Origin of the sequence: Oricola sp., assembly GCF_022763245.1 — a bacterium.
Classification (GTDB): Bacteria; Pseudomonadota; Alphaproteobacteria; order Rhizobiales; family Rhizobiaceae; genus Oricola.
Window position 1 is genome coordinate 221,729 of sequence record NZ_JALEGV010000012.1, and the last position, 112,829, is coordinate 334,557.

113 protein-coding genes, 1 tRNA gene and 1 pseudogene (2 of these 115 running past the window's edge) are annotated in these 112,829 nt (G+C 64.9%); 46 read left to right on the forward strand and 69 right to left on the reverse strand.

The genetic code is table 11. From position 1 onward, the window contains the following. Positions 1-376, forward strand: partial view of a flagellar export protein FliJ gene (locus MRY80_RS05305; RefSeq protein WP_293288762.1) — the 3' portion only. It extends 11 nt beyond the left edge of the window; only the last 376 of its 387 coding nucleotides appear in the window; its start codon lies off the left edge, out of view; the stop codon is at positions 374-376. A gap of 77 nt (positions 377-453) precedes the next feature. After that, positions 454-897 (forward strand): paraquat-inducible protein A, encoded by a 444-nt coding sequence (locus tag MRY80_RS05310; RefSeq protein ID WP_293288764.1) that lies wholly within the window; start codon positions 454-456, stop codon positions 895-897. A 176-nt stretch (positions 898-1,073) separates the two neighbouring features. Here the strand turns inward: MRY80_RS05310 and MRY80_RS05315 are convergent, their stop codons facing one another. Next, positions 1,074-1,349, reverse strand: coding sequence for a DUF1153 domain-containing protein (locus MRY80_RS05315; RefSeq protein ID WP_293288766.1), 276 nt, complete (start codon positions 1,347-1,349; stop codon positions 1,074-1,076). A gap of 184 nt (positions 1,350-1,533) precedes the next feature. Between MRY80_RS05315 and mnmA the strand changes: the two genes are divergently transcribed. Further along, positions 1,534-2,727 (forward strand): tRNA 2-thiouridine(34) synthase MnmA, encoded by a 1,194-nt coding sequence (gene mnmA, locus MRY80_RS05320; RefSeq protein ID WP_293288768.1) that lies wholly within the window; start codon positions 1,534-1,536, stop codon positions 2,725-2,727. Between the two features lie 6 nt (positions 2,728-2,733). Here the strand turns inward: mnmA and MRY80_RS05325 are convergent, their stop codons facing one another. Together MRY80_RS05325 and MRY80_RS05330 are read right to left on the reverse strand one after the other, a co-directional pair. Then, entirely contained in the window at positions 2,734-3,879 is a 1,146-nt protein-coding gene (locus tag MRY80_RS05325) for a DegT/DnrJ/EryC1/StrS aminotransferase family protein (protein ID WP_293288770.1), read from the reverse strand. Between the two features lie 152 nt (positions 3,880-4,031). Continuing rightward, positions 4,032-5,087, reverse strand: a complete 1,056-nt coding sequence (locus tag MRY80_RS05330) for a Gfo/Idh/MocA family oxidoreductase (RefSeq protein WP_346433383.1) — start codon at positions 5,085-5,087, stop codon at positions 4,032-4,034. Positions 5,088-5,134: 47 nt separating this feature from the next. Here MRY80_RS05330 and MRY80_RS05335 point away from each other — a divergent pair. From MRY80_RS05335 to MRY80_RS05410, 16 genes are all read left to right on the forward strand, one after another. Next, positions 5,135-5,211 (forward strand) — tRNA-Met (locus MRY80_RS05335). Positions 5,212-5,420: 209 nt separating this feature from the next. Next, positions 5,421-6,605: a multidrug effflux MFS transporter gene (locus MRY80_RS05340; protein ID WP_293288771.1), complete on the forward strand. Its 1,185-nt coding sequence runs from the start codon at positions 5,421-5,423 to the stop codon at positions 6,603-6,605. An 82-nt stretch (positions 6,606-6,687) separates the two neighbouring features. Then, positions 6,688-7,551, forward strand: coding sequence for a sugar phosphate isomerase/epimerase (locus tag MRY80_RS05345; protein ID WP_293288773.1), 864 nt, complete (start codon positions 6,688-6,690; stop codon positions 7,549-7,551). Positions 7,552-7,666: 115 nt separating this feature from the next. Then, positions 7,667-8,545, forward strand: coding sequence for a branched-chain amino acid ABC transporter permease (locus tag MRY80_RS05350; protein WP_293288775.1), 879 nt, complete (start codon positions 7,667-7,669; stop codon positions 8,543-8,545). A 41-nt stretch (positions 8,546-8,586) separates the two neighbouring features. Then, the gene (locus MRY80_RS05355; protein WP_293288777.1) at positions 8,587-10,350 is read left to right on the forward strand and encodes an ATP-binding cassette domain-containing protein; all 1,764 of its coding nucleotides are present in this window, start codon (positions 8,587-8,589) and stop codon (positions 10,348-10,350) included. A 1-nt stretch (position 10,351) separates the two neighbouring features. Beyond that, the gene (locus tag MRY80_RS05360) at positions 10,352-11,053 is read left to right on the forward strand and encodes an ABC transporter ATP-binding protein (RefSeq protein WP_293289621.1); all 702 of its coding nucleotides are present in this window, start codon (positions 10,352-10,354) and stop codon (positions 11,051-11,053) included. After that, the gene (locus MRY80_RS05365; protein ID WP_293288779.1) at positions 11,050-11,601 is read left to right on the forward strand and encodes a thioesterase family protein; all 552 of its coding nucleotides are present in this window, start codon (positions 11,050-11,052) and stop codon (positions 11,599-11,601) included. The genes MRY80_RS05360 and MRY80_RS05365 overlap by 4 nt, the downstream gene beginning before the upstream one ends. Next, positions 11,598-13,205 (forward strand): GMC family oxidoreductase N-terminal domain-containing protein, encoded by a 1,608-nt coding sequence (locus MRY80_RS05370; RefSeq protein ID WP_293288781.1) that lies wholly within the window; start codon positions 11,598-11,600, stop codon positions 13,203-13,205. The genes MRY80_RS05365 and MRY80_RS05370 overlap by 4 nt, the downstream gene beginning before the upstream one ends. Positions 13,206-13,230: 25 nt before the next feature. After that, on the forward strand, positions 13,231-14,184 hold the full coding sequence (locus MRY80_RS05375; protein ID WP_293288783.1) for an aldo/keto reductase: 954 nt from the start codon (positions 13,231-13,233) through the stop codon (positions 14,182-14,184). A gap of 112 nt (positions 14,185-14,296) precedes the next feature. Next, on the forward strand, positions 14,297-15,193 hold the full coding sequence (locus MRY80_RS05380) for an enoyl-CoA hydratase (RefSeq protein WP_293288785.1): 897 nt from the start codon (positions 14,297-14,299) through the stop codon (positions 15,191-15,193). A gap of 40 nt (positions 15,194-15,233) precedes the next feature. Beyond that, a complete protein-coding gene (locus MRY80_RS05385; protein WP_293288787.1) occupies positions 15,234-16,397 on the forward strand; it encodes an acyl-CoA dehydrogenase family protein in 1,164 nt (387 codons plus the stop codon). 5 nt (positions 16,398-16,402) lie between these two features. Beyond that, entirely contained in the window at positions 16,403-17,458 is a 1,056-nt protein-coding gene (locus MRY80_RS05390) for an acyl-CoA dehydrogenase family protein (protein WP_293288789.1), read from the forward strand. Beyond that, on the forward strand, positions 17,451-18,602 hold the full coding sequence (locus MRY80_RS05395) for an acetyl-CoA C-acetyltransferase (protein ID WP_293288791.1): 1,152 nt from the start codon (positions 17,451-17,453) through the stop codon (positions 18,600-18,602). The genes MRY80_RS05390 and MRY80_RS05395 overlap by 8 nt, the downstream gene beginning before the upstream one ends. Before the next feature lies 1 nt (position 18,603). Then, the gene (locus tag MRY80_RS05400; protein ID WP_293288793.1) at positions 18,604-19,206 is read left to right on the forward strand and encodes a phenylacetic acid degradation protein PaaY; all 603 of its coding nucleotides are present in this window, start codon (positions 18,604-18,606) and stop codon (positions 19,204-19,206) included. Between the two features lie 12 nt (positions 19,207-19,218). Next, positions 19,219-20,124 carry an SDR family oxidoreductase gene (locus tag MRY80_RS05405; protein WP_293288795.1) on the forward strand — a complete coding sequence of 302 codons (906 nt, stop codon included), beginning with the start codon at positions 19,219-19,221 and terminating at the stop codon, positions 20,122-20,124. Between the two features lie 19 nt (positions 20,125-20,143). After that, complete coding sequence (locus MRY80_RS05410) at positions 20,144-21,235, forward strand: alkene reductase (RefSeq protein ID WP_293288797.1); 1,092 nt, start codon at positions 20,144-20,146, stop codon at positions 21,233-21,235. A 91-nt stretch (positions 21,236-21,326) separates the two neighbouring features. On the opposite strand, the gene MRY80_RS05415 is transcribed toward MRY80_RS05410, so the two are convergent. Continuing rightward, positions 21,327-22,913, reverse strand: a complete 1,587-nt coding sequence (locus tag MRY80_RS05415; protein WP_293288799.1) for a FadD3 family acyl-CoA ligase — start codon at positions 22,911-22,913, stop codon at positions 21,327-21,329. A 192-nt stretch (positions 22,914-23,105) separates the two neighbouring features. On the opposite strand from MRY80_RS05415, the gene MRY80_RS05420 reads away from it, so the two are divergent. The 3 genes from MRY80_RS05420 to MRY80_RS05430 all read left to right on the forward strand — a co-directional run bounded on the left by MRY80_RS05420 (position 23,106) and on the right by MRY80_RS05430 (position 26,691). Beyond that, entirely contained in the window at positions 23,106-23,906 is an 801-nt protein-coding gene (locus MRY80_RS05420) for an SDR family oxidoreductase (protein ID WP_293288801.1), read from the forward strand. Between the two features lie 211 nt (positions 23,907-24,117). Next, positions 24,118-25,329 (forward strand): ABC transporter substrate-binding protein, encoded by a 1,212-nt coding sequence (locus MRY80_RS05425; protein WP_293288803.1) that lies wholly within the window; start codon positions 24,118-24,120, stop codon positions 25,327-25,329. 318 nt (positions 25,330-25,647) lie between these two features. Beyond that, on the forward strand, positions 25,648-26,691 hold the full coding sequence (locus tag MRY80_RS05430) for a helix-turn-helix transcriptional regulator (protein WP_293288805.1): 1,044 nt from the start codon (positions 25,648-25,650) through the stop codon (positions 26,689-26,691). A gap of 93 nt (positions 26,692-26,784) precedes the next feature. Here MRY80_RS05430 and MRY80_RS05435 read toward each other — a convergent pair whose 3' ends face one another. The 10 genes from MRY80_RS05435 to MRY80_RS05480 form a co-directional block, all read right to left on the reverse strand. Continuing rightward, positions 26,785-27,414, reverse strand: a complete 630-nt coding sequence (locus MRY80_RS05435) for a nuclear transport factor 2 family protein (protein WP_293288807.1) — start codon at positions 27,412-27,414, stop codon at positions 26,785-26,787. A 19-nt stretch (positions 27,415-27,433) separates the two neighbouring features. Beyond that, entirely contained in the window at positions 27,434-27,892 is a 459-nt protein-coding gene (locus MRY80_RS05440) for a MaoC family dehydratase (RefSeq protein ID WP_293288809.1), read from the reverse strand. A 3-nt stretch (positions 27,893-27,895) separates the two neighbouring features. After that, positions 27,896-28,693: an SDR family oxidoreductase gene (locus tag MRY80_RS05445; protein WP_293288811.1), complete on the reverse strand. Its 798-nt coding sequence runs from the start codon at positions 28,691-28,693 to the stop codon at positions 27,896-27,898. Between the two features lie 2 nt (positions 28,694-28,695). Then, complete coding sequence (locus MRY80_RS05450) at positions 28,696-29,472, reverse strand: enoyl-CoA hydratase family protein (protein WP_293288813.1); 777 nt, start codon at positions 29,470-29,472, stop codon at positions 28,696-28,698. A 14-nt stretch (positions 29,473-29,486) separates the two neighbouring features. Further along, entirely contained in the window at positions 29,487-30,560 is a 1,074-nt protein-coding gene (locus MRY80_RS05455) for a nitronate monooxygenase (protein WP_293288815.1), read from the reverse strand. 92 nt (positions 30,561-30,652) lie between these two features. After that, a complete protein-coding gene (locus MRY80_RS05460) occupies positions 30,653-31,417 on the reverse strand; it encodes an SDR family oxidoreductase (protein WP_293288817.1) in 765 nt (254 codons plus the stop codon). Between the two features lie 30 nt (positions 31,418-31,447). Next, positions 31,448-31,984 (reverse strand): nuclear transport factor 2 family protein, encoded by a 537-nt coding sequence (locus MRY80_RS05465; protein ID WP_293288819.1) that lies wholly within the window; start codon positions 31,982-31,984, stop codon positions 31,448-31,450. Between the two features lie 7 nt (positions 31,985-31,991). Next, positions 31,992-33,176, reverse strand: coding sequence for an acyl-CoA dehydrogenase family protein (locus MRY80_RS05470; protein ID WP_293288821.1), 1,185 nt, complete (start codon positions 33,174-33,176; stop codon positions 31,992-31,994). Continuing rightward, positions 33,173-34,312 (reverse strand): acyl-CoA dehydrogenase family protein, encoded by a 1,140-nt coding sequence (locus MRY80_RS05475; RefSeq protein WP_293288823.1) that lies wholly within the window; start codon positions 34,310-34,312, stop codon positions 33,173-33,175. Before MRY80_RS05475 ends, MRY80_RS05470 begins: the two co-directional genes overlap by 4 nt. A 115-nt stretch (positions 34,313-34,427) precedes the next feature. Then, positions 34,428-34,841: a nuclear transport factor 2 family protein gene (locus MRY80_RS05480; protein WP_293288824.1), complete on the reverse strand. Its 414-nt coding sequence runs from the start codon at positions 34,839-34,841 to the stop codon at positions 34,428-34,430. Between the two features lie 133 nt (positions 34,842-34,974). Here MRY80_RS05480 and MRY80_RS05485 point away from each other — a divergent pair, with 133 nt between their 5' ends. From MRY80_RS05485 to MRY80_RS05520, 8 genes are all read left to right on the forward strand, one after another. Next, positions 34,975-35,496: a nuclear transport factor 2 family protein gene (locus tag MRY80_RS05485; protein WP_293288826.1), complete on the forward strand. Its 522-nt coding sequence runs from the start codon at positions 34,975-34,977 to the stop codon at positions 35,494-35,496. Beyond that, on the forward strand, positions 35,483-36,358 hold the full coding sequence (locus tag MRY80_RS05490) for an SDR family oxidoreductase (RefSeq protein WP_293288827.1): 876 nt from the start codon (positions 35,483-35,485) through the stop codon (positions 36,356-36,358). The genes MRY80_RS05485 and MRY80_RS05490 overlap by 14 nt, the downstream gene beginning before the upstream one ends. 130 nt (positions 36,359-36,488) lie before the next feature. Beyond that, entirely contained in the window at positions 36,489-37,253 is a 765-nt protein-coding gene (locus MRY80_RS05495) for a TetR/AcrR family transcriptional regulator (RefSeq protein ID WP_293288829.1), read from the forward strand. Between the two features lie 192 nt (positions 37,254-37,445). Further along, entirely contained in the window at positions 37,446-38,396 is a 951-nt protein-coding gene (locus tag MRY80_RS05500) for a LysR family transcriptional regulator (protein WP_293288831.1), read from the forward strand. Positions 38,397-38,520: 124 nt separating this feature from the next. Next, on the forward strand, positions 38,521-39,837 hold the full coding sequence (locus MRY80_RS05505; protein ID WP_293288833.1) for a Coenzyme F420 hydrogenase/dehydrogenase, beta subunit C-terminal domain: 1,317 nt from the start codon (positions 38,521-38,523) through the stop codon (positions 39,835-39,837). Continuing rightward, positions 39,827-41,047, forward strand: a complete 1,221-nt coding sequence (locus MRY80_RS05510) for a PLP-dependent aminotransferase family protein (protein ID WP_293288835.1) — start codon at positions 39,827-39,829, stop codon at positions 41,045-41,047. Before MRY80_RS05505 ends, MRY80_RS05510 begins: the two co-directional genes overlap by 11 nt. Further along, on the forward strand, positions 41,044-41,895 hold the full coding sequence (locus MRY80_RS05515; protein WP_293288837.1) for an SMP-30/gluconolactonase/LRE family protein: 852 nt from the start codon (positions 41,044-41,046) through the stop codon (positions 41,893-41,895). Before MRY80_RS05510 ends, MRY80_RS05515 begins: the two co-directional genes overlap by 4 nt. Next, a complete protein-coding gene (locus MRY80_RS05520; protein WP_293288839.1) occupies positions 41,892-42,287 on the forward strand; it encodes a RidA family protein in 396 nt (131 codons plus the stop codon). Before MRY80_RS05515 ends, MRY80_RS05520 begins: the two co-directional genes overlap by 4 nt. A 14-nt stretch (positions 42,288-42,301) precedes the next feature. Here MRY80_RS05520 and MRY80_RS05525 read toward each other — a convergent pair whose 3' ends face one another. The 6 genes from MRY80_RS05525 to MRY80_RS05550 all read right to left on the reverse strand — a co-directional run bounded on the left by MRY80_RS05525 (position 42,302) and on the right by MRY80_RS05550 (position 47,267). Continuing rightward, entirely contained in the window at positions 42,302-42,898 is a 597-nt protein-coding gene (locus MRY80_RS05525) for a VOC family protein (protein WP_293288841.1), read from the reverse strand. Between the two features lie 11 nt (positions 42,899-42,909). Further along, complete coding sequence (locus MRY80_RS05530) at positions 42,910-44,115, reverse strand: acetyl-CoA C-acyltransferase (RefSeq protein WP_293288843.1); 1,206 nt, start codon at positions 44,113-44,115, stop codon at positions 42,910-42,912. A 117-nt stretch (positions 44,116-44,232) separates the two neighbouring features. Beyond that, positions 44,233-44,991: an SDR family oxidoreductase gene (locus MRY80_RS05535; RefSeq protein ID WP_293288845.1), complete on the reverse strand. Its 759-nt coding sequence runs from the start codon at positions 44,989-44,991 to the stop codon at positions 44,233-44,235. 10 nt (positions 44,992-45,001) lie between these two features. Then, positions 45,002-45,877, reverse strand: a complete 876-nt coding sequence (locus tag MRY80_RS05540) for an SDR family NAD(P)-dependent oxidoreductase (protein ID WP_293288847.1) — start codon at positions 45,875-45,877, stop codon at positions 45,002-45,004. After that, positions 45,874-46,350 (reverse strand): nuclear transport factor 2 family protein, encoded by a 477-nt coding sequence (locus MRY80_RS05545; protein ID WP_293288849.1) that lies wholly within the window; start codon positions 46,348-46,350, stop codon positions 45,874-45,876. Before MRY80_RS05545 ends, MRY80_RS05540 begins: the two co-directional genes overlap by 4 nt. After that, positions 46,347-47,267, reverse strand: coding sequence for an NAD(P)-dependent oxidoreductase (locus MRY80_RS05550; RefSeq protein WP_293288851.1), 921 nt, complete (start codon positions 47,265-47,267; stop codon positions 46,347-46,349). The genes MRY80_RS05545 and MRY80_RS05550 overlap by 4 nt, the downstream gene beginning before the upstream one ends. A gap of 166 nt (positions 47,268-47,433) precedes the next feature. On the opposite strand from MRY80_RS05550, the gene MRY80_RS05555 reads away from it, so the two are divergent. Beyond that, a complete protein-coding gene (locus MRY80_RS05555; RefSeq protein WP_293288853.1) occupies positions 47,434-48,204 on the forward strand; it encodes an SDR family NAD(P)-dependent oxidoreductase in 771 nt (256 codons plus the stop codon). Positions 48,205-48,245: 41 nt separating this feature from the next. After that, positions 48,246-49,784, forward strand: a complete 1,539-nt coding sequence (locus MRY80_RS05560) for an AMP-binding protein (RefSeq protein ID WP_293288855.1) — start codon at positions 48,246-48,248, stop codon at positions 49,782-49,784. Between the two features lie 53 nt (positions 49,785-49,837). Here MRY80_RS05560 and MRY80_RS05565 read toward each other — a convergent pair whose 3' ends face one another. The 8 genes and pseudogenes from MRY80_RS05565 to MRY80_RS05595 all read right to left on the reverse strand — a co-directional run bounded on the left by MRY80_RS05565 (position 49,838) and on the right by MRY80_RS05595 (position 56,422). Continuing rightward, a complete protein-coding gene (locus MRY80_RS05565) occupies positions 49,838-50,638 on the reverse strand; it encodes an SDR family NAD(P)-dependent oxidoreductase (RefSeq protein WP_293288857.1) in 801 nt (266 codons plus the stop codon). After that, positions 50,631-51,389 (reverse strand): SDR family NAD(P)-dependent oxidoreductase, encoded by a 759-nt coding sequence (locus MRY80_RS05570; RefSeq protein ID WP_293288859.1) that lies wholly within the window; start codon positions 51,387-51,389, stop codon positions 50,631-50,633. Before MRY80_RS05570 ends, MRY80_RS05565 begins: the two co-directional genes overlap by 8 nt. Continuing rightward, positions 51,386-52,312, reverse strand: a complete 927-nt coding sequence (locus MRY80_RS27275; protein WP_346433387.1) for a branched-chain amino acid ABC transporter permease — start codon at positions 52,310-52,312, stop codon at positions 51,386-51,388. Before MRY80_RS27275 ends, MRY80_RS05570 begins: the two co-directional genes overlap by 4 nt. Before the next feature lie 111 nt (positions 52,313-52,423). Next, positions 52,424-53,332: pseudogene (locus MRY80_RS27280) on the reverse strand (branched-chain amino acid ABC transporter permease); the annotation flags it as partial. 2 nt (positions 53,333-53,334) lie between these two features. Then, positions 53,335-54,057, reverse strand: a complete 723-nt coding sequence (locus tag MRY80_RS05580; protein WP_293288863.1) for an ABC transporter ATP-binding protein — start codon at positions 54,055-54,057, stop codon at positions 53,335-53,337. Beyond that, the gene (locus MRY80_RS05585) at positions 54,050-54,820 is read right to left on the reverse strand and encodes an ABC transporter ATP-binding protein (RefSeq protein WP_293288865.1); all 771 of its coding nucleotides are present in this window, start codon (positions 54,818-54,820) and stop codon (positions 54,050-54,052) included. The genes MRY80_RS05580 and MRY80_RS05585 overlap by 8 nt, the downstream gene beginning before the upstream one ends. Then, positions 54,817-55,125: a DUF1330 domain-containing protein gene (locus MRY80_RS05590; RefSeq protein WP_293288867.1), complete on the reverse strand. Its 309-nt coding sequence runs from the start codon at positions 55,123-55,125 to the stop codon at positions 54,817-54,819. Before MRY80_RS05590 ends, MRY80_RS05585 begins: the two co-directional genes overlap by 4 nt. Before the next feature lie 103 nt (positions 55,126-55,228). Next, positions 55,229-56,422, reverse strand: a complete 1,194-nt coding sequence (locus MRY80_RS05595) for an ABC transporter substrate-binding protein (protein WP_293288869.1) — start codon at positions 56,420-56,422, stop codon at positions 55,229-55,231. Positions 56,423-56,705: 283 nt separating this feature from the next. Here MRY80_RS05595 and MRY80_RS05600 point away from each other — a divergent pair, with 283 nt between their 5' ends. From MRY80_RS05600 to MRY80_RS05640, 9 genes are all read left to right on the forward strand, one after another. Then, positions 56,706-57,686, forward strand: a complete 981-nt coding sequence (locus MRY80_RS05600; protein ID WP_293288870.1) for an NADPH:quinone oxidoreductase family protein — start codon at positions 56,706-56,708, stop codon at positions 57,684-57,686. Positions 57,687-57,725: 39 nt separating this feature from the next. After that, complete coding sequence (locus tag MRY80_RS05605) at positions 57,726-59,810, forward strand: 3-hydroxyacyl-CoA dehydrogenase NAD-binding domain-containing protein (RefSeq protein ID WP_293288872.1); 2,085 nt, start codon at positions 57,726-57,728, stop codon at positions 59,808-59,810. A 41-nt stretch (positions 59,811-59,851) separates the two neighbouring features. After that, entirely contained in the window at positions 59,852-60,730 is an 879-nt protein-coding gene (locus tag MRY80_RS05610) for a CoA-transferase (RefSeq protein WP_293288874.1), read from the forward strand. Positions 60,731-60,740: 10 nt separating this feature from the next. Next, on the forward strand, positions 60,741-61,544 hold the full coding sequence (locus MRY80_RS05615) for a ketoacid CoA transferase (RefSeq protein ID WP_293288876.1): 804 nt from the start codon (positions 60,741-60,743) through the stop codon (positions 61,542-61,544). Between the two features lie 41 nt (positions 61,545-61,585). Further along, positions 61,586-62,794, forward strand: coding sequence for an acyl-CoA dehydrogenase family protein (locus MRY80_RS05620; protein ID WP_293288878.1), 1,209 nt, complete (start codon positions 61,586-61,588; stop codon positions 62,792-62,794). A gap of 3 nt (positions 62,795-62,797) precedes the next feature. Next, positions 62,798-63,868 (forward strand): phosphotransferase family protein, encoded by a 1,071-nt coding sequence (locus MRY80_RS05625; protein WP_293288880.1) that lies wholly within the window; start codon positions 62,798-62,800, stop codon positions 63,866-63,868. 18 nt (positions 63,869-63,886) lie between these two features. After that, the gene (locus MRY80_RS05630) at positions 63,887-64,663 is read left to right on the forward strand and encodes an SDR family oxidoreductase (protein WP_293288882.1); all 777 of its coding nucleotides are present in this window, start codon (positions 63,887-63,889) and stop codon (positions 64,661-64,663) included. Continuing rightward, the gene (locus MRY80_RS05635; RefSeq protein ID WP_293288884.1) at positions 64,644-66,263 is read left to right on the forward strand and encodes a GMC family oxidoreductase N-terminal domain-containing protein; all 1,620 of its coding nucleotides are present in this window, start codon (positions 64,644-64,646) and stop codon (positions 66,261-66,263) included. The genes MRY80_RS05630 and MRY80_RS05635 overlap by 20 nt, the downstream gene beginning before the upstream one ends. Before the next feature lie 241 nt (positions 66,264-66,504). Next, the gene (locus tag MRY80_RS05640) at positions 66,505-67,134 is read left to right on the forward strand and encodes a glutathione S-transferase N-terminal domain-containing protein (protein WP_293288886.1); all 630 of its coding nucleotides are present in this window, start codon (positions 66,505-66,507) and stop codon (positions 67,132-67,134) included. Between the two features lie 169 nt (positions 67,135-67,303). Here the strand turns inward: MRY80_RS05640 and MRY80_RS05645 are convergent, their stop codons facing one another. From MRY80_RS05645 to MRY80_RS05655, 3 genes are read right to left on the reverse strand one after another with little or no spacing between them, the layout of a single operon-like run. Further along, positions 67,304-68,077 carry an ABC transporter ATP-binding protein gene (locus MRY80_RS05645; protein WP_293288888.1) on the reverse strand — a complete coding sequence of 258 codons (774 nt, stop codon included), beginning with the start codon at positions 68,075-68,077 and terminating at the stop codon, positions 67,304-67,306. 35 nt (positions 68,078-68,112) lie between these two features. Further along, positions 68,113-68,919 carry an ABC transporter permease subunit gene (locus MRY80_RS05650; protein WP_293288889.1) on the reverse strand — a complete coding sequence of 269 codons (807 nt, stop codon included), beginning with the start codon at positions 68,917-68,919 and terminating at the stop codon, positions 68,113-68,115. Continuing rightward, positions 68,916-69,899, reverse strand: a complete 984-nt coding sequence (locus tag MRY80_RS05655) for an ABC transporter substrate-binding protein (RefSeq protein WP_293288890.1) — start codon at positions 69,897-69,899, stop codon at positions 68,916-68,918. Before MRY80_RS05655 ends, MRY80_RS05650 begins: the two co-directional genes overlap by 4 nt. Positions 69,900-70,043: 144 nt before the next feature. Here MRY80_RS05655 and MRY80_RS05660 point away from each other — a divergent pair, with 144 nt between their 5' ends. Beyond that, positions 70,044-70,919 (forward strand): sulfite exporter TauE/SafE family protein, encoded by an 876-nt coding sequence (locus tag MRY80_RS05660; protein WP_293288891.1) that lies wholly within the window; start codon positions 70,044-70,046, stop codon positions 70,917-70,919. On the opposite strand, the gene MRY80_RS05665 is transcribed toward MRY80_RS05660, so the two are convergent. Next, positions 70,916-71,707 carry a TSUP family transporter gene (locus MRY80_RS05665; protein WP_293288893.1) on the reverse strand — a complete coding sequence of 264 codons (792 nt, stop codon included), beginning with the start codon at positions 71,705-71,707 and terminating at the stop codon, positions 70,916-70,918. The two genes, MRY80_RS05660 and MRY80_RS05665, sit on opposite strands and share 4 nt — an antisense overlap. 10 nt (positions 71,708-71,717) lie before the next feature. Continuing rightward, on the reverse strand, positions 71,718-73,145 hold the full coding sequence (locus MRY80_RS05670) for an aldehyde dehydrogenase family protein (RefSeq protein WP_293288895.1): 1,428 nt from the start codon (positions 73,143-73,145) through the stop codon (positions 71,718-71,720). Positions 73,146-73,277: 132 nt separating this feature from the next. On the opposite strand from MRY80_RS05670, the gene MRY80_RS05675 reads away from it, so the two are divergent. Genes MRY80_RS05675 through MRY80_RS05685 form a run of 3 tightly spaced genes read left to right on the forward strand, consistent with a single transcriptional unit; the run spans position 73,278 to position 76,183 of the window. Continuing rightward, positions 73,278-74,987 (forward strand): thiamine pyrophosphate-dependent enzyme, encoded by a 1,710-nt coding sequence (locus MRY80_RS05675; RefSeq protein WP_293288897.1) that lies wholly within the window; start codon positions 73,278-73,280, stop codon positions 74,985-74,987. Between the two features lie 25 nt (positions 74,988-75,012). Next, on the forward strand, positions 75,013-75,705 hold the full coding sequence (locus MRY80_RS05680; RefSeq protein ID WP_293288899.1) for a GntR family transcriptional regulator: 693 nt from the start codon (positions 75,013-75,015) through the stop codon (positions 75,703-75,705). Further along, positions 75,698-76,183: a TIGR02444 family protein gene (locus MRY80_RS05685; protein WP_293288901.1), complete on the forward strand. Its 486-nt coding sequence runs from the start codon at positions 75,698-75,700 to the stop codon at positions 76,181-76,183. The genes MRY80_RS05680 and MRY80_RS05685 overlap by 8 nt, the downstream gene beginning before the upstream one ends. Positions 76,184-76,189: 6 nt before the next feature. Here MRY80_RS05685 and MRY80_RS05690 read toward each other — a convergent pair whose 3' ends face one another. From MRY80_RS05690 to MRY80_RS05765, 16 genes are all read right to left on the reverse strand, one after another. Beyond that, complete coding sequence (locus tag MRY80_RS05690; protein WP_293289623.1) at positions 76,190-77,935, reverse strand: thiamine pyrophosphate-requiring protein; 1,746 nt, start codon at positions 77,933-77,935, stop codon at positions 76,190-76,192. 5 nt (positions 77,936-77,940) lie between these two features. Then, positions 77,941-79,461, reverse strand: a complete 1,521-nt coding sequence (locus MRY80_RS05695) for a tripartite tricarboxylate transporter permease (protein ID WP_293288903.1) — start codon at positions 79,459-79,461, stop codon at positions 77,941-77,943. Next, on the reverse strand, positions 79,452-79,892 hold the full coding sequence (locus MRY80_RS05700; protein ID WP_293288905.1) for a tripartite tricarboxylate transporter TctB family protein: 441 nt from the start codon (positions 79,890-79,892) through the stop codon (positions 79,452-79,454). The genes MRY80_RS05695 and MRY80_RS05700 overlap by 10 nt, the downstream gene beginning before the upstream one ends. Positions 79,893-80,005: 113 nt before the next feature. Further along, positions 80,006-80,980: a tripartite tricarboxylate transporter substrate binding protein gene (locus MRY80_RS05705; RefSeq protein ID WP_293288907.1), complete on the reverse strand. Its 975-nt coding sequence runs from the start codon at positions 80,978-80,980 to the stop codon at positions 80,006-80,008. A 113-nt stretch (positions 80,981-81,093) separates the two neighbouring features. Then, the gene (locus MRY80_RS05710) at positions 81,094-82,344 is read right to left on the reverse strand and encodes an amidohydrolase family protein (protein WP_293288909.1); all 1,251 of its coding nucleotides are present in this window, start codon (positions 82,342-82,344) and stop codon (positions 81,094-81,096) included. After that, entirely contained in the window at positions 82,341-82,706 is a 366-nt protein-coding gene (locus MRY80_RS05715) for a hypothetical protein (RefSeq protein WP_293288911.1), read from the reverse strand. The genes MRY80_RS05710 and MRY80_RS05715 overlap by 4 nt, the downstream gene beginning before the upstream one ends. Beyond that, positions 82,681-83,046 carry a Rieske (2Fe-2S) protein gene (locus tag MRY80_RS05720; RefSeq protein ID WP_293288913.1) on the reverse strand — a complete coding sequence of 122 codons (366 nt, stop codon included), beginning with the start codon at positions 83,044-83,046 and terminating at the stop codon, positions 82,681-82,683. The genes MRY80_RS05715 and MRY80_RS05720 overlap by 26 nt, the downstream gene beginning before the upstream one ends. Before the next feature lie 35 nt (positions 83,047-83,081). After that, positions 83,082-84,734: a UbiD family decarboxylase gene (locus MRY80_RS05725; protein ID WP_293288915.1), complete on the reverse strand. Its 1,653-nt coding sequence runs from the start codon at positions 84,732-84,734 to the stop codon at positions 83,082-83,084. After that, positions 84,731-85,321 carry a UbiX family flavin prenyltransferase gene (locus tag MRY80_RS05730; RefSeq protein ID WP_293288917.1) on the reverse strand — a complete coding sequence of 197 codons (591 nt, stop codon included), beginning with the start codon at positions 85,319-85,321 and terminating at the stop codon, positions 84,731-84,733. The genes MRY80_RS05725 and MRY80_RS05730 overlap by 4 nt, the downstream gene beginning before the upstream one ends. Continuing rightward, on the reverse strand, positions 85,314-86,114 hold the full coding sequence (locus tag MRY80_RS05735) for an alpha/beta fold hydrolase (protein WP_293288919.1): 801 nt from the start codon (positions 86,112-86,114) through the stop codon (positions 85,314-85,316). The genes MRY80_RS05730 and MRY80_RS05735 overlap by 8 nt, the downstream gene beginning before the upstream one ends. A 35-nt stretch (positions 86,115-86,149) precedes the next feature. Continuing rightward, positions 86,150-86,611 carry a carbon monoxide dehydrogenase subunit G gene (locus MRY80_RS05740; protein ID WP_293288921.1) on the reverse strand — a complete coding sequence of 154 codons (462 nt, stop codon included), beginning with the start codon at positions 86,609-86,611 and terminating at the stop codon, positions 86,150-86,152. Then, positions 86,611-87,594, reverse strand: a complete 984-nt coding sequence (locus MRY80_RS05745; protein ID WP_293288923.1) for an amidohydrolase family protein — start codon at positions 87,592-87,594, stop codon at positions 86,611-86,613. Before MRY80_RS05745 ends, MRY80_RS05740 begins: the two co-directional genes overlap by 1 nt. Continuing rightward, positions 87,591-89,987, reverse strand: coding sequence for a xanthine dehydrogenase family protein molybdopterin-binding subunit (locus MRY80_RS05750; protein ID WP_293288925.1), 2,397 nt, complete (start codon positions 89,985-89,987; stop codon positions 87,591-87,593). The genes MRY80_RS05745 and MRY80_RS05750 overlap by 4 nt, the downstream gene beginning before the upstream one ends. Continuing rightward, the gene (locus tag MRY80_RS05755; RefSeq protein ID WP_293288927.1) at positions 89,984-90,481 is read right to left on the reverse strand and encodes a (2Fe-2S)-binding protein; all 498 of its coding nucleotides are present in this window, start codon (positions 90,479-90,481) and stop codon (positions 89,984-89,986) included. The genes MRY80_RS05750 and MRY80_RS05755 overlap by 4 nt, the downstream gene beginning before the upstream one ends. After that, positions 90,478-91,350, reverse strand: a complete 873-nt coding sequence (locus MRY80_RS05760) for an FAD binding domain-containing protein (protein WP_293288929.1) — start codon at positions 91,348-91,350, stop codon at positions 90,478-90,480. The genes MRY80_RS05755 and MRY80_RS05760 overlap by 4 nt, the downstream gene beginning before the upstream one ends. A 31-nt stretch (positions 91,351-91,381) precedes the next feature. After that, positions 91,382-91,702: an NIPSNAP family protein gene (locus tag MRY80_RS05765; RefSeq protein ID WP_293288931.1), complete on the reverse strand. Its 321-nt coding sequence runs from the start codon at positions 91,700-91,702 to the stop codon at positions 91,382-91,384. 242 nt (positions 91,703-91,944) lie between these two features. Between MRY80_RS05765 and MRY80_RS05770 the strand changes: the two genes are divergently transcribed. Beyond that, entirely contained in the window at positions 91,945-93,315 is a 1,371-nt protein-coding gene (locus MRY80_RS05770; protein WP_293288933.1) for a PLP-dependent aminotransferase family protein, read from the forward strand. A 29-nt stretch (positions 93,316-93,344) separates the two neighbouring features. On the opposite strand, the gene MRY80_RS05775 is transcribed toward MRY80_RS05770, so the two are convergent. The 20 genes from MRY80_RS05775 to MRY80_RS05870 all read right to left on the reverse strand — a co-directional run. After that, positions 93,345-94,748 carry a sulfatase gene (locus MRY80_RS05775; protein ID WP_293288935.1) on the reverse strand — a complete coding sequence of 468 codons (1,404 nt, stop codon included), beginning with the start codon at positions 94,746-94,748 and terminating at the stop codon, positions 93,345-93,347. Between the two features lie 8 nt (positions 94,749-94,756). Next, positions 94,757-95,683 (reverse strand): carbohydrate kinase family protein, encoded by a 927-nt coding sequence (locus MRY80_RS05780; RefSeq protein WP_293288937.1) that lies wholly within the window; start codon positions 95,681-95,683, stop codon positions 94,757-94,759. Beyond that, positions 95,680-96,693: an SIS domain-containing protein gene (locus MRY80_RS05785; RefSeq protein WP_293288939.1), complete on the reverse strand. Its 1,014-nt coding sequence runs from the start codon at positions 96,691-96,693 to the stop codon at positions 95,680-95,682. The genes MRY80_RS05780 and MRY80_RS05785 overlap by 4 nt, the downstream gene beginning before the upstream one ends. Positions 96,694-96,721: 28 nt before the next feature. Further along, positions 96,722-97,729 carry an ABC transporter ATP-binding protein gene (locus MRY80_RS05790; protein WP_293288941.1) on the reverse strand — a complete coding sequence of 336 codons (1,008 nt, stop codon included), beginning with the start codon at positions 97,727-97,729 and terminating at the stop codon, positions 96,722-96,724. 4 nt (positions 97,730-97,733) lie between these two features. Continuing rightward, positions 97,734-98,561 (reverse strand): carbohydrate ABC transporter permease, encoded by an 828-nt coding sequence (locus tag MRY80_RS05795; protein ID WP_293289625.1) that lies wholly within the window; start codon positions 98,559-98,561, stop codon positions 97,734-97,736. Between the two features lie 8 nt (positions 98,562-98,569). Further along, positions 98,570-99,514 carry a sugar ABC transporter permease gene (locus tag MRY80_RS05800; protein WP_293288943.1) on the reverse strand — a complete coding sequence of 315 codons (945 nt, stop codon included), beginning with the start codon at positions 99,512-99,514 and terminating at the stop codon, positions 98,570-98,572. Between the two features lie 58 nt (positions 99,515-99,572). Beyond that, positions 99,573-100,838 carry an ABC transporter substrate-binding protein gene (locus MRY80_RS05805; protein WP_293288945.1) on the reverse strand — a complete coding sequence of 422 codons (1,266 nt, stop codon included), beginning with the start codon at positions 100,836-100,838 and terminating at the stop codon, positions 99,573-99,575. Between the two features lie 77 nt (positions 100,839-100,915). Further along, positions 100,916-102,475 (reverse strand): hypothetical protein, encoded by a 1,560-nt coding sequence (locus MRY80_RS05810; protein ID WP_293288947.1) that lies wholly within the window; start codon positions 102,473-102,475, stop codon positions 100,916-100,918. Then, entirely contained in the window at positions 102,475-103,737 is a 1,263-nt protein-coding gene (locus MRY80_RS05815; protein WP_293288949.1) for a Gfo/Idh/MocA family oxidoreductase, read from the reverse strand. The genes MRY80_RS05810 and MRY80_RS05815 overlap by 1 nt, the downstream gene beginning before the upstream one ends. A gap of 85 nt (positions 103,738-103,822) precedes the next feature. Continuing rightward, positions 103,823-104,908 carry a GntR family transcriptional regulator gene (locus MRY80_RS05820; protein WP_293288951.1) on the reverse strand — a complete coding sequence of 362 codons (1,086 nt, stop codon included), beginning with the start codon at positions 104,906-104,908 and terminating at the stop codon, positions 103,823-103,825. 83 nt (positions 104,909-104,991) lie between these two features. Beyond that, positions 104,992-106,032 (reverse strand): MBL fold metallo-hydrolase, encoded by a 1,041-nt coding sequence (locus MRY80_RS05825; protein WP_293288953.1) that lies wholly within the window; start codon positions 106,030-106,032, stop codon positions 104,992-104,994. 157 nt (positions 106,033-106,189) lie between these two features. Then, a complete protein-coding gene (locus MRY80_RS05830) occupies positions 106,190-106,498 on the reverse strand; it encodes a cupin domain-containing protein (protein ID WP_293288955.1) in 309 nt (102 codons plus the stop codon). Positions 106,499-106,505: 7 nt separating this feature from the next. After that, positions 106,506-107,096: a biotin transporter BioY gene (locus MRY80_RS05835; RefSeq protein WP_293288957.1), complete on the reverse strand. Its 591-nt coding sequence runs from the start codon at positions 107,094-107,096 to the stop codon at positions 106,506-106,508. Between the two features lie 20 nt (positions 107,097-107,116). Continuing rightward, positions 107,117-108,091, reverse strand: coding sequence for a biotin-dependent carboxyltransferase family protein (locus MRY80_RS05840; protein WP_293288959.1), 975 nt, complete (start codon positions 108,089-108,091; stop codon positions 107,117-107,119). Then, positions 108,081-108,956 (reverse strand): carboxyltransferase domain-containing protein, encoded by an 876-nt coding sequence (locus tag MRY80_RS05845; RefSeq protein WP_293288961.1) that lies wholly within the window; start codon positions 108,954-108,956, stop codon positions 108,081-108,083. The genes MRY80_RS05840 and MRY80_RS05845 overlap by 11 nt, the downstream gene beginning before the upstream one ends. Further along, the gene (locus MRY80_RS05850) at positions 108,953-110,347 is read right to left on the reverse strand and encodes an acetyl-CoA carboxylase biotin carboxylase subunit (RefSeq protein WP_293288963.1); all 1,395 of its coding nucleotides are present in this window, start codon (positions 110,345-110,347) and stop codon (positions 108,953-108,955) included. The genes MRY80_RS05845 and MRY80_RS05850 overlap by 4 nt, the downstream gene beginning before the upstream one ends. 8 nt (positions 110,348-110,355) lie before the next feature. Continuing rightward, the gene (locus MRY80_RS05855; protein ID WP_293288965.1) at positions 110,356-110,595 is read right to left on the reverse strand and encodes an acetyl-CoA carboxylase; all 240 of its coding nucleotides are present in this window, start codon (positions 110,593-110,595) and stop codon (positions 110,356-110,358) included. 31 nt (positions 110,596-110,626) lie between these two features. Next, positions 110,627-111,355, reverse strand: coding sequence for a 5-oxoprolinase subunit PxpA (gene pxpA / locus MRY80_RS05860; protein WP_293288967.1), 729 nt, complete (start codon positions 111,353-111,355; stop codon positions 110,627-110,629). A 12-nt stretch (positions 111,356-111,367) separates the two neighbouring features. Beyond that, entirely contained in the window at positions 111,368-112,393 is a 1,026-nt protein-coding gene (locus MRY80_RS05865; protein ID WP_293288969.1) for an ABC transporter permease, read from the reverse strand. Beyond that, on the reverse strand, positions 112,393-112,829 hold the final stretch of the coding sequence (locus MRY80_RS05870; RefSeq protein ID WP_293288971.1) for a sugar ABC transporter ATP-binding protein. 1,114 nt of this gene lie beyond the right edge of the window; the window shows 437 of its 1,551 coding nt (coding positions 1,115-1,551); its start codon lies beyond the right edge, outside the window — the gene reads right to left on this strand; its stop codon occupies positions 112,393-112,395. The genes MRY80_RS05865 and MRY80_RS05870 overlap by 1 nt, the downstream gene beginning before the upstream one ends.

Genomic DNA, 112,829 nt, shown 5'->3' on the forward strand with positions numbered 1-112,829 from the left:
GAACAACATGATCCGACTTCGACAGTTCAAAGTTGCCGAAAAACACCGGCAGGTCATGCAACTCGAGACGATGATCGGCGAGTTTGAGCGCATGGCCAACGAGCTCGACGCGCAAATCATCGCAGAAGAGAAAAAGTCCGGCATCAGCGACCAGAATCACTTCGCCTACCCGACTTTCGCCAAGGCCGCGCGCACGCGTCGCGACAATCTGGCGACCTCGATCCGCGACCTGAAACAGCAAAAGGACTCGGCGGAAGCCGAACTGCTGGAGGCCGAGAACGAATTGCAGAAGGCCGAACGCATGGAAGTGCGCGAGGCGCGCATCGGCGAAGACGGGGCCGATGCCGAAAACCAGCCCAAAATGATGATCGGATAACGCCCGGCGCGGGATTGCCCGCGCCCGCCGGCGTTCCGGTCTTGCTTTTGTAACGGCAATCTTCCTAGGTGCGCGCCATGCGCATCCTGATTGCCGTACTGATTGCGATATCCGCCTTTTCGCTCGCCCTGGGCATCACTCAACCGCTCCTGCGGTTCGAGCACCTTGTCTTCTTCTCAAGAACACCGTCGCTGATCGAGATGGTCGGCCAGTTATGGACATCCGGCGACGCCCTGCTGGCAGGTGTGGTGGCCCTCTTCTCCATCGTCTTTCCTGCCGGCAAGATCCTGGCCGCCCAGGTCGTGATGACAGGCACCGACGGCAACCCGCGCATGCGCGCGCGCATGCACCGGCTTCTCGGCCTTGTCTCGAAATGGTCCATGATGGACGTTTTGGTGGTGGCGCTGGTGATCGTCGCCGCCAAGACCTCGGGCCTCGCAGACGCCTTCACTCAGCCCGGTCTCTGGTTCTACGCCACGTCGGTCGTCACGGCGGCTGTCGCCACAGCGCTGATCAGGTAAACGCGGGCAGCAACACCCTCACCTTCAAGGGGGCACGTCGCCAGAGCGGCACCGACCCTGCCCTTCATTCATCAAGGCAAGTCGGATCCTGAAGGCGAAACGCGATCGCTCCTCAGACCCCGCCAGTCGGCAAGGTCTGTTGGGCCGGCTGACGCCGGAGGAACGGGCGCGGCCCGTCAGTGGCGATATTGCTGGATTCGCGTGGTACGCAGGCCGGCGAGACCATGCTGATCGATCGAAGCCTGCCAGGAGAGGTATTCTTCAACCGTCAGCGTGTAACGCTGACAGGCTTCTTCAAGGCTGAGAAGTCCGCCGCGTACGGCGGCAACAACTTCAGCCTTTCGGCGAATGACCCAGCGCCGCGTGGAAGCGGGTGGCAGGTCATTGATCGTGAGAGGGCTACCATCGGGCCCGATCACATATTTGACGCGTGGTCGAATCTGGTCGGTCATTGCACTCACTACACACTCAAGGACCTTCAACATCGCCACATTACGGCCACAGCTTTAAAAAACACCTAAAGAGATGGTAGGCATTTGGTAATAACCGGACCCTCCCCACCTTGGGGGACTGCGCGTCAGACCTGCCGCTGGAAGAATGCGGCCTTCACCGCTATATGCAGCGCGAAACCGTGAAATGAATGCCATGAACTCGCTCGATATCGACAAGAAGCCGGAAGACACGCGCGTGGTAGTTGCCATGTCGGGAGGCGTGGATTCGTCTGTCGTCGCCGGCCTGCTGCATGCCGAGGGCTATGAGGTGATCGGCATCACGCTGCAGCTCTACGACCATGGCGAGGCCGTGCGGAAGACAGGCTCGTGCTGCGCCGGCCAGGATATCGACGATGCGCGCCGGGTCTGCGAAACGCTCGGCATCCCGCATTACGTGCTCGACTATGAGAGCCGTTTCCGCGAGGCAGTGATCGACAATTTCGCCGATTCCTACCTTGCCGGCGAAACGCCGATCCCTTGTGTGGCCTGCAACCAGACGGTCAAGTTCGCCGACCTCCTGAAGACTGCGCGCGATCTAGACGCCGACGTGCTGGCGACCGGTCACTACATCCATTCGCGCCAAGTCGGCCCACACCGCGCCCTTTTCCGACCGGTCGATGCCGATCGCGACCAGAGCTACTTCCTGTTCGCGACGACGCAGGAGCAGGTCGATTTCCTGCGCTTTCCGCTCGGCGAAATGACCAAGGACGAAACCCGCCGGCGCGCTGTCGAGATGGGCCTTGCAGTGGCCGACAAGCCCGACAGCCAGGACATCTGTTTCGTGCCCAACGGCAACTATGCCGACGTCATCACCAGGCTGCGCCCGAACGCGGCGCTCGCCGGCGACATCGTGCATGTCGATGGCCGCGTGCTGGGACGGCATGAGGGTATCCTGCGCTACACGGTCGGCCAGCGCAAAGGCCTCGGCGTGGCAACCGGCGAACCGCTCTATGTCGTGAAGCTTGATGCGCGGATGCGTCGTGTCATTGTCGGTCCGCGCGAGGCGCTGGAGACCCGCATCGTGCATCTGCGTGACGTGAACTGGCTGGGCGAGACGCCGCTTGGTGCCATCCCGGCAGAGGGGACTGACGTGCTCGCACGGGTCCGCTCCACCCGCCCCCCGGCCCCGGCGCGTCTCTACCACGAAGATGGGCAGGTCAGCGTCCGGCTCGTCGGAGGCGAGACCGGCGTGGCGCCCGGACAGGCCTGCGTGCTCTATGACGGTGAAGGCGCTGGCGCGCGCGTGCTCGGCGGCGGCTTCATCGACCGCACCGAAAAGTCGCCTGAGGCCGAGCGCATGCTCGAAGCACTGGATACCGTGCTCGCCGAAGCCGGCTGAGGCCGATCACTCAGCTGCGGCACGTCGCTCCGGGCTGTTCATCACGAAATCGCGAATCTCGCCGATGACGCGATCCTGATCGTCGTCCGACAGGTAGGCGTGCATCGGAAGGCACAGGATGGATCCCGGCTTCGAATCGGTGACCGGCAAACCGCCAGGCGCGACCGGGTAATGCTCATAGGCGACCTGCCGGTGCAACGGCTTGACGTAGTAGACGACCGACGGGATGCCCTGCGACTTCAGATGCGCCTGCAACTGGTCGCGCTCCGGGAGTTCGATCGCATATTGCGCCCAGGCCGACCGCGCGCCGGCGGGGTTCGCGGCCGCGACGATCACGTCGCCCAGCCCCTCGTGATAACGCGCCGCGACGCGCTGGCGCGCTTCCATCTCATCCTCGAGGATTGCCAGCTTCTCGATGAGGATTGCGGCCTGGATCGTGTCGAGCCGGGACGTCAGCCCGATGCGCACATTGTCGTACTGGCTGGACCCCTTGCCGTGAAATGCGACCGACCGCATCACGTCGGCAAGCTCGTCGTCATCTGTCATCACAGCGCCGCCATCCCCGTAGCAGCCGAGGGGCTTGGCAGGATAGAAACTCGTCGAGGCGACTTCGCCGAAGCTGCCGCAGCGCCTGTTGTCCGACTCGCCGCCGATCGATTGCGCCGCATCGGAAATCACCAGCAGACCGTGCTGCGCGGCGACCCGATTGATCGACGCATAATCGGCAGCAAGGCCGAACAAATCGACCGGAATGACCGCCTTCGCCTGCAACCGTCCTTCGGCCTCGATCATCGCGATCGCCGCCTTCAGCGACTGTGCATCCATATTGTAGGTTACGGGGTCGATATCGACGAAGACCGGCTCGGCGCCCAGCAGAGCGACGACCTCGGCCGTCGCGGCAAAGGTGAAGCTCGGCACGAAGACCGCGTCACCCGGGCCGATGCCCTTGGCCATCAGGGGAATTTGCAACGCATCGGTACCGCTGGCGCAACCGATCACGTGCTTCACGCCGACATAATCCGCCAACTGACGCTCGAATTCGCCGACCTGCGGGCCCAGGATATAGGCGCCGCTGGAGACAACATCTTCGATCGCTTTCTGGATACGGCCTTCGATACGAGCGCGCTGTGCGCCGAGATCAATGAATTGCATCAATTCCCCACTTCGGCGCCGCTGCTCATGTCATGCGAACGACGCACCTCTTGCCCCTTTCGCCGCTTATCGCGGATTCGGGGCAACCGTAAAGGCCGCGGATCATCAATACCTCGGACCGTTTGTAACGACCGGTGAACAAGCCCCGCCCGTCAGGCGCCGGCCTGTTCAAGCACCCGCAGGACGGCCACGCCCTGCCGGCCGTCGGTCAATGGCGTTTCACCGCTTTCGATGCACGCAATGAAATGCGCCAGCTCGTCGGTGAGCGCCATGTTGGGCGTCAAGTCTGCGTATTCCGGCTCGCTCAAGGAGAAATCCCAATTCGTCCCGTTCGGATCGATCGTGTGGCGGAACAGAGCGAGCTTGCGCGGCCAGTCGGCCAGGTCGTCCCAGACCGCCATGCCTTTCGATCCGATCACCGTGAAGCGGCGTTCCCGATAGGGGCTGTGGCGCGACACATGCACATGCGCCCCCAGCCCGCCGGCAAAATCGAGATGCACATGCGCAAGGTCAGTCGTGCCGATCGACACCCCACGGCGCTCGCCGCGCACGCGTTCGGGTTCGCCCCTGGCGAGCGTTAGAATCAGCGAGAGATCGTGCGGGGCCAGGTCCCAGAGCGCGTCGAAGCGGGCATGGAACTTGCCGAAGCCGAGACGATGGCTCTGCACGTAACGAATGTCACCGAGCTCACCGGCCGCGATCCGCTCCGCAAGCGTCACGAACGCGTTGTGATAGCGAAGGATGTGGCCGGTCATCAGGATACGGCCGACCGTCGCGGCCTCTTCGACCACATTCGCGCCGTCGGTCGAAGACAGCGACAGCGGCTTCTCGACGAAGACATGCTTGCCGTCCGCAATGGCGCGAAGCGCGAACTCGGCATGAAGATGAGCCGGCAGCGCCAGTACGACCGCATCTACGTCAGCATCGGCAAAGACCGCATCGGGTGCAACGGCCTTGGCGCCGAACGGCTGGGCCAACGTTTCCGCACGTTCGAGATTGACGTCGGCGACGGCATGCAACGCGCCCATCTCGCCCAGCGTGCGCACATGGTTGGCGCCCCAATAACCGCAGCCGATCACTGCGAGTCTCGGGCCTTTTGTGTCGTTCATGATCCTGTCCGGCGGGAAAGAGGTTTGCGTGCGCGCGTTTAATCGTTTTTGACGGCTCGAAACAAGACGCCATTCGCCGCATCCCCGCTTGACAGGCAAAACATCGACACCTTATATCCGCCCGGCTTGCGCGGCCTTGCCGCCGTGGCGGAGTAGCTCAGTCGGTTAGAGCAGCGGAATCATAATCCGCGTGTCGGGGGTTCAAGTCCCTCCTCCGCTACCATCTACCCCAAAAACTCCATTCTCCACGACAGTCTATTCAAGAATCCGCCAGACGTGCGCGTAGGGCGTGTACGTCAGTGCCGGCGATATTCTGCAGTCGCCACCTCTGCAGGCCCCCTAGTCGCAACGGACGATGCTCGACACACGGCATTCATCGAAAGCTCGCGTCGACAGGGAGCAACTGAGTGGCGAACGGTGAACCGTCGGATCATGAATGAGCGACGGGTGGCGCTGCTTGGCGGCATGCTGGCGAGCATCGGTCCCCTGGCGCTTGCACTTTACACGCCGGCCATGCCGATGATCGCCGAGGCCTTCGACGCGAACGAGGCCACAGTCAAGGGAACGCTTTCGATCTATTTCGCGGGATATGCCGGCGCGCAATTACTGGGCGGCCCGTTGTCGGACCGGTTCGGCCGAAAGCCCGTCGCCCAGGCTTTTCTGCTGATTTTCATCGCCGGCTCGATCGGCACGTTGCTGGCGTCCACGATCGATATCCTGATCTGGTCCCGTCTGCTGCAGGGGATCGGCGCCGCCTCCGGAATGGTCATCGCGCGGGCGATCGTGCGCGACCTCTTCACCGGAGACAGCTCGGCCCGTGTGTTGAACATCACCAGTATCGTGCTCGGAGCGGGGCCGATGGTCGCGCCCGCCATCGGCGGCGGCTCGATCGTGCTGGCCGGCTGGCAGGCCCCTTTCGTGCTGATGTTCCTGTTGGGGATCGCCTCGATGGTGATCGTTCACTTCAAGCTTCTGGAGACCCGACCGGAAGGCCTCGACGAAGCGGGCCTGTCGATGATCGTGAAGGATTACGGGGCCATCCTGCGCCACCGCGAATTCCTGTGGTCGGCCCTGACCGTCTCGGGAGCGGTCGCGACCTTCTATGCGCAGTCCACGGTTCTGTCCTTCATCATCATGGGCCAGCTCGGCTACGATGCCGCGCAATTCGGACTGTTCATGCTGTTCGTGTCCGGCGGGTATTTCCTGGGCGCCATCCTGGTGCGCGTGCTCATTCCACGCTTCGGCGCTTTTCGCCTGGTGCCGTTCGGCCTGTCTCTGCTGGTCGCCAGCGCTCTCTGCATGGCGGTGCTTCTGACGACCACATCGCCGCGGCTGTCCAGCGTGCTTGTGCCGGTGACGACGATGATCTTCGCGAATGCCTTCGTCCTGCCGGGCATGTACACGGCCTGTCTCTCGCCCTTCGCCAAGCAGGCCGGCGCAGCCGCGGCGATGAGCGGCTTCATGACGATGGGCCTCGGCCTGCTCGCCTCGCTCTTCATCAGCCTTGTCGCCGATCCGTCCCTGGGTCTCGCTGCCGTCGATGTCGCGATGGTGAGCCTTGCCGCCGGATGCTACCTCCTGTGGCGCCGTTCCTCCCCGGATGGCAGGACGGCATGACGACCGGCGTCCATCGGCCCTCCGACAACACCGGAAACGCCCGCTCTCACACTACGGCGAGCAACCGAAAGGGACCAAGACCATGACGATCCATCGGGACCTTATCTGCAGCTCCCATACGATCAGCGGCGTGATGCCGGGTGGGCCGGTCCCGGCACGGCACGGGTTCGAGGAGCGTGTCGCGGCCTGCGCGGCGGCCGGTTACACCGGAATGTGCCTGCATTTCAGGGACTATCGCGCCCTGAAGGAGGCCGGCCACAAGGACGAGGATCTGCGCGAGGTGCTCCAGCGTCATGGCATGCGACATGTCTCGCTCGAATTCCTGGTCGACTGGTTTCTCGACGGGACGGACTCCGAACAGGCCCGCGCCGACGAAGCTACCCTGCACGCCGCGGCGCGGGCCTATGGCGCGGACAGCTTCAACATCGGCTCCGACTTCCAGGGACGCGGCATTCCCCGCGCCGTCATGAAGGAACGCCTCGCCGGGCTCTGCCGGCGAGCGGGCAACGCCGGCTTGAAGGTCGCCCTGGAAATCGTGCCGTGGAGCGACGTGCCAGACGTTGAAACTGCCCTCGACATGATCGACGGCATCGACAATGCCGGCCTCGTCGTCGATTCCTGGCACATCTTTCGCGGCGGCGTGCCGCTGAGCGAGGTGGAGCGAATTCCGGGCGACCGTATCTTCTGCGTTCAGGTCAACGACGCCGAGGAGACTGTGCATGGAGCCCTGTCGGAAGACACGACACGCCGCAAACCCTGCGGCGAAGGGGTCTTCGACCTCGACGCCTTTCTCGACAGTCTCAACCGGGCCGGCGCGGACGTGCCCGTCAGTGTCGAGATCATTTCCCCGCAATTCGCCGCCCTCGACGTGGAGAGCGCGGCGCGCGGTTCGATTGCCGGCGCACGCCGTCTGGTCGAGCGGCACGCGGCGCGGACGTCATCGTAGTCCGTTCAGCCGATGCATTGCGGTTGAAGATCGCGAAGCTGTCGTGACAATCTGAAGCCCGCCTCGACAAACGGCAGGCGGAAGCCCGAAACAGGCCGAGACATCCGGAGGAGGCATGCTCAGCGAAATCATCATCATCGTCGTGCGCGGGATCGCCATTGGGTCGATTTTCGCGATGATCGCGATGAGTTTCAACATCGTGCATGGAGCCACGGGCATTCTCAACTTCGCCCAGGGAAACATGCTCGTGCTCGGCGGCTATGCCGCGTTCTTCCTGGCCAACAATGTCGGCATCGGCTGGTGGCTTGCCATGCTCGTCGTGACGGGCGTCCTCGTCGCGGTCGTGCTCGCCTTCCAGGGGTGGATCACGCTGTTGCCGCTGAGATCCTCGGTGGAACAGGATTCATGGATCATCTCCACCGTGGCGGTCTCGGTGATCGTCGGGGCGATCCTGCTGATCACGCAGGGGCCTTTCGCCTATTCCGTCCAGGCGGTCGTGCCCCCGTTCCGCATCCTCGGTGTCCGAACGCCGGGCGCATACGGACTGGCGATCGTGTGCATGCTGTTCTGGTTCTTCGCGATGCGGATATTCCTGCGCAAGAGCTTCCTCGGCCTGGCGATCAGCGCCCTGTCGCAGGACTTTGACGCTGCCCGCGCGGCGGGACTTCCGGTGCGCAGGCTTCAACTCGTCGCATTCGCGATCTCCGGCCTGATGATCGGCACCGCCGGGTTCCTCGTCGCACCGGTGATCTCGGTCAGTTCCGACGCGGGTCTCCGCTATGTGCTGAACGGCTTCGTCGCGGCCGTCGTCGGCGGGATCGGCAGCAATCTCGGGACGCTGATCGGCGGGCCACTCGTCGGCGTGATCACCATGCTGACCGCCTACCGCATCGGCGGGGCCTATCAGGATCTCGCTTCCCTGGCCGTCCTGGTCGCAATCCTGATGGTCCGGCCGCAAGGCCTGTTCGGCCGCACTTCGGCGAGGCGCGTGTAACCGTGGCAACGTCAGAAACGATAACGGCGTCGGGAGCAGCCATGAACGCCTCAGCCAAAACGAAACCGCGGTTCAGTTCGGACCTTCCCCAGGTCTGGATCGGCATCGCGCTCATCGCGATCACTGGCTTCGGGCCGTCGATCATGGGCAACGCCTACTGGGTCCACACGTTCCAGTTGGTCAACATCTACATCGCGGTGGCGATCTTCCAGAACTTCCTGTTCGTGGATGCCGGCCAGAAATCCTTCGGACAGGGCGTCATCCTCGGACTGGGCGCCTATGTCGCCGCGATCTTCTTCGGCCTGCACGAATATTCCTTCGCGGTCGCCGGCCTGATCGGTCTGTTCGCCGCGTTCCTCGGCGGATTGCTGTTCGCCCTGCCCGCGCTTCGCGTGCAGTATTTCCATCTGGGCTTCGTCACCCTCTCGGCGGCGATCGTGTTCCCGCAGCTGCTGATGTCGATGGACAAGTGGACCAACGGCATCAACGGCATCTCGGTGTCCATCCCCTGGATTCACGAGGAGCCGATCGCCGGGATCTCGCTGCTTTCGTTTCTCGTCGCGCTCTATCCGATGCTCGCACTGGGCATCCACTATGCGATCCGCCGCTCCAGGCTGGGTCGCCAGTTGCGCATCGCGGCGGTCAGCCCGGAAGCCGCCCGGACACTGGGCATCCGCCCCGGCGTCATGCGCTTCCTGGCCTTCATCATCGCCGCCATCGGCACGGGCGTCGCCGGTCTCCTGTACCTGCCGACCGTCTCTTTCGTCAGTCCGCAGGGCTTCAACGTCGAACTGTCCTTCGTGTTCTTCTTCGCGGTCGTCGTCGGCGGACGCGGACAGATGCTCGGCCCGATCGTCGGCATGTGGATCGTCTTCATCCTGCCGAACATCCTGCTGGCGCAGTTTGTGGAATACCGCCTGCTGATCTACGGCATCCTGACCCTGGTCACCGTCATGCTGTTTCCCGACGGCATCGTCGGCACGATCGAGCGCTGGCGCGTCACGCGCGGCGTCACCGGCCGTGGTGAACAGGGCTTCCGCTTGGATTCCTTCATCGACGGCCTTGAGGGCGAGGACGAGCACAAGCCGACCGACAAGATCGCCGTGGAGGTGCGTGGCGGCACCAAGCGGTTCGGCGCGGTCGTCGCCGTCAACAATGTCGATCTGTCCGTGCGCCAGGGCGAAGTTCACGGTCTCATCGGGGCGAACGGCTCCGGCAAGACCAGCTTACTGAACGTCCTGTCCGGCCTGTCGCGCCTCAACGCGGGATCCTTCCTGATCGACGGCAAGGACGCCACGCGCATGTCCGCCGACCGCATCGCCAATATGGGCCTCGGCCGGACCTTCCAGACCCCCAGGATCTTTCGGGAATTCTCGCTGTGGGAAAACCTGAAGATCGGCATGGATGCCGCGGAGGGCGAACCCGGCCGAGACATCGTCAAACTCGCGAATGCGCTCGAAGCGGAGTTCAGCCAGGACAGCGCCGAGTTGCTGTCGCATGGCCAGCGCCGCCTCGCCGAGGTCATGCGGGCGATGCTGAAGGAGGCGAAGATCATCCTGTTCGACGAACCCGCCGCGGGTCTCTCGCAAAGCGAACGGGAACACTTCGCCAAGCTCGTCCATTTCCTGTCGCGCAAGATGGGCAAGACGATCATCCTGGTCGAGCATGATCTCGACCTCGTCTGGAACGTCGCCGACCGCATTACGGTCATGGAACAGGGCAGCGTCGTGGCCTCAGGCGAGCCCGAAGAGATGGCGAAGGATCCCGCTGTGCAGCACATGTTTGTTGGAGGTCGCCTTGCTTGACGTGAAGAACCTTTACGCCGGCTATGGCATCGTGCCGGTGATCGAGGACGTGTCGCTGTCCGTTCAATCCGGAGAGATTCTCCTCGTCGGCGGCGAGAACGGCGCCGGCAAATCGACCCTGATGCGGGCGATCGCGGGGTTCAACAAACCCGACAAGGGCGAGATCGTCCTTGACGGAAAGCCCCTGCAGGGCATGGCGCCGGAGGCGATCGCGAAGGCCGGTCTGCGTCTCGTCCTGGACGGCCATCGCGTGTTCCCGGAGCTCAGTGTCTACGACAATCTGCGCATGGGCGCGGCCGCCCGCCCGGGTGAGCGCGCAGGTTTCGCCAAGGCCGTGGACGAGATCTACGAGGTCTTTCCGATCCTGAAGGAAAAGCACCGGGCCTACGCGCGCGACCTGTCCGGCGGACAGCAGCAGATGCTGGCGCTCGGCCAGGCGTTCGTCGCTCAGCCCAAGGTTCTCCTGTGCGACGAGCCGTCGATGGGGCTGGCTCAGGCCCTGCTCCCGCCGATCCTGGCATTCCTTCGCCGATGGGCGGAAAGCGGAACCGCCGTCATCATCGTGGAGCAGCACCTCAAGGTGACCGCACCCTATGCCGACCGTGCGATGATCATCGAGCGCGGCACCGTCAAGTTCTCCTGTGCGGCGAACGAACTTGACGAAAAGCTCAAGGCCGACGAGGTCAACGAGGCTTTCGCGTGACGTCATCCCCTGATGACCAGAAGCCGACGCGCGATCCCGGCCCCACCGAACGGCCGGTCGAAGCTCGCGGCTACACGGTCACCTACAGGGGAACCGTCGCTGCCGACTGGATCGACGCCAACGAGCACATGAACGTCTCCTGGTACGATTCGCTCTTCGATATCGCCGAAATGCGCTTCTTCGACGAGTTCGGCATCGATGACGCCTACATCCACCGCACAGGGCTCAGCTTCTTCCGGCTCGAACGCTTCGTTCTCTACGAGCGCGAATTGCTTCTCGGCGACGCGGTCGAGGCGCGCAGCCGGGTCCTCTGGTCGGATTTTCGGCGGGTCCATCATTTCCATGAATTGTGGAATGTCGAGAAGGGCTACCGGGCCGCGCTGGTCGATGCGATCTCGATCCATGTTGATCTGGGCAAGCGCAAGTCCGCACGGATCGAGATGCCCGAGATCAGACAACCGCTCGCAACCCTCTTGGCGGAACACACGGCCCGGCCCTTCCCCGAAGGCGTTCTGGCGCGCGAAGCCGGACGACGATTGCAGCCATGAAAACACTCGAATTCGACTATGTCGTCGTCGGAGCCGGCGCCGCCGGATGCGTGGTCGCCGCACGGCTCGCCGAGGATCGCGCGGTGGCCGTTGGCGTGATCGAGGCCGGAGGCTCGGACAGCGCGCTCATCATGCGGATACCGGCCGCCAATGTCGCGACCGGAACGGATCCGCGCTACAACTGGGCATACGAGAGCGAGCCGGTACCGGCGCTTGGAGACCGGCGCCTCTACTGGGCGCAAGGACGGGTTGTCGGCGGATCCGGCTCGATCAACGGCATGATGTATATGCGCGGTCACCGCAGCGACTACGATCGCTGGGCCGCGAACGGCTGCACCGGCTGGAGCTATGACGACGTGCTCCCCTATTTCCGCAAAGCGGAGACCAACGAGCGCGGCGCCAGCGACCTGCATGGCGGCGACGGCCCGCTGCAGGTCAGCGCCGGGAGGGCGACTGCCCCGGTCTGCGACATGTTTCTCGAAGCCGCCCGGGACACAGGCTTCGCGCTGACCGACGACCTCAACAATGACATTCCCGAGGCCTTCGGCCATGTCGACATGACGATCGGCAACGGCCAGCGGTCCAGCACGTCGGCGGCCTATCTCCGCCCGGCGCTCAAACGCGGCAATGTCACTGTGCTCACGCAAGCGCTCGCGACACGCATCCTCATCGAAAACGGGGCAGCCGCCGGCATCGAATTCATCCACGAAGGCGAACGGCGGCGCGCAATGGCAGCACGCAGCGTCGTTTTGTGCGGCGGCGCGGTCAATTCGCCCCAGCTTCTCATGCTGTCGGGCATCGGTGATGCGGGGCAGTTGCGCGCCTTCGACATTCCCGTCGAAGCCGACCGGCCCGAAGTCGGCCGCAATCTGCAGAACCATCCGATGTACAAGCTGATGTACACCGTCACCGAGCCCGTCAGCGCCTACAGCCATGTGAGACCCGCGGGCGCGCTCTCGGCGGGCCTGCAGTATGCGTTGGGCCGCAAGGGCGTGCTCAGCCGGGGCTTGTTTCCGACCTCGGGCTTCTTCCACGCCGATCAGGGCGACGGCGAAACCGAGATCCAGGTCTGCATGGCGCCCGCGCCGGTTGTCCGCCGCAAGCCGGGCGTCCTCGGCATCTTGCCCGCGGAACACGGCTTCACCTTGCTTCTCAACCACGGCTCGCCCTTCAGCCGCGGGACGGTCCGGCTGAAATCGGCCGATCCCGCCACGCATGCGGCGATTACGCCCAATTACTTCTCCGATCCTCGCGACATCGACATCCTTGCACGCGGCGCGCGGCGCGTTCACGAGATCGTCCAGGCCGGGCCGTTGAAGCGCATATTGGGACGCGAACTGTCACCGGAGCGACCGACCAGCACCCAGGCCGAGATCGAGGACGACATTCGCCGAACCGCGGTGACCCACTACCACCCGGTCGGCACCTGCCGGATGGGATCGGACGATGCCTCAGTCGTCGATACGCAATTGCGCGTGCGCGGCGTTGAAAATCTGCGCGTCGCCGACGCCTCCGTGATGCCCGTTCTGGTGAATGGAAACACTTACGCGGCAACCATCATGGTCGCCGAAAAAGCCGCCGACCTGATCCGGGCCGGCCACTAGACCGAAAACCCAAGGGAGAAACTACATGGAAACGCGCTTTCTCGGCCATTCGGGCCTCGAAGTCTCCGTGGTCGGCCTCGGCTGCAACAATTTCGGCGGGATGATCCAGAGCCTCGATCTGGAAGGCTCGCGCAAGGTCATCCATGCCGCGCTCGATGCCGGGATCACCCTGCTCGACACCTCCGACTCCTACGGTGCCGACGGCGGCTCGGAAAAGACGATCGGCGAAGTGCTCGGCGACAGGCGCAAGGACATCGTGCTCGCCACGAAATTCGCCTCGCCGCTCAATCGCGAAAAGAGCAATCGCTACAACGGGTCGCGCGGCTATGTGATGAAGGCCGTTGAAGACAGCCTGCGGCGCCTGAAGACCGACTATATCGATCTCTACCAATACCACTTCCCCGATCCGGACACGCCGATCGAGGAAACCATGCGCGCCCTCGACGATCTCGTCCACCAGGGCAAGGTCCGCTACCTCGGATGCTCCAACCTGCCCGCCTGGCAACTCGTGGACGCGAACTGGACCGCGCGGCATCTCGGGCTTGAGGCGCTTCAATCGACGCAGACGGAATACAACCTCCTCGCCCGCGGCGCGGAGCAGGACCTCTTCCGCGGCATGCAGGCGGCGAAGATGACGCTTCTGCCGTATTTCCCGCTCGCCAGCGGCCTGCTCACCGGGAAATACCGCAAGGGTCAGCCGCTGCCTGCCGACACGCGGATGAGCATGGCCTACTTCAAGGGCGGAATGACGGACGAGAAGCTCGACGTCGTCGAGAAGCTGATCGCCTTCTCCGAGTCGCGCGGCCACACGATCCTCGAACTCGCCTTCTCCTGGCTCCTCGCCCAGCCTGTCGTCTCGAGCGTGATCGCCGGCGCGACAAAGCCGGAGCAGGTCACCGCCAATGCCAGGGCGGCGGACTGGAAACTGACCGCCGAAGAACGCGCCGAGATCGACACGATCCTGTCGGCGACGGCGTGACCGGGGCGTATCACCCGGCTTTGGCAGGTGGCCGTCGCGACCGTTAGTCTCTTTGGACGATTGCCGGTCCGGACCCCCGCCGTAAAATGCTGCAGCTGCGAAAGGGCATGGAATGAGCGACCTCGTCGAACCGCGCAAGGCGGACATCACCTACGAAACGGATGAACCCGTCCTCTACGAGGCGGACGGGGCGATCGCGTGGATCACGCTCAATCGGCCCTCCTACAATAACGCGCAGAATTCGCAGATGACCTACGCCCTCGACGACGCCTTCAAGAGGGCGGTCGATGACGACGCAATCAAGGTGATCGTCCTGAAAGGCGCGGGCAAGCATTTCTCGGCCGGCCACGACATTGGTTCGCCCGGCCGCGACGTCGACAAGAGCTTCGACCGCCGGCTGCTGTGGGCCGACCACACCAACAAGCCTGCAGCCGAATTCCTCTACACGCGCGAGCACGAAGTCTATCTCGGCATGTGCCGGCGCTGGCGCGACGCGCCGAAGCCGACCATCGCGCTGGTGCAGGGCGCCTGCGTCGCCGGCGGTCTCATGCTCGCATGGGTGTGCGACTTCATCATCGCAACCGAGGACGCCTTCTTCCAGGATCCGGTCATCCGGATGGGCATTCCGGGTGTCGAATATTTCGCGCACGCCTTCGAACTGCCCCCGCGCGTCGCCAAGGAATTCCTCCTCCTGGGCGAGCGCATGCCGGCCGAGCGCGCGCATCATTTCGGCATGGTCAACAAGGTCGTAGCCCGCGACGAACTGGATCAGGCCGGCCGCGACATGGCCGACAAGCTGGCGGGTTTCCCGCGGCTGGGCCTTTGGCTCGGGAAGCAGGCGATCAATCATGTCGAGGAGCTACGCGGCAAACGCACGGCGATGGACGCGCATTACCACATGCATCACTTCGCCCATGCCCAGAACGACCTGACCACGGGCGACCGCCTGGGCGGACAGGACGCAAAGAGCATGGCGTCCGCCAACAAGAAGCAGGCCGGCTCGTCCTGACGGCCGCGCGCCGAGTTTCAATTGAACGGGATCCATACGCGTGGACTTGCAATACACCGACGAACAGAACCGCTTTCGCCAGGAGGTGCGCTCCTGGATGGAAGCGCATGTCCCCGCCGCCCCCCTTCCCTCCTTCGACCTCACCCGAGAAGGCTTCGAGGCGCACAGGGCGTGGGAACGGGCCTTGAACGAAGGCCGGTGGGGCATGGTGACCTGGCCGGAGAGCTATGGCGGCCGCGGCCTCGATCTTATCCAGTGGCTGATCTTCGAGGAGGAATACTACCGGGCCGGCGCGCCGCTGCGCGTCAACCAGAACGGCATCTTCCTGCTCGGGCCCACCCTGATGGAATACGGCACCGAGGAGCAGAAGGCCCGCTTCCTGACCGCGATGGCGTCCGGCGACGAGATCTGGGCACAGGCCTGGTCCGAACCGCAGGCCGGCAGCGACCTCGCGGCCGTCAAGTCGACGGCGACCCTCGACGGTGACGAATATGTGCTCAAGGGGCACAAGATCTGGTCGTCGCGCGCCGTTTTCGCCGACTGGGCCTTCGGCCTCTTCCGCACGGATCCGGAATCGCAGCGCCACAAGGGCTTGTCGCTGATCTTCTTCCCGCTCGACGCGCCGGGCGTTCGCGTGCAGCCGATCCCCCAGATAGACGGCGAGACCGGTTTTGCCGAGATTTTCCTGGAAGACGTTCGCGTGCCGACCTTCAATCGGCTCGGCGATCCGGGTGACGGCTGGCGCATTTGCATGGCGACGGCGGGCTTCGAGCGTGGATTGATGCTCCGGTCGCCGGCCCGGTTCCAGGTCGCGGCCCGCAAGCTCGTCGAACTCTACCGCGCCCATGAAGACGAGGTGGAACCGACGGTGAAGGCGACGGTGATGCGCAGCTGGATGGATGCCGAGGCCTATGCGCTATCCATCTACAACACCGCGTCGCGCCTCGTCGCGGGCGGGCAGATCGGGGCCGAAGCGAGCACCAACAAGATATTCTGGTCGGAGATGGACATCGCCATGCACAAGGCGGCGCTGTCGATCCTGGGCGCACGCGCGGAATTGCTGCGCTCGGCTCCGGCAGCCGGCGATGTCGGCAAGTGGCTCGACGGCTACTTCTTCTCGCTGGCCGGGCCGATCTATGCCGGATCCAATGAAATCCAGCGCAACATCATCGCCGAGCGGATGCTCGGCCTGCCGCGAGCGTAAGACCAATGGACTTCCGATTCACCGACGAACAGGACATGACGGCGAGCGTCGTCCGCGACCTCCTTTCGGACCTGTGCCAGTCGGCCGATCTTAGACGCCTCATGGCGTCGGAAGAGGCGCGGGACGAAAACCGATGGTCCAAGATCGTCGAGATGGGGCTCGCAGGCGCGCTCGTCGAAGAAACCGCCGGAGGCTTCGGGCTGAAAGCCGCGGATTTCGTCCTGGCGGTGGAAGCCTGCGGTTACGCCTGCCTGCCCGAGCCGCTGGTCGAAAATGCCGGCGTCTCGCTGCCGCTGCTCGCCGAAGCCGCTCCCGACAATGAATTGCTCGCACAGGCCCTCGCCGGCGAGATCACGGTCGCCACGGGACATCCCTCCAATCTCTTCGTGTGCGATGCGGACACGGCCGGCGCGCTCGTCATCGGTAATGACGACGGCCTGTTCCTCGTCGAGCGGCAAAAGGCCGAACTCGCGCGGCAGCCGAGCGTCGATCCCTTCCGCCGCCTGTTTGCCGTCGATTTCTCGCCCGCTGACGCGACGCGCCTCGCCGATCCGGCGCATGCCGCGTCGATGCTCGACGCGGCGCTGGACCGCGGAGCCCTGTTCGCGGCCGCGCAGTTGGTCGGCATTGCGCAACGATGCGTCGATCTTGCCGTCGCCTACGCCAAGGACCGTCACCAGTTCGGCAAACCGATCGGTTCCTACCAGGCCGTGAAGCACCAGCTCGCCACGGCGCAGGTCAAGATCGAGTTCGCCAAACCCATCCTCTACGCCGCCGCGGCCAGCCTGCCGGAGGCGGACATGTACTCCCGGGCCCGCATTTCACACGCGAAGCTGGTCGCAGCCGAGGCTGCGGACCTTTCCGCCCGCACGGCCATCCAGGTTCATGGCGCAATGGGCTATTCCTGGGAAGTCGACGTCCATTTCTTCCTGAAACGCGCCATCGCGCTCGAGACCTGGTGGGGCGCCCCGGCCTTCCACCGCGAGCGCGTCGCGTGCCGGGTGCTGGGCGGCGAGCTCGGCCCGGAGCACACATTCGCAAAGGAGGCGCGCGATGCCTGAAGCCTATATCATTGACGCCATACGCACGCCCGTCGGCCGCAAGAAGGGCTCGCTTGCCGAGATGCATTCGGCCGATCTCGGCGCCGTTCCGATCAAGGCGCTGATGGAGCGGACCGGCGTCGATCCGGGCGCGGTCGATGACGTCGTGTATGGCTGCACCGAGACGATCGGCAGCCAGGCGGGCGACATCGCCCGAACCTGCTGGCTTGTCGCCGGCCTTCCCCAACATGTTCCGGGCGTCACGGTGGATCGCCAGTGCGGCTCCTCGCAACAGGCCGTGCATTTCGCCGCGCAGGGCGTCATGAGCGGGGTCCAGAACCTCGTCGTCGCCGGCGGCGTCCAGAACATGAACGCCATTCCGATCTCCGCGGCGATGATCGTCGGCCAGCAATTCGGATTCCCGACGCCCTTCTCCACCTCGCCCGGCTGGCTCGCCCGGTACGGCGACCAGGAAGTCAGCCAGTTCCGTTCGGCGGAAATGATCGCCGAGAAGTGGGATTGCTCGCGCGAAGAGATGGAACGTTTCGCGTTGGAGAGCCACCGACGCTCGATTTATGCGATCGACTCGGGCCGTTTCGTCCCGGAAATCGTGCCCGTCGGCGCATTGGAGGCCGACGAAACGCCACGCCGGGGCACCACCCTCGAAAAGATGGCCGAACTTCAGCCGCTCACCGAGGGCGGGCGGATCACGGCGGCTGTCTCCAGCCAGACCTGCGACGCCGCGGCCGCGCTGCTCATCGCTTCGGAGCGGGCCGTCAAGGAGCATGGCCTGAAGCCCCGCGCCCGCATCCATTACATGACGGTTCGCGCCGACGATCCGGTCTGGATGCTGACCGCGCCCATTCCGGCGACGAAGCACGCGCTCGAAAAGAGCGGCATGAGCGTCGACGACATCGACCTGTTCGAATGCAACGAGGCCTTTGCCTCGATCCCGATGGCGTGGATGAAGGAAATCGGCATCCCGCACGAAAAGGTCAACGTCAATGGCGGCGGCATCTCGCTCGGACACCCGATCGGCGCAACCGGCGCACGGCTGATGACCACCCTGCTCTACGAGCTGGAACGCAGGGGCGATCGGTACGGCCTGCAGACCATGTGCGAAGGCGGCGGCCAGGCCAACGTGACGATCATCGAAAGGCTGTAACATGCCCGTCTACGCATTCGAAGGCATCGTCCCAGTCGTCCATCCGACGACCTATCTGCATCCGACGGCGGTGCTGATCGGAGACGTCACGATCGGACCGCGCTGCTATATCGGTCCCGGAGCGTCCCTGCGCGGCGATTTCGGGCGCATCACGATCGAGGGCGATTCCAGCATTCAGGACAATTGCACCCTGCACACCGGGGCGGGCTCGGACTGCATCGTGCGCCGCGGCGCGACGGTCGGCCATGGGGTGATCCTGCATGGCTGCATCGTCGGCGTGAACGCGCTCATCGGCATGAACAGCGTCATTCTCGACGGCGCCGAAATCGGTGAAGACAGCCTCGTCGCAGCACTCAGCCTCGTCAAGAACGACGCCATCATGCCCGAGCGCCATCTGGTCGTCGGCAACCCGGCCCGTGCGGTCAAGGAACTGGCGGAGAGCCAGATCGGCTGGCGAAACAATGGCGACGGCGAATATCAGCGATTGGCGGACCGCAGTCTCGCCGATCTGGTGGAATGCGAGCCGATGGCAGAGGCCGAGCCCGGCCGGAAGCGAAACGCCGGACAGGCCCGTGCGGTGCGCCTGTCGGCCAACAGGAACTAGAGGGAAATCATCATGGGCGGACTCTGCCAGGATCGCGTCGTCATCGTAACCGGAGCCGGGCGCGGGCTCGGGCGGGCCTATGCCCTCGGCCTCGCCGCCGAAGGCGCAAAGGTCGTGGTCAACGACCTCGGCGTCGGCACACATGGCGACGCCACCGCCGAGACGCCCGCCCAGCAGGTCGTCGACGAGATCAAGGCCATGGGCGGCGAGGCCGTGGCCAATCTCGACGACGTCGCCGACTACGAGGCCGGCGGCAGGATCGTCCAGACAGCGCTCGACACGTTCGGCGGCCTGCATGGCGTCGTGAACAATGCCGGGTTCGTCCGGGACCGCATGTTCGTGTCCTGCACGCCGGACGAATGGGATGCCGTGCTGCGGGTTCACCTGCGCGGGCATTTCTGCATCAGCCGCCATGCGACCGACTATTGGCGGGCGCGCAGCAAGGCCGGCGAGAAGGTCGATGCCCGCATCATCAACACCTCGTCGGGGGCAGGCTTGCAGGGCAGCGTCGGCCAGAGCGCCTATTCGGCCGCCAAGGCCGGCATCGCCGCCCTGACGCTCGTCCAGTCGGCCGAACTTGGCCGCTACGGGATCACCGCCAACGCGTTGGCGCCGAACGCCCGCACGCGCATGACCGAGACGGCCTTCGCCGAGGCGATGAAACCGAAAGAAGGCGCCTTCGACATCTTCGCGCCCGAAAACACCGCCCCGCTTGTCGCCTGGCTCTGCAGCGAACGCTCGGCGAATGTGACCGGCCAGGTATTCGAATTGCTCGGCGGCATGATCCGGGTCTGCCTCGGATGGACGGACGGCCCCGAATTCGACAAGGGCACCCGCTGGGAAGCCGCCGAGATCGGCGAGAAGATCGGCGAATTGCTGGCCGAACGGCCGTCGCCGAAGCCGGTCTATGGTTCGTAGTCTGCCCGGAGCCTGACTGATGCCACAGACACCCATCGACATGGACCGCCTGTTCGAACCGGTCGAACTCGGCGCCCTGAAGCTGCGCAATCACATCGTCATGTCACCGATGACGCGCAGCCGTGCCGGTTCCGGAGATGCGCCGACGGACCTTCACGCCGAATATTACGGCCAGAGGGCCTCGGCAGGACTCATCGTCACCGAGGGCAGCCAGCCGAGCCCGGCCGGTAAGGGATATTGCCGCATGCCCGGCATCTATTCGCCGGAACAGATGTCCGGCTGGCGCAAGGTCGCAGACGCTGTCCATCGTGAGGGCGGCCTTGTCGTCGCCCAGATCATGCATTGCGGACGCATCGCCTCGCGCCTCAACAAGGACGACGATTCCGAAATCGTCGCACCGTCTGCCGTGCGCGCCAATGCGAAGATTTTCACCGACACCGCCGGCCTGGTCGACATCGACGAACCGCGGGCGCTTTCGACCGAGGAAGTGTCGGACGTTGTCGATGAATACCGCCGGGCCGCGCTCAACGCGCGCGAAGCGGGTTTGGACGGGGTGGAACTGCATGCCTCCAGCGGCTACCTGCCGATGCAGTTCCTGTCATCCAACACGAATCTGCGAACCGACCGCTATGGCGGCGGCGCGGCTAATCGCATCCGCTTTGTCATCGAGGTACTGGAAGCCATGGGCGGCGCCATCGGGTTCGACCGTGTCGGCCTGCGCATCTGCCCCGGCCTCGACTACAACGACATTCACGACGCCGATCCGGCCGAGACCTACGGCCTGCTTCTCGACGAGGCCTCCAGGCTCGGCCTCGCCTATCTGCACCTCGTGCACCGGGCGTTCCCCGATTTCGACAATCTGGATCTTGTGAAGACGCACTGGACGGGAAAGCTCATCCTCAACAATGAACTGACCCCCGAGAGCGCCGCCGCCGCCCTCGCCGCAGGCGACGCGGACGCCGTCTCCTTCGGGCGGGCTTTCATCGGCAATCCGGATCTCGTCGCACGCATTCGCAACGGGATCGAACTAGCCGGATACGACAGGAGCCGGGTCTATACGCCCGGCCCCGAAGGCTACACCGACTATCCGAACGCGCCGACAGGCCAATAAGAATAGCCGTTTTCAGGGATTTGTCGGTCACCGCGGGACATTCGACGGAATGTCCCGACACTCGCCTGCCTGAAACCAGCCGTCAGTCCAATCACGCGGCGCCGGGAACGGCCTCGCGCAACTGGTCCTTGACCACCTTGCCTTGCGGGCTGGTCGGCAGGGCGTCACGGAATTCGACGCTGCGCGGCACCTTGAAATTTGCGATATGCGCGCGCGCCCAGTCGATCAGTTCCTTCTCGGTCGCAGTCGTGCCGGGGCGCAGCACCACGAATGCCTTGCCCACCTCGCCCAGCCGGTCGTCCGGCACGCCGATCACCGCGATCTGGCCCACGGAGGGATGCGCGCTCAGCAGCCGCTCGATCTCCGCCGGATAGCAGTTGAACCCGCCGGTGATGTACATGTCCTTGACGCGGTCCTCGATGCGCAGATTGCCGTCCGCGTCGAAGTAACCGATGTCCCCCGTATGCAGCCATCCGTCCGCATCGATCGTCTTCGCCGTCGCCTCCGGATCGTTGAAATAGCCGCGCATCGTGATGTACCCGCGGATCACAACCTCGCCACGTTCGCCATCGGGAAGCACGTCACCTTCCGTGTCCATGATGCGGACCTCCGTTTCCGGAAATGGCTTGCCGCATGTGTCGGCGATCACCCCCGCATCGTCATCGGCCCGGCACATTGTTCCGTAGCCGCCGCATTCCGTCAGCCCATAACCGTTGACAACACCGGCAAATCCCAGATCGGACCGCATGCGCCGAATAAGCGTCGACGGCACAACGGAGCCGCCGGTGATTCCTAGTCGTAGGCTGTCGGTGTCGAACAACTTGAGCTGCGGATGCTGCAGCATGCCGTGGAAGATCGCCGGGGGGCCGGGGATGACGCTGATCTTGTCGCGCTCGACCCGTTTGAGGATTTCCTCGGGATCGTAGGTCAGATGCGGGATCAGGACGCCGCCGCGCATCAGCGAGACGATCGCGCCGGACCGGTAGCCGAAGGCGTGGAAGAAGGGCGGGATGACGAGGATGCGGTCGCCGCGGCGGATGCCGACCCGCGTCGCCCAGGCGTCGATCGCGCGCAGGCACTGGCGATGCCCGTACATCACGCCCTTGGGGTAACCCGTCGTCCCCGAGGTGAACAGCATGTCGCACAAATCGTCGGGATCGACGGAGGCCTGCCGCGCGTCGAGTTCCGCGTCGGACACGGAAGCGCCGGCCGCCAGGAACGCGTCCCATGCCATCTCGCCGGGCCGCGCCCCGTCGAACACCACGACGGCGCGCAGCGCCTGCCGCGCCTCCGGCCCGAGCATGTCGGGATAATAGCTGCCGAGGAATTCGCCGACGGACAGGATCATCGAGGCGCCGCTGCGCTGGATCAGTTCGGCGACTTCGGTTCCCTTGAAGCGGGTGGAACAGGGAATGAGGACCGCCCCGGCGCTGACAAGACCCAGGGCCGCGGCAAACCATTTCCAGCAGTTCGGGCTCCAGATCATCACCTTGTCGCCCTTCTTGACGCCGTGGGCGATGAAGGACTTGGCGACCTTGCGGCGCATGCCGTCGAGTTCGACGAAACTCATCGAGACGTCGCCGTCCTCGATGGCGACATCGGTCCCGTAGGCCTCGGCCGCGCGCATGCAGAGATCGGGGATTGTGGTGAAGTCCCAGGTGGAGCTGTCAGCGGCCATGTCGTATCCGTACCGTATCCGTCACTGTGGCGGCAAACACCCCGCCGGCAAGGTCCGCGATAGGGGCGACGCCGCCGAAAAACATCGTCCGACCGGACGAGTTGCGGTCCCCCGACCTTTACTAGACAGTCCTGACGCCCCCGCAACGGGTATAGTGCCGCGAGCCTTCGGCGATACGACATGGAGCGAATCTTGAGCACCGACAGCCAATCCTACCTTCCCCCGATGGACGGACGCGTCGCTCTCGTCACCGGCGGGACGAAGGGAATAGGACGTTTCATCGCGCAAGCCTTCCTCGACGCCGGCGCGCAGGTGGCCGTTTGCGCGCGGTCCGAGCCCGAGACGCTGCCGGAGTCCGGCGGACGCAAAGCGTCGTTTCATGCCTGCGACGTGCGCAATGCAGCCTCTTGCAAGGATTTCGTCGATGCGGTCGGCGAAATGCACGGTCGCATCGACGTCCTCGTCAACAATGCCGGCGGCTCGCCCCCGGCCGATGCAGCGACCGTCTCGCCGCGTTTTTCCGAAGCCATCATCGCGCTCAACCTCACCGGGCCGCTGCATCTGTGCCAGTCGGTCCATCGCTGGATGGCCGAACAGCCGGACGGCGGATCGATCATCAACATCGCAAGCGTCGCCGGGCAACGCGCGGCACCGCGCACCGCGGCCTATGGCGCGGCGAAGGCCGGACTGCTGAACCTGACGGAGAGCCTCGCCCAGGAATGGGGACCGAAGATCCGCGTCAACGCGATCGTCGCCGGGCTGATGCAGACCGAGCAGACCGAATTGAGCTACGGCTCGGTCGAGGCGCAGGCGGAACTGTGCGACGCCCTTCCGCTGAAACGGATGGGACGCGGCGAGGACATCGCCGCCGCCGCGCTCTACCTGTCGTCTCCGATGGCGGCCTTCGTCAGCGGCGCCGCGCTCGAAGTCCATGGCGGCGGCGAACCGCCCCTGTTTCTCGACATCATGAAGCGGCATTCGAAGGCGGACTGACGTCACGAACCATGGCGGCGTGCTTTTCGCCCTGATGCCACGCGCACCATGATCGTCGGCTTGGCAGTGGCCCCATCGGAAAGAAATAGGGCCAGGTGAATGCGGACGGGCCGGTGCGTAGTCCGATTGAATGATGTTGCGTGTCCGAAAGCGCCGTCTAATACGTCGCGAATGCCCGGTATGAACGCATTCGTCAAAGTGGAGGAATTTAATGAATTCGAAAACCTTGAGCGGCCGGCTTACGAAGCTGGCGATGGCATCCGTTGCCGCGATGACCCTGACGATGGTCAATGCCTCCGCGGAGGACACCATCAAGATGGGCGGCATCATGTCGATCACCGGCGGTGGCGCATCCATCGGCGTGACGGCGAACGAGGCCTGGAAGATGGCCATCGACGAGATCAACGAGGCTGGCGGCATCCTGGGCAAGAAGGTGGAGTTCGTCCTCGCCGACACGACCACCGATCCGACCCATGGCGTCAGCGAAGCGCGCCGCCTGATCGAGAATGAAGGCATCCAGCTTCTCGTCGGCCCCGCCACCAGCCAGGAGACGATCCCGATCACGGGCGTCACGACCGAAAAGAAGATCATTCAGCTCTCGACGGCCGCGTCCACCCAGCTGACGCCGGAATTCGCGCCCTACCACTTCTCGGACTCCGTCACCGGCGTCAACCAGATGCGCGCGAACATCGACTATGCGCTCGACGTGCTGAAGCTGACCAAGCTCGGCCTGATCTCCGACAATGGCGGAATGTCGAAGGCAGCCGTGTCCGAAATCCTCGACTACATGAAGAGCCGCGGCGTGGAGCCGGTCATCGTGCAGGAATTCCCGTTCCGCACGGAAGACATGACCCCGCAGCTGTTCTCGATGCGCGGCGCCGGCACGGAAGCGATCCTGCTGATCAACTCGATCGGCGACGACTCGCGCAAACTGCTGGAAAACCGCCTCGACATCGGTTGGGAAGTCCCGGTTCTCGCCAACCAGACGATGACCAACTACGCCGTCGGCAACGTCAAGATCCTCGGCGAGGAAGCCTTTGAGGGCGTCTACAGCACGCAGTTCGTCGGCATGACCTATTGCCCGGACGATCCGGTCGGCGAGTCGGCCTTCGCGAAATTCGCCAAGCGTGCGGAAGCCCGCGTGAAGGATCTCGAGCGCATGGGCGGCGCGCCGTCGCTGAACCCCTACTACATCCAGCCGCTGATCCTGGCCGCCGCGGCCAACGCCGCCGGCACAACAGACGGCGACGCCCTGAAGGCCTGGCTGGAAGAGAATGCAGGCGAGATCGTGGTCCAGACCGGCGCTCTTTCCGCCGACGGCACGAACCACTTCCTGCCGGCACCGGAATCCATCGTCGTGGTCGAGAAGCCCTACGAGCTTCGCGAAGACGGCCTGGCGCTTCGGGCCGACTGCGGTTCCTGAGCCCGAACACACAGCACCCGACACTGAAAAGAGCCCCGTCAATTTGGCGGGGCTTTTTGCTGTGCAAAACTAAATTGACGCAGTGCAGAAATTTCGACACATGTGACAAACAATTTGACGGTACGTTGAATTTATGACAGTCTGACAGGACAAGAAAAATAGTCGGGAGGTAGGCATGTTCACGCACTTGCGCTTCGCTGTTTCAGCGCCGCTCGGACACACCGACTAAGCGAACACCGCGGCACGCGCCGCATTCCGGGAAGATTGGTTTGAACTGGCCCGAACGTCGATCGAAAGACGTTCAGGGGAGGAGCAGTCATGACATTTCATTCGAAATCCGCCGTGGAATTCGGGCAATTCCTGAACACCCTCACGAGGAGCCTGACGGACGGCTCCCCTCTTCCCGTCGCGCTGGATGCCGTTCGCGAGCACTTCCACGCCGAGGCCGTCATGCTGCGTCTGTCGAGCCGGTCAAAGGACTGCGTTCTGGTGGCCGACAGCGACTACGAGCCCCTGGATGACGACAACGCCTGCCACGACAAGTCGGTCGCGGCGATGATCGAACGCTATCAGCACATCTCGGCGTCCGAATATGACGCGAGCGGCACGACCGACTACTGCATGTGGATCTTCCGCGATCGCGAGAACAAGCGTTTCGACAACGAGGAGACCGCCCTGGCCGGCGTCCTGATCACGCAGATCGCCCGCGCCATCGACCTGTCCGCCCGCATCGACAGCGGCGCCATGGGCAAGGCCCTCTATTCCAGCGCGCTCGACCGGCTGAATGTCGGCGTCATCGTCATCGACGGTCTCGGCAGGCCGGTCAGCACCTCCCCCGTCGCGGACACGCTTCTCGCCGACCGCGACGGCATCCAGATCCAGGCCGGCCGGCTGCGCGCGACCAACGCCGCGGAGGACCGGGACCTGCAGAAGGCGATCCGCGCCGTCCAGCAGGACGAGGACGGCGACGACGACGCGTCGGAGGCGTCCTGCGGGCTTCCGCTCACCAAGCGCTCGGGCGCACGCACGCTCGGCGCCATCATTCGCCGCGTGCCCGGTGCGCGGGCCGGCGACCTGACCGCGATCTATCTGCGCGACTGCGACACGGTTTCGGAGATCGAAAGCGAATTCATCCGCCGGATCTTCGACCTCACGCCGGCCGAAGCGGCGGTGACCAATCGGCTTGCGGCCGGCGACACCCTTGAGGACGCCGCGACGACGCTGGGGATCAGCCGCAACACGGCCCGCGCTCACCTGCGGTCGATCTTTTCCAAGAGCGGCATCACCCGGCAGACCGAACTCGTCAGGCTGGTGCTGAGCAGCGCCGTCGTTCTGGGCGAGCGACCCCGCCAGGCCGCCTGACGGCGGCCAACCGCAGAATTCCGCCTCCTCCCGGGCAAAAGCAAAGGGCCGGCGCAAGACGCCGGCCCTTTCGATTCAGCCAGATCGGAACAATCAGCGCACGCGGTTTCCGTGGACCTCGTGCCCGCGCCGCATGGTCTCGATGAATTCCTCGAGCGGTGCGGGATCGGCGAGCGGACCGTCTTTCGGGCCGCCGCGATCCCAGTATTCCGTCCATGACGGAAACAGCGCGTGGAAGGAGCCTTCATAGGGCTCGCGGCCGGGCCAGCGCATCTTGCGGGAGCCGATCGGCGGCTTGTTCAGGTCGGTCGCATACCAGTAGAGCGGCTGGCGCCGCGCGAAATACCAGCGCCCGTCGACGCGGCGATAGCGGTCGTAATACATCATCTGCATGATGACCCATTCGGCGCCGGTCTCGTGTTCGTTCTTGGAGTAAACCACGCCGACGCCCTCGTCCGGGCCGATCAGCTCGATGACCGTCGATCCGACATGGTGCGCCGTGCCGTCGAACTGCTTGCGCATCGTCTCGTCGAGCCAGTCGCGCAGGGCCTGGCGCCCCGTCTGTCCCTTGCCGGCCTTGACGTCCGGAACGAACAGCCCCGCCATCGCGTCCATGTCGCGCATGTCGAGCGCCAGGGCGTATTTGGAGATGAGCTGGCGAATCTCGTCGCGCGACTCGATCCTGTCGAGCCGGCGCAGGATTTCGGCGTGTGTCTCACTCATCGCATCGCTCCGTTGCGGGTCAGAAGTAGTATCGGCCGACGATGTCGGCGACGCAGCCGGGCTTCGCCGACCCCTCGATCTCCATCGTCACGCGCACGGTCGTCTGCACCGCGTTCCCGTCCAGGACGTCGGCCTTGACCAGTTCGCCAACCGCACGCACGCGCGACCCGACGGGCACCGGCGCCGGAAACCGCAGGCGGTCGGCGCCGCAATTGATGCCCATCTTCATGCCTTCGGCGCGAAACAGTTCCGGCAGGAACATGTTGATCAGCGAGAAGGTCAGATAGCCGTGGGCGACGGTGCCGCCGAAGGGGCCGTCCTTCGCCTTCTCGGGATCGACATGGATCCACTGGTGGTCGCCGGTCGCGTCGGCGAACGTGTCGATGCGCGCCTGGTCGACGGTCAGCCACGCGCTTTCGCCGAGCTGCATGCCGACTGCGTCAGCCGCCTCCTGCGGCGAGGAAAACACCAGTCCCATCGCTTACGCTCTCTGGCTGGAGACCGAGACGATCTCGCCGACCATGTAGCCGGAATAGTCGCTTGCCAGGAACATCATCACATTGGCGACTTCCCAGACCTCGGCGGCGCGGCCGAAGGCCTCCTGCGCGGTCAGGGCTTCCAGTTCGCCCGGCCCGGCGGCCTTCTTGAGGAATTCGTGCATCGCGATGGACGGCGACACCGCATTGATGCGGATGCCGTGCTCGGCCGCTTCCACGGCGCTGCAGCGGGTGAACGCCATGACGGCCGCCTTGGCCGCGGCGTAGTGCGACTGCCCCTTCTGCGCCCGCCAGCCCAGCACGGAGGCGTTGTTGACGATCACGCCGCTCTTGCGCGGCATCATCTTCTTCAGGACCGCCCGCGTCATGCGCATCGTTCCGTTGAGGGTCACGTCGAGCACCAGGTTCCATTCCTGGTCCGTCATCTCGACCACGGGCTTGAACCCGCCCATGCCGGCATTGTTGATCAGCACGTCGATGCCGCCGAGAGCCTCCTCGGCGGCGTCCACCAGCGCCTGGACGTCGTCCTCGACGGTGACGTTGCACAGTCTGGCGTGAACCTCCGCGCCGCCCAGCGCGCGTAGCTTGTCCGCCGCCTCGTTCAGCCGGCGCTCATGGATGTCGGAGATCATGATGGCCCGGCAGCCCTCCTCGATCGCCCGCCTGGCGGCCGCGAAGCCGATGCCGACGCCGGCCGCCGCGGTGATCAGGACGGAGCGCCCCTTGAGAAGGTCATGGCCCTCGACATAGGCCGGCGCCGCAACGAGTTCGTCTTCGCTCATCATCAATCCTGCTTCGTTTTCGTCTTGTCGAAATCCGCCTCGCGCTTGTCGACGAAGGCGTCGCGCGCCTCCTGCGACTCCGACGTCATGTAGGCCTGCGCGGTGAAGCCCTGCTCCCAGCGGTACTTGTGCTCCAGGTCGCCGTCCTCGATGCCGTTCAGCGCCTCCTTGGCGAGCCGGATCATGACCGCGCTCTTGGCGGCGATCTTGCCGGCGAGCGTCATCGCGGCCGCCCGCAACTCGTCGCGCGGCACCACCTGCTCGACCGCGCCGAGCCGGTAGGCCTCGGCCGAGTCGATCGGCTCGCCGGTGAAATACATCTGCCGCACCTTCTGCACCGGGAACAGCCGCTGCAGATGCGCGCCGGCCCCGAGCGCCCCGCGATCCACCTCCGGCACGCCGAAAGTGGCGTCGGACGAACACAGGACGATGTCGGACGAGCCGCAGATGCCGATGCCGCCGCCGAGGATGTAGCCATGCGCGGCGGCGATCACGGGTTTCAGGCCCCGGTGGATGGCGCGGAAGGTCTCCCAGTTGCCGGCATTGACCTCCGGAATGCGCTCGGGATGCCTTTGCAATTCCTTGATGTCGACGCCGGCGCAGAAGCCCTTGCCCTCGGCGCGAATGACGATCACCCGCACGTCGGGATTGGCCTGCAGCGCGTCGATCTCCTGCGACAGGCTCCGCCACCCGACGCTGTCGAGCGCGTTGACCGGCGGGTTTTCGATGACCAGTTCGGCGATGCTGTCGCTCACCTGGCTCCAGAACTGTTTGCTCATGGTGTTCTTCTCCCTTAGCCGGCGTGGATCAGCGCCGAGGTCGCCGACAGCCGCTCGTTTGCTTCGCTCATGATCCGGGCGATGAGCTCCTCGCAGCTTTCGAGCTTCCCGATCATCGCCGCCGCCTGGCCGCTCGGCAGGAGGCCGTGGACCGGATCGCCCTTGACCACGCCGCGCTGCACCAGCGTCGGCAGGTTGGGCGCCATGACCGTCTGCGCGAAACTGTTTTCGCCGCTGGCGAGAACCTTCATGCCGAGTTTCATCATCCCGATCGGCCCGACGCCGGCTTCCTTGCCCCACTGGCGCGCATATTTCATGCTCATCGCCAGGCGCGCTGGAAACGACATGCCTTCCAGGCGCCGGATCTCCTCGTTCTCGATGAAGCGCTGCGGCAGGCCGTCCACGGCGAGCGTCACCCGGATCGCCGTCGGATCCTTCGTGACGAGATAGCGTTCGAGCGCCGAACGCGGCACCGGCGAATCGCTGGTCAGAAGGAAGCGGGTTCCCATCGCGATGCCGGCCGCGCCATAGGCGAGCGCGGCGGCGAGGCCGCGCCCGTCGAACATGCCGCCGGCGGCGACCACCGGGACCTTCACCGAATCGAGGACCTGCGGCAGCAGGATCGTGGTCGGCACGGCGCCGGTGTGACCGCCGCCCTCGCCGCCCTGGACCGTGATGACGTCGGCGCCCAACTCCACCGCCTTGACCGCGTGTTTCACCGCGCCGACCGTCGGCATGCAGATGACGCCCGCATCCTTGAGACGGCCGATCGTCTTCGCGTCGGGACCGCGGCCGTAGCTGACGGCGCGGACCTTGTGCTTGATGACCATCTCGATCACTTCCTCGGCGTTCGGCTGGAACATGTGGAAGTTCACGCCGAACGGCCGGTCGGTCAGGGACTTGATCTTGAGAAGCTGGTTCTCGACGTCGCCCGGTTCGGTGGTCGCTCCCGCGAAGAACCCGAACCCGCCGGCATTGCATGTCGACGCCGTCAGCCGGGCGTCGGCGACCCACCCCATCGCGGTTTGGACCACCGGGAACCGGCAGCCGAGTTTGTCGCAAAGGATGGTGTGGAGATCGCTCGACATGTTTTTTCCAACGGTGCAGTTTCAGGCGTGACGGTAACCCTGATGGGCCATGCGATGCACTGCAACATCGTCTGAACGGCCTACTGACCGCATCAGTAGAAGACGCGCCCGCCATTCACCATCAGCGTCTGCCCCGTGATGAAACGAGCCTTGTCGCTCGACAGGAACACGACCGCATTCGCGATGTCTTCGGGTTCGCAGAGTTCGCCGAGCGGGATCGCGTTCTTCGCACGATCATAGGCGTCCTGCGGGATGCGCTGCATCGCCCGGGTGTTGGTCGGTCCGGGGCAGACGGCGTTGACATTGACCTTGAACGGCCCGAGTTCGCGCGCCAGCGCCCGCGTGAAGCCGAGCACGCCGGACTTGGCGGAAGCGTAGTCCACCGTGCCGATGTCGCCATTCATCGCCGAATCCGACGAGATCGACACGATCTTCCCCGTGCGCCGCTCGCGCATCTCCTCGACCACCTGGCGCGAACACATCAGCGTGGTCATCAGCGAGACGTTGATGACGAATTGCAGCGTTTCCGGCTTCGCCTGGTAGAACTCCGAATAGTTCTCGCGCGCCGTCTGGCCGATATTGTTGAGCAGCATGTCGATCGGGCCGAGGTCCTTGCGAGCCTGGTCGAAGGCGGCGGTCACCTCCTCCTGCTTGGTCAGGTCGCCGACGACCGGCACCGCGCGCACGCCCTTCGCCTTGACGAGATCCGCCGTCTCGGCAAGCGCGTCCGCCTCGCGATCGAAAACCGCGACGTCGGCGCCTTCCTCCGCATAGGCCAGGGCGGCAGCCCGGCCGATCCCGTTGCCCGCCCCCGTGACGACCGCGATCATCCCCGCAAATGGCTTTTCCGAACGCATCGAATTCTCCTCCCGTTTTGGCCGATCCCGTCAACCGGGGTGGCGCTTGAACAATTGCAGCAATGAATAGGACAGGTCGTCCGGCCCGGCTTTTCCCGGCGGGCTGCCCGCGGCAAAATCCTCGTAGGCGCTCCGATCGACCGGCCGTTTCTGCGCCCAGTCCAGGGTTATGGAGCGCGAGAGGAACCGCCACTCGCCCTGCCGGCGCCGGTAGCGATCGAGACTGCGGCTTCCGGTCACCACCTCCTCGGCGTCCGGTCCGGACGTTCGGTGATAGTTGATCTTGTAGACCTCGCCCTCGGCCTCGTCGCCGTCGATCTCGAAGGTCATGTTGACCACATAGTGGTCGGTCATTTCGTAGTTCGACAGCGCCCGCCTGACGAACGCGACATAGTCGTCGGCATTGCCGGCGAACATGTTGCCGTGCTCCTCGAACGCGTCATCGTGATAGAGGCTGCGCAACAGCGCGAAATCGCGCCTGTCGACCGCGCGCGAATAGGCCGTCACCAGCCGGCGCAGGCTTTCGCGGGCGATGGTTTCCTCGATCGTGGCGTCGCGGATGCCCAAGGACGCCTCACCCAAGTCCGCCGCGTGGCTCACGCGGCATGCCGAGCCCCTGCTCGGCGATCAGGTTGAGCTGGATCTCGTTGGTGCCGCCGTAGATCGTGTCGGCGCGGCTGAACAGGAACAATTGTTGCAACCGCTCGCGGCGCAGGTCGCCGCCGACGAGGTTGGCCTCGGTTCCCATGACGTCCATGGCGAGCTTGCCGAGATCGCGATGCCAGTTGGACCAGTGATACTTGTAGCCCAGCCGTTCGCGGCGCGCCTCTTCCGACGTGTCCTCGGACAGGACCCGCATCGCCAGGTAGCGCATGGCCCGCAGGCCCACCCAGGCCTTGGCGATGCGCTGGCGCATCGCCGGCGAGCGCGAAGCCCCGTTCTCGCGGGCGATCGCGCAGATCAGGTCGAGTTCCTGCGCGAAGGCCATCTGCTGGCCGAGCGTCGAGATGCCCCGCTCGAAGCCGAGCAGGGCCATGGCGATCTTCCATCCCTCGCCGGGCTTTCCGACGACATGCTCCGGTTTCGCCACGGCATCGTCGAGGAACACGGAATTGAACTCCGCGCCGCCGCCGATCTGCCGGATCGGCTGCACCTCGACGCCGGGCTGGTCGAGAGGCATCAGCAGGAAGACGAGGCCGTTTCGGCCGACCGATCCCTCTTCGCACCGCGCCAGAACGAAGATCCAGTCCGACAGATGCGCGAGCGACGTCCAGACCTTCTGGCCGCTCACGTGCCAGTCGCCCGTCGACGGATCCTGGCGGGCGCGCGTGCGAATGTTGCCGAGATCGGAGCCGGCGCTCGGTTCCGAATAGCCCTGGCACCAATATTCCGTGCCCGCGCGAATGCCCGGCAGGAACCGGTCCTTCTGTTCCTGCGTGCCGAACGCGATCAGCGTCGGGCCCATCAATCCTTCGCCGATATGGCCCATGCGGCCGGGACCGCCGGCGATGCCGTATTCCTCCTGGAACACGACCTGCTCGGCGACGGACAGGCCGCGGCCGCCATGCTCTTCCGGCCAGCCCGGGCACGTCCAGCGTCCCGCGGCCAGTTCGCGTTCCCATTCCTTGCGCAACTCGGGGAAGGCGTCGCCGTCGCCCGCATTGCCGCGATAGCGCAGCGGCTCGAAACGGCCCCTCAGATGGTCGGCCATCCAGGCGCGGACCTCCGTGCGCAACTGCGTCAGGGTGTCTGCGCTCATGCCGCCGCCCCTTCTTCGAACATTCCGGCTGCGATCACCGCGAGATGGTCTTCCGGCGACCCGAGAAGCGAACAGGCCGCCTGGGCGCGCTTGAAATAGAGATGCGGATCATATTCCCAGGTGAACCCGACACCGCCGTGAAGCTGGATCGCCTCTTCCGACGCCCGGAAGAGCAGGTCGGACGCCAGGGCGCGTGCCGCCGACACCTCCCGCGCCGTCTCCGCGCCGAGCCCCGCCTCGAGGGTCGCGGCCGCGCCGTAAACGAGGGCCCTCGCCTCGGCCAGATCGACCTCAAGCCGTGCGCAGCGATGCTTGACGGCCTGGAAGGATGCGATCGTGCGCCCGAACTGCACGCGCTCGGCGACATAGGCCAGCGTCACGTCCATCACGCCGCGCGCCGCGCCGACCTGTTCCGCGGCGAGCCCCAATTGGGCGGTCGCCACGGCGCCTGCGACGTCTCGCCCCGTGTAGGCGCCTCCATCGAGGCGCGACTGCGCGCAAACGGCAAGACCGCGCATCGTCAATTCGCCGATCTGGCGGGTTCCGTCGAGCGTTTCCAGACGCCGCACCTCGTGCCCGGCGTCCCGTTCGAGGGCGAACAGGGCCAGGTCCTCGCCCAACCGGGCAGGCACGAGAACGACATCCGCGGCCTCCAGATCGATCACCTGCGCAACCCGGCCGCCCAGCCTGTATCCCGCCTCCGTGGCTTCGGCCACGACAGCGGTCGCGGAGAGCGGATCGACCGCGCCTGCGTTCCCCCAGGCCACGGCCACGGCGATCTCGCCTGCGGCGATACGCGGAAGATAGTGTTGTCGCGCCTCGTCGCTTGCGACCGCCAGCAACAGCGGAACGCCGGCGCAGATCGTCGACCACAGGGGAACCGCCGCCAGTCTTTCGCCGGCGGCTTCCATCAGGATGGCGAGTTCGGTCTTGCCGAGGCCGAGCCCGTCATGGGCCTCGGGTACGGCCATCGCGCACCAGCCCAGTTCGCCGGCGATCGCCGACCATAGCCCGGCGTCGAAACCCGTTCCCGCATTGACGGTCTGCCGCACCCGCTCCGACGCCGACTTGTCGGCCAGAAAGCGGCGCGCCTCTTCCCGGATGAAACGCTGTTCGTCGTTGAAAACGAGATCCATTGTCATCTTCTGCTGCTATATTGGCCGGGGCATGCTGACCGCAAGCACCGTCGCCTGTGCCGGATGCCACCGCCGCCTCGTACTCGCATCGTCCGAACGAAGGATAGGCCCGCCCTCAGCCGGCGGAGAAGACGATTTCGGTGTCACGGCGCGCGAATTTCCAGCCGTCGGAGGTGAGCCTGTAACGGTCGTCATACCGACCGATGACCTGCGGGACGAGGGCCGACGCCGCATCCTCGCCCGATCCGAAATAGAGGAAGACGGCCCTGCCCCTGGCGTTTTCCGGGTCGTCCACGTCGATCGTCACGTTCTGCACGACATGCAGCGAGGTTCCGGTCTGCGGTTTCGCCGCAAGATAGGCGCGGATGGCGTCATGGCCCTGCACCGGCCCCTGCCAGGTGATCCATTCCGCGTCTTCGGCCCACAGGCCGACCAGGTCCTCGTGGCGGAAACTGTCCACATAGTCGCAGAATTGGGTGACGAGGCGCTCGCATGCGCGTTCCGCCATGAGGCGCTGACTATCTTCCATGCCGTGACCCTCCTGTTGCCGGTGATCCCCATGGCTAGGGACAGGCGGATCACCCGCGCATCATTCAAATGAACGATGGAGACCGCCCGTCGCTGGCCGATAGTGCGGGTTTGCAGCCACGGGAGGAGCGCGAGTGGCCGGTGAAAATGAAGACGGCAGCCGCATCGACGCGCTGGAACGGCGCTTGCGCGATGTCGAGGACCAATTGGCGATCTACCGGCTGCTTGCCGCCTACGGCCCGGCGGTCGACAGCCGCACGGAAGCGGCCACGGCCGGACTGTGGACCGAGACGGGCCGCTACGACTATGGCGGCGCGCCGCTCGTCGGCGCGCAGGCGATCGGCGATCTCGTCAACATCCAGCCGCATGTCGGCTATGTCGAACGCGGCTGCGCCCATGTCATCGGCATGCCGTTCGTCGCCGTCGAGGGCGACCGGGCGACGGCCACCGGCTATTCCCGCGTCTATCTGCATGACGGGGACGGCTGGAAGGTGGAGCGCACGAGCGCCAACCGCTGGGAACTCGAAAGAACGCAATCGGGCTGGAAGGTCGCCAATCGCGTGAACCGTCTGCTGGACGGATCGCCCGACGGGCGCGAATTGCTGTCGCGCGCTTTCGTACAATCAAACGGGGAGGAAACCGATGTCGTTTCTTGAAGGCAAGGCCGTCGTCATCACCGGGGCCGGCGGCGGTCTCGGCGCCGCCTATGCGAAACTCGCCGCGTCTTTCGGCGCCGCGATCGTCGTCAACGATGTCGATCCCGACGCCGCGCAGGCGGTAGTCGGCGCGATCGAGGCGGATGGCGGCCGCGCGATCGCGCAACCGGGCGACATCTCGCAATGGGATTTCGCCGAGACGCTCGTCGACGCCTGCGTCGACACGTTCGGCACGATGACCGGCTTCGTCAACAATGCCGGCATCTTGCGGCCGGCGCTCATCGAAGACGTGACCGAACGCGACCTGCGCCGCATGATCGAGGTCAACCTGATCGGCACGGTCGCCTGCGCGCAGGCGGCAGCCCGGCGTCTCAAGGCGCTTGGCGGCGGTTCCGTCGTCAATGTCGCCTCGGGCTCGCAGGCCGGCGACATCGCGCTCGGCGGCTATGCCGCGACCAAGGGCGCCATCGCGTCGCTGACATATAGCTGGGCGATGGAATTGCGCGGCACCGGCGTGCGAATGAACGCCCTCTCGCCGCTCGCGGAAACCGCCATGGCCGGCGTCAACGCGCATCTGATGGCGATCCAGTCGCAAAACCGCGAGGTCCACTATGCGGCGCTGCCGCCCGCCGAAGCCAATGCGCCGGTGGTCGCCTATCTGCTTTGCGACGACGCGGCCGGGATCAACGGCCAGGTGATCCGGATCGCCGGCCGCCAGTTGTCGCTCGTCACCCATCCGACGATCGCCAGCCCTGTTCTTGAGGATGACTGGACATTCGAGAAAGTCGCGGACGCGTTTGCGACAACACTTTCGGCGAAACAGCACAAACTCGGCCTGGCCATGCCCGAAGACGGCAAATGACGGGTACCCTACGGAAGTTGTGCATGATCGCGGGGGCTGATCGTTTGCAGGCCTATGCGGATTGTTGTAGGTCGCGATTTGCCCGAGAATACGGGATTCCGGATCGATCCCGGCACTGGAAGGACAGGACGTGAACCAATCGAGCGCAGCCGCGGAAAAGGATGGCGAGGGCCGCAACGGGCGCGCCTCGGCGTCTCGAAGCACGAGCGAAGCGCGTAGCGCCACCAATCCGCGCAAGGAACTCGTTCGCGAACAACTGATCGACATCGCCGCGCAGCTGTTCGACAGCAAGGGCTACGTCCAGACGAGCATCAACGACATCGCCCGCGCCATCGGCCTCGGACGGTCGGCCGTCTACCACTATTTCCGCAACAAGGAGGAGATCCTCGCCGCCCTTGTGGAATCGGAAGCGCTGACGCCGTCGCACCAGCTCCAGGACCTGATGGAGCAGCCGAACCTGACGCCGCGAGACCGGTTGCGCCGCGCGATCGTCGACGGCATCAAGCGCCGCCTGTCCTCCGGTTCCCGCTTCATCCTGTTCGCCCGCCTGGAGACCCAGATTCCCGACGAACTCGGCCCGCGCTACAATCAGGGCCGCCGCGACATCTACGATTTCTACGTGCGCTGCATCGCCGAGGGCATCGAATGCGGGGAGTTCCGCGAGGTCGATCCGAAGATCGCCGCGTTTGCCGTGATCGGCATGGCGAACTGGACGTCGCGCTGGTATTCGCCGGCCGGCGTGCGCCAGCCCGAGGAAATCGGCGAAATCATCGCCGATTTGGCGCTGCACGCGCTGACGGTTCGTGAAAGCGCGGTGCAGGACGACACGGGCATCCGCAACACGCTCGGCCAGATGCGCGAACAGATCGACTGGCTCGAACGCAATCTCACCTGATATCCGCCAAGCCGGCCGCCTAGTCCGTTCGGACTAGGGAGCCTGTGACCGCGGCGCGTATGATCGGGCTCGATCTCGTTGCGGGAGGAGGCCGGGACAGATGAACCGCGACAATCCGGACGGCCGCACCGCCGTTTCCGCGTACCTTCGACATCCGACCTGGCCTTTCCTCGCCGTTGCGGATGCGACACGATGATCCTGCGCAACCTCGCCAAGTTCGATCTGAACCTCCTGCAGGTCTTCTCCGCCGTCTACAGCGAGAGCAGCATCACCCGCGCCGCGGACTCCCTGAATGTCACCCAGCCGGCGGTCAGCAACAGCCTCGCCAAGCTACGTGAGATCTTCGGCGACCCGCTCTTCGTGCGCGCGAGGCACGGCGTCGCGCCGACGCCGCTGGCGAACGCCCTGATCCATCCGGTGACCGAGGCCCTGACGTCGCTCGACCGGGCGCTTGCGGCGCATCAGTGCTTCGATCCCGCCGCGAGCGAACGCATCATGAGCTTCAGCATGAGCGATTTCGCCGAGGCGATGATCCTCGCACCCTTCGTCGGCGCGGTGAACCGGCGAGCCTCGCGCATCACGATCCGCAACAATTTCATCGCCGAACGCGATCTGTGCTTCGGCCTCGCCTCCGGCGAGATCGACTTCGCCATCGAGTCGCATCCGCTGCGGGAACCCGACATGGGAAACCGACTGCTCCTGGAAGACGAGTTCGTCTGCGTGATGCGGGCGGACCATCCCGCCGCTTCCGGCGCGTTCACGCTGGAGACCTATCTTTCGCTCGACCACCTGCACATCTCCAACCGCCCGCGCAACGCCAACCTCGTGGATGGAGCGCTCGCCCGCGTGCGGCAGAAGCGGCGGGTGGCGGCGACCCTCGAACACTGCCTCGGCGCCGGCGCGATCCTTCAGCAAAGCGATCTGTGCCTGACGATCCCGAGAGGCTTCGTGAGCCGGTTCCTGTCCGACGACTGTTTCGTCACGCGACCGCGCCCCTTCCGGATGCCGCCGCTGAGAACCTGGCTGTACTGGCATCCGACGACGGAAAACAGCCCGGCCCACAACTGGGTCCGGCAGGTGATGGACGACTGTTTCCCCACGCCGCACACGCTTGCCACGGCACTGCATCATAACTCGCCGTGATGAGTGTCATTCAGACTGGCGATTTGTTCCCGCAAACCGGCGCAACCTAGAATTCCTCCCGTGTGCCGGACCTCCGACGTGACCGCGTGTCGCCCGGAATTCCCGGCATGCAGGGAGGATATGCATGCGGGTCGCAGAACGGGTGGAAGACATCGTGACATCCGGGCTGTGCACCGGATGCGGCATGTGCGAGAGCCTGCTCGGCAGCGACACGCTGCGCATGGACCTCTCGCCGGAAGGCTTCATGCGCCCGCGCCAGATCCGCACGCTCTCCAAGGCCGACGAAGGAGCGGTCATGCAGGCCTGCGCCGGGCACCGCCAGGTCGGGCCGGAGCCGGTCGGCATCGAGCCGCACCGAATGTTCGGATCGTGCCTGCATCTCGCCAAGGGCCATGCGACGGCTCCCGACATGCGCTTCGAGGGCGCGACCGGCGGCGTGCTGACGGCGGTCGCCGCCTTTCTGGTCGAAGAGAAACTGGTCGACGCGATCATCCAGATCGGCGCGTCCGATTCAGATCCCTTCGCCAACGAGGTTCGGTTCAACACGACGCGTGAAGAGATCGTCGCCTCGGCGGGCTCGCGCTACGGGCCGGTCGCGCCGCTGACGCAGGTCCACGCGGCGCTCGACAGCGGCAAGCGCTTCGCCTTCATCGGCAAGCCCTGCGACGTGGCGACCCTGCGCAACCTGGCGAAGACCGATCCGCGGGTCGATCGGCAGATTCCCTACATGCTCGCCATGTTCTGCGGCGGCTCGCCCAGCGTGTCGGCCACCCACAATGTCGTGCGACGCTTCGGCGAGGACCCGCGCGAGATCGCCGAATTCCGGTATCGCGGCCGCGGCTGGCCCGGACCGACCTTCGTGCGGACCCGGAAAGGCACGGTCCACCGGCAGAGCTACGACGACACCTGGTTCGGCGACCTGACCTTCGAGCTCATGTTTCGCTGCAAGATCTGCGCTGACGGGCTCGGCGAACATGCCGATCTGGTCGGCGGGGATTGCTGGGTCATGGAAGACGGCAAGCCGAGCCACCGCGAGATGGGCGACGGCTGGAACATCGTGATCGGCAGGACGACGCGCGGCGCCGAACTCGCCGCGAAGGCCGTCGAAGCCGGCTACCTCCACGAAGAGCCGTTCACGATCGCCGAATTCGAAAAGATGCATGACGACCACGCGCTGAAGAAGCGCTCCGTGTTCTGGCGCCTGCTCGCATTGACCGCCACACGCCAGCCCCGGCCGCGATACGAGCGGTTGCGCGTCGCCGAGGCCGGATGGCGCAACGCCAGCTGGCGCGAGAGATGGGCCGCATTCCAGGGCACGTTCCTGCGCTCTGTCGCAGGACGCAACAGGGAAAGCGGGATCGGTTCGGGCAGCTTCGTGCTCGAAGAGACGAGAAACGACATCGAGAAACCGGCAAGAGGAGGAGAACCACATGCCGCTTAACCACCTGCGCTCGAAGGCGTCCGGCACGGGGCCGGCGCTCTTCTTTCCCGACCCGGAAGTTCCGGCAGTCTTCAATTTCGACCAGGGCCTGGCGGCTCCGGAAACCTTTCCCCTCGCCGATCTCGAACGGCTGGCGAAAGGCGTGGTGGATCGCGACGGCCCCTCCGTGCTCGATTACTTCGACCCGAAGGTCGGCTACGAGGAACTCGTCTTCGGCTATCGCGGATTGCGCACGCAGATCGCCAACCGCATCGAGCGGATGCAGGGCCGCGCGCTCGGCCATATGGGCGTCATACTGACGTCCGGTTCGGTCCAGGGCATCGCGCTGGCCATGCACGGATATCTCGACAAGGGCGACATCGTCGCGGTCGAGGCGTCGTCCTTCCCCTATGCGCTGCGTTTTGCGGAAATGTCCGGCGGCGAGGTGCGCCCGGTCCCCGTCGACGCCGACGGCATGGACATCGACGCGCTGGAGACGCTGATCGCCGACATCGCGTCCGAGGGACGACGGCTGAAGATGGTCTACACCATCCCGACCTTCCAGACGCCGACGGCGACCGAGATGTCGGTCGAACGCCGGCAACGCCTGGTCGATCTCGCGGACAAGCACGATTTCATCATCATCGAGGACGACGTCTATGGCGACCTGCGCTTCGCAGGCGAGCCGCTGCCGACGCTGCTGTCGCTCGACAAGGGCGGCAAGGTGATCCAGTGCGGTTCCTTCAGCAAGATCATCGCCCCGGCGCTGAGACTGGGCTGGATCGCTGGCGAGGCCGAGGCGATCGAACCGCTCGCCGCGATGCGCCAGGACCTCGGCGTGGCGCAATGGATCGCCCGCATCATGGAAGCCTACATGCTGGAGGGGCTGCTCGAACCGCATCTGGAAAAGGCGGCTGCGGTCTATGGCAGCAAGGCGCGGGTGGCGGCGGAGGCGATGCGCGCGCATTGCGGCGACTTCGTCCGGTTCACCATGCCGCGCGGCTCCTTTTACCTCTGGGTGGAGATCGACGACCGGATCGACTGGGACAAGGCGTCGGCCGAAGCCGCGCGGGAGGGTATCTTCTTCAGGCCCGGCGAACGCTTCATGGGCGAAACCGGCGGCCGCAAGTTCCTGCGCCTCGCCTACAGCCATGTGAGCGAGCAGGTCATCGCCGACGGCATCAAGCGGCTCGGCGCGATCCTGCGCGCCAACGTCCGGGCCGCCGCATGATCCCGGCACGGACGATAGCGACCGGGTTTGCCTATCCGGAAGGGCCGCGCTGGCACGACGGCCAGCTCTGGTTCGCCGACCAGCATGACGAAACGGTCCACATCCTGGCGCCCGACGGCGCCAGGAAGGGCTCCTTTCACGTGCCCGGCGGCCCGTCCGGCATGGGATGGACCACGGACGGCGATCTGCTCGTGGTCTCGATGGACGAGCACAAGGTGTTCAGACGGAGCGGCGACGCCCTGGCGCTGCATGCCGACCTCTCCTCCCATCACCGCTACCAGACGAACGAAATGGTCGTCGACCATCACGACCGCGCCTATGTCGGCAATATCGGTTTCGATTTCGAAGCCGGCGAAGAGGTCAAACCGACCATGCTGCTGCTCGTGGAAAGCGACGGCACGGTTTCCGTCGCGGCCGACGACCTGCTGTGCCCGAACGGCAGCGTCATCACGCCGGACGGCCGGACGCTCATCATCGCGGAATCCCTCGCCCACCGCCTGACGGCCTTCGACATCGCCGCCGACGGCTCCCTGTCCAACCGCCGGGTGTTCGCGGAGGTTCCCGGCCATGTGCCCGACGGCATCTGCCTCGACGCAGAGGGGTATGTCTGGGCCGCGTCGCCATTCACCAATTCGGTGATCCGGGTGCGCGAAGGCGGCGACATCACCGACACGGTCCGCATCGACGACGCCGGCGCCTATGCCTGCATTCTCGGCGGGCCGGACGGACGCGACCTCTATGTGTGCTGCGCCAATCCTGGCATGCGGCCGGCAACCGTCGAACAGCGCGGCGGCCGCATCGACGTGGCGCGAGTGACTGTGCCCGCCGCGAAAGGGGCACGGCCATGAACGCCGCCACGCGCCGCGAATGCCTGAACCCGCCCGGCATGGCTTTTGCCGGCATGAGCCAGGGCGTGCGGGTGGGCGACACGATCCATGTTTCCGGTCAGGTCGCCTTGCGCGACGGCGGGGTGATCGGCATCGGCGATCCCGAAGCACAGGCCCGGCAGTGCCTCGCCAACATCGAAGCTGTGCTGAACCTGTCGGGCGCAGGACTGGCGGATGTCGTCGCACTGCGCTGCTATCTCGTCGATGCGGCGCACTACCCTGCCTATTCGGCGGTCAAGAACGCGCTCTTTCCCATCGATCCGCCTTGCGGAACCGCGGTGATCGTGAAGGGCCTCTTGCTGCCGGAACTGCTGATCGAGGTCGAAGCCGTCGCGACCTTGCCGGGGGGCTGACGTCGCCCGGCAGATCAGTCGAACACCACCTTCGCGTCGGTGAGGAAATCGCCATAGGTGTCGTAGCGGATCAGGGGATCGCCGCCCGTCCAGGACTTCAGCCGCTCCGACACCGCCTCGCGCGCCTTGCGCCAGCGCGGCGGCACGATTTCCAGCATGGGGCCGACCACGGACGGCGACTTGTAATAGACGATCGACTGGTCCTGCCCCACGATCGGGATCACCAGTTCGGCCTCGTAACCGGCCTGCTCGACACGGCGCCGGGCCTCGTCATAATCGGGCACCCAATAGCCCAGATGCTGCAGGCCTTCGCGCCCCGAGGCGAGGAACTCGGTATAGGGCGACGGGGCGTCGTTCACCTGCTGGATCAGTTCCAGCTGGACATCGCCGATGAAGCCGAACGCCAGGCGCATTTCGATGCTGACCTGTTCACCGCGGAACCGGGACGGATTGGGCGGCCGGCCTGTCCCGTTTTCCAGGAACAGGAACGGTCCGATCCCCAGCACGTCGATCCAGTGGCGAACCGCGGCGTCAAGGTCGCGAACGACGAAGCCGAGCTGCGTCGCCGGCCCAAGAACGGGTTTCAGATCCGCATGCTGGTCGGTCTGCATGGCGTCCACCGTCAGTTGAAGATCTCGAAGAGGCCGGCCGCGCCCATGCCGCCGCCGACACACATCGTCACGACGCCGTATTTCGCCTTGCGGCGGCGTCCCTCGACCAGCACATGCGCCGCAGCGCGCGCGCCCGTCATGCCGAACGGATGGCCGACCGCGATGGCGCCGCCATCGACATTGAGCTTGTCCGGATCGATCCCGAGCGTGTCGCGGCAATAGAGCGCCTGGCTGGCGAAAGCCTCGTTCAGTTCCCACAGGTCGATGTCGCCGATCTTGAGCCCGTGCTGCTTCAGGAGCTTCGGAACCGCGAAGACCGGGCCGATGCCCATCTCTTCCGGCGGGCAACCCGCAACCGCCATGCCGCGATAGGCCCCCAGCGGCTCGAGCCCGCGGCGGGCGGCTTCGGCGGCTTCCATCACCACCAGCGCGGCCGCACCGTCGGAGAGCTGCGACGCGTTGCCCGCGGTCACGTATTCGCCCACCTTGACGACTTCGCCGTCGGCGAAAACCGGCTTCAGCTTGGCCAATCCCTCCAGCGTGGTGTCGGCGCGGAAACCCTCGTCATGCGTCAAGGTGACGTCATGGACACTTGATTCCTTCGTCTCCCGGTCCACCACTATCTTGCGCGACGGCATTGCAACGATTTCCTCGTCGAAGCGGCCCGCTTCATGGGCGGCGGCCGTGCGCAACTGGCTTGCCAGCGCGAAAGCGTCCTGCGCCTCGCGGCTGACGCCGTATTTGCGCGCCACGATCTCGGCCGTCTCGATCATCGTCATGTACATGTGCGGCCAGCGCTTCAACACCGTCTCGGACTGGTTGCGGTAGGTGTTCTTGTGCTTGTTCTGCGTCAGGCTGATCGATTCCACGCCACCGGCGACGACCGTCTCCATGCCGTCGACGATGACCTGCTTGGCCGCGATCGACACGGCCATGAGCCCGGACGAGCACATGCGATCGACCGTCATGCCGGGCACGCTGTCCGGAAGGCCGGCGGCGGCTGCGGTCAGCCGGCCGATATTGTAGCCCTGTGTGCCCTGCTGGGCCGAGCAGCCCATGATCACGTCTTCGACCGATGCCGGATCGACGCCCGCCCGCCGGACCGCCTCGCGCGCGGCATGGCCCGACAGCGCCGGCGCTTCGGTGTCATTGAACGCACCGCGAAAGGCCTTTCCGATGGGCGTACGAGCGACAGATACGATGACGGCTTCACGCACGAGAATTCTCCGAAACTGGCAACAAAGGCGGCCGGATCGGAACCCGGCATCTCGGCCAAGCCGTAGGACACGCGACGAAAGGCAGCATCGTCTGAAGGGACTAGCGAAGGGCCGCCGTCACGAGATCAGGATGCCGCTGTCCACGCAAAGCTGCTGGCCGGTGGTGCGCCGGGATTCGTCGGAAGCAAGGAAGATCGCGGCGTTGGCGACGTCTTCCGGCTCGCTCATGCCGAGAAGATAAGCGCGTTTCTGCGCCTCCAGATGCGGCTCCGTGGCGAAGAATCGCAGCACGCGCTCGGTCGCAACCGCGCCGGGCACGATCACGTTGACCCGCACCTTGTCGGCCGCATACTCGACGGCCATCGAGCGCGTCAGGGAGATGACCGCCCCCTTGGAAGCCGAATAGGCGTCACGGTTCGGCACGCCCATCGCCCCCATGATCGAGGATGTGTTGATCACCGACCCGCCGCCGCGCCGAACCAGGTGCGGAATGCCGAAATGGCAGCACAGCCAGGTTCCGAACAGGTCGAGCTCAAGCGTGTTCCAGAAGACCTCGGCCGGGGTGTCCGTCACCGGTCCGTCCTTGGCCGACGACCCGCCCGCATTGTTGTAGAGGATGTCGAGCCCGCCGAAGGCGTCCACCGTCTCGGCGAGCGCCTGCTGGACGCTGTCCTCCTTCGTCACGTCGGTTCGAACGAACCGCGCCTTTCCGCCGGCAGCCCGGATTTCGGCGGCGATGCGCTCGCCCTCCTCCTGTCGGCGGCCTGCGACGGCGACCTGCGCGCCCTCGCGGGCGAACGCCCGGCAGGCGACCTCGCCGATGCCGCCCGTCCCGCCCGTGATGAAGGCCACCTTTCCCTCGAGACGATTGCCCATGCCCTTCTCCCTATTTGTCCCCGCGCGGCGTATAGCCGTCCGCCACGATGATCGGCAGATGGGTCCAGCCATTGTCCTGCATGCGCATCCAGGCCCCGGCGGCAAGCGCGCCGCCATCGACCACGACGGTCGTGCCGGAGACCCAGCCCGACAGGCGGTCCGATGCCAGATACAGCACTGCGCCGGCCGAATCGGCACCTTCCCCGAAGCGCCCGATCGGGAACCACCGCTTCAGATATTCCCGGTTCTCGGGCGGGACCCGGCTGGTCGCCGTGATCTGCGCCGAATTCGTGGTCTCGGGCGCGACGGCGTTGACCCGGATCCCGTGCTGCCCGACTTCCACCGCCAGGCTCTGCGTGAAACCGGTGATCGCGGATTTGAACGCCGCGTAGGCCACCGTCAGCGGAATGCCGCGAAACGCCTCGACCGTGGACAGGTTGACGATGCTGCCGCCCTTGCCCGAGCGTCGCATCAGCGGGATCGCGGCCTTGGTCACATGGAACATGTGCAGCAGGTTCACCTCGTAGAGCGCCTGCCACTGATCCTCGTCGGATTCCACGAACTCCGTCTTGAAGCCGAGATAGTCGCCCACATTGTTGACCAGGACGTCGAGCCGGCCGAAGCGCGAGTCCACGGCCTCGATCAGGCGTCGGACCTCGTCGCCCTTGCGGACGTCGGCTTCGACGACGAGGGCGTCGCACCCCGTCTTTTCAAGCGCGTCGCGCACCTCGCCCGCCCGTTCGGCGTCGATTTCGGCGACCGCGACGCGCATGCCGGCCTGCGCGAACAATTCGGCGGTGGCACGTCCTATTCCCGCCCCGCCGCCGGTGACGAGAGCGACCTTGCCGGCGAGGCCGATGATGGACATTTCGTCGGCGGCGCTCATGTGTCGGCTCCCTCTCTGCGCGCCGGATCGTCGGCGCGATGCTGCCGCCCGGTTCGGCATGTGGCGTCCCCGACAAGGACCAGGTTCCGACGGGCGAGCAGCCACGCATCGTCGACCTTGCGGAAGGCGTCCTCGTAGCGGACGGTCATTTCGTAGCAATGCTCCGCGCCCGCATCGTCTCGGTAGTAGTGTCTCGCATAGGTGTAGGTTTCCGCCGCGGCCTCGTCGCCGTCGAATTCCGGCACCATCGCCACCACGCCGTGATGCGTGCGGTCGTAGAGCCGCTTCATCACGGCCGGAACGGTCGCGAGCTCGTCCCGGCCGACGAACCGTCCCCGCGGCGCCTCCAGCACGCCGTCCGGCGTGAATTGCGCGGCGAACAGCGCGCCGTCGCCGCGGTCGACCGCCATCGCATAGCGGTCAGCCACCATTCTCAGGGCGAAGGCGGCAAGGAGCGGTCCCTCGCCGGTCATCGGCCTGCCTCGTCGGCCGACACCATGTCCACCACTTCCCGGACCGCACGCTCGACATCGTTGCGCGAATAGCCGAGGCTGTCCGTCTCCGCCGGATCGGGCTCGTAGGAAAGGACGTTGCCTCTGCCCGGAACGATGAAGGCGTCGGGCAGGAACGGATGTTCCTCGTCGCGCTCCTCGACCCGTTGCGAACTACCGACCGCGTCGAAGAACAGCTGGAAGAAATCGCAGAACCGCAGGTTCTGGTCACCGACGAGATAGGCCTTGCCGGATTCCGCGTTGCCAAGGGCTCCGGAGATCGCCTCACACAGCGATTTCACCGACATGTAATTGGTTCCGCCCGCAGGCGCGAACACCGGAATGTCGGGTCGTTCACCGCGCGCCCATGCGGCCAGGGACTCATAGCGCTTCGCCGAGATGCCCTGGATGGCGCCGACGATCGATGGCGGATTGAGCGTCGAGACGTTGAAGCTGGCGTCGGCCAGCGCCCGCGCGCCTTCATCGGCCAGTTTGCGCGCCCGCACGTAATCGTCGGTCTCGGCCAGATGCGGCATCACCTGGTGATAGTAGCTGCCAAGCTGCACGACGCGCCCGACCCCCGCCCGCTTCGCGCGGGCGACGAAATTCGGAACGCCCTCGATCTGCATGACCCGCCAGAATTCGTCCCGGTCGGTTCCCCTCGGCAAATGGCGGATGTCGTTGCCCGCCGCGAACACGACGGCATCGAAGCCTTCCAACTCGCTTTCGCTGAACTCGCCCTGCGAATAGTCGCCATAAAGCGCCGGAAACCGCGCCATCGGCGTTCCTTCCGGAGCCGGCTTGCGAGCGCCCACGACGACATCGTGCCCGTCTTGCGCCAGCTTCTGCACCGCGTGACCGCCTATCATGCCGGTCCCGCCAATCACGAGCACCTTCATTCGCCTTCCTCCCTGCGTCTCATCATTGCGCGCAGAATCGAACAGCCTCGCGTGCATCGCATCGTCTGCATGGATTAGCCGGGCCCGCCGCATACCTCATACAGACGATGCATCGCCCCCGGCGCGATGATGGTTTCGCAGTCACGACGGCTACAGGGTGGAGGGCATGGTGACGAGGCGGCTCGAAAACAGATCGATACTCGTCACGGGCGCCACCGGCGCGATCGGCCGCGGAACGGCGCACCGGCTCGCTTCTGAGGGCGCACGCCTCGCGCTCGCGGACCGCGACGACGACACGCTCGCCGCATTGGCGGACGAGATCGAGGCATCGGGAGCCTTTCGCCCAGCCACGCTCGTCCATGACGCGGCCTCGGCGCAATCGAACGCGACGCTGGTGCACGACGCCGTCGCCCGGATGAATGGCCTCGACGCCGTCTGCAATGTTGCCGGGATCTACACCAAGGCGCATTCGGCCGACGTTTCGGACAGCGAGTGGGATCGCGTGCTCCAGATCAACCTGTCGAGCGTCTTCACGATCTGCCGGGAAGCAATCGGTCCCTTGGCGCAAACCGGCGGATGCGTGGTGAACACCTCCTCGCTGGCCGCGCTCGAAGGCCTCGCCTATTCGACGGCCTATGCCGTTTCCAAGGCCGGGGTCATCGCCCTGACGAAGTCCCTCGCCGCCGAATACGCGGCCACGGGCATCCGCTTCAACGCCATCTGCCCCGGCGGGATACGCTCGTCCATGAGCACCGTTCCGGCGGTGACCGATGCCGATCCCGACCTGACGTTCCGGCGGTCGAAGCTGCGCGGGTTCGAGGGCGGACTGGGCGAACCGAAGGACATCGCCGCGGCTTTCGCCTATCTCGTGTCAGAGGACGCCCGTTTCGTTTCGGGCTCGGTCATGGTGATCGACGGAGCCCAGTTCCTGCTGTAGCAGCACCACTCGTGCGAACGAGAGATCAAGAAAGTTCGAAGATGGAAACCCTCTCGCAAATCCTGACGCGCAACACCCGCTTGGTCGCGGACCGCCCGTTCATCGTCACCGACGACGAAACGATCGCATACGAGGATTTCTCGCGCCGGACGGCACAACTGGCCAATGTGCTGCGCGACAAGGGCATCGGCAAGGGCGACCGGGTCGCCCTCTATCTGCCGAGCACGCCGATGATGGCGATCGCGTTCTGGGCCTGCCAGCGGCTGGGCGCGATTCCCGCGCCCGTCAGCGCCATGTTTCGCCACGCCGAGCTGCGCAAGATCATCGCCCATGCGGGCATGAAGGCGCTGATCGCCGACGCGACCACCTGGCCCTACTTCTCCGAAATCCGCGACGAGTTTCCCGCCCTCGAGCAATGTCTCGTGGCCGGCGGCGGCGAGAGCGGAGCGGACCTCCTCGACCTGATCGCGGCGGCGTCCCCGTCCTTCGAGGACGAACCCTGCGATCCTCGTGACATCGCCTGCCTGTTCTTCACCTCCGGCACGACGGGAACGCCGAAGGGCACGGCGCAGACGCATTTCAACATCGTCTCGACGCTGCGCGACATGATGGTCTCGCACCGGAACCGTTTCGGCTCGGAAGTCTATGTCTGCGCGGTCCCGCTGTTCACGAATTTCGGTCTCAATGTCACGCTGAACCTCTGCCTCTTCGGCGGCGGCACGATCGTGCTGCACGAGCGCTGGAACACGCAGCGCGTGCTGGCGGACATCGTCCGCCACGAAGCGACCTATTTCGGCGGCACCCCGACCATGTATGTCTACATCGTCAACGAATATGACCGGGACAAGCACGATCTACGCTCGTTGCGCGTCTGCACCACCGGCGGTTCACCGGTGCCGCAATCCGTCATCCAGCGTTTCGAGGAATTGAGCGGCGCCCGCGTCACCCAGGTCTACGGCTCGACGGAGACCTGCGGGCAAAACGTCATGGAGCCGACCCTCGGCGTGCGCAAGCGCGGTTCCGCCGGCCTGCCGGTCGGCAGTTCGCGCATCAAGGTCGTGGACGACAGCGACAACGAAGTGCCGGTCGGCGAGATCGGCGAGATCATCATTGGCGGCGATTGCGTCGCCGCCGGCTATTGGCAGGACGAGAAGGCGACCGCGGAGGCCTTTTCCGCCGACGGCTGGCGATCGGGCGACCTCGGCTATGTCGACGAGGACGGCTACCTGTTCATCGTGGACAGGAAAAAGGACGTCATCATCGCCGGAGGCCACAACATCTACCCGCTCGAGATCGAGACGCTGCTCTACCAGCACGCCGCCGTCGCCATGTGCGCCGTGGTCGGCGTTCCGGATGCCGACAAGGGCGAGATCCCGGTCGCGGTCGTCGTTCTCGACGAAAAGGAACAGGTGACCGCGGACGAACTGAACGCCTATTGCCGGCAGCACCTCGCCGCCTACAAGGCGCCGCGGGTCATCGAATTCATCGCCGACATGCCGGTCGAAGCGGCCAAGATCCGGAAACGCGATCTCGTCAACGCTCTCAAGGACGGCACGCTCGACCAGTATCGCCGCCGTTAGAGGGTGTCAGATTAAGGTCGAATTCGGCACTCAGGCTGGAAAGACGACGGAGTTCAGGCGTCGAGCGGCGTGCCCTTGTCCACGTCGCCCGCGGCGGCATAGACGCTCCAGCCTCCGTCCACCGGCACGACTGCGCCGGTGACATAGCTGGCCCAGTCGGACAGCAGGAAGGCCGCGGCACGCGCCATTTCCTCCGGCTCGGCGAAGCGGCCGAGCGGCGTGCGCCTCTCGATCACGCCCGGATCGAAGACCTTGCGCTCCAGCAGCGAACGGACCATCGGCGTGCGTGTGTAGGCCGGCGCGATGCAGTTCACCCGCACCCCGACCGGCCCCCATTCGCAGGCGAGCGTCTTCGTCAGATGGATGACCCCCGCCTTGGCGACGCCATAGGCCGACCGCCCGGGAAACGCGCCAAGACCGACGATCGAGGAGACGTTCACGATCGACCCGGACCGCTGTTTCACCATGATGGCGCCCGCTGCGCGGCAGACGAGATAGGTGCCGCGCAAGTTCACGTCGACGACACGCTGCCACCGCTCCGGATCCTGCACGTGGACGGGCACGAGATCGTCGCCGATGCCCGCCGAATTGAGAACCATGTCGAGCCCGCCGAGGGCGGCGGCAGCCTCCGAGACCATGCGATCGGCATCGCCGGCATCCGAAACGTCCCCACCCACGCCGTGTTTCGCGCCGGTTTCTGCCAAGGAGGCCCGCGCCTTGTCGGCGTCGATGTCCGCGACAGCGACCTCGGCACCGAGATCGCAAAGGAACTTTGCGGTGGCGGCGCCGATGCCGCTCGCCCCGCCGGTGACGAGCGCCTTGCGGCCGTCGAGATTGATGGAGACGTCAGGCATCTGGATCGCTTTCGCCTTCGCCGTCCTTCTTGAAATGGAAATCCGGCGCCCATTCGCTGGCCGGCGCCCGGTGCAGGTCGAGATAGGCCTGCGCGACGAGATCGTGATCGTAGGGCGTGCCGGGCCGCATCGTCCCGTGGATCGCGATCGTCGAGACGTGGACGCCGTGATCGACGAGTTCCTTGAACAGGGAGTGGCCGAGACTGCGCAAGGCTGCCTTGCCCATCGAGGTGACGCCCCATTCGATCCAGGGCCCGAAGGCGAGCACGCCCCCGGTGAGCAGGATCGTTCCGCTCCCGTGCTCGATCATCGCCGGCGCAACCCGGGCCGCCGCATGATGCGCTCCGGCGACATTGGTCCGGAACGCGTCGACCACGTAATCGACGCTCGCCGGTTCGCCATGCGCTTCCCAGCCGCTCGACGTTCCGTAATTGGCTTCTGCGATGCCGGAGCGGGTGACGAAACGCGCGGGCTCGATGATCGCGGCATTGTAGACGAGCACCTCGGCGTCGCCATAGCGTGCGCGGATGTCGTCATGCACCTGATCCATGACGTCGGGCTTGCCGGCGTCTCCGACGAAGCCCGCTACGTCCAGGCCCTCGGATCGCATGGCGGTCTCGTGGTCGCGGATCGCGCCGGCGCTGCGTCCGACAAAGGCGACGGCAAAGCCGTTGGAGGCGAAAGTGCGCACGAGCGCCTGGCCGAGCCCCGGCCCCATGCCGATGACGATGGCGAGCGGTTTCGATGTCATGACGCGATCCCCGACTTTGCCTTGCCGTCGACCTCGCCCGCAACGGCCCTGTCGGACTGCCGCGTTATCCGATTGGAGAGGAACTCCTCCAGCGTCCCGACGATGCCCTTGCGCAGGAACAGCACGCAAAGCACGAAGATCGCGCCCTGCATGACCACCACCCACGCGCCGAACGTGGCGAGCTTCGTCTGCAGGGTGACGACGACGGCTGCGCCGACGACCGGGCCGAGCAACGTGCCGACACCGCCGATGAGCGTCATCAACAGAGCGTCGGCCGACGTCATGAAATAGACGTCTGCGAGCGACGCGATCTGGAAAATGATCGCCTTCATGCTGCCGGCGAGACCCGAGAGCGCCGCTGACAGGGTGAAGGCGATGAGCTTGTAATTGTCGGTGGAGTAACCCAGCGAGATCGAGCGCGCCTCGTTTTCCCGGATGGATTTCAGCGTCTGCCCGAAGGGCGAATGCAGGACGCGGTAGAGGAAGGCGAAGGCCGCGAGGAACACCGCGAGCATCACGTAATACATAGTCATCGCGTTCGACAGGTCGATGAAGCCGAACAGCATGCCGCGCGGTACCGACTGGATGCCGTCCTCGCCATGGGTCCAATCGGCCTGGACCGCATAGAAGTAGACGATTTGCGCGAGCGCCAGCGTGATCATCGCGAAGTAGAGCCCCTGGCGTCGGATCGCGAGCCAGCCGAACAGCGCGCCGAGCACGGTGGAGGCGCAGACGCCGGCGAGGATGCACAGTTCCGGCGGTACGCCCCAGACAGCGGCCATATGTGCTGCGACATAGGACGCAGCTCCGAAGAAGGCGGCGTGGCCGAAGGCAAGCAGCCCGCCGTAACCGAAGATCAGATTGTAGGCCATCGCGAAGAGCGCGAAGCAAAGGATCTTCATCGCGAAGATCGGGAACAGCATGAAGGGCAGTATCGATCCGACAGCCAGGAGGATGACGAACCAGAGCCGGCCGTTTTCCAGGATGCTCCCCGACCGCCCCGACGACACGTCCGCGACGGAGTGGACCGACGTGTCACGGCCGAACAGGCCCGCCGGCCGCAGCACCAGGATGATCGCCATCAGGATGAAGATGACGGTCGTGGAGGCTTGCGGATAGAAGACCTTGGTCAGACCCTCGATCAACCCCATCATCAACCCGCTGAAGATGGCGCCGGAGATCGAGCCCATGCCGCCGATCACGACAACCGCGAAGATCGTGATGATGATCGACTGCCCCATTTGCGGCCCGACCTGGTAGATCGGCGCGGCCATGACGCCGGCGAAACCCGCAAGCCCGACGCCGAACGCGTAGGTCAGCATGAGCATGCGCGGCACGTTGATGCCGAAGGCGCGCACGAGATCCGGGTTCTCGGTTGCCGCGCGCAGATAGGAGCCGAGCTTCGTCCGCTCGATCAGGAACCAGGTTCCGAAGCAGACCACCACGGCGGCGACCACCACCCAGGCGCGGTAATAGGGCAGGAACATGAAGCCGAGATTGACGCCGCCGCGCAGCAGTTCCGGCACGTCGTAACGCTGGCCGGCCGCCCCGTAGCGGACGTTGAACAGCCCTTCGATGAGCATGGCCAGCCCGACCGTCAGCAACAGCCCGTAGGCGTGGTCGAGATCGTAGACCTTGCGGATGAAGACGCGCTCCATCAGCGCGCCGATCGCCGCCACCCCGATCGGCACGAGGATCAGGGCCCACCAGTAATTGATCGAGGGCAGGCCGAGACCGGGAAACAGGGTCGGCAGATTGTAGAGGTACCAGGCGCCGAACGCGCCGAGCATGTATTGCGCCCCGTGGACGAAATTGCCGATGCGCAGCATGCCGAAGATGATTGCGACGCCGAGGCTCATCAGCGCGTAGAACGAGCCGTTGATCAGCCCGATGAACAACTGGCCGAATAGCAACGCCGGCGAGATTCCGATCAGGTCGGTCATGGCTAGACTCCGAGATAGGTCTGGATTTTCTGCTCGCTGGTTGCGAGATCGGCCTTGTCGATGGTTTCCACGACCTTGCCGTGCTCCACGATGCAGAAGCGGTCCGCTATCTTCGCCGCGAAATGAAAGTTCTGTTCGACGAGCAGGATCGTGTAGCCGCGTTCCTTGAGTGCCGAGATCACCGAGCCGATCTGCTTGACGATCACCGGGGCAAGTCCTTCGGTCGGCTCGTCGAGAAGCAGGGTCTTCGCCCCGGTGCGCAGGATGCGGCCGATGGCCAGCATCTGTTGTTCGCCACCGGAGAGCTTGGTGCCCTGGCTGTGCCAGCGCGCCTTCAGGTTCGGGAAGAGCTCCAACAGGTCCTTGTTGCTCATGCCGCCAGGCGCGACCACGGGCGGCAGTTCGAGGTTCTCGCCGACGGTGAGGCTGGAGAAGATACCGCGCTCTTCCGGACAGTAGGCGACGCCCACCTTGGCGACCACTTCCGGCGGCGCCTTGGAGATGTCCTTGCCGGAGAAGACGATTTCGCCGCTTCTGCGGCGCATCAGCCCCATGATCGCGCGCAGGGTCGAGGTCTTTCCGGCGCCGTTGCGCCCGAGAAGCGTGACCAACTCGCCCGCACGCACGTCGAAGGAGACGCCGTGCAGCGCCTTGCTCTCGCCGTACCATCCTTCGAGATTGCGCACCTGGAGAAGCGGTCTGGAAGCCGAAGCGCCGTCAGTCATCGGTTCCTCCGATATAGGCTTCGATCACGCGGTGGTCCTGCGAGACCGTCTGGTAGTCGCCCTCGGCCAGCACCCGCCCGAGCGCCAGAACGGTGATCGTGTCGGACAGGGCGGCGACGACGGACAGATTGTGTTCCACCATCAGGATGGTCCGGTTTGCCGAGACCCGGCGGATGAGTTCGGCGATGCGGTCGACGTCCTCGTGGCCAAGGCCGGAGGTCGGCTCGTCGAGGAGCAGCATCTCCGGATCCAGCGCCAGCGTCGTCGCGATCTCGAGCGCGCGTTTTCGGCCATAGGACAAAAGGGTCGCCGGCCGCTCGCTATAGGCGAGAAGCCCGACCTGATCGAGCAGTTCGTCGATCCGCCCGTCCAGCGCCTTCAGGGCCTTTTCGCTCTGCCAGAAGCGATAGGAGTTGCCGAGAGGACGCTGCAGCGCGATACGGACGTTCTCGCGCACCGTCATGCGCGGAAAGACAGCGGAAATCTGGAACGAGCGCACGATACCCCGGCGCGCGACCTGCTCGGGGCGCAGGCTCGTGATGTCCTCGCCATTGTAGCGGATGGTCCCGCTGCTGGGCCGCAGGAACTTCGTGATGAGGTTGAACGTGGTGGTCTTGCCGGCGCCGTTCGGCCCGATCAGCGCGTGGATGGAGTGCCGGCGCACCTTGAGATCGACATCCTTGACGGCATCGAAGCCGAAGAACGTCTTCGTCAGGGCCGAAGCCTCGATAATGTAGTCCGCCGTTGCGGCACCGGCTGTCATGTTCCCTGCTCTCCAACATCGAGGCCGTCCAGAAGCACGCCGCGCGCTTTCGCCGCGCGCTGACGCAATGCGATCAGCTCCTGATATTCGTCGGAGTGATAGAAGCTGTATGCCGCCTCATAGGTCGGGAACTCGACGACCGACAGGCTGGCCGGTGCCCAGCCGCCCTCGAGCGGCGTCGGGTCTGCGCTGTTGGCGAGAAAACGGCCCCCGCTCGCCGCCATGACCGGCCCCGCGACGCGGCGATATTCTTCCCATGCCGCCGGATCGGTGATCTCGATCTCAAAGATCATGTAGCTCGGCATGAACAGCCTCCCTGCGCAATTCGGACGGATTTCTGGCGTGCAAACGCGCGATGGACCGGGAGAGGCGAGCCCGAGCCGCCTCTCCCGTCGTTGCCGTTCGAGCTTACTTGCCGATCGTGCAGGCCGATTCCGAATAGGGCTTGAACGCCTCCTCGGCAGGGATGGCCGCGATCAGCTTGAAGAAGTCGTCCTTCTCCTCGACCTCCGCGGGCGTCTTCACCTGCAGCGAGTACTGGTCGTGGATTAGCCGGCCATTCGGATACATCGTGCTGTTGTGAATGAAGAAATCCTCGATCTCCATCTCATGCATGACCTTGAGCACGGCATCCGGATCGTCGGTGCCGGCCGTCTCCACGGCGTCGAGATAGTTCGACACGGCCGAATAGGTTCCAGCCGCGATCCAGCCCGGCGCATTGCCGGTGATTTCCATCATCCGCTTGCCGAACTCGTAGGATGCCTCGTCCTGCTTCCAGAACCACGGCACGCCGAACCGGACGCCCTGCATCGCTTCGACGCCGATGGCGCGCGCGTCGGACTGGTGCAGAGCCGGCAGCGTGACCTGCATGCCCGACGCCATGATGCCGAATTCCTGGACCTGCTTGACCGCGTTGACGAGATCCGGGCCGCTGACATTGAGGATCAGCGCTTCGGCACCGGAGGCCTGGGCCTGCAGCAGGTAGGACGAGAAGTCCGTGGAGCCGAGCGGCGCCCGGATCTTGCCGGCGACCGTGCCGCCGCCGTCGACGATCGCGGCTTCTTCCGTCGCTTCCTGCACCTTGCCGGCTTCATAGTCCGGCGACAGGATGAAGAAGGACTTGACGCCGTCGGATAGCAGCGCCTTGACCGGGCCGGTGAACATCGAATGGGCGTCATAGGCCCATGCGATCACGTGCCCGTTGCAATCCGCCTCGGTCGGCTTGTCGGTCAGCGGCGACACGAACAGGCCGATCTTGCCGGTTTCCCCGATCAGCGTGTTCACGCCAAGCGCGATGGCGGAGTTGGCCATGTCGGCGATGACGTCGACGCCGTCCTGCTCCAGCCACTGGCGCGCGATGGCCAAGCCGACTTCGGGCTTGTTCTGGTGGTCGGCGGAAACGAGTTCGATCGGCTTGCCGAGAGCCGTTCCGCCGTGGTCCTTGATCGCCAATTCGACGGCGTGAACGACTTCCGTCCCCCCCAACGCCGAAAAGGACGAACTCTGGTCGTTGAGCACGCCGATCTTCACTGCACCGTCCTCGGCCAGGACGGCAGTGGACGGAATCGACAACGCAATCGCCAACGCGATCTTGAGCTTCATGATTTTCCTCCCTTTTTTGTCCGATGCACGAATTCATCGACAACACGGGCGCTTCTACCGACAGGCCGGAGCGCGCCACGGATAACGTTCAGTGCATCGCAGCAAGTAAACATCGTCCAAAGAGACTATCGGACCCGGCGACGCTCCGCTGTGATTTGATCAACGAATTCCGCCCGTTCCGGTCCCGTAGTCTCATCGGACGATTTGGCGCCAATTCGGTTCGGGCATGTGTTGGGCAATCGCTCCAGTAGCGCCCGAAACCAATCATGGATCTGCCAGACTGATGAAAGCGGTCATCTGCAAGGAATTCGCTCCACGTTCCGAGCTGAGGCTTGAAGACGCCCCGTCACCGGTGCCCGGAGACGGGGAGGTGCTGATCAAGGTCGAGGCGTGCGGCGTCAATTTCTTCGACGGGCTGATGGTGGAAGGCAACTACCAGACGAAGCCGGATCGCCCGTTCACGCCGGGCAGCGAAGTCGCGGGCGTCGTCACCGGCATCGGCGCCGGGGTGACCGGCCTGCAGCCCGGAACACGCGTGATCGCCTTCAACGGCATCGGCGGATACGCCGAGGAAGCGGTGGCGCTGGCCGAGCGGGTCTATCCGATCCCCGACTCGATGACCTTCACTCAGGCCGCGGGCTTCCTGATCACCTATGCAACCTCGCACCACGCCCTGAAGGACCGGGCGAAACTGCAGCCGGGAGAAACCCTTCTCGTCCTCGGCGCGGCCGGCGGCGTCGGGCTGACGGCCGTCGAACTCGGCAAGCAGATGGGGGCCCGCGTGATCGCGGCGGCATCCAGCGAGGAAAAACTCGCGCTCTGCCGGCGCCATGGCGCCGACGAGACCGTCAATTACGCGACCGAGGAACTGAGGCCGCGACTGAAGGAACTGACGGGCGGAAAGGGCGTGGACGTCGTCTACGACCCGGTCGGCGGCGCGACGACCGAGACCGCATTGCGCAGCCTTGCCACGAACGGCCGCCACCTGGTGATCGGCTTTGCCGCGGGCGACATCCCGAAAGTGCCTTTGAACCTGTTGCTGCTGAAGCAGACCGCGCTTGTCGGGGTGTTCTGGGGCGCCTTCGCGCGGGCCAATCCCGAACGCCACGCGGCCAACATGGCCGAACTCTTCTCCTGGTTCGACCAGGGCAAGCTCAACCCGCACATTCATGCCGAATATCCGCTCGATCAGTTCGCCGACGCCTTGAGCGCGGTGATGGAGCGGACCGCGCAGGGCAAGGTCGTCCTGCGGATGGCCGACTGAGAATTTGACCCGAAGCGAAAGCGCTATTCGATGAACGAAATGGATATTCAAACCGTCACGCTCGAACGACAAGGGGCCGTCCTTGTCGCGACGGTCGACAACCCGCCGGTCAACGCGCTCTCCCATTCGGTGCGCGCCGGGCTCGTCGATGCCGTTGAAGCGCTCGAATCCGATCCGCAGGCCAAGGCGCTCGTGATCGTCTGCGCCGGGCGCACATTCATCGCCGGGGCGGACATTCGCGAATTCAACAAGCCTTTGAAGGAGCCGCGTCTCGGCGTTCTGATCGAACGTCTCGACCGCTGCGAAAAGCCCGTTATCGCGGCCATGCACGGCACGGCACTCGGCGGCGGCCTCGAAATCGCGCTCGCCTGCAGCTACCGCGTCGCCCTCGAAAGCGCCCGGTTCGGATTGCCGGAAGTCAAGCTCGGCCTGTTGCCGGGATCCGGCGGCATCGTGCGCCTGCCGCGCCTGATCGGCGTCGAGGAAGCCCTCGCGATGATCAGCCAGGGCAATCAGGTCGATGCTGAGCATGCGCTTGAGACCGGCCTGCTCGACGAGGTGATGGCCGACGATCTGCGCGCCGGCGCGCTGGCCTTCGCCGAGCGGATCGTCGCGGAAGGCGGAGCGATCCGGCGTACGAGCGATTTGCCCGTGCCGACGATCGAGCCCGGCTTCCTCGATGCCAAGCGCGCCGAATTCGCCAAGAAGTTCAAGGGCCTCGACGCGCCGCAGATCGCCGTCGATCTCGTCGAGATGATGTCGACGACCCCGTTCCAGGAGGCCGCGGCCAGGGAATACGCGACCTGCAAGGAACTGATCGCTTCCCCGCAATCGCAGGCCCTTCGCCACCTCTTCGCCGCCGAACGCGCCGCGCTGAAGATCGACGGCGTGCCCGCCGAGGTCGAACCGCGCGAAATCCGCACGGTCGCCGTGGCAGGCCCCGGTGTCATGGGGCGCGGCATCGCCATCTGCTTCCTGAACGCCGGCTATCCGGTGGTCCTCCTCGGCAAGGACGAGGAGAACCTGTCGAAGGGCGTCGGCGGCATTCGCAAGATCCTCGAAAGCGGCGTCAAGCGCGGACGGATGACCCAGGAAGCGGCCGACGAGCAGATGTCGCACCTCACCCCGACGCTGGACTATGCCGATCTCGGCGCTGTCGATCTCGTCGTCGAAGCCGTCACCGAGGATCTCGCCACCAAGAAGGATGTCTTCGCCAGGCTCGACGCGGCGCTCCCAGACCGCGCGATCATCGCCACCAACACCTCCTTCCTCGACATCGAGGCATTGGCATCCTCCGTCACGCGGCCCGAAAATGTCGCCGGCATGCATTTCTTCAATCCGGCGAACGTGATGAAGCTTCTCGAAAACGTGCGCGCCGGCCGCACCGCTCCGGACGTTCTCGCCACGATCACGTCCGTCGGAAAGAAGATCGGAAAAGTGCCGGTCATGGTCGGCCGGTCGGAAGGTTTCGTCGCCAACCGGATGCTGTCCAAGCGCTCGCGCGAGGCCCAGTTCCTGCTCGAAGACGGCGCGACGCCGCAACAGATCGACAAGGTCCTGTCCGGCTTCGGCTTCCCGATCGGACCGTTCGCGTTGGCCGACCTGGCCGGCATGGACGTGATGGCGGCCGCCCGCAAGGCCAGGCTCGCAGGCATGACGCCGCGCGAGCAGGCCTGCGACATCGTCGACAAGCTCGCGGCGGCCGGACGGCTCGGCCAGAAGACCGGCGCCGGCTACTATCTCTACGGCGACGACCGGAAACCGCAGCCGGATCCGGCGGTCGACGAACTGCTGGCCGCCCACCGCGCCGAGCGCGGCTTGCCCCAGCGCGAAATCACCGACGAGGAAATCCTCGAACGCTGCCTCTACGCGATGGTCAACGAGGCCGCGAAGATCATCGACGAAGGCGCGGCCGCGCGCCCGGGCGACATCGACGTCATCTGGACGAACGGCTTCGGCTGGCCGACCCATCTGGGAGGGCCGATGTTCTGGGCCAACCGGATCGGATTGCCGAACGTGAAGGCGGCGCTTGAAAAATACAGCGCCCTTGTCGGCGAGGAATACTTCAGGCCGGCCAACCTCATCGAAAGCCTCGTGGCCGAAGGACGCGGCTTCTATGACTGATTTCCACCCCCCAATGAACTCGCAGGACGGATAATTCGCCCATGAACAAGGAAATGTCCCTCAAGTCCGTGGTCGCCGAGCTGCGCGACGGCATGACGATCGGTGTCGGCGGTTGGGGTCCGCGGCGCAAGCCCATGGCCCTGATCCGCGAGATCCTTCGATCGGATCTGAAGGATCTGACGATCGTGGCCTATGGCGGCCCCGAAGTCGGCATGCTCTCGGCCGCCGGCAAGCTCGCCAAGGCGACCTACGGTTTCGTCTCGCTCGATTTCATTCCGATCGAGCCCTATTTCCGCAAGGCACGCCAGGAAGGCACGCTCGACGTCTGCGAACTGGACGAGGGCCTGCTCTATCTCGGCCTGCGCGCCGCGGGCCATTGCGTCCCCTTCGTTGCGACGCGGGTTGGGGTGGGGTCGGCGGTGATGTCGAACAACCCGGACTTCAAGACCGTGACGTCGCCCTATGCGGACGGCGAGGAGTTGCTGGCGATGCCGGCGATCAAGCTGGACGCGGCGCTGATCCATGTCAGCCGCGCCGACCGCGCCGGTAACACACTGACTTTCGGGCCTGATCCCTATTTCGACGAGTTCTTCGCCAGGGCCGCAGACAAGGTCTACGTGACCACCGAGGAACTGGTGGACACGATCGCCTCGGAGGATCCCGAGGACCTCAAGGCCAACCTGTTCGAGCCCTATCTGGTGACAGGTGTCGTCGAAACTCCCCTCGGCGCGCATCCGACCACCATGCATGCGAGCTATGGTTGGGACGAGGCGCATCTGAAGGCCTATGCGGCCTCGGCCAACGAGGAAAACGGCTGGCAGCCCTTCTTCGACAAGCACATCGCGGGCGACGAGCAGAGCTATCTCGAAAGCGTCGGCGGCGGCGAGCACATCCGCACCCTTCCCATTCCCACTTTCTGACGGACGCGCCATGACCACTGCACAAGACTTCACTCTCGCGGAACTGATCGTCGTCGCGGCCGCCGAGGCGTGGCGGGGCGACGGCGAATTGCTGGGCACGGGCATCGGCCCGCTGCCGCGCCTGGCGGTCAGCCTTGCCAAGATGACCTTCGAACCCGGCCTGCAACTGACGGACGGCGAAGCCTTCCTGACCGAGGAACCGGTCCCGATCGGTCCGCGCGGCGACTACAAGCCGAAATATACGGGCCGGATGCACTACACCCGCGTCTTCGACAGCGTCTGGTCGGGTCGTCGCCACGCGATGGTGACGCCGGTGCAGGTCGACCGCTGGGGACAGGCCAACATCTCGGCGCTCGGCCCCGACTTCAAGAAGCCGAAGGTCCAGATGCTCGGCGTTCGCGGTTTTCCCGGGAACAGCGTCTCGCACAAGAACTCCATGTTCCTGCCCAACCACTCCAAGCGCACCTTCATCGAGGGCGAGGTCGACGTGGTCGCCAGCGTCGGCTTCAAGAAAGACACCTGGCCGGCCAACGCACCGGAAGACTTCGTAAAGCTGGGACTGATCGTCACCAATCTCTGCGTCTTCGACTTCAACGGGCCTGACCATGCGGCGCGCGTCCTGTCGCTGCATCCCGGCGTGAGCTTCGACGAGGTGCAGGACAACACCGGCTTCCCGATGCTGAAGGCGGACGGCATGACGGAGACCGCGGCGCCCACGCAAGAGCAGATCGAGCTCATCAACAGGGTCGATCCTCACAATGTCCGCGCCAAGGTGCTCAGGGACAATCCGCCCGGTATCCGCCCGGCCGCCTGACCTCCCGCCTCCCCTCGCCAACAAACGGACATCGGTCGACCATGGATTTCGAACACAGCGACAAGACGAAACGCCTTCTGGATTCGCTCACCGAATTCATGGCCGACCATGTCTACCCGAACGAGAAGCTCTACTACCAGCAAGTTGCCGAGGATCGCTGGGGCAGCCCGGCGATCATCGACGAGTTGAAGGAGAAGGCTCGCGCCAAGGGCTTGTGGAACCTGTTCCTGCCCGATTCCGAACACGGCGCCGGGCTGACCAACACGGAATACGCTCCTCTCTGCGAAGTGATGGGTCGGGTGCATTTCTCGCCGCAGATCTTCAACTGCGCCGCTCCCGACACCGGCAACATCGAGACGATCGAGCGCTACGGCACCGAAGAGCAAAAGGCGCGCTGGCTGCCCCCGATGCTGGACGGCACCATGCGCTCGGCCTTCGCGATGACCGAGCCGGACGTCGCGTCCAGCGACGCGACCAACATCCAGAGCTCGATCGTTCGCGACGGCGGCGACTATGTGATCAACGGGCGCAAATGGTGGATTTCCGGCGTCGGCGATCCGCATTGCGGGTTGATGATCTTCATGGGCAAGACCGATCCGGACGCGCCCAAGCACAAGCAGCAATCGATGATCCTCGTGCCGCGCGACACGCCCGGTGTGGAGGTCATCCGCCCGCTCACCGTCTTCGGCTATGACGACGCGCCGCACGGGCACATGGAGATCGTCTTCAACGACGTCCGGGTGCCGGCCACCAACATGCTCCTGGGCGAAGGCCGCGGTTTCGAAATCGCGCAGGGCCGGCTCGGACCGGGCCGCATCCATCACTGCATGCGGCTGATCGGCCTGGCCGAACGCTGCCTTGAGATGATGTGCCGCCGTGTCACCAAGCGCGTGACCTTCGGCAAGCCGATTGCCGAGCAGACCGTGACGCTGGAACGCATCGCGGAATCGCGCATCGCCATCGACCAGGCAAGGCTTCTGACGCTGAAAGCCGCCTTCATGATGGACACGGTCGGCAACAAGGCGGCCCGCGCCGAAATCGCCATGATCAAGGTCGCGGCGCCGAACATGGCCTGCAAGGTCATCGACTGGGCGATCCAGGCCCATGGCGGCGCCGGCGTGTCGCAGGACTTCCTCTTGGCCAATTACTACGCCCATGCCCGCAAGATCCGTTTCGCCGACGGCCCGGACGAAGTGCATCGCAACCAGATCGGCCGTCTGGAACTCAAGAAATACGCCGAGGCGTCCTGACCCATGGACGCCGCCCGTTTCGTCGGCACGGAACCGCTGCCCCCGGACAGCCCGATCGAGCCTGCGCGGCTGCAGGCCTATCTCCGCGGCCATCTGCCGGGCTGTGACGGCGACCTAACCGTCGAGCGTTTCCGCGGCGGCCAATCGAACCCGACCATGGTTCTCTCCTTCGACGGCGAGCGCAAGCTCGTGCTTCGCAAGAAGCCGGACGGCAAGCTCCTACCGTCCGCGCACGCCGTCGATCGCGAATTCCGCGTCATTTCCGCCCTCTGCGACAATGGCGTGCCCGTGGCCCGTCCACGCCTGCTCTGCGACGACGACGGCGTCGTCGGCACCATGTTCTACATCATGGATTACGTGGAGGGCCGCTCGTTCTGGGAACCCTGGCTTCCGGACCTGGCGCCTGCCGATCGCAGGGCGATCTATGCCGAAATGGGCCGCGTCATCGCGAGATTGCACCAGATCGACCATGTCGCGGCGGGGCTGGAGGATTTCGGCCGTCCGAACGACTATGTGGCGCGCCAGGTCGCGCGCTGGTCGAAGCAGTATCGCGCGTCGGAGACGGAGACCATCGAGGCGATGGACCGCCTGATCGACTGGCTGCCCGAGAACATCCCCGTCCAGCGCCGCGCGAGCCTCATTCACGGCGACTACCGGATCGACAACATGATCTTCCATCCGGCCGAACCGCGCATCCTGGCGGTCGTCGATTGGGAGTTGTCGACCATCGGCGACCCCGTGGCAGACTTCGCCTATCACATGCTGAGCTGGCACTTTCCGCGCAAGCCCTATCGGGGGCTCGCCGATATCGACCTCGCGCCGCTCGGCATTCCCGGAGAACGCGAATACCGCGACGCCTATCTCGCCGCGACCGGCCAGCAGGACGTCAGCGACCGGGACTGGTACGCCTATCTGGCATTCTGCCTGTTTCGCGTCGCCGCGATCCGCCAGGGCATCATGAAACGCGTGACCGAGGGCACCGCCTCCAACGCGCATGCCCGCGAGGCCGGCGCGCTTGCCCGCCCCGTTTCCGAACTCGGCTGGCGCTACGCCCAACGCGCGATGCAGATGTGACAACCAACGAGGACGACGATGAGCGAAGCGGCAGATCTCTTTCCCCAGGGCGCGCGCGCCCTTGTCATCGGTGGCAGCGGCGGCGTCGGCGCCGAAATCTGCCGCGTTCTGGCGCGTGACGGCTGCGATGTCGCGCTGACCTATTACAGCAACCAGGGGAAGGCCGAAGCGGCCGCCGCCCTCGTGCGCGACGAGGGCCGGCAAGCCTCGCTTCACCAGATCAACATCGAGGAACCGGAGCCCGTTCGCCAACTGGTCGAAGACGTCGCTTCGCAGGGCGGCATCCACACGCTCGTCTATGCAGCCGGTCCGCTCGTGCCGCTGATCCACCTGAGCAAGGTCGAGCCGGCGCTGATGAAGAAGCACCTGCTTCAGGACACGTTCGGCTTCTTCAACGTCGTGCATTACGCCATTCCGCACCTGCGCGAGGCGCGGGGATCGATCGTTGCCGTGCAGAGCGCCGCGCAATTCCGCTACGCCTCCGCCGACGGCCTCTCCGTCGTGCCGAAATCCGGCGTCAACGCGATCATGAAGGCCGTGGCGAAAGAGGAAGGCCGTTACGGCGTCCGCGCCAATGGCGTCGCGCTCGGCATCATCGACGCCGGTCAGCATCCGGAACTCATCAAGCAGGGCTTCATCGACGAGAAATACGTCGCCGCGGCGGCCGCCAACGTGCCGCTGAAGTTCTGGGGCGCGCCCATCGACGTGGCGGAAGCCGTCACCTATCTCGCCTCGGGCCGGGCGCGTTTCGTCAGCGGTCAGGTCATCAATGTCGATGGCGGCTATCACGTCTAGGGTCGCGCGGTCCGGGCGTTCGCCGGACTACGACTATGTGATCGTCGGCGGCGGGTCAGCCGGATGCGTGCTCGCCAACCGCCTGAGCGAGGATCCCGGGTGCCGCGTCCTGCTGATGGAAGCGGGACCGGGCTGGTATCACCCTTTGTCGGACATGCCGCGCGGATGGGTCACGCTGACCGCGCACAAGCATCGCGCCTGGTCCTTCCCGGTCGAACCGGAGGAAGGCCGCCCTGCCGGCGAAAGCTGGGCGCGCGGGCGCGGGATCGGCGGGTCGAGCGCCATCAACGGCATGGTCTACTGCCACGGCGCGCCGCAGGACTATGACGCATGGAGCAAATTCGGCGTCGGCGGTTGGGACTGGAAGCAGTTTCAACGCGCCTTTGCAGCGCTTGAACGCAAACCCGACGGCAGCGGCGGCCCGCTCGACACCGGCACCCGCCCCCTCGCCGAACCGCTGTGCAGCGCGGTCATCGAGGCCGGCCGTGCCATGGGATTGCAGCCGAGAGACATCATCCGTGGCGCGGGCGAAGAGGCCGTCGGCACCTATGCACACACCGTCGGCAGAAGCGGACGGCGCTCGAGCGCGGCGCGCACATTTCTCGATCCCGTCCGCGGCCGCCGCAACGTCACGGTGATGGCGAACGCGCAGGCGACACGAATCCTGGTCGAGGGCGGGCGCGCCAGGGGTGTCGCGTTCCGGCGGGGCCGGCAGGTGGATACCGTTCGCGGCCGGGAGATCATCCTTTCGTGCGGGACGATGCAGTCGCCGCAGCTGCTCCAGCTTTCGGGGATCGGACCGGAAAGGGTCCTGCGAGCCGCCGGCGTGAGGTGCGTGACCGACCTGCCCGGCGTCGGCGAGAACCTGGCCGAACACCTCGTGATCGCCCTGCCCCAACGGCTCAGGGACTTTCCGAGCCACAACGCCCGGCTGAGAGGGGTCGCGCTTATCCGTGAAGTCGCGCGATACTACCTGACCGGTACGGGCCTGATGAGCTACGGGGCGTCGGAAATGGGTGCTTTCGTGCGCTCGTCGCCGTTGGCGGACTACCCCGACATCCAGATCTCGCTGTCGCCCTACACCTTCGCGCGTGGTCTTCTGCAGGGCCGGCTCCGCCTCGAAGCCGAGCCCGGGCTGACGGTGATCGGCTACGCGCTCCGCCCGGACAGCCGCGGCACGGTCTCCATCCGCAGCGGGTCCATCTGCGACCTGCCAGCAATCGTCCCGCGTTGGCTGCATGCCGAGAGCGACCGGTCTCTCGCCGTTGCCATGATGCGCGCCATGCGCGATTTCGCCAGCCAGCCGCCGCTCGCCCGCTTCCTGGAAAAGGAAATCTGGCCGGGTGCCTCCGTGACGGGTGACGCCGAGATGCTGAAGGCGTTTCGGGGAAGCTTCGTGTCGGGCCTCCACGCCGTCGGCACATGCCGGATGGGCGATGACGGCATGGCCGTGGTCGACGACGGTCTCCGCGTTCGCGGCGTCGAAGGATTGCGCGTGGTCGACGCCTCGGTGATCCCCGCCCCGGTTTCCAGCAACACCAACGGCCCGGTCATGGCGCTGGCGTGGCTGGCGGCCGAGAGGATCGTCGCCGGACGATAACGCGCGCCTCGGCGAAGCAGACGTCGATATCCCGTTCGCAAGCAGGCTGCCGAGCGCGTCTGTCGCCGGGCGATCCTCGTTGCGGATCAGCGCCGGAAGGCCTACCAAGGCAAGAACGCCATTGCAGACCCTTCAAGCCGACAAGACTTGGCACCCGCCCGTTCAGTCGGCCCGCCAAAGACCTCACCGCAACAAGAGCCCGACCCGGGTTCGCTGACACACGAACATTCGGAGTATCGCCGTGATCGATTTCTACACCTGGACCACGCCAAACGGCCGCAAGGTCTCCATCATGCTGGAAGAACTCGGTATCGACTACACCGTGCACCCGATCAATATCGGCGAGGGAGAGCAGAAGGCGCCGGACTATCTGAAGATCAGCCCGAACAACAAGATCCCGGCGATCGTCGACCGCGACACTGGCATGACGCTGATGGAATCGGGCGCGATCCTGATCTATCTCGCCGAGAAATACGGGAAGTTTCTGCCGAAAGAAGGCGAGGCGCGCTATCGCACGCTGGAATGGCTGATGTGGCAGATGGGAGGCCCGGGCCCGATGCTCGGCCAGGTTCACCACTTCGTGCATTTCAACCCCGGCAAGGCGCCCTATGCCGAGGAGCGCTTTTCCGCCGAGGCCAAGCGCCTCTACGGCGTCCTGAACACGCGCCTGGAAGGCCGCGACTATCTGGTCGACGAATACACGATCGCGGACATGGCGTTGTGGCCGTGGATCTCGCGCTTCGAATGGCAGGGGATCGACCTCGCCGAATTCCCCAATGTCCGCGCCTGGTACCAACGGGTCGCGGCGCGCCCGGCCGTGCAAACCGGCTACCATGTTCCCAAGAAAGCCGGCGAGATTCCGACGGCCTGACCGAGGGACGAGCGCTGCGCAAGCGCTCGGACAACTCCTCTTCGGAAAGGCACGCGGGCGGGCCCGCAGCCCGGCTAGTCTTGGCCGGGCCGGGTCGGTTTCCGGCTCGGCTCACGAACGGGAAGGTGCCGCTGCCGCCAACGGCAACACCGACACCCCGGCCGACGCGTCAGGTGTCGAGCGTGTCGTGTATCGTGCTTCGGATCCGCTCGCGGTCGGCATCGCCGATGTCTGCCGACATCCTCAGATCGAGCGCGATCTCCGCCGGACGCTTCAACACGACGATGCGGTCGCCAATGTCGAACGCTTCGTCGATCGAGTGGGTGATGAACACCGCCGTCTTCTTGTTCTCCCGAACAAGGCGCGCGAATTCGGTCCGAAGCCGCCGCGAGGTGATTTCATCCAGCGCGGAGAACGGTTCGTCGCACAGTAGCAGCGGCGCGTCGGTGGCAAAGGCCCGACTGATGGAAACGCGCTGGCGCATCCCGCCTGACAGCGCATGCGGATAGTCGTTCTCGTGCCCTCTCAGCCCCAGTGCATTCAGCCAGTAGAGCGCCCGCTCGGTACGCTCGGCGGCGGAGAGCCCCAGCGTCTCGAGTCCGAATTCGACATTCTTCACGGCGCTGCGCCAGGGCAGCAACCTGTCGGACTGGAAGACGATGGCCATCTTCCCCCGATACGAGTTGAAATCGGAGAAGGGCGAATTGCCCATCACTTCGACCGTGCCTTCGGTTGGCGACATCAGGCCGGAGATCATGTTGAACATGGTCGACTTGCCACAGCCGGTCTTGCCGAGCAGCGCGACAAGCGCGCCTTTGTGGATCTCGAGCGAGAGATCGTCGACGGCGAGGAGAGAGCCGAAACGCTTCGATACGTTTCGGAACGCGATCTCGACTTCGGCGCCTTCAGGCGCGGCGTAACGCATGTCTTCGAGGGATAGCATCTGATCTGCCTTCAGCACATTCATGAGACCGCCCCTTAGCTGCGTTCGGATTTCGAACGATGCCTGACGGCAACTTGCTCGAATTTCGACAGGATCCACTGGAACAGAAGGACGAAGAAAACCAGTTGCAGGGTCCAGGCCAGCGCACCGGCCATGTCGAAGAGTTGCTGTTGCTGGAGGAGCTGGTAGCCGACACCGCCGGAGGATCCGACGAGTTCCGCAACCACCACCACGCGCGACGCGTTGCCGAGATTGACCTTCCACGCGGTGATGACCTCGGGAAGGACGGCCGGGAGCACCATCGCCGTGAAGAACTTCCATCGCGTGGGACGGAAGCTCATGACCATCTCGAGAAGGTCCTTGTCCATGCCGCGCAACGCGCCGACGATCTGAAAGGTGAATGCCGGCAGCGTCGTGATCACCATGATGAAGAGGATGCGGAACTCGACTCCGTGGAACCAGATGATGGCGAATACGACCCAGGAGAGCGCCGGGATACCTTGAAAGAAGGTCAAGGTGGGTGTGAGCAACCGATCGGCCGCCCGGAAATTCGCAATGGCGACACCCAGAACCGCGCCGAGCAGGAACGCCCCTGCCAATCCACCCAGAATACGCATCGCGGTCGCGAGAACCGAGGTGAACTGCGACCAGGTGGTAAGGATCGTCCACACTCTCGCAAAGACGTCGATGAGTGACGGAAACAGGAACGGCGGAAAGAACAGCGAGGCGACCTGCCACGCGACCGCGATCAGGACGAAGGGCGCGGCGAGCCAGAAGGCCCACCGCGCAATGTCGAACACCGGTTCGGCAAGGGACTGCCGATCGGAAGCCACATCGCTCATTCGCTTGTTGCTCCATCGATCGTGGCATCGGTCGGCATTTTCGGCAGGTAGCCGAGTTCAACACCCACCTTGTAGACGCTGCGGATTTCTTCCGTCATGTCCGAGGCCTTGGCCACATTGAGCCCCAGCCGGTCATTCTGCTTGATCAGAGTGACGTAGTTGTTGCGCACGTCGTCCGTGCCGTTGCCCGCGATGATCGCGGCGGCATCCTCGGGGTTGGCCATCACGTAGTCGGCGGCATCCGAGTATGCGGCGAAGAGCGCCTCCACGGCCTCGGGATTGGCTTCCACCCAATCACGATGCGCGGCGACGCCGAGATACGGGATCTTTTCCGATCCGGCGAACTCGGCCCACGCACCCTTGATGTTCAGGTCGATCGAGCGGATCGCATCGTTCTGCGCCGACAGCGATGTGAAAGCTGGCTCCCAGAGCTGCACGGCGGCGGCACGGTCCGCCATCGCATAGCCGACGAGGCCCGGGGGCGCCGTGTTCACGGCCGTGACCGTCGACAGGTCGACACCCTGCTGGGCGGCAAGCCAGCGAAACATCTGGTAATTGGTCGTTCCGGTCGCGGCGGCAAGATCCTTGCCGGCCAGGTCGCCCAGGGACTGGACGTCGTCACGTGTCGTGACCACCGCGCCCCAATAGTCGAAGAGATTGAAAAGGTAGGTCGCCTCGACGCCGCGCGCCTCAGCCAGTCCGACGGTCAGCAGAGCCGCCGAGCCGCCCACCTTGAATTCGCCGGAATTGAACTGCGCGGCATAGGCGTCCGGCGTCCGCTGCTCGAAGGTGATGTCGAGCCCGTGCGCCTCGTCGAAGCCCTGGCTCTCGATGATCGGCGGCAGGAACGCGCCGAGGGACGGCGGTCCGAACACCACGATGGAGACCTCGGTGAGCGCGTCCTGGGCCGCAGCGGGGCCGCAAAATGCGACGCTTGCCGCGATGGCGGTGGCCGACAACAGCTGTTGAATGGTTCTCATGTTTTCCTCCCTACGTCGCGCTTGTGCTGGGCTCGAAATCGCCAGACCGCGCTCAATTGCCATCAAACGTTACAGTCCGATTGCGCAAATTGTCAAATTATTTATGGTTCATTCTGAGATAAGGCTTATAATTATGATACAATTATGTTGCAGGCGCGAAGGTCAATTGCCCTTTCCGGCAGATTTCTCAACAAAATCAATCACAGCACTGTTCGCAGTCGCCACATCACCCATAAGCGATTGGCACATTGTCATAGTCCGGAGTGTTTCATGATGAGTGCTGGAATCCTCGGTGCCGCGTTCCTCCTGCTGGCGATCGGTGGCGCGCTGAAGGGGATTGTCGGCATTGGGCTGCCCATGGTCGCCATTCCCGGTCTCGCTTTGCTTGTCGGGTTGCCAAAGGCACTGGCGATCGTCGCCGTGCCTGTCGCGGCGGCCAATCTCGTGCAGGTCTGGCAGTTTCGCCATGCGTTCGCGGACCGTGGAGCGCTCTTGCCCTTCATCCTCGCAGGAGGCGCCGGCACTGCCGTGGGGACCTCGTTGCTCGTCAGCATCCCCGAGGCTCTGCTCGAGATCGGCCTCGCCGCAATCCTGATCATCTACATCGTCTTGCGGCTCGCGGCTCCGACGCTCGCGATGCAACCGCAGGCCGCGCGCCGCCTGGCCTTGCCGGTTGGGCTTGCCGCAGGCCTGCTGCATGGCCTGACCGGCATTTCGGGCCCGATCGGGATTACGTTCTTTCACGCCCAGCGCCCGACGCGGCCCTTGTTCGTGTTTTCCACCGGCGTGATGTTCTTCGTCTTCGCAGCCGTACAGATCCCCGTTCTGGGCGTCACGGGCTTGTTCGCCGAAGGCGTCCTGGCCACCGGGCTGCTCACCTTGCCGGCAGTGGCCATCGGCTTGTGGGGTGGGAATGTGCTGGCGCGTCGAATTCCGATCAGGCTGTTCGACAATCTGGTGCTCGCCGTGTTGGGCTGGACCGCGCTCGCGCTGCTTTGGCGTGCCTATCAGGGCGGTTAGGCCGCGGTCATAAGGCCTCGAAAGATCATGATCGCGGCGCCGAGGCAAAGCACAGCTCGGTACGCACGGAAGAAGGTCGCGTCTGCAAGCCTTCGCGAAACGCGCGTGCCGAGCCAACCCGCAAGAAGCCCCCCAGGCAGCAGCAGCATCGCTTCGCCGGCCACACTCCATGTGATCTCGCCGGCCAGCGTGAGCATGCTTGTGCGCCAAATGAGGATCACGGCTGTCACGAGAATGATCGTGCCACGGAACCCCTGTCGTTCCCGTTCGAAGATACGGACATAGAGAGAGATGAAGGCGATGGCGCCGGCGCCGATGATCCCTGAGATCAGACCGGCGGTCGTGCCGAAGACAGGGGCGCTGAAACGCGGATGCGCCCGCACCCAGGGTTCAAGCGGCTTCAGCCAGCCTCGAGCATCGGCGAGCACCGAGAAGAGGATGATGCCGCCCGCGAGGATGCTGAGCGACGTGCCCTCGAGCCGGGCAAAGACCCATACCCCGAAGGCGATGGCAGGGAGCAGAAAGAGAGCGGCGCGCGCAACGAGCGCCCGCTGGCCGTTGCGCAATCCGTCAGGCAGGTACTGCACATGGGTGGCGAGGTTGCTCACCGCGGCAAGCACGACGGCGTGGTGCGGTTCCACCAACATCGATCCGGCAAGGATCAAGATCGGCACAGCCCCGTAGCCGAATATCCCTTTCACGAAGAAGGCGGCCGCATAGACCGCCCCGAGCAAATACACCTGCCAGGCAAGCAACCCGGCAAAGATCTCCGTTCCAAACAGGTTCATGCGCCGGCGCTCAGGCGGCGGCGAAGCCGAGGATCGCCTTCAGTTCGGTGAAGTCTTCCAGGCCGTGTACACCCTGCTCGCGCCCGTTCCCGGAATGGCGATAGCCGCCAAACGGCACATCGCCTTTTGCCGGCGCATAGTTGAGGTAGGCGCGCCCGACACGAATGCGCCGGGCAGCATCATGCAGTTCACCGGTATCCGTCGCCGAGATGTAGGTTGCCAGGCCGTAGTCGGTATCGTTGGCGATGGCGATGGCCTCGTCGATGTCGTCATAGGCGATCAGACACAGCACCGGACCGAAGATCTCCTCGCGGGCGATGGTCATGTCGTTCGTCACATTCGAGAAAACGGTCGGCCGCACATAGTAGCCGACCTCCAGCCCCTCGGGTTTGCCGGGGCCGCCGGTGACAAGGCGCGCGCCTTCATCGATGCCGGACCGGATCAGATCCTCCACCCGCCGCCACTGGGTTTCATTGACGAGAGGGCCAAGGTCCGTGCCCTGCTCCCGGGGGTCGCCCGTCTTCATGTCCTCGGCTGCGCTGCGAGCGATCTGCTCTGCCTCCGCGAGCCGTTCACGCTGGACAAGCATCCGGGTCGGCGCCTGGCATGACTGGCCGGAATTGCGGAAACACAGCTTGGTACCGGCGGCAACCGCCTGCTTGAAATCGGCCGACGGCAAGATCAGATTGGCCGACTTGCCTCCGAGTTCCTGATGGACGCGCTTGACGCTGTCTGCCGCCGCTTTGGCGACCGCGACGCCGCCCCGCGTGGATCCGGTGAAGCTGACCATGTCAACGTCGGGATGGGCAGAGAGCTGCGCTCCGACGGTCGGGCCCTCCCCCTGCACCATGTTGAAGACGCCTGCCGGCAAGCCGGCCGACGCGACGATCTCGCTCAGTATCACTGCCGAGAGCGGCGAAACCTCCGAAGGTTTCCAGACCATGGTGCACCCTGCGGCCAAGCCGTAGGCGATCTTCGACGCCGCCTGGTTGATTGGCCAATTCCACGGCGTGATGAAGGCGCAGACGCCGATCGGTTCGCGCACCACCAGCGACGTCCCGACCCGTTCCTCGAAGTCGTAGTCGCGGATGATCTTGGCGGCCATCACGAACCTTTCGCGCGGCATGACGACCTGTACGCTCCGCGAAAACGACAATGGTGAGCCCATCTCGGTGCTTATCGCATCGGCGAGATCATCGGCACGGCGGTCGTATTCGGCAACGATGCGGTCGAGCACATCCGCACGATCGGCAGGCTTCGTTGTCGACCAATCTCCGAATGCCCGACGAGCGGCAGAAACGGCCTCGTCCACATCCTCCGCCGAACCGCAGGTGATTTTCGCCGCCGACGTCTCGGTCGCCGGATCGATGACGTCCAGAACATTGCCGCGTGCGGGACGCCAAGTGCCGTCGATAAATGCGTCTCCGAGATGGTTCATGTCGGTCTCTCCCCAAGCATTGCGTTCTGTGGATATTGCAGATTATGTATTACGTAATACGAAAATGCGCAACGGGGGAGAAAGCGAATGAGCGAGGCATCGCAGGTGAAGATGGAATGGGGCTCCGACCTCATGGCGCAGGCGCTGAGGGACCGGGGCGTGGAGTGGGTCTTCCTCAATCCGGGATCCAGCTATCGCGGACTGCATGATTCGCTGGTCAACTATCTGGGCGATGAAAACCCGAAGATCGCGCTCGCAACACATGAAGCCATCGCTGTCGCCATGGCCCATGGCTACGCGAAGGCGTCCGGCAAGCCGGGATACGCCATCCTTCACAACCTTGTGGGATTGATGAATGGCTCGATGTCGGTCTTCAACGCCTTCTGCGACCAGACGCCAATGGTCATTCTGGGCGGGTCAGGACCTGCCGACCCCGACAAGAGGCGCTTCATCGACTGGGCGCATTCGGCGAATACGCAGGGAGACCTCGTGCGTGCATACGTGAAATGGACGGACGAGCCCGCCACACTCGCCGGTGCCATGGATTCAATGCTGCGCGCCGAGCGCATAGCGCGCACCGGACCCCCTGGACCGGTCTATGTTTCCCTCGACGCGGGACTGCAGGAGGAACCGCTGGACGCCACACAGGAAACGGGAGCCGCCCTGCCACGCTATGCGCCGCCGCCGGATCTTCAGCCTGACCCCGCAGCAGTGGAAAGGGTGGCTCGGCGCCTGATAGAAGCGGAAGCGCCGCTCGTCGTATGCGGCCGGCTCGGGATCGAAGCGCGCGCCACCGAACCCCTGATACGGTTGGTGGAAGCCATCGGCGCCGCCTATCTCGATGACCGATGCACCGTCTGCCTGCCAACGTCCCATCCTCAAAACCTCAATGGTGACAAGGCGGCGCGCGGCGAAGCCGACGTCATACTCGCAATCGACGTGCACGACCTGACGCTGGCGACGCGTGGATACGGCACCGGGCGCAGCCAGATCATGGGCACCGGGGCGGGAGCGGCCGACGCCCACGTCATCGATGTCTCTCTCAACAACTGGTTCGGAAATTCGTGGAGCCGCTTCGGCGGCCCGACACCGCCTCTGGACGATCAAATCCAGGCAACACCGCTCAAGGCGCTGGAAGCGTTGGCGGATGCGGCGGAGCGGCTTGGCGGGAGCCCGGCCATCGCAGCACGTCGCAAACGGCTTGCCGAACGCCACGCCGCCGTCCGGGGCAACGCAAAAAAACGGCTGGAAAGCCGATGGTCGGAGAGCCCGGTCTCCATGGATCGCCTCACGCATGAGGTGCACGAAGCGGTCAGTGCCGAAGACTGGCGCCTCGTCGTGCGAAACCATCGCTCATGGCGTGACGGCTACTGGGATTTCCCCGGCTGCGGCTACTATCTCGGCGGCGACGGCGGCGGCGGCGTCGGCTATGGACCCGGCGCCGCGGTCGGTGCCGCGCTCGCGTTGAAGGATCAGGATGTGTTTCCGGTGTCGATCATAGGCGATGGCGATTTCATGATGGCGCCGGGCGCCCTGTGGACAGCAACGCACCACAAGGCGCCGCTCTTGATGGTGATCATGAACAATCGTTCCTGGGGCAACGATGAACTGCATCAGCGTGAAGTCGCCCACCAGCGCGGTCGCGCGGTGGACCGCGCTCACATCGGCCAGCGCACGGAGGAGCCCCATGTCGACCTCGCCGCCATCGCTCGCGGCTTCGGCGCGTGGGCCGCAGGACCAATCGATGACCCCGAGGCCGTCGCACCTGCCTTGCGGGAGGCGGTCAACCGGGTCAAGAATGGCGAGGTTGCGGTGGTCGAAGTGATCACCGGTCTGGTTTGAAGCATCGACGGCGTGCAGGTAAGCGATGACAACAGCGAAGGTCGATCTCACACTGGAGCAGCCTGTCGAGCTGTTGCGCGACCGGGTGCTGGCGAAAATTCGCTGGGCGATCATGGCGGGCCACTACCCTCCCGGCGGGCGGCTCCTGGAGCGTGAGCTCTGCGAAGCGCTGGGTGTCAGCCGCACCTCCGTGCGCGAAGCGCTGCGGCAACTCGAGATCGAGCAGCTCGTTGCCACCGGGCCGCGCGGCAGACCGTTCGTTGCCGTGGTGACGGCGGAGGCTGCCCGGTCAATCTACGAGCTGCGGGAAATCCTCGAATGCGCCGCCGCCCGGCTCTTCACGGCGCGTGCGGGTCCGGCGGAGATGGCAGCGCTCCAGGTCCTCGCGGCGCGCTTTCGCAAGGCACTCGAAAGTGGGGACCTGGAAGAACGCCTGGCCGTCAAGGCGGAGTTCTACGAGGTCCTGTTCAAGGGCGCCGGCAATCCCGACATGGCCCGGGTTTTCGTCCAGCTGTTCAATCGCATCGGCTTCCTGCGCTACCGCTCGCTGGCCAAACAGGAACGCGCCGAACGTCGCGCTTCCGAACTCGACGATATCGTCGAGCGGCTGTTGGAGCGGGACGCGGAAGGCTCTGAAGCAGCGATTCGCCAGCATATCGGTGCCGTGGCACGTGCAGCGATCGATTGGCTGGAGTCGCAGGCGGGGCGCGATGGCTGAAGCGCTATGGCCTTTCTCGCTGCGGTTCTATGACGACGCAGGAACGCAGAAAGCGTGTCTCGCTCTCCAGGATCAGTTTGGCGGCGACGTGAACCTCATGCTCTGGTTGCTGTGGCGTGCCAGCAAGGGCGAGGTGATCGACGCCTCCGGTGTCAGGCAGTTGGATGACTTGGTCAAACCCTGGCGCAATGAGGTGGTCCAGCCGCTGAGAGCCCTCCGGCGACATATGAAGGAACGGGATCTGGGGCCGGGCCGCGAAGCGCAGGACGGCGTTCGGGAACGCATCAAGGCCGTGGAGCTCTCTGCCGAGAAGGCCCAGCAAGCCATGCTGGACGCGGCGGAAATTCTGCCCGAAGCCGCTGCGTCCCCGGCCGATGCGGCGGCTCTGAACCTGCAAGCCTATGGCGGGCATCTCGGTGCGGAATTCTCCGACGGCGTCACCCGCGTTCTGCTCGCACGCTTCAGTGCGATCAGTTGACCGTCGTCAGTGCCGTGGCAGCCGGACGTGGAGCAGGACCGACTTTCCGGAACGAGCGAGTGCCACCGCATTCGCCACCTCTTCCGCGACGCTGGCAGGATCATCGAGACGGATGCCGGTGAAGCCGAACATCGCCGCCATGGCACTGAATTCCGTGTCGTCGCGAAAATCTGAAGCGAAATCACCGTCGTGTTCCGCCGCCCCGTCGGGATAGACCCTGCGCGTCGAGGACTTCACCGCTGACCAGCCGGCATTGTCGAGCACGACGGTCAGCAACGGCAGGTCATATTGCCGGGAAACGGCGAACATGGACGCAGGGTTGTTGTAGTAGAAGGCTCCGTCGCCGACGATCTGCACGACAAGCGCCTCGGGGCGTGCAAGCTTGTATCCGAGCGCCATGCCGCCGGACGCGCCGAGCCCGCCGCCCCCGGTCCTGGTCATGGTGCCCCCGAGCGGACGAGGGATCTGGCGCACCATGACTGGCTGGTTTCGGACGGCCTCGTGAAAGATCACATCGTCGGGCCGAAGCGCCGCGCCAAGCGCTCGAAGGACATGATGCGGATTGAGCGCATTGGGCTGCCCCGGATCGGACGCTGCCTCGCGCGCCGAGTCGCGTCGCTTCTCGCCGGATGCGCGCAAGGCCGAGACACGCGCAGAAGCCCGTTCTGCCTGTTCGGGGGTGCGTCGGGCAGCGACGATGTCGCAGAGGCTTTCGACGATCTCCGCGCTGTGTCCCTCGAGGCGAAGATTGGCCGGGAAGCTCCAGACAGGCGATCCGATCTTGAGCGCGTCGATATCGATGTGTGCCCAATAGGCATTCGCGTCGGGACGGTTCTCGGACGGAATCCAGGGAACATCGCTGTCCACGACAAGGCCCACATCGGCTTCAGACAGCCGGTCTCCCGGCAAGCCGCCGGCGAAGGTGTCCATCTCATGATTGCAGTTGGACACCATGGCGTTCTCGACGACTGCGGCACCGATCAACAGGGACAGCTTTTCGATGGCCTCCGACGTGCCGGCCGAATGCCCGGCATAGGACGTAATGATCAGCGGATGGTCGGCGCGAAGAAGCCTCTCGGCGAGGTCTTCCAATGCCGCAGGAGGGACACTCTGCGGCCGCATCTCTCCGAACCTGGATGACGGAAAGTGCGGCAGTTCGGCGGCGTCGGCTTCGCCCGTCAACGCCTCTCGGGGAAGCATCAGGTAGACAGGTCCCCTGGCCCCCGATTGCATGACAGTGTGCGCACGCCGCACCACTTCACCCACATGCACCGCCGATTGCAGGGTGTATTCCCATTTCACGTAAGGACGCACGACAGAACCCTGGTCCTGCGGCTCCTGAATGAAGTGCACGTAGTTGTCCCGCGTCCCGGGCAGTTCACCGTGACTTGTGTACGGCGCCTTGCCCGCCATCAGGAGGAGCGGCAACCGCGATCGGTTCGCGTTGTGCATGGCGGTGGCCGCATTGGTCGTTCCCACATCGACATGGACGAGGACCGCCTGCCCGCGGCCCGTCGCGAAAGCATAACCCATCGCCATATGCGCGGCCGTGCTCTCATGCGGGCACAACAGCACATGCGGGGCACGACGGCCCTCCGCGCGCCAGCGGGCCATCTCTTCGATGATCGGCGCGTGATCGGTGCCGAGATTTGCGAAAACATACTCGATCTCACAGTCGACGAGCGCCTGAAGAAGATGGTGGGCCGCACTGCGCTTGCCCTCCGCGTTGACGCCTTCATGCGCCTCGTTCACCGCGCTCAACCTGAAATCTCCGCTTCTGTGCTCTCTTCGTCCTTCGGGCTCTTCTTGGACGGCTTCAACCAGACCCAAAGCAGGAGGCACATGAACATCAGGGTCACGAGGCTGATCGGCCGGGTGACGAAGATGGAGACATCCATCTTGTTCGCCGTGAGCGCGTTGCGAAGGTTCTGTTCAAGGATCGGCCCGAGCACGATTCCCAGGACCGCGGGCGCGGTCGGGAAACGAAACCGGACCAGCAGATAGCCCATCATGCCGAATATGATGACCAGCTTGAGGTAGAACGGATTGGAGGCAAGCGAAAAGGCGCCGGCCCCGGCGACCACGAGGATGCACGGCACCATCACCCCAGCCGGGATTTCAAGCACCTTGGCAGCCAGTCGCCGCCCGCTGATGCCGAGCACCAGCATCAGGATGTTCGAGAACAGGAGCAACCACAGGATCGAGTAGAAGAGCTCGGTGTTCTGCGGGATGAAGAAGGGCCCGGTTTCAAACCCCTGGATCATCAGTGCGCCTACGAGGACCGCCGTTACCGGATCGCCCGGTATCCCGAGCGTGAGGAGCGGGACAAGCGCGCCGCCGGTGACTGCATTGTTGGCGACCTCGCAGGAGACCACTCCCTTGATTTCGCCCTCGCCATATTTGTCACCTGGTTTGGCCGTGCGGAGCGCGTCCGAGTAGCTGACCCACGAGGCAATCGACGGCCCCGTGCCCGGCAAGACGCCAATGATGGCGCCGATGATCGCAGACTTCACGATCAGCCACTTGGACTTGATCATCGTACCGATGATTTCAGAGATCGGCGTCGTTTGCTGAACGGGCAGGACTTCGGCCTCGCCGCGCTTCTTCACCGTCAGCAGCATCATCTGCGCGACCGCGAATAGGCCTATGAGGGCCGCCGTTGTCGGAATTCCGCCCATCAGGTTGGGTTGACCGAACAGGAAGCGGCCCACCCCGGACACCGGATCGAGGCCAACGGTCGAAGCGAGAATGCCGATGAATGCCGCCGCAAGCCCCTTGATCATCGAGCCGCGGGAGATCCCTGCGACACAGACGATGCCGACCAGCGCGAACGTGAAATACTCGACCGAGGTGAAACTGAGCGCCACCTTCGCAAGCGAGGGCGCGATGAGTGCCAGCATGGTGAGAGAAAAAAGGCCGCCGATGAACGAAGACAAGACAGCTGTGACGATCGCCTTGTCGCCCTGGCCTTTCATCGCAAGCGAGTATCCGTCGAGCGCCGTCGCCGCCGATCCGGGTGCGCCGGGCGTGTTGAGCAGGATCGCGGGGATCGAACCGGCAAAGTAGCCAGAGCAATAGATGCCCAGCAGCAAGGCCATCGAACTGGTGGGCCCCATCGCATATGTGACCGGCAGGAACAGGACGATCGCGGAGGTGGCCGTCAGCCCCGGGGCCGCGCCGAACACCATGCCGACGACGGCACCGAGAAAGACGAAGAGCAGGGTGAGCGGGTCCATGACCGCCGCCGCCCCTGCCGCGAGGTGTGAGATCAGATCCATGTCGGCAGCACCAGTTGGAAGCCGCGGGTGAACGCGAAGTAGAGACCGAACGCGAGCACCAGGGGCAGAATCGTCAAGAGCGGAACGGAACGGTGACCGAAACTCCAGATCGTCACGAAAGTCAGCACTGCCGCGGCGACACGAAAGTCCAGCGCCGCGAAGAACCAGTAGAAGATGAACAACAGTCCGCCCACGACGGCCACGCGGCTGTCGATCAGCCCGGGCAGCGGCGTCGCTTCCGCGCGCAGGCCGCGAATGACGAGCAGAAGTCCACATACCATGAGCCCGAACGCACACAGCAGGGGAAAGAAGTTCGGCGGCAGGGTCGCTCCTGCTGCACCGGTACCCATGCCGAGTGACAGGTAGACGACAGCCGCGCCAAAGGCGGTGAGCGCCCCGCCCGAAACCGTGTCTTCATGCTTGAGAGCCATATCTTCTTCCTTGCCAGGGCAGCAGACGCGCCGGAGGTTCACCACGATGATCGGAGCGTGGCGCCTGCCAGGATGCATGCCGGGCAGGCGCCGTTGGTCTTGCGGGCAGCGCCCTACTTGGCCAGTCCGGCCTCCACCAGGATCGGACGGATGTCTTCCTGGGTGGCGCCGATCTCGTCACGCATTTCCTGCGGTCCCAGATAAGCCGGATTGAAGTAGAACTGGTCGAGGCGCTCCTCGAATGCCGGATCTTCCAGCGTTTCCTTCACTGCCGTCGCGATCGCATCAACTGCTTCCTGGGGAACCCCTTTCGGCCCCACCAATCCGAACCACTGCGACCGCAGATAGGGGAAGCCTTCCTCCGTGTGCGTCGGAACGTCAGGCAGGTATTTCCAGCGCTTCTCGGCGGCCAGTGCCAGGACGCGGATATCGCTCTTGCCACTATCGTCGATCATGGGAGGATAGTTCGATCCGCCGCCAGAATAGAAATCCACCTCGCCCGACAGAAGCTTCACCATCGCTTCCTGGCCGGAGTTGGAATTGACATATGTCGCCTTGAGGTCGTTCTGGGCGAGAAAAACAGCCATGGCCAGGTGCGGACCCGAACCGATACCCGATCCCGACCAGGTGAGATCGTTGCCGCTCTTCATCGCCTCCACGAGGTCGCCCAGCGTCTTGTAGTCGCTGCTGGCGGCAACGGCGACGCCGGAAGGAATGGACACCATCCGCGCGATCGTGGTGAAGCTGTCGGGCGTATATCCGGAGCTGTCCATGATCGGACGGGCGGCCAAGGTGGAATCGGAACCGACACCGATCGTGTAGCCGTCAGGCCGTGCAAGAGCGAGGTTGGCCAGACCGACCGCGCCACCTGCGCCGGGCTGGTTCACGATCACGATCGGCTGGCCCAGGCGCTCCTCCAGCGCCGGTGCGAACATGCGGGCCAACTGATCGGTCGCGCCTCCCTGACCGAACGGGACGACGAGTTGTATAGGCTTTTTCGGAAAGTCTTGAGCCGCGGACATCGACGTGCCCAAGACAACCAGCGCGGCACATGCGGCAGCGCCTTTCAGGAAATTTCTCATTTTCATGTATTCCTCCTCTGTTTCCGGTTCGCTGGACGGCTGATAGACGACCGCCTGCATGTCTCATCGCCCAAGGCATCATGTGCCGGTGGACGTGAGATTCCCTCGGCGCGGCGGACCTAGACCGCCACGGCCTCTTGCTTCTGCTGCTGACGTTCCTTCTTCCAGCCGCTCAATTCGGGTTCGAGCCCGAAAAGTCGCGCCGCGTTGCCGCCGAGTATGTTGCGTTTGGCAGTCTCCGAGAGGAACGGCAGGTCGTAGATCGTGCTGGGGAGATCCATGTCCCAGTGCGGGTAATCCGACGAGTAGAGAAGCTGCGATTCCGCGCCCATCATCTTGAAGGTGAGCTCGAGCGCCTCGCGATTGTCGACCATCTCCATCGGCTGGGAGGTGTAGAACATGTCGCGCATGTACTCGGACGGCTTCTTCTTCAGGAGCGGCGCATCGGAGGAACGCATCATGTACTCGTTATCGAGCCGCTGCATGAGGAACGGAATCCAGGCCAGTCCGGCTTCGATCCACATGACATTGAGCTTGGGGAACCGCTCCGGCAGGCCATTGATGACCCAATTGGAGAGGTGGACCATGTTGTGCCAGGCAAAGCCCAGCGCATGCAGCACCAGGAACCGATTGGCCGCCGTCGAGAGTCCCGGTTCCTGACCGCCAAGGCCGGTGTGGAACCCCAAAGGCAAGCCGCGCTCTTCGAGCATGCGATAGGTTCGCAGATAGGCGTTGTCGTAAACGCCCTTGTAGCGCGTGGTGGTCACCATGAAGCCGATCACGCCCTCATGGTCGCCGAATTCCTCGATGATCTTCGGGCAGGCCTCGGGGTCGTTGAACGGCAGATAGAGCATCGATTTCAGCCGCCGGTCTTGCGACAGGACGCGCTCGCATAGCCACCGATTGTAGCCGAAGGCCAATTCGACCTCGAGATCGACCCGAGGACTGAGACCCAGATTGAGGAGCGGCGTCGGAAACATGCACGCGACATCGACGCCCATGGCGTCCATCCAGCGGCGCATCAGCGTGACGTCGCGATGCGGCGTCTCCGGTACCGCTTCCTTCTTGCGGTTCGGGTAGCGGGTGAGCCGCCCGCCGAGATCCTGATACTGGCCGAAGCCGGTGGTGATGCCCTTGCGGCTGATCCCCTGATAGAGAATCTCGTTTCGCAGCACGTCATTGCGGACATAGCTGGCGATTTCGGTGGAGGCTTCGTTTTCGTAGTGGTGGCTGTCGACGTCGACGATGAAGAACTCGTCGTAGCCGCGCGCTTCCGCCTGCTGGCGCGCATGGCGCAGATGCGTGCGGGTGTCGAATGGCTCGGATGTCAGGTCGCGCTGGTCCGTGACCAGCCGTTCATGCGTGTTCATGCCGTGACCTCCTCCGGTAAATCGGCGAGCGTGTTCTGACGGGCGGGACGGATATTGTTCATCTGTTCCCACAGCCCGAGTTCGAAGATTTCCATGCGCCCCGCGTCGAGCATGGCCAGAGACGCGATGGCGATTTCGGTGGCGGTGACGGCGCTGTTTCGGCCGAACGGCATGAGCCGCGCGCCGGTTTCGGCCTTGGCCACGTAAAGGCGCACGCAGGCTGCTAGCGCCTGCCCCAGCGCCTCGTCATCGACACTGTCGAGGGCGCCATCGACGACGACGTCGTCGACAAGGGCCGCGATCTCGCTCGCCGCCTCACGAAAACGCGGGCCGGCATCAGACGCGCAGAAAGACATCGTCATCCCTTTCCTCGACTTCGTATTTGCGAAGCTTGAGCTGCGCATCGCAGACGTTGACGCCGTCGGAGAGGCGATATTCGTAACCGTGCCAGGGGCAGACGATGTGCAGTTCGCCCTCGTCGAATTCCTGTCCGATGAACCGGCCGTCGGCGTCGACATTGTCGAAGACGCGGGGCATCCGAACGCCCTCGCAGGCGGGACCGCCCTGGTGCGGACACAGGTTGCGATAGGCGTAGAGCTTGCCGCCCTGCCTGATCACCCCTATCTCCAGGTCGCCCATGTCAACGATGCGGACCCCGCCATCGGGGATCTCGTCGCGACCGCATATCCTGTATTCCTGCATCACTTCCTCCCAGAGCGGTGCCTTGCCCGCCCGTCTCAGTCGTTCATTTTCTTCAGGCTCTCATCCGGATCGACGCGGCTCTCGGGCTTCAGTCCCTCGACCTGAAGCGTCGCGCTGATCCGACCGTTTTCGATGTATTCGCCCTGCGCGGCGCGTTTCGCCGCCGCGTCCCAGATTTCGTGCCAGGCACCGAGCGAGTATCCGTGCCAGGGCTTCTGAGGCATGAGCCTCGGCAGCTCCATGTCCTCCCAGATCGCCTTGGCGCGTTCCATATATTCGCGTGCCGGCAGGGCGAGCGGCGGCATCGGCGACTTCATCGTCGCATCGACGAGAAGCGTGGAATCCTCTTCGCCGGCATGCTCGCGCTTCGGGCCGTGTCCCTGTCCGCGATGCGGCACAAGCTGCATGTCCTCCACCGGGTTCGAGCGGTAGGCCATCGCCCACAGGATCGCGTCGGGACTGTCGACGTCGATGTCCTCGTTCACGGCGATGCAGATCTTGCCGCAATCCCCCTTGAAGAAGGCCGCTCCGTTCAACGCCCGCCAGATCTCTGTCCGCGGCGTTCCCGGTTCGATCGTGATCACGCTGACACGCAGCAGCCCCGTCAGCGGCTCGTGCAGCGAGACCTTTTTCACGCCCTTGATCGAGAGCGTCGACTTCAGATGGTGCGTGAAGAGCGGTTCGTAGGCGACGCGCTTGATGACGGAGCTCTCCGAAGGCGCGACCTGGCTGATATAGCTCGGTATGACAGCGTCCTTGCGGCGGGTCACGGCCGTCACGCGCATCGGCATGTTGTATTCTTCCAGCGCCACGTGGCCATGGCTTTCCCCGAAGGGGCCTTCCGGCTCCACGCGGGTGGTGTCGATGTATCCCTCGATCACCACCTCGGCCTCAGCAGGCACCATCAGCGGAACCGTCCTGGCCTTGGTGACGCGGATGGGTGCGCCGGCAAGTCCGCCCGCGACATCGAACTCGTCGACCCCGATGGGCATCTTCTGGGGTCCCATGAAGGCAACGTAGGGCGGACAGCCCAGAACGATCGCCACCGGCATTTCGCGGTCGCCGGCGGCCTGGTGCTTCAGGTAGTGCTGATAGCCCCCCGCCCCGCCCACCCGGGTTGCCATGCGCACGACCAGCCGATCCGGCGCCTTCAGAGCACAGCGATAGGTGCCCATGTTCTGGACGAGATCCTCGGGATCGCGCGTGATGACATTGGTTGCCGAAAGCGTTGGTGCACTGTCGAAGCCCGGCGTCGAAACCGGGATCGGCAAGACATCGATGCCGTGCCCTTCCTGGCTGAGGATGTCCCCCTCCTCGACGATCTCATGGCAGGGAGCGTTGTCGACCTCCACCGGCTTGACCGGATTGGCGATCGCATGCGCCCATTTGTCGGCGATCTCGTCGAGCGAACAGCCCATCCCCGTCGCGTAGACAGCGCGATTGGCCGCCATTCCGCCGACGATAACCGGGATGTCGTAGTCACGTCCCTTGCCGTCACGGATGTTGGTGAACAGGAAAGCCTTGCGATCCTCTTCCTTGAGGCCGCCGACATATTGCCAGCGCACCAGCGGGTGCATCTCCGCATCCTTGTCGATGGGACGATCGACGCGGGTCAGCAGGCCCGATGCCTCGAGCTCCGCAATATGATCGTGCAGATCGCGATAGGTACGGTCGGTCGCAATACTCAATTGTTTTCTCCCTGAGGCTGGCCCTGCCACCGCCTGACCGTGCCGACGTCGATTCCCAGCAGGTCGAGTGCCCGTCCCGCGAGATGGTCGACGATGTCGTCCACCGAGGCCGGCCGGTAGTAGAAGCCCACGACGGCCGGCATCACGATGGCCCCGGCGTCCGTGACATCCTTCATCGCGCGCAGGTGCCCGGCATGCAGCGGCGTTTCGCGAAACAGCAGGACAAGGCGGCGGCGCTCCTTGAGGCAGACATCCGCGGCACGAGAAATCAGGTCGTCGGTCAGGCAGGAGGCAAGCGCACCCATCGTCTTGACCGAGCAGGGCGCGACGATCATGCCCTCGCAGCGGAACGAACCCGACGCGATCGCAGCCCCGATGTCCTTGAAATTGTGGCTCACATCCGCAAGCGCGCTCACCTGGTCGGCGGTGTAATCCGTTTCGATGTTGAGCGTGCGCACCGCGGCCGGCGACATCACGAGATGCGTCTCGACGCCATCGACCTCGCGCAACAGTTCCAGAAGGCGCACGCCAAGCACCGTGCCCGATGCGCCCGTGATTCCTATGATGACGCGACGCGGTTCAGCCATGCTGCGCCTCGCATTTCGCGACAAAGGCCTCGAGGGCCTGCGCGAACGCGTCCGGCGCTTCGATGGCGGACACGTGGGCCGCATCGAGAACCACCAGATCGGCGCCTGACGCGAGCCTGACCATTTCCTCCGACCGTGCGACGGGCGAGGACTGGTCGTGCTCACCGGCGATGACGAGCGTCGGTCCGGGCCAGGCGGCAAGCGCCGTCGAGACATCTCCGGTCTCAAGTGCATGGCAGGCCGCAGCATAGCCTTCCGGCGACATCGCTTCGAGCATGGTCCGCACCTGTGCGGTTTCATGCGGGTGCGTGTCGCGCCAGCCCTTCGTAAGCCAGCGTTCCAACGTCGGCGATACGAGCCCGGCGTAGTCGCCCGCGCGCGCCGCCTCGGCACGATCGCGCCACAACCCGGGAGGCGGAAAATTCACGGCGGTATTGGCAAGCGCCAGCCCGGCGACCCGGTCAGGCGCCTCTTCGGCCAGCTGCACAGCGGTCAGCCCGCCCAGCGAAAGCCCGCACAGCACCGCGGTTTCAAGGCCTTCGGCGTCCATCACGGCGCGCGCGTCGGCGGCGAGTTCGTCCAGCGTCAGCGGTGCGGCAGGGATGTCGGAAGCGCCGTGTCCCTGCGCGTCATAGGCGATCGTGAGCCGATCGAGCCGGTCGCGCACCGCGTCCCACATCGTGTGGTCGGCGGCAAACGAGTTGAGAAACATGACCGGCAAGCCGGAGCCGTCGCGACGCGACACGGCGAGCTCGTGGCCCTGCGGCGTCCTGATCCTGTGTGTCTTTCCCATCGCTCACCTCCTCCCGGCGCCGATTGCCGCTATGGTCAATTTGCTGCTTTTTCGGCTCCGAAATGCTTCTTGAGCGCATTGAAGAACTGTTTCGTCAGATGCTTGGCGACCGACTTCAGCACCCGCTGCCCCACGCCGGCCACCAGGCCGCCAATCTCGCCCTCGCCCTCGTAGTCGAGGCGCGACTTGCCCGGCTCCAACTCCGTGATCGTGAATTTCGCCGTGCCGTCGCCCGTGCCCAGAGTACCGCCACCGGAGACCGTGATGTGACAGCTCTCCGGCGCATCCTTGTCGAAGAGACGAACCCTGCCGTCGAAAGACCCGCCGACGGCCGCGACCTTCAGCTGCATCTGGACCTCGTAGTCATCGGGACCGACCTCGGTCATGTCCTTGCAGCCGGGGATGCATTCGGTGAGGACGGCGGGATCCTGCAGCGCGTCCCACAGGTCCTGCCGGCTGGCTGCGATCTCCTCGCTGCCGGAGAGCTCCATCTTCATCAGGCTTCTCCCATCAGTTCCAGCGCAAGGCCGCATTCGATGCGGTGGCGCTGTTCCTGGGTGAGCTGCACGCCGTCCAGGATTTCGCGCGGCTTCGGGTCGCCGATGGGGAACGGCATGTCGGAGCCCAGCATGATCCGGTCAGCACCGACGCAGTCGATCAGCATTTGCAGCGCACGCGGGTCGTGCAGCAACGTGTCGTAGTAGAGCATCGACATGGCCTTGACCGGGTCGGCCATGTCTTCGGGATGAAGCGCGTGATTGTGGCGCAGCCGGCCGATGACATAGGGCAACGCCGCGCCGCCGATACCGACGACGATCTTCGCGTTCGCGTATTTCTCGACATGGCCGGAATAGATGATCCGCGTCACCGCGATCAGGCTGTCGGTGATCCGCCCCAACGCGTTCGGCAGACCGAAGTCGTGTACCCGCACATCACCCGCGTCGAACACGGGGTGAATCGCGACGATCGAGCCCAGTTCGTGCGCCGCCTGCCAGAACGGGTCCAATGCCGGATCGTCGAGCTCGCCGCCACCATTGTCCGGCTGCGTGCCGATCATCGTGCCGGAGAACCCGGCGTCATGCGCCTCGCGCAGCACTTCCGCCGCCGCCGCCCCGTCCTGGGTCGGCGTGACGGACAGCCCGACGAAACGTCCGCCGCTCTCCTTGCCCGCAGCAAGAAGATGGGCGTTGATCGTGCGTGCCCAGGCCTTGCCTTCCTCCACGGGAAGGTCGTTGCCGAACATGTCGAGCCAGCCGGCGACCACCTGCCGGTCGATGCCCTGCGCATCCATCCAGCCAAGACGTTTCTCGAGGTTCGTCAGACCGGGCGAGACCGGACGCGTCGGCTTCTTGCCGGAGAAGGCGAAGCTGACGCTTCCGTCCTTCGGCGTGATCGCCACGCTGGGAAATTCGGATGCGCGGTCCTGAAGTTCTTCCAGCAGCCGCGGCGGAACCAGATGGGCGTGAGCGTCGATGATCATGTGTTCTCCTTGGCCGAGGCGATGGCGTCGCTGACAGCGCTCATCCGGATCGGCAGCTTGTTCAGGTGAATGTTCCAGAGGCTGAGCGCATCGTGGATCGCGCCGGAAATAGCCGCCGGCGCGCCCAGATAGCCGCTTTCGCCCGATCCCTTCTGGCCGAATTCGGTGAAGGGCGAAGGGGTGCAATGATGCACGATCTCGACCTCGGGCACCTCGTTGGACGAGGGCATGAGGTAGTCGAGGAAGCTTTGGGTCATCAGGTGACCCTCCGCGTCATAGGCGAACTCCTCGAGCAGCGCCGCACCGATGCCGTGCGCAATGCCGCCCAGAGTCATGCCCTTGACGATGTGCGGGTTGATGACCGTGCCGCAATCGTGACCGATGACGTAGCGCCGGATCTCGGGCTTGGCGAGCACGGGGTCGAACGCCATCAGCACCACGTGGAACTCGAAGGAGTAGCAGGGATACATTTGCGCCCTGCCGTCCTTCGGCAACTCGACGCCTGTCGGAACCTGCTGAATGAAACTGGCGGTCAGCCCCGGATTGGTGCCCTCCGGCAGGTCGTGAAAGCGACGATGGGCGATATCGACCACCTCGGCCCATTCGACTTTCTGCCCCTCGGGACCGTGAACGACGCCCTCGGCATAGGTCACGGCGTCTTTGGCGACCCCCATGGAATGGGCGGCGATCGACATGATCTGGCGCTTGAGGTCGCGCGCGGCATTGGCCGCGGCTCCCCCGAGCATGATCGCCATGCGGCTGCCGACCGGAGAGTTTCCAGGCAGCGAACCGAGGCTGTCGGGCCGCACGACGCGGATGAGATCCGGGTCGATCTCCAGCACTTCGCCGACCACCGTCGCCGCGAGCGTCTCGTGCCCCTGGCCCGAGCTCGTGGTGTGGATGGTGACCGTGACGTCGCCCAGCGCGTCGACATTGACACGGCTGCCCTCCATCCATGTGGAGGTGCGGTTCTTGGGATTGAGCAGCGGCTCGAAGGACGAGTTGCCGCCCGACGGCTCAAGACACGCTGCAATGCCGATGCCTGCGCAAAGCCCCTCGGCGCGCAGCCGGTCGCGTTCGGCGACGATGCCCTCATACCCGGCCTGCGCCAAGACCTTGTCGACGACGGCGTGATAGTCGCCGCTGTCATATTTGCTGCCCGACGGGATTTCCCAGGGGAACTCTTCCGCCCGGATGAAGTTCTTGCGCCGCAACGCAATCCTGTCCATCCCGAGATGGGCGGCGATCCGGTCCATCATCGTTTCGATCGCGTAGTTCGTCGGCGACTGGCCGAAGCCGCGCACAGCCTCCTGCACCGCCTTGTTCGTTGTCACCGAAACCGCGCGGTACTGGACCGACTTGATGCGGTAGGGCCCGACGATGGCGCCGATCGGCTTGCCGAGCTGGAACGGTGCCCGGCCCGCATAGGCGCCGGCATTGTCGAGGGCGCGCATCTTCATCGCGTTGACGGTGCCGTCGCGGTCGAAGGCGACCTCGATGTCGAAGATTCGCTCCGGTCCGTGTGCATCGCCGGAACGCATATTCTCCAGCCGGTCTTCGATCAGACGCACCGGACGCCCCAGTTTCCGGGCGAGATAGGCCGCAAGAACGGTGTGCTTGATCCCGCGCTTGACGCCGTAGGAGCCGCCGACATCGACGTCGTAATGGACGCGCACCTCATTGCCGCGCAGGCCAAGCGCCCGTGCAATCTGGTCGGCATATTTCGGCATCTGGATCGACGCCCAGACATCCAGGACGTTGTCCCAGGCGTTCCACTCGCAGATCACGCCGAAGGTCTCGATCGGCACGGTGGAATTGCGACCCCAGGTCACCCTAAGCTTGAGCGTCTCGTCGCTCTCGGCGAAGTCCTCGTCAACCGGACCCCAGTCGAATGTGCGATCTAGCAGGACGTTGGAGCCGTGCGCCGGATGAACGGGCGTGGACCCCTCTTCCATCGCCTTCTCGGGGTCCATCACGAAACCGAGCTTCTCGCCCTTGACCCTGACCTTCTCGGCAGCGTCCTCGGCCGCAGCGCGGCTGGTCGCAACCACCGCCGCGACCCATTCGCCAGCATAGCGGTTCTGGCCGACCGCAAGCGGAAAGCGGCGCACGTCCGGCGTGTCGAGGCCGTTCATCAGCGGATTGACGGCGCTGGACAGTTCGCGCCCGTCGACGACGTCGATCACGCCCTCCATCGCCAGCGCCTCGGACGCGTCGACCTGCTCGATCATGGCGGCGGGATGCTGGCTCGCGACGAGCGCCACATGCACCATGCCGGGGCGTTCGATGTCCTGCACGAAGCGTCCGGCACCGGCGACGAAACGCACGTCCTCGCGAACGCGCCGATCCGATGAGACATATCGGCCGGAGAATGGCTTGGCGTGCTCGGTCATCGGCCGACCTCCATCGCTGCCGTGTTGCTTTCACGCAGCCGCCTGGCCGCCAGCCGTACCGCCTCGACGATCTGTCCGTAGCCCGTGCAGCGGCAAATATTGCCCGAGATCGCCTCGCGGATTTCTTCGTCCGACGGGTCGCGATTGGTCGCCAGCAATGCCTTGGCCGCGAGGATCATGCCCGGCGTGCAGTAGCCGCATTGCAGCCCGTGCGTGGCGCAGAAGCTGTCCTGGATGATGTCCATGTCGCCCGGCGTCGATGCCACGCCCTCGATGGTGGTCACCGACATCCCGTCGCATTGGACCCCGAGGATAAGGCAGGATCGCACGGCTTCGCCGTCGATCTCGACCGTGCACGCGCCGCAAACGCCGTGCTCGCAGCCCGCATGCGTGCCTTTCAGGCCAAGCTCGTCGCGCAGAGCGTCAAGCAGTGTAACGCGCGGCTCGACGTCGATCTCGGCCGGCCGGCCATTGACGATCAGGTTCGTTTTCATGCCAACTCTCCGATCGCAGCGACGCGCGCATCCTTCAGCGCCTGCCCTGCGAGATGCGCGGCGGCCCGGCGGCGGTAGCTCGCCGTGGCGTGCAGATCCTCGACGCATTCGAGATCCTCGAGCGCCGCTTCGACCGCGTCGCGCACGTCCGTCTCATCGAGACGCGTCCCCGAGAGGCCGGACACGTCCACCGCGACCGGCACGTCGCCGACCGCTCCGATCCCCAGCAGCGCTTCGGTGCAGACGCCGTCGGCATCAAGCACGACCTGCGCGCCGGCAGACGCAAAGGCGTAATCGCTGCGGCGCGACGCCACTTCTCGGAACCCGGCGCCGACCAGGCCGGTCGGCCGCTTGGGAAAGATGACCCGCGTCAGCAGCCCGCCCATCGGCGCCATGGTGACCGTGGGCCCGATGAAGAAGTCCTCAGGCGACATCACTTCCTCCTCGCCGTCGGCAAGGAAGACGATCCGCGCGTCGAGAATTGTCGCGGCGAGCGCGATCTCCGCGGACGGATCGCCATGCGCGACCGAACCGCCGACGGTGCCGCGCGCACGGGTCGGCGGATGGCCGACATTGGGAAGAGCCGCCGCAAGCAGCGGCACCTCCCGCGCGATCAGTTCCGAGCGCAAAGCGACCGCCTGACGCACCGCGGCGCCAATGGCGATGCCGTCACCGGCGTCCTTGATGCAGCCGAGATCCTCCAGCCGGGTGATGTCCACAAGCAGCGATGGACGCGCGAGCCGCATCGCAAGCATCGGCACGAGCGTCTGGCCGCCGGCCAGAACCCGCGCGTCGGGATCGTCCGCCAGCGCTTCGCAAGCCTCCGTCACGGATGCCGGGCGCAGATAATTGAATGGGGCCGCTTTCACGACATTCTCCTCCCGAGATCCCCCGTGGCGGTCAGCAGTTCAAAAGGCCCGGCACGATGGGCGTCAACACGGTCTTCCGCTGCTTGGCGATCAGCGGGCCATCGGCTTCGGAGGCCGCTTTTGCAGCCTTCCAACCCTCGTCCCCGCCGAATGACGCCCAGGCCTTGTCGCGGGCATCCTCGTCTTCATAGCGTGTGAGATAGGTGAGCATTCCACTGTCCGCGTCGGTGAAAACGCCGACGAGCTCAATCCCATGCTGAGGCAGGCGCGGCACGACCTCGTCGATGAACCGCTGCCGCACCTTGTCCGCACATCCTTCGACGTGCTCATACACACGCATTTCATATAACATCGGCATTACCCACTGACACAATATCTCTCAATTCGCCCAAACGTACAATGACAATTCGATATGTCAAACCGAAAGTTACACAAATAGTGGGATAATTTGACGATTTTTCGCAGTGCAATGCAACAATCGGATTTGCGCAGTGCAAAAAGGAGCCAGAAAAGGTTTACCCGTAGTATCAACCAAGGAATATGTTGCGACAATTCGAAAATTGTCCTATTCGTCGGGAAAGTGCAGAGGATGCAATGGACTGGTACCCGACACTCCCTTGCGGCGAGGGCCCGCGTTACGTTCAGATTGTCGCAGCTTTGAGAAGCGACATCGCCAATGGCCGGGTTGCTGCCGGCCAACGCCTGCCAACCCACAGGGAAATGGCATCTCAACTCGGATTGAGCGTGGGGACGATCTCGAAGGCCTACGCACTCGCGGAGAGACAACAACTGATTTCAGGGCAAGTTGGGCGCGGGACGTTCGTGCGTCCGCCGGCGAACAATATCGGTGTCGTCGAATCCGCTGCCGGCGCGGAGCAGGTCAACCTGGCCCTGAATGCACCGCCGCCGACCGGCGAAGCCGCGATCTTCTCGAAAATTCTCACCGAGATCGCAGCCGATGACGATCTTCCATCACTGTTGGGATACCTGCCCCACCAAGGCATAAGGCGGCATCGCGCCGCCATCCGCGGGTGGCTTGCCCGGCACGGCACGGCGGTCGAGCAGAGCGACATCTACATCACCAATGGGGCGCAGCATGCGATCTCGGTGTCGCTTCGCCTTCTCGCTCGGCCCGGCGCGCCGGTTCTGGCCGAGAACCTCCCCTATTCGGGCCTGACCGCCCTCGCCCTGATGGAAGACTACATGCTGCACGGCGTGGCGATGGACGAGTACGGGCTCGTCCCCGATTCGCTGGACGCGGCTTTGCGCGAAACCGGCGCCAAGGTTCTCTGCTGCACGCCGACGATCCAGACGGCCACCGGTGCGATCATGCCGGCGGAACGCCGCAGCGAAGTCGCCGATATCATTCGCCGCCATGATGCTTGGATCATCGAGGACGACGTCTACAGCTTCCTGTGTCCCGATCCTCCGCCCACGCTGTCTTCGTTTCTGCCCGAACGCTCCTTCTACGTGATGAGCTTCGCGAAATGCCTGATGCCCGGGCTTCGAATCGGCGCCTTGCACGCACCCGCCCCGTTCCGCGACAGGATCGTGAACGCCATCCGCTCCACCGGCTGGATGGCCAATGCGATCATGAGCGAGGCCGTCGTGAGGATGATCGACAGCGGCGCGCTGGAAAACCAGATCCGCTTGAAGCGCAATGCGGCTGCCGAGCGAACCAAGATGGCCCACAGCATCCTCGGAGAATATCTTCTTCCGACCGCCGTTCCCGCTTTTCACGCCTGGCTCACCATGCCGGCGGGACGAACCGCCTCGAGCCTCGCGGCTCAGGCCGCATTCCAGGGCGTGACGTTGGCAACGCCCAGCCCTTTGAGCGCCGCGTCGGGCGTGGCGCCGGGCATTCGCATTTGCCTCGGCGCCGCCAGCACACCGGAGAAACTCAGTTCAGCGCTCCATACGCTCGACTCGATCCTTCGCGAGTCCGAGGAAATGGCGTTCGTCTGATCGGACTGAAGCAGTACGAGGATGCCGGGTCAGGCGCGATTGCCGGGCTTGTCCGGGTCGAAATCGAAGCGGTCCGGGATGGCAAGACCGGCGTCGATATGTAGCTGCACCGCGCGCAGGGACACCCCGTCCCTGTACAGCCACGGATCGCCCGTCGCCTTCTGCCATTCCTCCATCGCCGCGCGCATGTCGGCGAGCAGTTCCTGATGCTGCGGATCGGCGGCGAGATTGGTCACTTCGCGCGGATCGGCCTCCAGATCGTAGAGCTCTTCCGGCGGCCGTCGAATGTAGCTTTTCAACGGCCGCTCGCCGATGCGCACCGGCTCGGCATTGCGGATGCCCTCCCAGGAGAGCGATCCATAGAGGTCTCCCGAGAACGGGAAGTCGAGCTGCCATGCGACATTGCGATGATATTTGTGGCGCGGCGTGCGCAGGAAGCGGGTCGGCCAGTAATTCGTGATCTCGTGGAAGGTGTGCGACCCGAAGACCCGCTGCCAGTCCGGCAACAGGGTGTCTTCCTCCAGGATCGGCAGCAGCGAGCGCCCCTTGCGCGCATCCGACAGCGCATCCGCACCGGCCCAGTCGAGGAAGGTCGGCAGGATATCCGTGAAGGAGACGAGATTGGGATTGGCGACGCCGGCCCCACCGCCCGGCTTGCGTATGATCAGCGGCAGATGCACGCCCGCGTCGTAGAGCGTGGTCTTGGAATTGAGAAACGGCGCCCCGTTGTCGGACAGGAAGCAGACCAGCGTATCGCCGGCGAGGCCCGCCCGTTCCAACGCCTCCAGGACGAGGCCCACGCCCTGATCGAGCCGATAGACGGATCGATAATATTCGGCCAGTTCCATCCGCACTTCCGGCAGGTCGGACAGGAACGGCGGCACCGAGACGTCCTCCGGTTCAAATACGCGATCCTCGACTTCCTCGTGCGCGAACTCGTTGCCGAAGCCCGACCGGGTGGTGTCGCGATGCGGGTCGATGAAGCCGAGGGTCAGGAAAAAGGGTGTCGCCTCGTCGCGCGCCTTGTCGAAGAAGGCGGCGGCACGGTCCCGCATCCAGGCGACGTCCCGGGTTCCGCTCTCCTCGCGCACGGCCCAGGGATAGATCCCGGACGGGCCGACATGCACCTTGCCGATGATCCCGGTCAGATAGCCGGCGCGATTGAACAGTGCCGGCGCGGTCTCGACATGCTCGAACGTCATGAAATGATGGTGATCGTGATGCAGGCCGTACTGGCCCGTCTCGTGCGTGTGCAGGCCGGTGTAGATCACCGAGCGGCTCGCCGAGCAGGAGGCCGTCGATGTGAAGGCCATGTCGAACCGGGTCCCCTCCGCCGCCAGCCGGTCGATGTTGGGCGTTGCGATGGCAGGTTCGCCGTAGCAGCCGGTCATCCGGCCCAGATCGTCGGCGACAAGGAGGAGGATGTTTCGCATGGCTAGCCTCAGGGTGTGGGTGAAATCGGATCGCTGCGCCGCGGGAACTCGCTGATCACCCGGCCTGCGACCCGGATGCCACGTTTCAGCGCGGCTCCTTCATCTTCCCCGTCGGCGATCGCGCTCAGATAGCCTGCATTGAAGGCGTCTCCCGCCCCGATCGTGTCCATGACCTGAAGCGGCTCCGCGGCCTCGTGAAGGCGTTCCTCGCCACGGCAGCAACTTGCGCCATCCGGTCCCTGCTTGACGATCAGCCACGCCGACGGCGCCAGCATGGTTTGCATCGCATCCTGCGCCTGTTCGATATCGGTCGCGCCGGTCAGGCCCAGCGCCTCCATCTCGTTGAACAGCACATGATCCGCCAGGGCGACCCAGTCGCGCGCCATATCGACGGCCGCATCGGTCCAACCCTCGCCCGGCCAACCGGGATCGATCGCGACTTCCGCGCCGCGCGACTTTAGCCATTCCAGAAAGCCCGCATGCGCGTCCATCAGTGCCGGCAGCGCGAAGCCGCCGCTCACGAGCGCCAGCGCGCCGTCAAGCGGCCAGTCCTCCAGTCCGGCCCGGTAGAAATCGGCATCCAGTCCGTCGAGGTGACCATCGGTCGAAAAGAAACTCCGCTCGCCGCCCGTCTGCAGGATGCCGACCGAGATCGAGGTCCGTTCGGGCAGGGCCGCGACGCGATCCAGGTCTCCGGCGAAATGCTGGGCGATCATCCCGCCTGCCTCGTCATTCCCCCGCGCCGAGACCAGGCCCGCCGCGTGTCCGAGCCTTTGCAGAACGATCGCCGTGTTGGCGGCCGAACCGCCGATGCGGAAATCCGAGTTTGAGAGGAACACTTCCGTCCCCCATGCCGGCCAATCGGCGACGCTTCCGGCGACAAGATCCAGATTGGCGTTGCCGATGACGCAAATCGGTCGTGCGCGCCCCGTCATGCGGCCTCTCCGCTCGTCACCTTGCGAGACCGGATCGGCATGCCGACATCGGGCACCATTCGGTCCGAGGCAGCGATGATCGCCCGTTGAAGCACCGGCAGAACGGTTGCCGCCGCAGCGAGGCCATGAACCGCCGGCAATCTGACCGTTATCGCCCCCGCAATTGCGGTTTCGCCGCTGAAATCGAAGACGACCGGGCGCACGCCGGCATCGCTGCACTCACGCGAAAGCCCGTCGATATTGTCGCCCTCGTCGCCTGCCCCGCGCAGGAAGATCACCGCGGTCTCACCGTCGATCATCTCGAAGGGACCATGCCGGAACTGACCCGCCTCAAGGCCGAGAACGGGGATCCGGGCAAGCTCCATGAAGCTGAGCGCGGCAGCGTCGGCGACGCCCTGCATCGCACCGCGCGCCACGAGGACCGCATTTTGCGAACCGGCTATCAGGTCTTCGGCGTCACCCGTGTCGGCCTCCGCCGGATTGTCGAGCACCGCGCGAAAGCCCGACATGTCGAGGCCCAGCGCGTCGAGAAGGACCGCATGCATCGCCAGCGTGACGAGAAGGCTGCGCGTCGCGGCATAGGCGATCTCGACCCCGCCGGCACCGACCATCGCATGCGTTCCCCTTGCGAGCGGGCTGGCCGGATCGAGCGTCATTCCGATCGTCCAGATGGCGTTGTCGCGACCCTGCAGGTACCGGACAGCCTCGCCGGACGCGCCCGATTGCGAGGTGACGATGCGCACCGCGTCTGCGACGGGCAGTGGCGCGCGCATGTATTCCGACAGGACGTGCGCCGTCGCGTCGATCCCTGCGGCGCGGTAATGCGGCTCGGCAGCGCGGTTGATCCAGTGCGACCCACCCATGCCGAGCAGAACGAGCCGGCCGCTCTCGCGGATCCTGGCCGCGTGTTCGGCAGCGGACGGACGGATGGCGTCCCACGTCGCCCGCGCATCGGCGAACTGGCGATCCGTTTCGGCTGCGAGCTGTAGAAACCCCTTGGAATGGGCCATTTCCGTTTCTTTCCTTCCGGCGCCGCGATCAGCTTCGCAGGGCCATTCCGTTTGCGTCGAAGAGATGGCCGGCATCGGCGTCCGGCGAGAGATACACGGTCTCGCCGGCCTCGAACGCGTGGATCCCGACCGCTCGAGCATTGACGGTTCCGGCGCGCTCGGTTTCCACATGCACGAAGGTGTCACTGCCGAGCTCCTCGGAAAGCAGGACCGTTCCCCTCCAGCTTCCATGTTCGCGCGAGATCGCGACGTGCTCCGGACGGATGCCGTAGCAATGCGCGCCCTGCGCCTCGGCGAGTTCGCCCTCGATCAGGTTCATGCGCGGCGACCCGATGAACCCGGCAACGAAACGCGTCCGCGGCTTTTCGTAGAGTTCCATCGGCGTTCCGACCTGCTCTACATGGCCCTGATTGAGGACGACGATCCGATCCGCGAGCGTCATCGCCTCGACCTGGTCATGCGTCACATAGATCATCGTCGTGCCCTCCAGCCGCTTGTGCAGCCGGGCGATCTCGATGCGGGTGTCGACGCGCAGCGCGGCGTCGAGATTGGACAGAGGCTCGTCGAACAGGAAGACCTTCGGCTTGCGCGTGATCGCCCGGCCGATGGCCACGCGCTGCCGCTGACCGCCGGAAAGCTGTTTCGGCTTGCGGTCGAGATACTCCGATATCTGCAGCATCTCCGCCGCCTCTCGGATGCGCCTGTCGGCTGCTTCCTTGTCGAGCTTCGCCTGCTCCAGACCGAAGGCCATGTTCTCGTAGACGCTCATATGCGGATAGAGCGCATAGGACTGGAACACCATGGAGATGCCGCGCCTCGCCGGAAGAACGCCGTTGACGCGCTCGCCGTCGATATGGAGGTCGCCGCTGGTGATGTCCTCCAGCCCCGCGATCAGGCGCAGAAGCGTGGATTTCCCGCAGCCCGACGGGCCGACGAAGACGACGAACTCGCCCTTCTCGAGGCTGAGATTGACGTCCTTGAGCACCTTCACGCTGCCGAACGACTTGTGGATCGACTTCAGTTCGACGGATGCCATTGGCTTACCCTTTCACCGCGCCGGCGGTCAGGCCGGACACGATCTTTCGCTGGAAGACGAGAACGAGGACGATCAGCGGCAGCGTCACGATCACCGATGCGGCCATGATGTTGCCCCACGGCACCTCGAACTCGGAAAGCCCGGAGATCAGCGCGATCGCAACTGGCACGGTGCGCTGCCCGTCCGTCGACAGGAATGTCAGCGCGAACAGGAACTCGTTCCAGGCATGGATGAAGGCGAGCAGGCCCGTCGTGACCATCGCCGGCCACATGAGCGGCAGGAAGATCCGCCGGATGATGGTGAAAGAGGACGCGCCGTCCATGATCGCGGCCTCCTCGATCTCGATGGGCATCTTGCGCATGAAGGTCGTCAGCACCCAGACCGTGAACGGCAGTGTGAAGATCATGTAGGAGAAGACCAGCGACCACAGCGAGTTGAACAGGCCGAGGATGCGGATCACCTCGAACAGGCCGGACAGCACCGCGATTTGCGGAAACATCGAGACCGACAGAATGGTCAACAGCAGGAGCCCGCGTCCCCGGAACCGGATGCGGCTGAGCGCAAAGGCCGCCGTCACCGCCAGGAACAGCGAGATGCAGACCACGACGGTGGCGACGAAGACGGAATTCAGGATCTGCTTTCCGAAGACGCCGTCGGCGATCATCCCCCAGTAATTGGCGAAGGTCACCGCCGTCGGAAGGTAATTGACCTCGAAGATCGCCTGGCCCGATTCCAGCGACGTCAGGATCGCGTAATAGAACGGGAAGACCGCCTGCAGGATGATGACGGCGACCAGCAGGTAGAAACCGGCGGTCTTCGCCAGGCGGGTGATGGCAGGGCTCATTCGTCCGCCTCCACATTCATCCGTGTCGCGTAAATGAAGCTGATCGTCAGAAGCGCGACGATCAGGAACAACAGGGTCGAGGCGGCGGAGCCGTAGGCGAATTTGTCGAAGTCGAACAGGTTCTCGCGCGCGAAGACCGACATGGTGCGCGTGCGGTCGTTGTTGGGCGTCAGCACATAGACGATGTCGAAGACGCGCAGCGCGTCGAGTGCGCGAAAGACGACTGCGACGAGCACCGCCGGCATGATCAGCGGCAAGGTCACCTTGCGAAACAGCCGCACCGGATTGACCCCGTCGAGCTTCGCGGCCTCGTAGATGTCGGCCGGAACCATCTGCAGGCCGGCCAGGATGAGCAGCGCCATGAAGGGCGTCGTCTTCCAGATGTCGACCATCATCACGGCGATCATCGCGGTATCGGGGGACGCGGTCCAGGCGATCGGGTCGGAGATCAGGTGCAGCCTGATCAGCATGTCGTTCAGGATGCCGAACTGGTCGTGCATCATCCAGGCCCACATCTTGGCCGAGACGATGGTCGGGATCGCCCAGGGGATCAACACGGCGGCGCGCACCAGCGCCCTTCCCTTGAACGAGGTGTTCAGGACGAGCGCGATCACCAGCCCGAAGACGGTCTCGAAGAAGACCGAGGTGACGGTGAAGCGCAGCGTGTTCCAGACGGCGGACCACCACCCCTCGTCGGCGAGAAGGCCGAAATACTCGCCCTCCCCGTCGCCGTAATCCAGATATTCCAGGTAGTTCCTGAAACCGATCCATTGCGCCTCGGAGGTGAAGTCGATGGAGGCGTCGGTGAAGCCGAAATAGATAGTCCGGGCAAGCGGATAGAGGGCGACAGCCGCCAGAACGACGAGCATCGGCGCAAGGAACAGCCACGCCGAGAGGATGCGCTGGCGCGAAAGCGTCGATATGGCGGTTCGTGTTGTCATTCCCCTCTCCTGCGATAACGCACCGTCCGGTCAGGCCGGACGGTGCTGCGCCGGCGTCTTACCAGCTGTTGCCCTTGAGGCGCTTCAGCTTGGCCTCGAGCTTGGCGAGGTTCTGCTTCGCGGAACCGTCACCGGACAGCGTGTTGTGAACCGCGGTCCAGAACTCCGAAGACACCTCGTTATATTTGCGCTTGGTCGCGGCCGACGGACGCGGCAGCGCATTGTCTACGACCGGCTTCCACAGCGGGATGAATTCCTGCTCTGCGGCCACGTCGGCATCCGCATAGACGGCGTTCAGCGTCGGCGGGCGCGAGGTCTCGATGGCGCGTTCCTTCTGGTTGTCGTAATTGTTCAGGAACCGGACCAGTTCGATCGCTTCCTCGGGGTGCTCGGAGTATTTCGACACGCCGAGATGCCATCCGCCAAGGGTCGCGGCCGATTTTTCGCCTTCCGCGCCGACCGGCAGCGTCGTGACGGCGAACTTGCCCTTCACCGGGGAATCGTCGCCCGCGGCCAGCGCATAGGCGTAGTTCCAGTTGCGCATGAAGACGGCGTTGCCCGACTGGAACACGCCGCGCGCATCCTCTTCCTTGTAGTTGAGAACGCCTTCCGGAGCGATCGTGCCGATCCAGGACTTCGCCAGATCGAGCGCCTCGGCCGCCTTGTCGTTGTTGATGCCGATGGAGCCGTCCGCCTCGACGATGCGGCCGCCGCCGAAGCTGGCGATCCATTCCTGCGCGTTGCAGGTCAGGCCCTCATAGGCCGCGCCCTGGAAAACGAAGCCCCACATGTCGCCGTTTCCGGCCTCGCGCTCGGCATCCATGATCTTCTGCGCGGTTGCGGTCATTTCCTGCCAGGTGGCCGGAACCTCTTCGCCATATTTGTCGAGCAGGTCCTTGCGGTAATAGAGTGCCGGCGCGCCGAGGAACATCGGCAGCGCGACGAGCTTGCCGTCGACCATCTGCGATTCGACGGCTGCCGGGACGTAGTCATCGATGATGTCGGCATAGGCCTCCTTCAGATCGACGAAATGATCCGCGATCTGCGCCGCGCCGATGACATCGATGCGATAGACGTCGATGTCGGTCGATTTCGCTGCGAGCCAGAGCTTGTACTGGCTGAACTGGTCGGTCGTCGATTCCGGCATCGAGACGATCTCGACCTTGTGGCCCGTCTGTTCCTCGAACCGGTCGAGCTCCTTGCGCAGGACCTCGTTGTCCTTGCCGATCGCGCCGTGGACAATGGCGAGATCGGTGGCGCCGGCCGACAAGGACAACATCGTCGCCGCGGCCAATGCCGCCGTGAATTTTCCGATATGTTTCATAGCCTTTTCTCCCTTTGGCCCTTCTTCACGATAAGAAGCATTCCACGGCGCAACCCGGAGGCCCGCCGCCCGTACTTTCAGTTTCCCCTGCAAAAGATCGGCGAGGTCCAAGCCGTCTGGCCGCCCAACTGCCGCAGCCGCGCATAGACGCATTCGCCGCTCGAAAATTCGCCGAGATCGACGGTTCCGCGCCACTGCCATTGCCGCGGCAGCGGCAGGGTGTGGAACCGATAGGCCGGCGTGTCGATGGGCCCAAGATTGCCCGAGACGGCGCCCTCGAACAGGCGACCGACGGGTATCTCGACCGACTTGCCGGACAGCATGGCCCTCACCGTGGCGTCGCTGCCCGTGCGGATGCGGAGCGCGAAGCCCTGGGTCGCCGACGTGACATTGTTGGGATTGGCGTCCGCCGTCACGGCGAACCGTACGACGCCGTCCTCCAGCGCGATCCGCGGCAGCGCATGGCCGCTGTCCTCTCCTTCGAGCGGCGAGACGATCTCCGCGCCGCGAAAGCGCGGCTCGACCGCCAGGATGTCCGCGCCCTCGATCGACACCTCGCCCTCCCAGCGATGGGAACGTCCGCGCGCGCCCCAGCCGAGCTCGACATAAAGGATCGTCTCGACCGCGGCGCTGCGGCCGGGATCGATCACCGCGGGCTGCACTTCCGGTGAGATTCGTTTCCAGAGCCGTCCGTTGCGGACGACGTCGATCGTGTCGATGAAGCCGCCGGCGACGGCCTCGATACGCATCGCCGCGTTGCCGGTCGGCGCGACGACGCCCCCCTGCACCGTGTCGCCGACAGCCGTCAGCAGATGGATGTTGTCGCCCGTCAGCGCGTTGGTCGAGCGCCCGCGCATCGCCGACCAGATCGCGTCGCGGTCACGACCCGCGGCGTAGAGCCCCGTGCGACCATGGCCATAGGAGCCCGGAAAGCCGGAATGGTGATCGGTGTTGCCGACGATGCCGAAGACATGGCCGCGCGCGAGACCCGACGCCATGGTCGAGCGGCCGTCGACCGGCCCCATGGAATGCAGGTATGAGCGGTCGTTTTCCGAGTTCTCGGCGCAGCCATGCATGGAGAACATCTCCACGAAGGGCGAGAGGTCGCGATCGAACGTGTCCCAGTTGATGCCGCGCGCACCCTGCCGGTAGCCGATGTGATGCGGGAAGGCGAGCGCGCGGTCGCCCTTGGCGGAAGCGAGCGCGTCGCGAAGTTCCGCCGGACTGTCGGCGAACTGGATCTCCGCAGGATCGAGATCGGCATAGACGATCGTGTAGTCGCCATGCGCGCAGGAATGGATCTCGTAGCCTGGAAAGACAGCGAACCGGCCTTCCTCTTCAAAGGACTTCAGGGTCTCGAAGTGGCCGGTCCAGTTCCTTGCCAGCTTGGCGAAGCCCTTGACGTGGAAATCGACGATATGGGCGACGCTCGGCTCGTCGATCGGCATGTCCGGCCAGGCCGCATGGCCGGTGATCGACACGAAATCGAGCTGCAGCGCGGCCCGCGCCAATGCGTCCTCGATACGACCGTGACCGTAGGACAGACCGCAATGATTGTGGATGTCGCCATACAGAGGCTGGAGCCCCAGCGACGCGGCGAGCGGCGTCAGGCGCGCCGGCAATGACGACATGGCCATCAGAGCGCCTCCTGCGTGTCGGGATCGTAGGGCCGGCCGCCATCGCGCAGCGAGGCCTGCGCGGCCAGCACCAGGCGCAACGAGGCGACGCCCTCGCGCACGCCGACGGGCGGCGCTTCGCCGCCGCAGAAGCGACGCAGCGTGCGCACCAGTTCCAGGTCGGCGCCGAAATGGGTCGAAGACCGCTCGGGATTGGTAAAGGACAGGGTCTCGTGCTTGCGGCCGTGATCGGCGACGACGTCGATCGTGCCGGAATGGCGTTCCATGCGGAGCCGGCCCGTCGATCCGACGATCTCGAGCGTTTCCTGGTCCTCGGCCCACGGACCGAAGATGGAAAAGAACAGGCATGCCGACATGCCGTTCTCGTAGCGGACCGTGATGATGGCGTGATCGTCGATGTCGGAGCCCGGCAGGTAGACGCAGGTGTCGTTGCGATCCTCGATCCGCGCGGCATGGCTCCAGCTCGGATTGGCGGCCGCGCCAACGCCCTCGAAACGGTCCACCAGGGTCTCGTGGCGGCGATAGGGGCACTCGCGATCGCATTTGCTGCAGCGCTGTGGCGCGTTCGGGTCCGGCTTGAACACCGAACTGCGTCCGCCGATCGCCGACACCGAGACCGGCCGCGCGCCCGCGACCCAGTTCAAGACGTCGAAATGGTGCGATCCCTTGTCGTTGATCGCCCCGCCGGACGCGGCATTGCTGCGATGCCAGAGCTGCAGGTAGCGCGTATAGGGGATGACCGACCGCAGCAGGATCATCTGCGGGTCGCCGATCGCCCCGTCCTTCGCCAGCCTGACGGTCTCGATCCACGGGCGCTCGTAGCGGCGCGTGAACCCCATCAGGACAGGCTCGCCGCCCCGCTCTTCGGCGCGCAGGATCGCTTCGGCGTCGTCCAGCGTCACCGAGATGGGCTTGTCGAGATAGACCCGCTTGCCCGCGCGGATCGCGGCCTCCACGGGCTCGCGGTGCGCGTTGGTGTGCGTGGTCACCAGGACGAGATCGACGGCGGGGTTGTCGACCGCGGCCTCGAGCGTGTCGAACACGGTGACGGCATGTCCGATGCCCGCGCTCTCATAGATGCCTGTCAAATGCTCCGCTGCGTAGCTCGCCCGCTCGGGAAGCCGGTCGAACACGCCGACGACGCGAAAGCCCGTTTCCTTCGCGATCTCCGCCATGCGCGTGCCGACGAAATACACGCCGCGCTCGCCCGCGCCGATGATGGATACGCCGATTGTCTTGTTGTCTGGGCGCTCGTGGAGCATCCGTTGCCTCGGTCAGTCTCTGTGTCGAGGCGACGCTATTTGAGTATATAAATTGCTACAATATGGATTGTACTCAAACGTGTGATTACGGCTCCGTGACGGAGCCATGCGCCTGATAATCGATCGTCAGGTAATGGGTCTCCGGCTCACGATCGGTCCCGGCGATCCGGTCCGCGACCAGTTCCTCGAAGACCTTGAGCTTTTCCGCGTTGGAATTGCCGACGACGTCAAAGCGACCGAGGTGCTCGGATGCGAAATCGACGCTGGCGAGCAGGATGACGCTGACATCCTTGCCTGCCTCCTGGCCGATCTCCGACAGGGCCCGCTCAAGGATGAAACCCTCGACGACGCCCCAGACGATCAGGGCGGTGAACGGCAGGGCGCCGCCCTTACCCTTGAGCCCTTCCAGCGCCGAAGAAATGTCGGAGATCTGATAGCTCCCCGGCAGCCGATCGACCTCCACCAGCCAGCTTCTCGAGGGATCCGGCAACGCCGCGCTGAGCAACTCGAACTCCCGGCGCGCCATTGCGATCTGCCGCGCCCGATGGGCCGACGTCAGAAATGCGATCCGCTCATGCCCCTTCTCCCGCAGGATGCGGAAGGCGACCGACACGGCTTCGCGCCAATTCGTTCCGACGGAATCGACATCGATCCCGGTCGCCGACACCCCGTCGACGACGATGGAATCCACATGCCGATGCAGGGCGGCGAGAAAGGCGATCGACAGGACCTCGAAATTGACCTGCAGCAGGCACGTCTTGAACCGGCCGATCCGCTGGAGCACGGACAGGGCCTGTTCCTCCGTGGAAAACCCGATCTGCAGGATCGAAAGGCCGCGGGATTTCAGCCGGCTCTCCATTTCCTGCAGGAGATTGCGAGCCAGCCGGCTGTCCGACGACCGGTAGAGAACGAGCAGATCGCCCTCGTAGTCGGCCTGCGCCGGCGCGCGTTCGTCCGGATCCGCGACCACGATCCCCGCGCCGGGCCGCGAACGAAGCGCGCCACTGTCCATATAGGGTCGCAACGCCTCTTCGACGGTGCGTTGCGCGGTCTGGAAGCGGCGCATGATCTGCCGCATGGTCGGCAGTCGGTCGCCGGGTTCGGACGACGCGATGGTCTCCTCGACCCAAGCGCGGATATTCGCGACAGCGGATTGCGTTTGCGGGCGCATTCGCGTTTATTGCACTCAGTTTATACTCAATACAAGTCCGGCGCGCTCATTTCATTGCGCTCGACGGTGCCGCGCCTGCGGCTTCAGGATGCCGGAACCGTCGACACGTAGCGGACCACGCCGTCGTCGCCGGTGGATTTCGCCAGTTCAGACCGGCGCATCATCCGGTTCACATGGGCGAGCGTTTCGCTGAAGGCGAAGCCGAACTGGTGGATGTCCAATTCGCGCGGGAAGACCACCGGAACCAGTTCGTTGACCGTCATCGGCCGGTCTGCCGCCGCCTCGCCGATGAGGTCGCAACGCCGGTCGTGATGCGCGACCAGTTCGTTGCAGCGCGCGTGAAGGCCGCGAAACGGCAGCTGGTGGCCCGGGAGCACGAGAACGTCGTCCGGCAGATTGTCGCGGATACGCCGCGCCGTGCGCAGGAAATGCCCGAGCGGATCGCCATCCGGCTCGCTCGGCCAGACGCTGACATTGGGCGAGATCTTCGCAATCACCTGGTCGGCGGAGAAGAACAGCCCGTCCTCCTCGCAATAGAGCATGACCTGCTCCGGCGCGTGACCGTCGCCGGTGAAGATCCGGAAGCGGCGGCTGCCGATCACGAGCGTGTCGCCGGACAACAGCCGCAGAAACGTGTTCGGCAGCGGCGCGACCTTGCGCAGATATTCTAGCCCCTGCGAGCCCATCAGGTCCGCGACCTCGCGCGACGTTCCATGATTGATGTAGAAATCATGGAATTGCCGGTCCTGCGGAGACCCGGGATCAAGCGCCAGATTGGCGCAGGCCAAGTAGGCGGTCTGGCTGGTGAGGAGCGGAATGCCCGCCCTGCGGCAAAGCCAGCCGGCCGTTCCGATATGGTCGGGATGATGATGCGTGACGATCAGGCGGGTCAGGCGCGAACCGGCGAGCGGCCCCGTAAGCACGGCTTCCCAGAGTTCCATTGTCCGGTCGTCGTGCAGCCCGGCATCAAGCACGCACCAGCCGTCCCCGTCCTCGATCAGGTAGATGTTCACGTGGTCGAGCCGGTAGGGCAGCGGCAGGCGCAGCCACTTGATGCCGGGCACGATGTCGATCATCTCGCCGGGCGCCGGCGGTTCAGGGAATGGAAATTCGTAGGTGCTCATGGATGTCCGGGCGGCCCGATGGCGCTTATGTCTGACAGGGTTCGTCAATGAACCAGTTTCGACCCTGAATAAACATCCATCCGCCCAAGGTCACGAAAAACCCGCCGGACGGATGCCGGCGGGTTGCCGCGATCACCTCGACAAGCGGAGCCAGCCGTCAGCGGTCGAGAAACTCGATCTCGATGAAGGCACATTCGAAGTCGTTGGCGTTGATCACATCGTGCTCCACGCCAGTCTCGCGGAAATAGGGCACGCCGTTCTTCAGTTCGGCCCTGCGCGTCACGCCGCCCGGTTCGCTCAGTTCGAGCGTCCCGTCGAAGAGCGGCACCACCACGTAGTCGTAGTCGTGACGGTGCCAGCCCGTATTGTCGCCGCGTGCGGCGAAGCGCCACTCGGTCACGCGCGTGCGGGCGTTCTCGATGAGGACGATTCCGCGCGCGGTTCCAGGTTTGGCGTCTCCGCACATGACGGGTTCAGCGCTTCGAGACGCCGCGCCATGCGAGCGGCAGGATGGCCGCCAGCAAGGCGAATTTCAGCGCTTCGGCCGGCAGGAACGGATAGAGGCCGAATTCGAGCACCGGCTTGTCCCAGCCGATCAGCGTGCCCAGCCAGGTTAGCCCCAGCGCATAGACCGACGCCAGACCGGCAAGCGCCGCGATGCCGGCCGTAAGCAGGTGCCGATCGAAGCCGCGCTCCGCGAACCAACCCGTCACATAGGCCGCGACGACGAAACCGGCGAGGAAGCCGCCGGTCGGACCGGCCATATAGGCGAGGCCGAGGCCTTTTTCCGGCGTCCCGGCAAAGACCGGAAGACCGAGCGCGCCTTCGGCGAGATAGAGCAGCACCGTCGCCGCGCCGAGGCGGGAGCCCAGCGCGAAGCCGAGGAACAGGACCACGAAGGTCTGCATGGTCATCGGCACGGGGAAAAACGGAATCTGCACCTTGGCCGAGGCCCAGAGCAGCGCCGTGCCCGCCACGGCGAGCAGGACCGACTGCAGCGCGCTGCGCCGGCCGCCGAACGCGGCGTCGAAGAGCGTCGGATGCGTGGATGCGAAAGTCGTCATGGGAGGATGTCCTTTTGCGTTCAGGCGAGAGCTTCGCGGATGGCATTGATGGTCGAGGCCCGGTCATGGCGCGCGGCGAGAGCCGTATCCATGTCCACCTTCACGAAACGCGTCGGCGTGTGCGGCTGCAACTGGCCGATCAGGTCCATGTCGGCGGAAATGACGGTGCCGATCATGAAGTAGCCGCCACCCGACACCGCGTCGCGATGCAGGACGATCGGCTCGGTGCCGCTCGGCACCTGCACCGAGCCGTAGGGGTAACAGGCGTCGGTGATGTTGGACGGATCGGCGCCGGCCCCGAAAGGCTGCTCGCGCTCGACGAATTCCAACTTGCGCCCGCCCTGGAAACGGTAGCCCATGCGGTCGGCCTCGTTGGCGACCTTCCAGGTGTCGTCGAAGAAGTCCTTCTGCGCCTGCTCGGTGATGCGGTGCCAATAGAGGCCCGGCAGAACGCGCAATTCGGCCGGATTGCCCGGACCGCGACGCAGGTTGGCGGGAACCGACAGTCCTTCGCGAACGGGCTTGCTGCCCTTGCCGAGCGGCAGCGTGTCGCCTGGCTGGACGGCGCGGCCTTCGACGCCGCCAAGCGCGCCGATGGCGTAGGTGGACCGGCTGCCGAGCATCGGCGGGGTGGCGATGCCGCCGGAGATGGCGATATAGGCGCGCGCGCCCGATTTCAGGAAGTCGAAGGACAGCACCTGCCCGGCCTTGACCGGAAAAGCCGTCCACGTCTCGCGCGGTTCGCCGTCGAGTTTTGGCGGCAGTTCGGCGCCGCAGACGGCAACTGTCGCGTCCTCGGTGAATTCCAGTTCCGGCCCGACGAAAACGGATTCCAGCCCGGCCGCTTCCTCGTCATTGCCGACCAGCAGATTGGCCGCGCGCAGGGCGAGGCGGTCCATCGCGCCGCCCATCGGAATGCCGAGATGGTAGTAGCCCGGCCGTCCCATGTCCTGGATCGTGGTGGCGATGCCGGCGGAGATGACATTAATCGGCATGGAGGGCCTCCATCAGCTTGGCGTTGGTTCCATCGATATCGGCGTTGTATTCGTCCAGCGAGAAGCGGACGTTGCGGATGCGCGGCGCGAACGTTCCCGCCTGCACCTCCTCGATCGCCGTGTCGTATTCCTCGCGGCTGATCGGCTTCCATTTGACGATGTCGCCCGGCTTGAAGAAGACCATGAAATCCTGGAGGTAGGAGACCTTCTGTTCCGGATCGTAGATCGGCATCGGCGTGATCCCGAACATCTGGTAGCCGCCGGCGCCACGCACCGAATAGATGCAGGAGAAGCAGCCGCCATAGCCGACCGTCAGGCGTGGCGTGTCGGTGCGCGGGCGCAGATATTTCGGCACCTCGATCTGCCGCGGCCGATCGACCATCTGGTAGAGGAACGGCAGGCCGGAGACGAAGCCGACCATCGAGACGAACCACGGCGCGCCCGAATGGGCCTCGATGAACGTCTCGACGCTGTCATAGCCGTTGACGCGTGCGGCATATTCGATGTCGGTCGCGTCGGGATCCTGGTGACGCTCGCGGAACCGCATCAGCGTCTCATGCGTCCACGGATCCTGATAGTAGACCGGGATTTCGATGATGCGGGTGTCGAGCACCGGCTCGGCGCTCTCCGCCGTCGCTTCCAGCCGCTTCAATTCGGCCATCAGGTCGTTCGGATGGATCACGTCCGGGTTGAACTTGATCTGGAAGGAGGCGTTGGCCGGGCAGATTTCCGTAACGCCCTTGATGTTGGCGTCGCGCACCGCGTTGGTCATCGACAGGCTGACGAAAAACGCTTCCAGCGACATCGCCTCGTCGACTTCGACGAAGATGTGCTCGTCGCCCCCGAATGTGTATCGGCTACTCATGTGGCTGAGCCTCCTTTTTGCCTGATGAGATCGAGATTGTCTTCAAGCCACGGCTCCAGCCAGCGGGTGTGGACCGCGCTCGCGCGAAGATCGTCGCTTTCGAGAAGCGCCTGAAACAGCGGCGCCGTGGTCGGCAGGCCGTCGATCCGCAGCTCTCCGAGCGCTCGCTTCAGCCGCATCAGCGCCTTGTCGCGATCTTCGGCCCAAACGATCAGCTTGCCGAGCAGGGAGTCGTAGAAGGGCGGCACCGCATAGCCCGGATAGAGCATGTGATCGAAGCGGACACCGGGGCCGTCCGGCGCCAGCAACTCGCCGACGATGCCCGGAAACGGCATGAAATTGTTGGCCGGATCCTCGGCGTTGAGCCGCACCTCGATGGCATGGCCGGTGCGGCGGATCGCATCCTGCCCGACGCGCAGCTTCGCGCCCCCGGCAATGGCGATCATCTCGGCGACGAGATCGGCGCCGCAGATCATCTCGGTCACCGGATGCTCGACCTGGATGCGGGTGTTCATCTCGATGAAGTAGAACTCGCCCGTGACGTCGTCATAGAGATACTCGATCGTGCCGGCGCCCTTGTATTTGACCGCCTTGGCCAACGCGACGGCCGACCGGCACAGCTGGGTGCGCACGTCCTCGCTGAGGACGATCGACGGCGCCTCTTCCCAGACCTTCTGGCGGCGGCGCTGCAGCGAGCATTCGCGCTCGAAGAAATGCACGACGTCTTCGCCGTCGCCAAGCACCTGCACCTCGATATGGCGGGCGCGCTCGATGACCTTCTCGATATAGATCCCGCCATCCCCGAAAGCGGCCTTCGCCTCAGACGAGGCCTGCGGCGCCAGCGTGTGGAACTCGCCGGCGTCATGGGCGATGCGAATCCCGCGGCCTCCGCCGCCGGCGGCCGCCTTGATCATCACCGGAAATCCGATATGGGCGGCGAGGTGAGCGGCCGCCTCCATGTCCTCGATGACACCGTCGCTGCCGGGCACCGTCGGCACATTCGCCTTCTGCGCTTCGGCGCGCGCGGCGGCCTTGTCGCCCATCAGGCGGATCGTGTCGCCGCTCGGGCCGACGAAGATCAGCCCGGCTTCGACCACGGCATCGGCAAACGCCGCGTTCTCGGCAAGGAACCCGTAGCCCGGATGCACGGCGTCCGCGCCGCTCTCCTTTGCCGCTTTGAGGATCGCCTGGACGTCGAGATAGGATTTGGCGGCCTGCGGCGGGCCGATATTGACCGCCTCGTCGGCCATGCGCACGGCGCGGCTGTCCTTGTCCGCCTCGCTGTGCACCTGCACCGTCGCGATACCGAGGTCGCGCGCGGCCCGGATGATGCGGACCGCGATCTCGCCGCGATTGGCGATCAGCAGCTTCTTGATGTTGCCCTGAGCCACGTCAGCCCTCAGTCCAGTTCCGCGATCGTCTGACCGGCCATCACCGGTTCGGCGTCCCCGATCGGGAACCCGGTGATCGTGCCGTCGGCATCGGCCTTCACTTCATGGAAGGTCTTCATCACCTCCACGAGGCCGATCGTGTCGCCCTTGGCGACCGTGTCGCCAATTTCCTTGAAAACGGGCTGATCGGGCGCCGGCTTGCGGTAGAAGGTTCCCGGGATCGGGGATCTGACCTCGTGTTTTGCCATCGGATGTCTCTCCTTTGATTGGGTGTCCGCCTCAAGCGGCTTCCAGTTCGCCGACCGCCTTGCGCACCGCCTTGGCGATGGCGACGGCATTCGGCGTGTCTGAATGAATACAGATGGTTTCGGCACGCACCTGCAAGGGCTTGCCGTTGATCGAGGCGATCTCGCCCGTCCGCACGGCCTGCGCGGCGCGGCGGGCGGCGTCCTCCGGATCCACCGCTTCATGCTCGCGGGTGATGATCAGCGCGCCGTCATCGGCATATTCGAGATCGGCGAAGAACTCGGCCTGGAAACCGACGCCGCGCGCGTTGAAGACCTCTTCGTGCAGCGTGCCGGCGAGGCCGAGCACGGGCACCTTGTAGGCTTCCGCAACGTCCGCGACGGCATGCGCGATATGCTCCAACCGGGCCGCCATGCCGTAAAGCGCGCCATGCGGCTTCAGATGCGACAGCGGGACGCCGGCGACGTCGAGAAATCCCTTCAGCGCGCCGATCTGGTAGATGATGATGTTCACCATCTCCTCACGGTCGATCTTCATCTCGCGGCGGCCGAAGCCCGGCAGGTCCGGCAGCGAGAAATGCGCGCCGACCTTGACCCCGAATTTCTGCGCCAGGGCCACCGTGTGGCGCATGTGGTTGGGATCCGAGCCGTGGAAGCCGCAGGCGACATTGGCCTGCGAGATAAACGGCATCATCCCCTCGTCGTCACCCATCTTGTAGAGCCCGAAGCTCTCGCCCATGTCGCAATTGATATCCACAGCCATGGAAGTCTCTCCTCAGTCTTTCAGCGAAGCGACGTAGCGAAGCCGGATCTGGTCCGCGATCACCGCGAGGATCAGAAGCGCGCCGAGCACGACGGTTTGCAGGTAGGATTCGATGCGCGCCAGGTTCATGCCGTTCTGCACGAGGCCGATGAACAGCGCGCCGAGCACGACGTTCTCCAATCGCCCGACGCCGCCGCGCAGGCTGACGCCGGCAATCACGCAGGCGGCAATCGATTCAAGCGGCATCGAGGCGCCGATATTGGCCTCGCCCGTATCGAGACGCGCGGTCAGAAGCATGCCCGCCACGGCCGCGAAGAACGCGCACAGCACATAGGTGAACAACAGCGTTCCGGTGGTGTTGATGCCCGACAGCGACGCCGCCTTCAGATTGCCGCCGACCGCGTAGAAATAGCGTCCCTGCGGCGTCCAGTAGAGAAACGCGTAGAGCGCCAGGACGAGCAGCGCCGCGACATAGACCGGCACGGGAATGCCGAACAGCATGCCGAAGCCGAACAGGTCCCCGAACGCCACCGGCATGCCGTAGACCGGAACGCCGCCCGTCAGGTAAAGCGCGATGCCGAAGCCGACGGATGCCATGCCGAGCGACATCATGAAGGGCGAGACGTTGAAGAAGGCGACACCGACGCCGTTCACGACGCCGATCGAGACACCCGCCGCGACGCCCGCAAGACAGCCGAGCGCGATCGCCAGGCCGGCCATGTCGGGGAAAGCGGCATAGAAGGCCGCCATCGCCATGGCGCCGGCGACGGATGACAGCGCCAGGATCGTGCCGACCGAGAGGTCGAAGCCGCCGGTCAGGAGCGCCATCATCTGCCCCATCGAGACGATCATCAGATAGACCGACTGGCGCAGCACGTTCATCAGGTTGCGCGGCGTCAGGAAGTTGTCGGACATCAGCGTGAAGACGATGAGGGCGATCACCAGCAGGAACGGCAGGATGCCGAGCTTGACGAAGAGCCGCTTGACGGCGGTGCCGAGGCCACCCGCCGGTTGCGCGGTCGCGGTGTTGGCGGCCATCACGCAGCCTCCCTTTCGAAGAAATGGGCAAGCACGTTTTCCTCCGTCAGTTGGTCGGCCTGCAATTCGGCTTGCACGCGGCCGCGATAGAAGACGTAGGCGCGCGTGGTCAGGTGAAGGATTTCGGGAAGGTCGGACGAGATCAGCACGATCGCCGTGCCGCTCTTCGCCAGTTCGACGATGAATTCGTAGATCGAGGCGCGGGTGCCGACATCGACACCGACGGTCGGCTCGTCGAAGACGATCAGATCGTAGGAGCGCGTCAGGCTGCGCGCCAGCATCGCCTTTTGCTGGTTGCCGCCGGAGAAATGATCGACGGCGCGCTCGATGCGCGGCGGCGCCAGGTTCAGGCGTTCCGCCAGCCCCGTCACCGCACGCACCTCGCCGCCGCGATCCAGAAGGAACCCGTTGGAGAAGGGCTTGATGTCGAGCGAGG

What these genes read in the sequence shown, in the direction of transcription:
- MRY80_RS05310 (WP_293288764.1), top strand. Translation starts at nt 454, where the DNA reads ATGCGCATCCTGATTGCCGTACTGATTGCGATATCCGCCTTTTCGCTC.
- MRY80_RS05315 (WP_293288766.1), bottom strand. Translation starts at nt 1,349, where the DNA reads ATGACCGACCAGATTCGACCACGCGTCAAATATGTGATCGGGCCCGAT.
- mnmA (WP_293288768.1), top strand. Translation starts at nt 1,534, where the DNA reads ATGAATGCCATGAACTCGCTCGATATCGACAAGAAGCCGGAAGACACG.
- MRY80_RS05325 (WP_293288770.1), bottom strand. Translation starts at nt 3,879, where the DNA reads ATGCAATTCATTGATCTCGGCGCACAGCGCGCTCGTATCGAAGGCCGT.
- MRY80_RS05340 (WP_293288771.1), top strand. Translation starts at nt 5,421, where the DNA reads ATGAATGAGCGACGGGTGGCGCTGCTTGGCGGCATGCTGGCGAGCATC.
- MRY80_RS05345 (WP_293288773.1), top strand. Translation starts at nt 6,688, where the DNA reads ATGACGATCCATCGGGACCTTATCTGCAGCTCCCATACGATCAGCGGC.
- MRY80_RS05350 (WP_293288775.1), top strand. Translation starts at nt 7,667, where the DNA reads ATGCTCAGCGAAATCATCATCATCGTCGTGCGCGGGATCGCCATTGGG.
- MRY80_RS05355 (WP_293288777.1), top strand. Translation starts at nt 8,587, where the DNA reads ATGAACGCCTCAGCCAAAACGAAACCGCGGTTCAGTTCGGACCTTCCC.
- MRY80_RS05370 (WP_293288781.1), top strand. Translation starts at nt 11,598, where the DNA reads ATGAAAACACTCGAATTCGACTATGTCGTCGTCGGAGCCGGCGCCGCC.
- MRY80_RS05375 (WP_293288783.1), top strand. Translation starts at nt 13,231, where the DNA reads ATGGAAACGCGCTTTCTCGGCCATTCGGGCCTCGAAGTCTCCGTGGTC.
- MRY80_RS05380 (WP_293288785.1), top strand. Translation starts at nt 14,297, where the DNA reads ATGAGCGACCTCGTCGAACCGCGCAAGGCGGACATCACCTACGAAACG.
- MRY80_RS05390 (WP_293288789.1), top strand. Translation starts at nt 16,403, where the DNA reads ATGGACTTCCGATTCACCGACGAACAGGACATGACGGCGAGCGTCGTC.
- MRY80_RS05395 (WP_293288791.1), top strand. Translation starts at nt 17,451, where the DNA reads ATGCCTGAAGCCTATATCATTGACGCCATACGCACGCCCGTCGGCCGC.
- MRY80_RS05400 (WP_293288793.1), top strand. Translation starts at nt 18,604, where the DNA reads ATGCCCGTCTACGCATTCGAAGGCATCGTCCCAGTCGTCCATCCGACG.
- MRY80_RS05405 (WP_293288795.1), top strand. Translation starts at nt 19,219, where the DNA reads ATGGGCGGACTCTGCCAGGATCGCGTCGTCATCGTAACCGGAGCCGGG.
- MRY80_RS05410 (WP_293288797.1), top strand. Translation starts at nt 20,144, where the DNA reads ATGCCACAGACACCCATCGACATGGACCGCCTGTTCGAACCGGTCGAA.
- MRY80_RS05415 (WP_293288799.1), bottom strand. Translation starts at nt 22,913, where the DNA reads ATGGCCGCTGACAGCTCCACCTGGGACTTCACCACAATCCCCGATCTC.
- MRY80_RS05425 (WP_293288803.1), top strand. Translation starts at nt 24,118, where the DNA reads ATGAATTCGAAAACCTTGAGCGGCCGGCTTACGAAGCTGGCGATGGCA.
- MRY80_RS05430 (WP_293288805.1), top strand. Translation starts at nt 25,648, where the DNA reads ATGACATTTCATTCGAAATCCGCCGTGGAATTCGGGCAATTCCTGAAC.
- MRY80_RS05435 (WP_293288807.1), bottom strand. Translation starts at nt 27,414, where the DNA reads ATGAGTGAGACACACGCCGAAATCCTGCGCCGGCTCGACAGGATCGAG.
- MRY80_RS05440 (WP_293288809.1), bottom strand. Translation starts at nt 27,892, where the DNA reads ATGGGACTGGTGTTTTCCTCGCCGCAGGAGGCGGCTGACGCAGTCGGC.
- MRY80_RS05445 (WP_293288811.1), bottom strand. Translation starts at nt 28,693, where the DNA reads ATGAGCGAAGACGAACTCGTTGCGGCGCCGGCCTATGTCGAGGGCCAT.
- MRY80_RS05450 (WP_293288813.1), bottom strand. Translation starts at nt 29,472, where the DNA reads ATGAGCAAACAGTTCTGGAGCCAGGTGAGCGACAGCATCGCCGAACTG.
- MRY80_RS05455 (WP_293288815.1), bottom strand. Translation starts at nt 30,560, where the DNA reads ATGTCGAGCGATCTCCACACCATCCTTTGCGACAAACTCGGCTGCCGG.
- MRY80_RS05460 (WP_293288817.1), bottom strand. Translation starts at nt 31,417, where the DNA reads ATGCGTTCGGAAAAGCCATTTGCGGGGATGATCGCGGTCGTCACGGGG.
- MRY80_RS05470 (WP_293288821.1), bottom strand. Translation starts at nt 33,176, where the DNA reads ATGAGCGCAGACACCCTGACGCAGTTGCGCACGGAGGTCCGCGCCTGG.
- MRY80_RS05475 (WP_293288823.1), bottom strand. Translation starts at nt 34,312, where the DNA reads ATGGATCTCGTTTTCAACGACGAACAGCGTTTCATCCGGGAAGAGGCG.
- MRY80_RS05480 (WP_293288824.1), bottom strand. Translation starts at nt 34,841, where the DNA reads ATGGAAGATAGTCAGCGCCTCATGGCGGAACGCGCATGCGAGCGCCTC.
- MRY80_RS05490 (WP_293288827.1), top strand. Translation starts at nt 35,483, where the DNA reads ATGTCGTTTCTTGAAGGCAAGGCCGTCGTCATCACCGGGGCCGGCGGC.
- MRY80_RS05500 (WP_293288831.1), top strand. Translation starts at nt 37,446, where the DNA reads ATGATCCTGCGCAACCTCGCCAAGTTCGATCTGAACCTCCTGCAGGTC.
- MRY80_RS05505 (WP_293288833.1), top strand. Translation starts at nt 38,521, where the DNA reads ATGCGGGTCGCAGAACGGGTGGAAGACATCGTGACATCCGGGCTGTGC.
- MRY80_RS05510 (WP_293288835.1), top strand. Translation starts at nt 39,827, where the DNA reads ATGCCGCTTAACCACCTGCGCTCGAAGGCGTCCGGCACGGGGCCGGCG.
- MRY80_RS05515 (WP_293288837.1), top strand. Translation starts at nt 41,044, where the DNA reads ATGATCCCGGCACGGACGATAGCGACCGGGTTTGCCTATCCGGAAGGG.
- MRY80_RS05520 (WP_293288839.1), top strand. Translation starts at nt 41,892, where the DNA reads ATGAACGCCGCCACGCGCCGCGAATGCCTGAACCCGCCCGGCATGGCT.
- MRY80_RS05525 (WP_293288841.1), bottom strand. Translation starts at nt 42,898, where the DNA reads ATGCAGACCGACCAGCATGCGGATCTGAAACCCGTTCTTGGGCCGGCG.
- MRY80_RS05535 (WP_293288845.1), bottom strand. Translation starts at nt 44,991, where the DNA reads ATGGGCAATCGTCTCGAGGGAAAGGTGGCCTTCATCACGGGCGGGACG.
- MRY80_RS05540 (WP_293288847.1), bottom strand. Translation starts at nt 45,877, where the DNA reads ATGAGCGCCGCCGACGAAATGTCCATCATCGGCCTCGCCGGCAAGGTC.
- MRY80_RS05545 (WP_293288849.1), bottom strand. Translation starts at nt 46,350, where the DNA reads ATGACCGGCGAGGGACCGCTCCTTGCCGCCTTCGCCCTGAGAATGGTG.
- MRY80_RS05550 (WP_293288851.1), bottom strand. Translation starts at nt 47,267, where the DNA reads ATGAAGGTGCTCGTGATTGGCGGGACCGGCATGATAGGCGGTCACGCG.
- MRY80_RS05555 (WP_293288853.1), top strand. Translation starts at nt 47,434, where the DNA reads ATGGTGACGAGGCGGCTCGAAAACAGATCGATACTCGTCACGGGCGCC.
- MRY80_RS05560 (WP_293288855.1), top strand. Translation starts at nt 48,246, where the DNA reads ATGGAAACCCTCTCGCAAATCCTGACGCGCAACACCCGCTTGGTCGCG.
- MRY80_RS05565 (WP_293288857.1), bottom strand. Translation starts at nt 50,638, where the DNA reads ATGCCTGACGTCTCCATCAATCTCGACGGCCGCAAGGCGCTCGTCACC.
- MRY80_RS05570 (WP_293288859.1), bottom strand. Translation starts at nt 51,389, where the DNA reads ATGACATCGAAACCGCTCGCCATCGTCATCGGCATGGGGCCGGGGCTC.
- MRY80_RS27275 (WP_346433387.1), bottom strand. Translation starts at nt 52,312, where the DNA reads ATGCTGTTCCCGATCTTCGCGATGAAGATCCTTTGCTTCGCGCTCTTC.
- MRY80_RS05580 (WP_293288863.1), bottom strand. Translation starts at nt 54,057, where the DNA reads ATGACTGACGGCGCTTCGGCTTCCAGACCGCTTCTCCAGGTGCGCAAT.
- MRY80_RS05585 (WP_293288865.1), bottom strand. Translation starts at nt 54,820, where the DNA reads ATGACAGCCGGTGCCGCAACGGCGGACTACATTATCGAGGCTTCGGCC.
- MRY80_RS05590 (WP_293288867.1), bottom strand. Translation starts at nt 55,125, where the DNA reads ATGCCGAGCTACATGATCTTTGAGATCGAGATCACCGATCCGGCGGCA.
- MRY80_RS05595 (WP_293288869.1), bottom strand. Translation starts at nt 56,422, where the DNA reads ATGAAGCTCAAGATCGCGTTGGCGATTGCGTTGTCGATTCCGTCCACT.
- MRY80_RS05600 (WP_293288870.1), top strand. Translation starts at nt 56,706, where the DNA reads ATGAAAGCGGTCATCTGCAAGGAATTCGCTCCACGTTCCGAGCTGAGG.
- MRY80_RS05605 (WP_293288872.1), top strand. Translation starts at nt 57,726, where the DNA reads ATGGATATTCAAACCGTCACGCTCGAACGACAAGGGGCCGTCCTTGTC.
- MRY80_RS05610 (WP_293288874.1), top strand. Translation starts at nt 59,852, where the DNA reads ATGAACAAGGAAATGTCCCTCAAGTCCGTGGTCGCCGAGCTGCGCGAC.
- MRY80_RS05615 (WP_293288876.1), top strand. Translation starts at nt 60,741, where the DNA reads ATGACCACTGCACAAGACTTCACTCTCGCGGAACTGATCGTCGTCGCG.
- MRY80_RS05620 (WP_293288878.1), top strand. Translation starts at nt 61,586, where the DNA reads ATGGATTTCGAACACAGCGACAAGACGAAACGCCTTCTGGATTCGCTC.
- MRY80_RS05625 (WP_293288880.1), top strand. Translation starts at nt 62,798, where the DNA reads ATGGACGCCGCCCGTTTCGTCGGCACGGAACCGCTGCCCCCGGACAGC.
- MRY80_RS05630 (WP_293288882.1), top strand. Translation starts at nt 63,887, where the DNA reads ATGAGCGAAGCGGCAGATCTCTTTCCCCAGGGCGCGCGCGCCCTTGTC.
- MRY80_RS05635 (WP_293288884.1), top strand. Translation starts at nt 64,644, where the DNA reads ATGGCGGCTATCACGTCTAGGGTCGCGCGGTCCGGGCGTTCGCCGGAC.
- MRY80_RS05645 (WP_293288888.1), bottom strand. Translation starts at nt 68,077, where the DNA reads ATGCTATCCCTCGAAGACATGCGTTACGCCGCGCCTGAAGGCGCCGAA.
- MRY80_RS05650 (WP_293288889.1), bottom strand. Translation starts at nt 68,919, where the DNA reads ATGAGCGATGTGGCTTCCGATCGGCAGTCCCTTGCCGAACCGGTGTTC.
- MRY80_RS05655 (WP_293288890.1), bottom strand. Translation starts at nt 69,899, where the DNA reads ATGAGAACCATTCAACAGCTGTTGTCGGCCACCGCCATCGCGGCAAGC.
- MRY80_RS05660 (WP_293288891.1), top strand. Translation starts at nt 70,044, where the DNA reads ATGTTGCAGGCGCGAAGGTCAATTGCCCTTTCCGGCAGATTTCTCAAC.
- MRY80_RS05665 (WP_293288893.1), bottom strand. Translation starts at nt 71,707, where the DNA reads ATGAACCTGTTTGGAACGGAGATCTTTGCCGGGTTGCTTGCCTGGCAG.
- MRY80_RS05670 (WP_293288895.1), bottom strand. Translation starts at nt 73,145, where the DNA reads ATGAACCATCTCGGAGACGCATTTATCGACGGCACTTGGCGTCCCGCA.
- MRY80_RS05675 (WP_293288897.1), top strand. Translation starts at nt 73,278, where the DNA reads ATGGCGCAGGCGCTGAGGGACCGGGGCGTGGAGTGGGTCTTCCTCAAT.
- MRY80_RS05680 (WP_293288899.1), top strand. Translation starts at nt 75,013, where the DNA reads ATGACAACAGCGAAGGTCGATCTCACACTGGAGCAGCCTGTCGAGCTG.
- MRY80_RS05685 (WP_293288901.1), top strand. Translation starts at nt 75,698, where the DNA reads ATGGCTGAAGCGCTATGGCCTTTCTCGCTGCGGTTCTATGACGACGCA.
- MRY80_RS05695 (WP_293288903.1), bottom strand. Translation starts at nt 79,461, where the DNA reads ATGGATCTGATCTCACACCTCGCGGCAGGGGCGGCGGCGGTCATGGAC.
- MRY80_RS05700 (WP_293288905.1), bottom strand. Translation starts at nt 79,892, where the DNA reads ATGGCTCTCAAGCATGAAGACACGGTTTCGGGCGGGGCGCTCACCGCC.
- MRY80_RS05705 (WP_293288907.1), bottom strand. Translation starts at nt 80,980, where the DNA reads ATGAAAATGAGAAATTTCCTGAAAGGCGCTGCCGCATGTGCCGCGCTG.
- MRY80_RS05710 (WP_293288909.1), bottom strand. Translation starts at nt 82,344, where the DNA reads ATGAACACGCATGAACGGCTGGTCACGGACCAGCGCGACCTGACATCC.
- MRY80_RS05715 (WP_293288911.1), bottom strand. Translation starts at nt 82,706, where the DNA reads ATGACGATGTCTTTCTGCGCGTCTGATGCCGGCCCGCGTTTTCGTGAG.
- MRY80_RS05720 (WP_293288913.1), bottom strand. Translation starts at nt 83,046, where the DNA reads ATGCAGGAATACAGGATATGCGGTCGCGACGAGATCCCCGATGGCGGG.
- MRY80_RS05730 (WP_293288917.1), bottom strand. Translation starts at nt 85,321, where the DNA reads ATGGCTGAACCGCGTCGCGTCATCATAGGAATCACGGGCGCATCGGGC.
- MRY80_RS05735 (WP_293288919.1), bottom strand. Translation starts at nt 86,114, where the DNA reads ATGGGAAAGACACACAGGATCAGGACGCCGCAGGGCCACGAGCTCGCC.
- MRY80_RS05740 (WP_293288921.1), bottom strand. Translation starts at nt 86,611, where the DNA reads ATGAAGATGGAGCTCTCCGGCAGCGAGGAGATCGCAGCCAGCCGGCAG.
- MRY80_RS05745 (WP_293288923.1), bottom strand. Translation starts at nt 87,594, where the DNA reads ATGATCATCGACGCTCACGCCCATCTGGTTCCGCCGCGGCTGCTGGAA.
- MRY80_RS05750 (WP_293288925.1), bottom strand. Translation starts at nt 89,987, where the DNA reads ATGACCGAGCACGCCAAGCCATTCTCCGGCCGATATGTCTCATCGGAT.
- MRY80_RS05755 (WP_293288927.1), bottom strand. Translation starts at nt 90,481, where the DNA reads ATGAAAACGAACCTGATCGTCAATGGCCGGCCGGCCGAGATCGACGTC.
- MRY80_RS05765 (WP_293288931.1), bottom strand. Translation starts at nt 91,702, where the DNA reads ATGTTATATGAAATGCGTGTGTATGAGCACGTCGAAGGATGTGCGGAC.
- MRY80_RS05770 (WP_293288933.1), top strand. Translation starts at nt 91,945, where the DNA reads ATGGACTGGTACCCGACACTCCCTTGCGGCGAGGGCCCGCGTTACGTT.
- MRY80_RS05775 (WP_293288935.1), bottom strand. Translation starts at nt 94,748, where the DNA reads ATGCGAAACATCCTCCTCCTTGTCGCCGACGATCTGGGCCGGATGACC.
- MRY80_RS05780 (WP_293288937.1), bottom strand. Translation starts at nt 95,683, where the DNA reads ATGACGGGGCGCGCACGACCGATTTGCGTCATCGGCAACGCCAATCTG.
- MRY80_RS05785 (WP_293288939.1), bottom strand. Translation starts at nt 96,693, where the DNA reads ATGGCCCATTCCAAGGGGTTTCTACAGCTCGCAGCCGAAACGGATCGC.
- MRY80_RS05790 (WP_293288941.1), bottom strand. Translation starts at nt 97,729, where the DNA reads ATGGCATCCGTCGAACTGAAGTCGATCCACAAGTCGTTCGGCAGCGTG.
- MRY80_RS05800 (WP_293288943.1), bottom strand. Translation starts at nt 99,514, where the DNA reads ATGACAACACGAACCGCCATATCGACGCTTTCGCGCCAGCGCATCCTC.
- MRY80_RS05805 (WP_293288945.1), bottom strand. Translation starts at nt 100,838, where the DNA reads ATGAAACATATCGGAAAATTCACGGCGGCATTGGCCGCGGCGACGATG.
- MRY80_RS05810 (WP_293288947.1), bottom strand. Translation starts at nt 102,475, where the DNA reads ATGGCCATGTCGTCATTGCCGGCGCGCCTGACGCCGCTCGCCGCGTCG.
- MRY80_RS05815 (WP_293288949.1), bottom strand. Translation starts at nt 103,737, where the DNA reads ATGCTCCACGAGCGCCCAGACAACAAGACAATCGGCGTATCCATCATC.
- MRY80_RS05820 (WP_293288951.1), bottom strand. Translation starts at nt 104,908, where the DNA reads ATGCGCCCGCAAACGCAATCCGCTGTCGCGAATATCCGCGCTTGGGTC.
- MRY80_RS05825 (WP_293288953.1), bottom strand. Translation starts at nt 106,032, where the DNA reads ATGAGCACCTACGAATTTCCATTCCCTGAACCGCCGGCGCCCGGCGAG.
- MRY80_RS05830 (WP_293288955.1), bottom strand. Translation starts at nt 106,498, where the DNA reads ATGTGCGGAGACGCCAAACCTGGAACCGCGCGCGGAATCGTCCTCATC.
- MRY80_RS05835 (WP_293288957.1), bottom strand. Translation starts at nt 107,096, where the DNA reads ATGACGACTTTCGCATCCACGCATCCGACGCTCTTCGACGCCGCGTTC.
- MRY80_RS05840 (WP_293288959.1), bottom strand. Translation starts at nt 108,091, where the DNA reads ATGCCGATTAATGTCATCTCCGCCGGCATCGCCACCACGATCCAGGAC.
- MRY80_RS05845 (WP_293288961.1), bottom strand. Translation starts at nt 108,956, where the DNA reads ATGAGTAGCCGATACACATTCGGGGGCGACGAGCACATCTTCGTCGAA.
- MRY80_RS05855 (WP_293288965.1), bottom strand. Translation starts at nt 110,595, where the DNA reads ATGGCAAAACACGAGGTCAGATCCCCGATCCCGGGAACCTTCTACCGC.
- pxpA (WP_293288967.1), bottom strand. Translation starts at nt 111,355, where the DNA reads ATGGCTGTGGATATCAATTGCGACATGGGCGAGAGCTTCGGGCTCTAC.
- MRY80_RS05865 (WP_293288969.1), bottom strand. Translation starts at nt 112,393, where the DNA reads ATGGCCGCCAACACCGCGACCGCGCAACCGGCGGGTGGCCTCGGCACC.